Here is a 115343-nt window from a genome sequence, read left to right on the forward strand (position 1 = left end):
AAAAACCAACCGACATTACTAACTGAAGGTTGTATCTAATCCTGGGGGCAGGTCAGTGGGTTTAACTGCTCTGTTAACAATATTTGTTGAGATAATTCTTATAAGGCGTGGTCATTTACATACTATTTAAAGTGAGCGATCTGCGGAATACTATCAAAGAGTTGTCAGTCTCCTTTTTTAAGTAAAAACATTTCTTGTCTATTTTGTCCTGATAGAAAAATGCGCGTAATCTATTTTGCTTTCTACAAAAAAATCATATCAAGTTGCTACATACTCATAAGATGCCTATATCTGGTGGCAATGGTTTGATGGCTTATGGTGAGGTATTAGTGACCGGTAACACAGGAGGGGGTTGTAATGTTAGTGCTCACTAAATGGGGGGACGGGTTGTCGCTTTCTTCGTGCTCAGCTATCTGGTCGCTGTGAGTGGCTCCCTCCGCCCGCTTGTTAACAGCATCAATGTTCCATTTACTGACTTTATAACCAGCCTGGGTTTAGGGGAGATGCGTGATTACTCGGAACGACTGGATAACAATTTAATCCTGTTGTATTTCTTGTTCTCCGCTATCGTCGCTGTTTTACTTATTGCTATTGTTGAATGGTCGATACGGAGGATACGTAAAAGATAATTCCGTTATTCCATTTTCAGCACATAGTAGATGTGGGCGTTCAGTTTTTCACGTGATATGAGTGCTTGGTTGTATAGTTGAACACAGGCTTATCTGTTCCGGGAACCGCGAGTCCTGAGACTTCGGCTCCGACGGCGATCCGTAAAGAAGGCGGGATTTGTCATCCGCCCTGCATTGCTGCTTGCAGATAAGCGCCAAAAAAAAGCCCCGCGAGGTGTGCGGGGCGTATGGCGGATTCAGCTTGCGTTAATCGAGCTTCTGCTCGTAATGGTTCCCGGCGTCAACAACGCGCCATATTTTCCATTTGCCCTCTTCCTTTCGCGTCCATACCTGAAGATGTTTTGCCTTGTTATTTTCAATACCCAGTGAAACGTCCAGTTTCATGCTGTCTCCATCTGGTTTGGCAGGGGAGACATTAAGGCGTGCGATCCATGCCGGGTCATAGTCCTGGCAATAGGTGAAGTAATCTGAGCCCAATAATTCCTGTTCAGGCATGTCATAAATTACGGCCATTCGCGCCAGTAATTTCTTTGATGCCCATTGCTGCATGGTTTTCGTTTTAATCAGTTCATCTGGCGGCGTTTTGCCAAATTCATTCAGGTAATAGGTGTAAAACGCCGTGATCTCTTTCTGCACATCCGTCCCGGTGTTTGCACTTGCAAAAGGAAGGTAAAGCGCCAGCAATAACGAAAGTACGTAACGCATCATTTTTTCCTGTAGATAACATACGGTGGGTGGAATCTGCGATAGCCAGGGCCTGGGTACATGTCCCGTTGTTTAAAATCTGAATACCAGTTTTTGCCGTCGAACATCGTCATATGGCCACTGATATTACCGCCTGGATAAGGCTGAATAACGGCAACATCTCCTTTTTCCGGCGTAGCCGAAGCAGGCAATGCTGTAAATCCTGCTTTTAAGAGCGAGTCACCATAATCTTTGGCATCGCCTGTTCTTATAAGATTAATTCCACCTGCCGATATTGCCTGACGTGTGTAAGTAGCACATTCTGATCGCGATTTAGCTCCGGCATGTTTCACCAGATAAGCCACCGCTGCATCTTTATCCCATGCCATAAACATCCCTCTGGAGAAAAAGAGTAAAACATAAGGTATTACAAAGCGCAGCCATGCTACCGCACGCCAACAGGCTGAAAATGAGAGTAATCTTATTTGGTGGCAAAATATGGCTGCTGTTTTTGGTAGGTTTTTCAGTCACTACGCAAGTTATCGCCGGGAAAGGCCTGCTAGAAAATATAAAAAATAAAGCCCCGCATAATGCGAGGCCTGACGCGTGATGCGGGCAGATCGTTAGCCGTATTTACGGGCAAATTCCTGATCGGAATTGCACAGGTAAATAATAAACTCGATAAAGGCAATGATCGACGGAATAAAGGTCCAGAAGAAGATCAGATAAAGCAGACCCTGGCCAGGTTTTCCTAAGTAAAATTTATGTGCACCGAAACCGCCTAAGAAGAAGGCGAACAATGCGGCCGAAATGCGACTTTTCTTGCCAGCTGCAGCCTGCGGCGCACCGCAGCTCGGGCAGGCCACTGCCTCTTTATGAATTTCCTTTCCGCAACCACGGCAAAATGCCATATCACTCATAAAAAACTCCTGTGTGTAAATCATTTATCATTTTTTGAAACATCGCGTCGTATGTTATAGCGAAGCGGTAACAGGGGGAAATAAAAAATGCATTGGCAACAAAGATAGGTTTGTTTTGCTATAAAGCGCCCATTAATATTGTAGAGGGGTGTTAAAAACGATGAAAGCGCCCAAAAATGATACCGGTGCACGAACTAATGGTTGCCACTCTGGCTGCAAGGGGTAAATGTGAATATCAGCGATGTCGCGAAAAAAACCGGCCTGACCAGTAAAGCGATCCGTTTTTATGAAGAGAAGGGGCTTGTGACGCCGCCGCTACGCAGTGAAAATGGCTATCGCAGTTATACCCAGCAGCACTTGAATGAATTAACCCTGTTACGCCAGGCGCGTCAGGTGGGATTTAACCTTGAGGAGTGCGGTGAGCTGGTGACGTTATTTAACGATCCGGCCCGTCACAGTGCGGATGTGAAGGCGCGAACGTTGCTGAAAGTGGCAGAGATTGAACGACACATTACCGAATTACAACAGATGCGTAGCCAGTTGCTGGCGCTGGCCGATGCCTGCCCCGGCGACGACAGCGCCGAGTGCCCGATTATTGATAATCTTTCCGGCTGTTGCCATCACGCTGTGAAGGGTTGAGCATAAACATTACCGTCCCGCGATACCACGGCGAAGCGGCCAGCCGCCGCGCATCATCGCTGTCCCACTTGCCGTGTTGCACTACCCCGAGTTTAAAGGGTATGCGCAACCCGGCCAGCGCCGGCAAATAGGCCGAATAGTTGTGAACTGTACTGCGTCCCTGATAACTCTGCACCACTAACTCATCCACAGGCAACGTGTTGAGTGTGTTGACACTCCCCGTCCTGGCCCAGTCCAGCAGCCCCGTGATGCTCAGCGCATAGTGTGACGGCAGGCGTTGCCGTAGCCGGCGTAAAAATTGCCCATAGTCGTCGAGTCGGTATGTCGCAGCGTCAAAATCTATCTGCAGACCCACGACCTGGTTTCCGGCCGCGCGCCAGCGTTCCGCCAGCCGGATGATTCGCATCAGCTGTTCATCGGGTACATCCAGCGTGGTAAAGCGAACCGTTAACCAGATCTGCGGAAAAGTCAGGCGATTCACCGGCAAGCCTTTCCGCTCGAACTGAACGTTGCCCTCCAGAAGAATCACATCGCCCTGGTGCAGGTAAACGGTATCGGCATGACGCAATGCCGCGCCAGGACGAACGCCGGACCATAGCCAGTACTGCCCGCCCTCCGCCGTGAAGGCAGAGGAGGGGAGCAGAGAGCAAAGAAACGCGATTACCAGTAATACTTGAGTTCTCTGGCCCATACACTTCCCGGGTAACGGCTCTTGAGCTGCTGGAACCACGCTTTACGCACGGCTTTATCGACGTCTGCACCGCCGCAATCGTTGTAACCCGACGGGGCATAACACATCACGGCACGATACAGCGCATAGCTTTTATCTTCGGGTTCAGCTTTGGGATCGGCTATTACCTGTTGATAGAGGGCAAGACGGTGCGGTACGCCTGGGCGCGCATCAGTGTGGGTTACGACGTCGAGCAGGTCATTGCCGCCACGATCTTTCTCCAGCGTCACCCGGGTTTGCGTGGTGCGGAAAAACTCACCCAGGCAGTTCAGCGCATGGGCATCGTGTGCTTTCTGGCTCAGGGTGGTGACGATTTTGTCCAGCGGAGCGCAGAAATATGCCGTTTCTTTCTCGGTGCCTTGCCAGTTAAACGAGGTTAAATTCACATCATCAAAGGCTTCTTCAGCCAGCGGCGGGGCAATTGCCGTGGTCAGCGACATATCCTGCAGCCAGTCACCGTAGTGCCCTTCGGTCAGATCACGCGTCAGTAATGTGTGCAGCGCAATCGTGCGTTCTTCTTTGTTCGGGCCTTGTTTCGCCTGCTGACGCAGGACCTCCCGCGAGGCTTTGGTTTTCAACACCAGCGAGCGATAACGCAGATTGGTTATCTGGCTGTCGGCGGCAAAAATTTGTACCAGTGCATCACTTTCTACCAGAGTAGCCGCCAGTTTGGCCTGAAGGAGTTGTTGCTGCTCAACCTCTTTACTCAGCGTGAGCAGGTGCAGCCAGTGCTGCTGCGCGGCGGGCCACTGTTTTTGCGCCATCAGCGCATCGCCATAGAGCGTCTGCTCGCTAAACGCGAGAATATTATGCGGTGGCAAGGTTTGCGCCGGGGTAATGCCGCTTTGTACGCTGGCGTACTCTTTTTTACTCCATGCCAGCATCAGGCGCAGATAATTCCACATATCCTCACGTTTGTTTTTCACAAAATCGCTTTTCAGGCTGTCGAGCCATGCCTGATCGACGCAGTGATGCTCGCCATCACATTTGTTATCACGCATCAGGCGCAACGTCTCAATAAACGTCATCAGTGAGGCATCTGGCGCATTCAGGAAGGTATCGCTGCCCCAGGTGATATCCTGGCTAATTAATTTATTGTCGCTTTCACCGATCAGCGCGACCAGCGCATCGGCGTTGCTGCTCTGCGACAGCGCCTGTTCATAGAGTTTCGCCAGCGCATTGTTATCCTGCAAATACCAGTTGATACGCCGCAGCATTCCCTGCGCTGAGTCTGCATAAGCGCCCTGCGGCCAGCTTTTCAGATAACTTTCCGCCGCGTCCCGCGCCTGCTGTGCGAGGGCTTTATCCACTTTGCGCACATCAAAGTCGCCGTATTCGCCGTTAGCATTCTCGGTGCTGGCGTTGAGGGCGTTACGCATCAACATATAGCTTGCTGTCTCGGCAAGCCACGGTTGAGGGTGAGTTTTCAGGGCGGTAAAAATGCGCCCGGATTCGGCATAATCCCCGGCGTAAAAATCATTTGCGCCTTGCAGATACAAACGGAATCCCTGGGCCGTCGAGCCCTCCGGGACGTTCAGTGCCGCGACGGCCTGCTCGCTGTCGGAGGTACCATTCACTGCCATCCGTGCTTTAGCCAGTGCCCGGCGTTGATCCGCTGTTAGCGAGTCGTCTGCCAGCATGGCGGCGAAAAAAGCTGACAGCGAGTCGTCATTGCGCGAGACAAAACGGTTCTCCAGATCTTCCTGTTGCACCGCCGCGTTGCTGGCATCCTGCAGGTCTGCGCCTTGCGCCGTCATGCGCTGCAGCACCGCATCGGTGGCAGCTTCAGGATCCAGGCCGAGTGCGATCATCTGTTGGTGCAGTGTATCTTCCACAAGTGGGGTGGGCGCGGTTTCTGGCGGTGGGCTGGTCGGGTTAGCCATATGCACGCCGAAATAAAAGTCGCGGCTGCGGGTAATATCTGGCGGCACTGGCTGACGCAGCGGCGAGATCCCTTTCTGCTCATCAATAAGCCGGAGCAGGTTATCGCGTGTATCGGTTTCAATGGCCAGAACCGGCGGGCTGACAACAAAGCAGCCCGCGCGGCCCCACGGGCAGTCATCCATATCAAATGAGGCCAGCGCAGGGGCGCTGAAGGCAAAAGCCAGGCATACACCCGGCACAAGAGGGCTTTTTAGCACGATCGCTCCCGTGATCTTAGAGTTGTGTTATTTGCTAATGGCTTTGATATGCAATGTGATGCCTTCCACGGCGATCACTTCGACACGGGTGCCTGCTGGTAAATCTGTTCCGGCGCTCACAGGCCATGAGCTATCGCCGACACGCATATGGCCCCGACCGTTTATTAGTGCGGTATCGAGCTGAAAACGGCGGCCCATCAACTGTTGCCCACGCAGGTTAAGCGACGCGTCTGCAGGTTTTTGTTGCTTAACGCGGTGCGAAAGCCATTGCCACCATAGCCAGGCGGCAAGCATGGTTAATATTGCGAACAGGACGCCTTGCCACTCCCAGCCGAAAGGGATTACCCAGGCGACTAAGCCAGTGAGCACCGCCGCGACGCCGCTCCACAGCAAATAGCCATTGCCACCCAGCATCTCGGCGGCGAGCAACAACCCGCCCAGCGTGAGCCAGGCAAGGTGCGTATGTTCAAGCAGCAACGCGGCTATCATTTTTTACGCTCGCTGGCGCTGTCTTTGACCAGTTCGGCGATCCCGGCAATGGAGCCCATCAGGCTGCTGGCATCCAGCGGCATCATCACCACTTTGCTGTTGTTCGCAGAACCAATTTGTTGGAGCGCTTCAGTATATTTTTGCGCGACAAAGTAGTTCACCGCCTGGATATCACCGGCAGCGATGGCTTCAGACACCATTTGCGTGGCGCGGGCTTCGGCCTCAGCCGAACGTTCGCGGGCTTCAGCCTGCAGGAATGCCGACTGGCGATCGCCTTCCGCTTTGAGGATCTGCGACTGTTTTTCCCCTTCCGCTTTCAGGATCTCCGCCTGGCGCACCCCTTCCGCTTCGAGGATGTAAGCGCGTTTCGTACGTTCCGCTTTCATTTGCGCATTCATGGAAGCAATCAGTTCCGCGGGCGGGCGCACATCGCGAATTTCAATACGGGTGACTTTTACGCCCCACGGATTGGTGGCTTCGTCGACGATATGCAGCAGGCGGGTATTAATGCTGTCGCGCTGGGAAAGCATTTCATCCAGCTCCATGGAACCCAGTACGGTACGGATGTTGGTCATGGTCAGGTTAATGATCGCCAGCTCCAGATTGCTCACCTCATAGGCGGCGCGGGGGGCATCAATAACCTGGATAAAACAGACCGCGTCGATGGTGACGTTGGCGTTGTCTTTTGAGATGATTTCCTGAGAGGGAATATCGAGAACTTGTTCCATCATATTGATCTTACGACCAATACGATCCATAAACGGCACTACAAGGCTAAGGCCCGGTTGCAGCGTGCGGGTGAAGCGACCAAAGCGTTCCACGGTCCACTGGAAGCCCTGAGGGACAATTTTTACGCCAGAGATGACCACCACCAGCGCGACGAAGATAAGAACGAGAATGACGATTGGCATCAAAAAAACCTCCTGTTTAATTTGATGCCATCTTAGCCGGAATTGGCGATCAAAGCAGCATGATCGCCAAATTTTGCCGCGGAATTAATACAACAGGGAGTAAAGCTGGCGGCGGTATTTCGAGGCTAACGCATCGCCCGTGCCCAGCGCAGCCAGGATTTCCTGTAACATCTTGCGCGCTTCGCCGTTCGCGGCGGAAAGATCTTTGCGCAAATGACTGAACAGCAACTCAAGCGCCTCTTCGTTGCGGCCAACCTGATGTAATTGCAGCGCCAGTTGCGTCGCCAGCAGCGCATCGTCCGGATTCTCAGCGACCTGCTTCTGCAACTGTTGGATTTCCGGCGTATCGGCGGCTTTCTTCAACAGTTCTATCTGCGCGATCAGCCCCTGATAGCGGGTGTCCTGATCCTGCAATGGCACGGTTTTCAGTACCGTTTCGGCTTCATCCGCGCGGTGAAGAATAATCAGGGTTTCGGCCAACAGCAGGCCGATTTCACTGCTCTGTTGCGAAAGCTGCCATGCTTCTTTCAGTAACGGCAGCGCCTCGGTGTGCTTGCCTTCCTGCATCAGCAGCATCGCCTGTTGGGCTTTCAGCTCTTCTTCCCGCGGCAACACTTTGTCCAGCAGGGCGCGGATAGCTTCTTCAGGCTGCGGCCCCTGGAACCCGTCTACCGGCTGCCCGTTCTGGAACAGATAAACGGTCGGGATCGCGCGCAGGCCAAACTGCGAGGCCACCATCTGTTCAGCGTCGCAATCCACTTTCGCCAGAATAAATTGCCCGTTGTACTGTGCGGCCAGATTTTCCAGCACCGGCGTCAGTTGCTGGCAATGCTGGCTACGATCGGACCAGAAATAGAACAACACTGGCGTGGCGACGGACTGCTCCAGAACCTGTTGCAGATTGGCTTCGGTAATATTGACGATATTCTGTGCGGACATGTGCAATTCTCTGTTTTTACTGTTTAGTACTACATGGGGACAGGCGCCTGGCCTTCAACTCACCCGTGTAAAATTTTATCCATCGCGCGCCCTGGCAGCAGGCGTTTTAGTACGCACACCGCCCAGGTGACCAGCGTCACCGGATAGCGCATTTTGGGATGATTGCTCTCAAAAGCATGGCGTACTTTCGCGACCACCGCCTCCGGGCCGAGGGTAAATCGCGCGGCAATGCCGGGATTTTCTACCGGCTTATCGCTCTGTGTCTGGTTGACGTTATCCGTAAAGCGGGTGCGGATGGGACCAGGTTCAATCAGGCTCACCTTAATGCCAGTATGGCGCAGCTCCATACGCAGAGCGTCGGACCAGGCTTCCAGCGCATATTTACTGGCAGCATATGCGCCGCGCCCCGGCGTAGAGATTAAGCCCATTACCGATGAGGTCATGACGATTCGCCCTTCGCCGTGCGGTAACATCGCGGGCAATAAACGCAGGGTTAACTGATGCGTGCCGAAAAAGTTGCTGGAAAATTGCTGTTCCATTTGCGCCCGGCTGATGGTCGACAGGGGGCCATAGACGCCGTAACCGGCATTATTAAAAATGCCATAGAGGCGATTTCCGGTCTGGGCGATCACTTCATCCGCCGCCCGCTCAACGCTTTGCGCATCGTCGAGATCCAGCAAAATGCCGGTAAAGCCTTCCCGATCCATACGCGCCACATCATCCGGCTTGCGGCAGGCCGCCAGGATGTGAAAGCCCTGGCGTTTCAACTCGCGTGCGCTTTCCAGGCCGATACCGCTGGAACATCCTGTTATTAAGATCGTTTTTTGCATAACTTTACCTGGAGGCATCCCTGATTGGTCAGGAGTCGTGGTTAACTAAAGGAGCCAGTCGCGTTGCCATCCAGTCGGCAATAAACGGCTGGGCATCGCGGTTTGGGTGAATGCCATCATCCTGCATCCATTGCGATTTCTGATAGACCTCTTCCATAAAAAAGGGCAGCAGAGGGACTTTCAACTCGTTGGCAAGCTTAGGATAAATGGCGCCGAACGCTTCATTATAGCGACGACCGTAGTTGGCGGGCAGCCGAATTTGCATCAGCAGCGGTTCGGCGTTGGCGGCTTTAATTGTTTGAATCACCTGGCGCAGCGTCTGCTCTGTCTGCTGCGGCGCAAAACCACGCAGGCCGTCGTTGCCGCCCAGTTCCACCAGCACCCAGCGCGGTTGATGCTCCTTCAGCAGCGCGGGCAAGCGTGCTAAACCCTGCTGCGCGGTGTCTCCGCTGATGCTGGCATTAACCACCGTCGGTTTTTGCTGCCATTTATCGTTGAGCAGCGCGGGCCATGCGGCGTTGGCTGCCATGCGGTAACCGGCACTCAGACTGTCGCCAAGAATTAATAACGTGTCTGCTGCGGCGGCGCGGAACGTGAACAAAAGCAAAAACAGGAAGGGCAAATGCCAGCGGAAAACATTGTTGAAGTTCATCATCTTAAGAAGTCCGTCGGTCAGGGGGAGCATGAACTCTCCATCCTTACCGGAGTTGAGCTTGTTGTCAAACCAGCCGAAACTCTCGCCCTGATTGGCGAATCCGGTTCCGGGAAGTCGACATTGCTGGCGATCCTCGCCGGGCTGGATGACGGCAGCAGCGGCGAAGTCAATCTGCTGGGTAAACCGCTGCATGCAATGGATGAAGAAGCACGCGCACAACTGCGGGCGCAAAATATCGGCTTTGTTTTTCAATCTTTCATGCTGATTCCGACACTTAATGCGCTGGAAAACGTTGAATTACCGGCGCTGTTACGCGGCGAAAACAGCGGCGCAAGCCGTAACAGCGCCAAAGCCCTGCTGGAAGAGCTGGGACTGGGTAAACGTCTTGATCATCTGCCAGCTCAGCTTTCCGGCGGTGAACAGCAACGTGTGGCGCTGGCGCGGGCTTTCAATGGGCGGCCTGCAGTGCTGTTTGCCGATGAGCCTACGGGTAACCTCGATCGGCAAACCGGGGATAAAATCGCCGACTTACTCTTCTCCATGAACCAACAATTTGGCACAACGCTGCTGCTGGTCACGCACGATCCGCAACTGGCGGCGCGTTGCGATCGGCGTTTACGCCTGGTTAACGGTGTTCTGCAGGAGGAAGCATGATCGCCCGCTGGTTCTGGCGTGAATGGCGATCGCCATCGCTGTTGATCGTCTGGCTGGCGCTGACGCTTGCCGTGGCCTGCGTACTGGCGCTGGGGAATATCAGCGATCGTATGGAAAAAGGGCTGAGCCAGCAGAGCCGTGAATTTATGGCTGGTGATCGGGCATTACGCAGCAGTCGCGAGGTACCCCAGGCCTGGCTTGATGAGGCACGAAAAAACGGCCTTACCGTCAGCGAACAGATCAGTTTCAACACCATGACCTTTGCTGGCGACACGCCGCAACTGGCCAATGTGAAAGCCGTGGATGATATCTACCCGATGTACGGCGCGTTGCAAACCCGCCCGGCGGGCCTGAAGCCACAAGCGGGCACGGTGCTCCTGGCGCCAAGGTTAATGGCACTGCTGGATCTGAAAACTGGCGACACCCTGGAAGTGGGAGACACGACGCTGCGGATTGCCGGGGAAGTGCTGCAGGAGCCAGACTCGGGGTTTAATCCGTTCCAAATGGCGCCACGGTTGTTGATGAACACCGCAGATGTGGCCAGAACAGGTGCGATACAGCCAGGAAGCCGTGTGAGCTGGCGGGTAAAATTTGGCGGTACGCCTGCGCAACTGGCTATGTATGAAAAATGGCTGTTGCCGCAGCTGACGCCGGAACAGCGCTGGTATGGGCTGGAGCAGGATGACGGTGCGCTGGGAAAATCGCTGCAACGTTCACAGCAGTTCTTGCTGTTGTCGGCGCTGTTAACGCTGCTGCTGGCAGTGGCGGCGGTCGCTGTTGCAATGGGGCATTACTGTCGCAGTCGTTACGATCTGGTGGCGGTACTCAAAACGTTGGGAGCCGGGCGTGCGCAACTGCGTAAGCTGATTGTCGGGCAGTGGCTGATGGTGCTGGCGCTGGCGGCGTTAGCCGGCGGGGCAACCGGGTTGCTGTTTGAATACGCCTTAATGTTGTTACTCAAACCCGTGCTACCTGCTGCGCTGCCGCCCGCCAGCCTGTGGCCATGGTTGTGGGCGATAGGCGCGATGGTAGTGATTTCACTGCTGGTGGGGTTACGTCCATACCGTTTACTGCTGGCGACCCAGCCGCTTCGCGTACTGCGCCGGGATGTGGTGGCGAATGTCTGGCCGCTGAAATATTACGTGCCGGTGATCGGTGCGGTAGCTGTTTCGCTGCTTGCCTGGCTGATGGGCGGCAGCATGCTGCTGTGGTCGGTGCTGGCTGGCGCCGTCGTGCTGGCATTGCTGTGCGGCGGACTCGGCTGGCTGCTGCTCGTTGTGCTAAAACGGCTAACGCTAAAAGCATTGCCGCTGCGGCTTGCCGTTAACCGATTGCTGCGCCAGCCGTGGTCGACCTTAAGCCAGCTTTCGGCCTTCTCACTCTCCTTTATGCTACTGGCGATGTTGCTGGTGCTGCGCGGTGATTTACTGGATCGCTGGCAGCAACAGTTACCACCAGAAAGCCCGAACTATTTTCTGATCAATATTGCGCCAGAACAGGTTACGCCAGTGAAGGCATTTCTTGCCCAACATCAGGTGAACCCGGAGGCGTTCTATCCGATAGTGCGCGCCAGGCTGACGCAAATGAACGGTCAGTCGACGGAGGGCAACGCCGATGAAGCGCTGAACCGCGAACTGAACCTGACCTGGCAGTTACAACGCCCGGATCATAACCCGATCACAGCGGGGAGCTGGCCGCCGAAACGTGGTGAGGTCTCAGTGGAAGAGGGGCTGGCGAAACGGCTGGGGCTAAAGCTGGGCGATAGCGTCACGTTCAGGGGCGACACCCAGGATTTTAGCGCCACAATCAGCAGCCTGCGCAAGGTGGACTGGGAAAGCCTGCGGCCCAACTTCTTTTTTATTTTCCCGCAGGGCGCGCTGGATGGGCAGCCGCAAAGCTGGCTGACCAGTTTCCGTTGGCAGAATGGCAACGGCATGTTAACGCAGCTCAACCGTGCCTTTCCGACGGTCAGTCTGCTGGATATTGGTGCGATTTTAAATCAGGTTGGCCAGGTGCTGGAACAGGTCAGCCGGGCGTTAGAGGTGATGGTTGTGCTGGTCACGGCCTGTGGCGTACTGCTGCTACTGGCGCAGGTCCAGGTTGGCATGCGCCAGCGACATCAGGAACTGGTCGTCTGGCGCACGTTAGGGGCGGGCAAGCGGCTGTTGCGCACAACACTTTGGTGTGAATTCGCGTTGTTGGGGTTGGTGTCCGGCCTGGTGGCGGCCATCGGTGCCGAGACGGCGCTGGCCGTGCTGCAGACCCGGGTGTTTGACTTCCCATGGGAGCCTGACTGGCGGCTATGGCTAACGCTGCCATTATGCGGCGCCCTGTTGCTCTCTTTCTGTGGTGTGTGGCTGGGCAGCCGTTTGCTTAAAGGAAAAGCGCTGTTCCGTCAATTTGGTCATTAACCTTTTCATCAATATTTGCTCAACGAAACGCACGCCGATGATTCCATTGGTGTGCGTTTATTTCAAAGTGTAAAAGTTCCCCTGGCAGATGTTTAGCAGCACAAAATAACAAAAAATCCCCACAAAACATCGGCTTATAAAAGTTACTATTTGACCGCTAATTGTATTGGCTGTGTCTGTCCATCAAGGAAAAACCCTAATCATGAAAATAAAAACAAGCGCACTGGCGACAGCCATTGGCGCAGCAGTGGCATTGACGTCTTTCGCAACTCAGGCTGAAATCACCGTCCTGAAACAGGACCCGCAGGCAGGTAATCCGTTAAGCCGCCTGAATTTTACCGTTGGCGGTTCTATCCGTCCGCAGTTTGACAATGTCATGGGTGACAAAGATAACAAATCCTACAAACGCAACGGTTATGACGGTGGCACTCGCTTCCGTTTCGCGGCGGATTATTACCTGTTCGATGATATTAGCTGGGTAAGCTACTACGAACTGGGCGTTAACGTTCCGGCGCTGTTTGACTGGGATAGCCACTATGCCGAAGGCGCAAACAATACGACGCGCCGTATGCTGTACACCGGTCTGAAAAGCAAGACCTGGGGTACACTGACCTTTGGTCAGCAGAACAGCGTTTACTACGATGTGGTCGGTGCGAAAACCGATATCTGGGACTACGACATGAAAGCCCAAGCTCCGGGCAACGGCGTGAAAGGTGACTACGACGGTTCTTATCGTTCTCGCAAGATGCTGAAATATAAAAATACATTCGGTGACGTTGATCTCTATGCTTCTTACCTGTTCGCTGACACGGATCTGCTGCTGAGCAACAGCGTGCGTTACAAACGTAATGGCGGCGGTTCATTGGGCGTGGATTACCACCTGGCGAAAGACCTGACCTGGGGCACCGCGTGGAACTACACCAAGGCCAATGTGCGTAACAGCACCAGCGGCGACACCGATTCTTACAGCCAGAATATTTACGGTACCGCGCTGAGCTGGACGCCGGATAACTGGACCTTCTCCTTCGGCGGCGGCTGGTACGAAAACTTCCTGACCACCGGGCAGAAAAATGTTCACGACTACTTTGCAGGCGATGCGTGGGGTATTGAATATTTTGCCGGATACAAAATTCCTGTCGGTCAGTATGCGCTTAAATACGTTCAGCCTTACGTGATGGGCGACCGCCTGAAATACACGACCGGTCGTTACTATCAGCGTATCGACAACGGCCTGGGTGTGACCTTCCAGCTGGATTACGGTTTCCGTGTTGACTACGAACACGTCTTCACCAACAGCACCGATAAGTCACTGGGCGACATGAACATCGTTCGTCTGCGCTACGACTTCTAACCCGGCGCAACGCACTTGCCGGATCGCTTCGTTTAAATCCGGCAATGTTTAGCGATAAAAAGCATAACCAGAGCCAGACAGCCCATCAAACGTGTGGCTTTTCGTTATGCTTCATTGTGTTACCCCGCCAGGATCTCCCCTCCATTCAGTGACATACTTCACGGTAAGTTGAATTTATTTCAATTACCGCCGCGTTGCGTTTATGCCATCTTAGTCGGCAGCCTTCTTCACAGGCTGAAAAGGGAACGCGTCGCATTGCACGCCGCGTCACACAGCAGACCCACTCGTTAGGGAGAATTTATGAGACAGCGTCTCAGCTTGCGCGCCGCCTTCGGCGCAGTACTTCTGGTATGCGGCTTACCGTTTGCTCAGGCCAGTAGCGATCCCCACACCATTGTCTTCGGTGTGGCGCCAGGCCCTTATGGCGACATGGTTAAACAAGCCATTGCCCCCTCGCTGAAAGAGAAAGGCTATAAGGTTGTCGTGCGCGAATTCAGTGACTATGTGCAGCCCAACATGGCGCTGTCGAACGGCAGCATCGATGCCAACCTGTTTCAACACAGCCTTTATTTCGATAAATTCACCGCCGATAAAGGGCTGAAATTAACCAAACTGCTCTCCGTCCCGACGGCGGGAATGGGTTTTTATTCCCACAAAATCAAAAGCCTGGATGAGCTGAAAAAGGGCGACATTGTGACGTTGTCCAACGATCCCACCAACCTTGCGCGTGGGCTGCGTTTCCTGCAAGCGCTCAATCTGATCACCATCAAAGATAATATCGATCCGACGAAAGCGTCCGAGCGCGATATTGCCAGCAACCCGAAGGGGCTGGTGTTTAAACCGCTGGAAGCGGCGCAATTGCCCCGCACGCTGGACAGCGCAACCGCAGCGCTGGTAAACGGCAATTTCGCGATTGCGGCAAGAATGGATCTTAACGCGGCGCTGAAACAAGAGCATCTGGATGAGAACCTGAAAAATATCATCGCGGTGCGCACAGAAGATGCGGAAAAGCCCTTCGCCAAAGATATCATTGAAGTGGTGAAATCCCCGGCTTACCGCGCGGTGATCGACGATCCTAAAAACATCTTTACCGCTTTTCAGAAACCCGACTGGATGACCAACGCTGATAAGAAATAACACGTCACAGGAATGAACAGGCAGGCTGCGGCCTGCCTTTTGCCGTTTGAGGTTTGCATGATCGAAATAGAGAAGGTTTGCGTCGATTTTCCCGCTGGCCGGGGCGCCGCCAGCACTACGCGTGCGGTAGAGGAGGTGACATTACGCATTCGCGCGGGTGAGATCTTTGGCATTGTCGGTACCAGCGGTGCTGGCAAAAGTACGTTGCTGCGTACGCTCAATGCCTTACAGCGCCCAAGCCAGGGCAGTGTAAAAATTAACGGCGTGGCGATTTCCGCCCTCGAAGGGGCGACCCTGCGTCAGGCACGTCAGCGCATTGGTATGATTTTCCAACACTTCAACCTGATGCATACCCGGACTGTAGCGCAGAACGTGGCCTTCAGCCTGAAAGCCGCAGGCTGGGAGCGCAGTAAAATCGCCCCGCGCGTGGCGGAGATCCTCGCGCTGGTAGGGCTGAGCGATAAAGCCAGTCGCTTTCCGGTACAACTGAGCGGCGGGCAAAAGCAGCGGGTGGGTATTGCCCGCGCCATAGCCAATCATCCGGATGTGCTGTTGTGTGATGAGCCGACCTCGGCCCTGGATCTGGAAACATCTGCCACCATTCTGGCCCTGCTCAAGCAGATTAATGCGCAACTGGGGATCACCATCGTGCTGATCACTCACGAGATGAATGTCATCAAATCGATCTGCGATCGGGTGGCCGTCATGTCTGGCGGCAGGGTCGTGGAAGAGGGAGAGGTTTTCGATATCTTCGCTCACCCGCAACATGCCTTTACGCAGCAGTTAGTTTCGCACACGCTGAATCTGACTCTGCCGGAGCGCCTGCAGCAACATTTGCCGGGCCAGTTGCTGAAGATCCTGTTTATTGGCGATTCTGCTGAACAGCCCGTGCTTTCTGACGCGGCGGTCAGGTTTGGCGTCGCGGTGAACATATTGCACGGTAAAATTGAGTACATTGGCGAACGGGCGCTGGGAATATTAGTGGTGCAACTGACCTGTGCTGACAACCCGCAACTTGTCAGTGACGCGGTAGCGTATATTCGCAACCGTACCGCGCAGGTGGAGGTGATCCGTGGATGATTTAATTGCAGACCTGACGCTGGCGTTTGGCGAAACCTTCCAGATGCTGAGTATCTCGACGGTGCTGGCAATCCTTGGCGGCTTGCCGCTGGGGTTTCTGATTTTTGTGACCGACAGGCACCTGTTCTGGCAAAACCGGCTGGTTTATCTGCTGAGTTCAGTGCTGGTGAATGTGATCCGCTCGGTGCCGTTCGTGATCCTGCTGGTGCTGTTGCTGCCCTTAACGCAGTTCCTGCTGGGTAACACCATCGGCCCGATTGCGGCGTCGGTACCGTTATCGGTCGCAGCGATTGCTTTTTATGCCCGACTGGTAGATAGCGCCCTGCGCGAAGTCGACAAGGGAATTATTGAAGCGGCGGAAGCCTTTGGTGCCAGTCCGTTACGCATTATTTGTACGGTGTTATTACCCGAAGCCAGCGCCGGTTTACTGCGCGGCCTGACAATTACGCTGGTCAGCCTGATTGGTTATTCAGCAATGGCGGGGATCGTTGGCGGTGGCGGTGTGGGCGACCTGGCGATCCGCTACGGTTATTACCGCTATGAAACTCAGGTGATGATTGCCACCGTGGTGGCATTAATTGTTCTGGTGCAGGTTGTACAGGTGCTGGGCGACTGGCTGGCAAAACGCGCCGATAAACGCGATCGCCATTAATGCGCAACAAACAAAGCCGCCCACGGGCGGCTTTGTTTTATCCGTCAGGGTTAGCCGCGAGACAGCAGTGACTGCGCCCAGGCTATACCACTGGCGTATTCCGGCGGCAGCAGAGGCACCAGTGCTTCCAGCGTGGCGCTCAGACGATCGGTATCATCATCATTGAGGTTTAAATGGCCGACTTTACGCCCGTCACGCACCTCTTTGTCGTACCAGTGAAGATGCACCAGGGGCAGTTTCAGCCAGTCGTAATTTAAATCGCTACCGATCAGGTTAATCATCACCGACGGGCTATTGACCACGGGCGGGGGCAGTGGCAGATCAACCACTGCACGAAGATGCAGTTCAAACTGGCTGATTGATGCCCCATTTTGGGTCCAGTGGCCGCTATTATGCACGCGCGGTGCCAGCTCATTGATTAACAACCCACCGGGTGTGACAAAACACTCCATTGCCATCACACCCACGTAGTTGAGCTTATGCATGATGGCTGACAACATGCTTTCGGCTTGTTGCTGCTGTTCTGCATTTGGTTTTGGAAACGCGACGCTGGCGCGCAGGATCCCATCCTGATGCAGGTTGTGGGTCAGAGGGTAGAACACTGTGCTGCCATCGTGGCCGCGCGCGCCCACCAGTGAGACTTCGCCAGAAAAATGAATGCCCTGCTCGACAATGCATTCACCGTAGCAGTCGTCTGGCAGCTGTGCCGTTTCTGTTTCACGCAAACGCCACTGGCCGCGACCGTCGTACCCGCCCACGCGACGTTTAACAATCGCCAGTTCGCCCAGGCGCGAGAACACCGCAGGCCATTCGCTTTTGTCAGCCAGTAATTGCCACGGGGCGGTCGCCAGTCCAAGTTCATCGAACAGCTGTTTTTGGGTCAGACGATCGGCAATGATCGGGAACACATCACGGTTAACAAAGGCAGGGTGACGTTCCAGCTCGCGGGTTAATGCGGTTTCTGGCCAGCGCTCAATTTCCGCGGTAATAACGCTGTGCTGAAACGGCACGGCTTGCGGATCGGCGTCCAACCCGACGGGCCAGACGGCAATGCTCAGCGGCTCGCCAGCCTGGCGCAGCATGCGCCCAAGCTGACCATTGCCCAGTACGCAAATCTGTTTCATGCCGCACCTCGTGGGTCCGGGTTATCCAGCACTTCATCAGTCTGCGCCTGACGCCAGTCCGCCAGTCGCTGATGCAGTGCAGCATCATGCTGAGCAAGAATTTGTGCGGCCAGCAGGGCGGCGTTGGCTGCGCCTGCTTTGCCAATAGCCAGCGTGCCGACGGGGATACCGCGCGGCATCTGCACAATAGAGTACAGACTGTCCACGCCGCTTAAGGCCGCGCTTTGTACCGGCACACCCAATACTGGTACCAGTGTTTTTGCCGCGATCATGCCCGGAAGATGCGCAGCCCCGCCTGCGCCGGCAATAATCACCTGATAGCCGTTTTGCTCTGCCTCTTCGGCGAAGCTAAACAGTTTATCCGGGGTGCGGTGTGCAGAGACGATTTCAACATGGTGCGGAACGTGCAGGGAATCGAGGATTTCGGCGGCGAACTGCAGGGTGGCCCAGTCGCTTTTCGAGCCCATAACAATGGCGATGCGCGCCGGTTGGTTGCTTGAAGACATGCGTCTCAAAACTCCTGTGGGTGTGCTTCAGACTACATAAGAGGGCACAGAGAATAGCACGTAAAACGGCCAAGGAAAACGGTTGCGTGGCGATGTAAGCGGCGATCGTCGCGGCAGCGAAAACGTCATCAGAAGGGGAAAGCGATCAGATCTACGTCAGTTTCGCTGACACGCACCATTGAACCTTCGCTGTGCCATGCGCCTAACACGGCACGGTGGGCAGGCGCGTTATTTGCGGTTAGCGTATGGATAGCTGGACGGTGAGTATGCCCGTGAATTAGCCACTGTACGCGGTGTTGCTCCATGGCTGCCACCACCGCTTGCGCGTTGACGTCCATAATCTCAAGTGACTTGCTGCTGTTAGCGGCTTTGCTGCCGGCGCGCATTTTTGCCGCTACGCGGCGACGGATAAACAGCGGTAAAGCGAGAAACAGTGTCTGTAGCCAGGGTTGATGAACTTTAGCCCGAAACGCCTGGTAGCCTTCATCATCAGTGCACAGGGTATCGCCGTGCATAATCAACACGTTACGACCGTACAGGTTGAGTACCTGCTCTTGCGGCAGCAGTTGCATACCACTGGCACGGGCAAAACGTTTACCCAACAGAAAATCACGGTTGCCGTGAATAAAGTAGCAGGGGACACCCGCCTCGACGACGGCGCGGATCGCGGCCGCGACCTGCTTGTGCAGCGGGTTTGGATCGTCATCGCCAATCCAGGCTTCAAACAGATCGCCCAGAATGTAAAGGGCATCTGCCTGGCGCGCTTCGCCCGCTAAAAAACGCAGAAAACCGGCGGTGATCGCCGGTTCTTCTGTTTGCAGATGCAGATCTGCGATAAAGAGTGTCGCCACGATTACTCGCTGACGGTCACGCTTTCGATGATCACGTCTTCTTTCGGAACGTCCTGGTGCATACCGCTGCGGCCAGTGGAGACGCCTTTGATTTTGTCTACCACGTCCATCCCTTCAACCACTTCTGCAAACACGCAGTAACCCCAACCCTGCAGGCTCTCGCCGCTGAAGTTCAGGAAGTCGTTGTCCGCCACGTTGATGAAGAACTGCGCGGTAGCAGAATGCGGAGCCTGGGTGCGCGCCATTGCCAGCGTGCCACGGGTATTTTTCAGACCGTTGTTGGCTTCGTTTTTGATGGGGTCTTTGGTGGTTTTCTGATTCATGCCCGGTTCGAAACCGCCGCCCTGGATCATAAAACCGTTAATTACACGGTGGAAAATGGTGTTGTTGTAGAAGCCTTCACTGCAGTAGTCCAGGAAGTTTTTAACTGTTTCAGGCGCTTTGTCATCAAAGGTTTTGATTACGATATCGCCGTGATTAGTGTGGAAAGTAACCATTATTGCATCCTGTTCTGATAGGGTGGTGCCAGGACCCGACTGCGGGCCAGAGATAGTCGCTTGTTATAGCATAACCGCGCGGCTGGATCACCTTGCAAAGTGTGCTGCTTCGGGTTTGAATTACGGGTAATATAAGCCACTTTCGCTACGGCTTTCGTTCCACACACGTCTACATGGAATCTTCGATGTTAAAAATCTTTAATACACTGACGCGCCAAAAAGAGGAATTCAAACCTATCCATGCCGGGGAAGTCGGCATGTACGTGTGTGGTATCACTGTTTACGATCTGTGTCATATTGGTCATGGCCGCACATTTATTGCGTTTGACGTGGTCGCCCGTTACCTGCGTTTTCTCGGATATCGCCTCAAGTATGTGCGCAATATCACCGACATTGATGACAAAATCATTAAACGCGCCAACGAAAACGGCGAAAATTTTGTCGCGCTGGTTGACCGGATGATCGTTGAAATGCACAAAGACTTTGACGCGCTCAACATTCTGCGCCCGGATGATGAACCGCGCGCCACGCACCATATTCCCGAAATTATCGAAATTACTGAACGACTGCTGGAACGCGGCCACGCTTACGTTGCCGATAACGGCGATGTGATGTTCTCCGTGCCGACCGATCCGACCTATGGTCAGCTGTCGCGCCAGGATCTCGATCAGCTGCAGGCGGGTGCGCGCGTTGAAGTCGCGGAAGTGAAACGCAATCCGATGGACTTCGTGCTGTGGAAAATGTCCAAGCCGGGTGAGCCGAGCTGGCCGTCGCCGTGGGGCGAAGGGCGTCCGGGATGGCATATTGAGTGCTCGGCAATGAACTGCAAACAGCTGGGATCGCATTTTGATATTCACGGCGGCGGTTCGGACCTGATGTTCCCGCACCATGAAAATGAAATCGCACAGTCCACGTGTGCGCATGATGGCGAATACGTAAATTACTGGATGCACTCCGGCATGGTGATGGTTGATCGCGAGAAGATGTCCAAATCGCTGGGCAACTTCTTTACCGTGCGCGACGTGCTGAAGTACTACGATCCTGAAACCATTCGCTATTTCCTGATGTCCGGCCACTATCGCAGCCAGTTGAACTACAGCGAAGAGAACCTCAAGCAAGCGCGTGCTGCGCTGGAGCGTCTTTACACCGCACTGCGTGGCACGGATAAATCTGTGGCGGCAGACGGCGGTGCGTCTTTCGAAGCCCGCTTTATTGAAGCGATGGACGATGACTTTAATACGCCGGAAGCTTACTCCGTGCTGTTTGACATGGCCCGGGAAGTTAACCGTCTGAAAACAGAAGATACCCACGCGGCCAGCGCGCTGGCTTCACATTTGCGTAAACTGGCAGCGGTGCTGGGTCTGCTGGATCAGGATCCGGATGTCTTCCTGCAAAGCGGCGCGCAAGCCGATGAAGGGGAAGTGGCGGAAATTGAACAATTGATCCAGCAGCGCCTGGATGCGCGTAAAGCCAGGGACTGGGCTGCAGCGGATGCTGCGCGCGATCGTCTGAATGAGATGGGCATTGTGCTGGAAGATGGCCCGCAAGGCACGACGTGGCGTCGTAAATAACCCTTATACCCCGGTAGCGTCACGGCTACCGGGTCTTCTTTTGCGCAGGGCTGCTAAGCGCAGCGTTAACGTCTGCGCCACCACAGTAATCCCATTATCACCACCCCTGGCAACCACACCCACAGCAGTTCCGATATGATCACCTGGTGCCCGTAGGGCGTGGTGTAGCGCGATAATGCAAACGGCGCGACTTTAATCACCTGCCACGGCGCAAAAAAGCGTTCATCCGACCACGGCCACAGCCAGCCGACGCCTTTACCGCCGGTGGTGATCGAATCCAGTAAACTGTGCGACAGCAGCGACACCGTCAGAAAAGCCCAACAGCGTGTCACGCTGGCTTTGAATCGTTTCCTGCAAAGCCAGGTGACCAGCAACGGTACCACTAAGGCAAACAACAACGAATGTGTGAATCCGCGGTGGCCAAAAATATTGCCGTAGGCAACGCCAAATTTGAATGCCAGTACATCGGCATCCGGCAACATGGATAAGCCAATACCGGCCAGCAATAAACGGCGTGGAATAACTTTGCTGCCCAGCCCTAATCCAAGGCAGAGCGGCACGGCGGCATGAGTGACAATGGTTGGCATGAGGTATGTCTCTGAGTAAAAAGAAATTATAACGCCAGCCCGATGAAGATGAACTGCGGTGTTGTCTGAATCCCTATCATCTGCGGCGGGCGCTGACATTGAATGCTGTTTTCAGCAGTCAGCTGCTCACCGGGTCATTTTCTAAAGGGTGCTACACATTACGCCGATTCCCGCACAATCAATTGACCGGACAATGTAATGCGCTGTGTTTGCAGTTCAGGTTCTTTCAGCTTGCGTATCATCAGGCCTGCCGCCTGACGACCTGTTTCTTCGCTGGCGGAAGAGACATAGGTAAACGATGGCGAGGTGAGATTGACATGCAGCATATCTTCGAAGCCAACCAGCGCCACTTGTTGCGACAGAAAGACATCTTTGCCGACGGTATGGCCAGTCTGATGAATTCCGGCAATAGAACCGATGATGGCATCCGGAGAGTGGCAGAGCAGGGCGGTGAGCGTGCTGTTCTTTTCTAATAATTGCCGGACCGCATAGCTCGCGGCCTGCGTACCATCGCTGCAGGCGGGGGTTGACTCTTCCCGTAGCACTAACCCGTGCTGGTTCATCGCGCTGCGAAAACCAAGCAGGCGCTGCTGGCGGATAAGATCGCCTTCAATGCCGCCAACGTAAGCAATATTGCGGTGGCCGCGCTCAATCAAATAGCGTGTCGCGAGACTGGCCGCCTGGCGGTTATCCCGCATCACCAGGTTGCAGGTTTCGTTCAGTAAAGATTGGGAGACCACCACCAGCGGCAGCGGGCAGGTGCGGATCTGATCAGGCAGAACGGTGGAGCGGGTATCCGATGCCAGATAGATCACTCCCGCCACGCCTTGTTGTTTAAACGAGAGCAGGCAGCGTTCCAGATGATCGCCGTCGTTAAGCGGCTGACCCAGGAACACCATGTAACCCTGTTTTTCCAGCTCCAGCACGATACTGGCCATGACTTTAATCGAAAAACTGTCGCCAAAATCCCGCAGGATCAGGCCTATCAGATTGGAGGTGTTGGCGCGAAGGTTAGCCGCGGCGACGTTGTGAACATAGCCGAGTGACTCGATAGCCGCATGGACTTTTGCGATTGTCGCATCAGAAATTTTCCCTTTCTGGCGAAGCACCAGTGAGACGGTAGAAACCGAGACACCCGCCTGTTTTGCGACATCAATGATGCTGACTTTCTTCAAATTCACTCCCTGAAACTTCACGCTATGCAGCCTGATGCGTGCGACACACACCAGGCCGCCAGTCTATTACTTGCCAATCATTGTGGACATGGTCTGGGCGATAAATTGTGCCCTTGCACCAAATATAACCTGGATACCGTTATCACCGACGAACACCACGCCACGTGCGCCCAGTCCATTGAGGCCATCTTTATCCACTACATCACTTTTTGCCACTTCCAGGCGCAGACGAGTGATGCAGGCGCCAACCGAATCGATATTGTGTGCTCCGCCGAGCATAGCAATAATCTCCGTGGCCAGTTCGCTATCGCTTTTATCATCCGCGGTGGCGGTCACTTCCGTCCGCCCCGGTGTTTTCACGTCGAAGCGGCGGATCACAAAGCGGAAAGTGAAGTAGTAGATTAACGCCATGGGAATACCGACGATCACTGCATTGAGGAAATTCGTCTGGTAGCCGTTAAAGGACGGCAGGATGCCGAATGACAGATAATCAATAAAGCCAGCGGAGAACGATTTGGCAATGTGCGCATGCAGCAGATACATCGTCATGTAGGCCAGACCGGCCATAATTGCGTTAAAGACGTAGAGAATGGGGGCAACAAAAATAAAGGTAAATTCAACCGGTTCAGTGATCCCCGTCAGGAAGCAGGTCAACGCGGCAGAGAACAGGATCCCGAAAGCGATTTTTTTGTTGCGGGTATGTGCTTCGTGATACATCGCAAGGCAGGCGGCCGGCAGAGCAAACAGCATCAGCGGGAATTCACCCTGCATAAATTTCCCGGCGTTCTGGTAAGTGTCGCTACTAAAGGATTTTACGCCTTCTTCCAGCATCTTAAACCAGATGGTCTGATCGCCGTGGATCACCTGGCCCGCCTGAGTGGTGTAGTCGCCAAACGAGTACCAGAACGAGGGATACCAGATATGATGCAAACCGAGTGGGATCAGCGCACGCTCGACAAGGCCAAAGATAAAGGTCGACGCCGCCTGGTTATCACCGTTGACGATCAGTGACAGCGCATCAATGCCTGCCTGAATATGTTGCCAGACATAAGGCAGTAGCAGGCCGAGCACGAATGAGAGAAAGGCGGTAGCAATAGCGACGAAGCGTTTACCGGAGAAGAACCCAAGAAACTCGGGCAACTGCATGGTATGGAAACGGTTATAACACCAGGCCGCAAGGATCCCGCAAATAAGCCCGCCGAATACGCCCATTTGCAGCGTTGGAATACCGACCACCATCGCATATTTACCGCCCTGCGATGCCATTTCCGGTGTGATACTCAACATAGTGCCGATCGTAATGTTGGTAATAAACACCGATACGGCTGCAGACAGCGCCGCAATACCGGATTCTGACGCCAGTCCGACAGCAGAGCCGATAGCAAATAGCATTGGCAGGTTGTCAAAAATAACGCCACCTGCATTCATCATCAAAGGCAGGTGGAATTTATCGCCGAAAGCCAGTAACAGGCCTGCGGCTGGCAGTAATGAGATTGGCAGCATGAGTGCGCGACCAATCATCGATAACTTCGACAACGATTTAACAAAACCCGATATCAGACTCATGCTGATCTCCCCCGAAAGTGCGCTCTTTTAGCGCTGTTATTGTAAGTATAACGTTCTAGTAAAACGTTCTACTTATCGTGAGTGAGGCATGCATTTCCCGCAACTGAATTTTTACATTCAGCCAGATGAGATTGTGATTCTTTGAGAACGATCGGTAATTAACCGTGATGAAAGAAGGGAGATAACAATAAAAAAGCCGGGGCAACAACGCCTGTCCCGGCCAGTAAGGGGGTTACGCCGTCACAGTAATGCTTTGCCCTTCGAAGCTGACCGTTTGCCCGGCCACGATCTTGCAGCGTTTGCGCGTTTCAACTGCGCCATCGACTTTCACCAGACCGTCGGCAATGGCGATTTTCGCCTGCGCGCCACTTTCGCTCCAGCCTTCCAGCTTCAGCAGGTCGCACAGTTCAACGTGCGGGTGTTTACCAAGAGAAAATGTTGCCATCTTATGCGCCTTCTACATCATGATATTCTTCACACGCTTGCAGCGTATTCTGGATTAGCGTGGCCACGGTCATCGGCCCAACGCCGCCTGGCACCGGAGTGATATATGCAGCACGCGCTGCGGCTTCTTCATAAATCACATCGCCGACGACTTTACCGCTTTCCAGACGGTTAATGCCGACATCAATCACGATCGCGCCTTCTTTGATCCACTCGCCAGGAATAAATCCTGGCTTGCCGACCGCAACGATCAGCAGGTCAGCATTCTCCACATGGTGACGCAGATTGCGGGTAAAGCGGTGCGTTACCGTGGTGGTGCAGCCGGCCAGCAGCAGTTCCATACTCATTGGACGACCAACAATATTGGAGGCGCCAATTACGACGGCATTCAGGCCATAGGTATCAATGTTGTAACGCTCAAGCAGCGTTACAATGCCCCGTGGCGTACACGGACGCAGACGCGGTGCGCGCTGGCACAGGCGACCGACGTTATACGGATGGAAACCGTCAACATCTTTGTCCGGTGCAATACGTTCCAGTACTTTGACATTGTCGATGCCCGCCGGCAGCGGCAATTGAACCAGGATGCCGTCGATGGTGACGTCGGCATTCAGTTTATCGATCAGTGCCAGCAGGTCGGCTTCGCTGGTGGTTTCCGGCAGATCGTAAGAGCGGGAGATGAAACCCACTTCCTCGCAGGCTTTGCGCTTGCTGCCGACATAAATTTGCGAGGCAGGGTTGCTGCCCACCAGCACGACGGCCAGGCCAGGGGCGCGTTTTCCGGCCGCCAGACGCGCCCGTACTTTTTCCGCAACCTCAGAGCGCACCTGCTGCGCAATCGTTTTACCATCTATAATCTTTGCTGCCATCAGAGAGAGGATTCCATCTGTCATTCAACTAAGGGGGATGGCGCTATTTTGGCAGAAGCGCGGCGTGCTGTCAGTTACCGTTTGCGGATTTCGTGCTCGTCTGGGCGTCATCCTGGCGATGACAACGAATGATCCTCAGGCAAGAGCGGAATTTGGGCGCAAAGAGTCGACAGATAAGTATGCGGAGTGAGCATTTGAGCCAGAAAATCGTGCGAATCCCTTGAAAATGTATGTTTTCGGTCACTTAGCAAGCAAGCGACGGAAAATTCATTGACTCACCAGGCGCTGACCGTATAATTCCAGCCGTTTCCACCGCAAAGGTGGGCCATCCGCGCAATGCGCCCTTAGCTCAGCTGGATAGAGCAACGGCCTTCTAAGCCGTAGGTCACAGGTTCGAACCCTGTAGGGCGTACCATTTTCAAGTAAACGGACGTCAACTGACGTCTTTTTTATGCCTAAAATTCAAGGTGTTGTCTGAATTTAGCGCGTCGTTATTCTACCGAGCTCTACTCGTATCAATGTACATCAAGTAGTATTTGTTGGTATATGTGATGGTATCTCCCCGTTCGATAAAATTTTGTACCAACAGCCAGCATGGGGGCCTCAAATGGCATTAACCGATGTGAAGGTAAGAAGTGCGAAGCTAATGGACAAGCCTTATAAGCTTACTGATGGGGAAGGGATGCATCTGCTGGTCCATCCCAATGGGTCTAAATACTGGCGATTGCAATATCGTTTCGATGGGAAACAAAAGATGTTGGCACTCGGTGTTTACCCGGAAATCTCGTTGTCCGAAGCCCGGCAGCGCAGAGATGAAGCAAAACGGCAAGTGGCCAATTCCATTGATCCCAGTGAGAAGAAAAAGGTAGAAAAGCAGGCGCGTAAAGTCGCTGTAGAAAATACGTTTAAATCTGTTGCACTGGAATGGCATGAATATAAGCGGCCCAATTGGTCAAAGGGGTATGCCGAAGATCTGATGGAGGCGTTTGAGAACGATATATTTCCTGATATCGGCAAACGACCAATAGCAGAGATTGAACCATTAGAGGCTCTCACCACACTACGCAAACTTGAAAAGCGTGGCGTGCTCGATAAATTGAGGAAGGTTCGTCAGGCCTGCAAACAGGTTTGCACTTATGCCATCGTTACGGGTAGAGCGAAAAACAATCCCTTTGCCGAACTTGCCAGCGCCCTGACTACGGCGAAATCAACTCACTATCCTCATCTACTGTCTGACCAGTTGCCAGATTTCTTGAAGGCCTTAGAGGCTTATTCGGGAAGTCCAATAACACGGCTTGCGACGCGCATTTTGATGCTAACGGGGGTTCGTACCATTGAACTTCGTCTGGCTGAATGGAAAGAATTTGATTTTGACAAGCGAGTTTGGGAAGTTCCGGTCGAAAGGATGAAGATGCGGCGTCCTCATTTGGTGCCTTTATCTGATCAGGTTACAGAGGCATTGCGTGAACTTCAGATGATAACTGGCCGGTATAATCTGGTTTTCCCGGGACGTAACGACATTGCTAAACCAATAAGTGAAGCAAGCATAAATCAGGTATTAAAACGAATTGGTTATCATGGAAAAGCGACTGGACATGGTTTCAGGCATACGATGAGCACGATTCTTCATGAGGAAGGATTTAACACTGCGTGGATTGAACTTCAGCTTGCGCATGTGGATAAAAATACCATTCGTGGGACTTATAACCATGCACAGCATTTAGATAACAGGAGAGGGATGCTACAGTGGTATGCTGATTATCTTGAATCATTAGTAAATGACTCTGCATTACCTCTTAGAAAAAAGCCGTAGAAAAGTAACCTGCGCAAATAAGTGTGCAGGTTATTTTTTTGATTCTTTTTTGCAAAAAAATAGACGTTTTCTCTCTGGTGAAGCCTTAAAAATCATGCTATTACATTTATCAATTCTCACGTTGCATTGACATGTATGATCCTGGTATTCCCAAGCTGTGGCCAATAATGATGCTGGCATTCGACTAGTATCAGGTTAGCTTCATATAGCAATCTGATCTGTTTGACCCTGACCCGAAATCCTGCACCATTCAGAAACAGAATGCCGGCATGATCTACACTCCCTGAACGGAGGTGGTGCCGATGAAAAAATCACGATCCACCGAAGAGCAGATTGTTTTTGCCCTGAAGCAGGCTGAACTGGGGACATCCGTGCCGGAGGTCTGTCGTAAGCTGGGTATTTCCGATGCCACGTTCTATACATAGCGCAAGAAATACGGCGGGATTTCGCCCTCAGAACTGAAACACTTGCGTGCTGGAAGAGGAAAACCTACAGCTGAAGAAACTGGTGGCCGATCTGAGCCCCGACAAGGCGATGCTGCAGGACGTGCTGGCAAAAAAGACCTGACGCTGGCACGGCTGCGTATATGGGCCCGGGAGCTACAGGCGCGCTACGGGGCCTGCGAACGGCAGGCCTGTTTTGCGCTGCAGGTCATCCGCACTTCGTTCCGTTACCGCTCTGTGGCGGCCGATGACAGTGCGCTGCGCCTGCGTATCCGCGAGATCACGGAAACCCGCGCGCATTACGGTTACCGGCGGGTTCACATCCTGCTCAGTCGGGAGGACTGGCGAGATAACCATAAACGCATTTACCGCCTCTACAGCGAGCAGGGCCTGTCCCTCCGTCTCAAACGCTTCATCGCAATAAATCGGCACAGCGGCGACAGCCACAGCCTCAGGGACTGTATCCGAACCATATCTGGGGCATGGACTTTGTCTCCGATGCGCTGTTTGACGGAAGGCGGTTACGCCTGCTGACGATAATCGATTTTGTTCACACGTGAATGCCTGGGGATCTGTGTGGGCCAGAATCTACGCTCAACGGAAGTGGCGGAGATGCTGAACAGTATTGCTCTCAGACGCCCCTTATCACAGTTGCTGAAAACCAATAACGGCTCTGAATTTGCAGGAAAAATGCTGGACCAGTGGGTGTATGACCGGGGGATCCGTATAGACTTTTCCCGGCCGGGAACACCAACGGACAATCCCACGGTGAAGTCGTTCAACGGCAGGCTGCGCCAGGAGCGCCTGAACGAGAACTGGTTCATGTCCCTGGAGGATGCGCGGTGCAAAATCGGGGCCTGGCGCATACGCCATAACCAGAGACGTCCCCATTCTGCACTGGGCTGGATGACGCCATCTGAATTTGCTGAGAAGTCTGCCGGTAGCCAGAATATATGCAGCCAACATGAAGCCGGTTATTCCTGATTACGGCTGGATCATATTCGGGGTCAGGGTCATAATGAAGGCATTATTAACATCGCGATATGTTAATCAACGGGGAGCAGGTCAACATTATTTCTTTAAATGTGATAATTTCACTGAACTGATAAAAATCATTCTGATGAAGCCTAAAGTGAAACCGAAGGTTGAGTAGCGGGACGTACTTTAGTTTAATTGGTCGTTTATATCGAGCATGCCTTTTGATACGCCGGGAAAATAGGCTCACAAGCGTTGAGTGAGTCTGACCGAACTCTAGGGTGAATTCTTTATCAGAACGCCATATTGACCTCATAACACTATTTTTCAAGTGGTTATGTTAAATTTCAATTGTAATATCTGCATTGAGAGCAGTCCCAACAATATTTGCAATTGATGATGAAGATCACCTAAATTGATAGATCATTTATTATATACAGTACCAAATTCGATTTTCTCCCTATAAGATAGATTGCATTTCCGCGGGTGTGGTTTACAAGGAAAGACTGTCAACATGCATCGCTCTGTTCCTGAGTTTTATCGCATTCCCCCTTTACTTATTCGGGCGCTAAAAAGCGGAGTCTCCTCCGTGGTGGAGTTTCATATCAGCAGGGGATTGCCGAAACATTCACGAGATTCTCTGGGAAATAGCCCATTGATGATTGCGGCCCAGTATGGGCATTTCGCTATTTGCGAAATGTTATTGCGCGCGGGTGTCGACGTTGAACATCAAAACAACCTCGGGTTTTGCGCCAGTGACCTCGCGCAGGAGCAAACACTGCGTGATCTGTTGGCCCGTTACCGACAATCTCCTCCACCTGCCGGGCAGCAACCAGCATGGGGGCCAGTTGATGATGCAGACGTTGAAGTCGAAACCGATGTTGAAACAGAACCTCCCGAAACCGAAACCGAAACCGAAACCGAAACCGAAACCGAAGCCGCAATGGATTTTATGCAGTGGGATGCTGAGGTCGAATCGGAACCCGCCGAAGATAATCTGACATTACGGCAAGCTTCCGCTGAGGCTCAGCAATTATTATCCCGCTATCGCCCGAAAGATGACGCTGCTGAGTGGAGCGATATCGAACTCACGCTTCCTGACCCACCGACGCCAGTTTCTCACTCTTCGCAAAATTACCCTCATCTCTCAATGTTGCTCGCTGGCGCACTAGATGCCGGTCGTGTCTCAGTGCGTGACATCCGTTTTGCCGGGGAAGAGGATTTCGGTATGCCGTGGTCTGAACTCCAGGTCAGCATAGAGGCATTGATTAAAGACTTACCTCTGATTGTGGTTGGCGATGATGCTTTCCCTGAAAGTGATGCCTATGGGGCATTAGCGGCGAGTGACGATCTCGAGCTCTGGTTTGACGCTTTCGGTGCATTGCGGCAGTCCATCTTTGAACGTTATCTTGTGGACATTCGCCAATGGGATGTCGTGGATAAAACAAAGGAAGAGCGACTCGGGCAGCGCATGGATACGGCGCTTATCAATTTGATGACGATCCTGGCGGGATTACCCGAAGCAGAATGTCTTCAGTTGCTACATCCGAATCATCTTCCGGCACCAGCGCCTGAGATTTCTGAAGAGGAAGACGACGCGGAAGAAGCTGATGAGGAAATGTCTTCCGCATCCGATGACGATGACGCCATCAGCTTTAACGATTTGCTCTTTCTGCTGAGAAGTGGAAAAGCAGAAGAGTACCAGAATAATCATATCCCGCGCCCGGAGTACGCTGACCTGCAACAGATAGTCGAGCGCGCCCGAACGCTCATCCCTGCTGAATGCCATAAAATGAGTCTGTATGTCAGTAGTTACAGAGATGCCTGGGAGGGGTTAATCCACGCTAATTTGCGTCTGGTAGTCGCGATTGCGAAAAAACACTGCGGGCGAGGATTAGATATCGAGGACCTTATCCAGGAAGGCAATCTGGGCTTGATCAAGGCCGTTGAAAAATTCGACTATCGACGCGGATTTAAATTTTCTACCTATGCCTCCTGGTGGATCCGTCAGAAGATCACCCGTGCGATTGCCGATCAGGCGCAGCTCATCCGTTTACCCGTTCACTTCTATGAGCAATTCAGACGCTGGCGGAGTTGTCGGGATCAGTTGCTACATTGCCAGGGAATAACGCCTAGCCACAGATTGCTACAGGAAATGACCACCCTGCCAGAGCGTCAACTTCTTCACATGGCAAAATATGAAGAGCAGACAGTGCTGATTGGCGATTTTCATGACGACGCCCTAGACAGCGAAGTGGTGTTCTCGGGAGACGCGCTGCTAACCAGAAAGGATATCACCAGTGCTCCTGTTCAATCTCTCGAACTCAGGGACAGTATTTCATCGGTTCTGGATACACTTTTGCCACGCGAAAAACAGATCATAAAAATGCGTTTCGGTATCGGCATGACACAAGATTTCACCCTTGAAGAGATCGGTAAGCAATTTGATCTCACGCGAGAAAGGATACGTCAAATAGAAGCTAAAGCGCTCCGTAAACTACGCCATCACAGCCGTGCGTCGAAATTAGGCGGTTTCGTTGAGGCGTGGGAAACCGCGCTAAGTGATATGCAGGAAGAAGAAGAATGACCACCATGCGCCATGCGCCACCGAATGCAGCAATTATGATCGAAGCTCTGCGAGGGCTCGGTTATAACACCGCCACAGCACTGGCCGACATCATCGACAACAGCATTAGTGCCGGAGCCCGAAAGGTCGATCTTATATTTCACTGGCGCGAGTCGGATAGCTATATCGTTGTCCGGGATAATGGTTGCGGCATGTCGGCCATTGAACTGGATTTTGCAATGCGTTTGGGTGTTAAAAACCCACTGACAAAGCGTCCAGAACACGATCTGGGCCGCTTCGGCCTTGGACTCAAAACCGCCTCCTTTTCGCAATGTCGCCGCCTGACGGTCTATTCCAAAAAAGAGGGGATAACGACCATCCTGCGGTGGGATCTGGACATTCTCGCCGCAAGTACGGACGACGGTTGGTATTTGCTTGAAGGTGCTGATCCAGGAAGTCAGGAGGCGTTAGCAAATGCGGAACCTGACTCCCACGGTACGGTGGTGCTGTGGGACGTTTTAGACCGAATTGTCACCCCCGGCTATGGTGAGAAAGATTTCCTCAATCTGATGGATGGCGTTGAACAACATCTGGGGATGGTATTTCACCGATTCCTTGAGGGGAACTCTCCCCGACTCACTCTCACCCTCAATGGCCGTAAAATTAAAGCTTGGGATCCCTTTCTCAGCGGACATCCTTCCAAGCCTTGGCATTCGCCTTCGGCAATGGCGCCAGGCGCTCCAGCAGTGAAAGTGGAGTGCCATGTCCTGCCGCATCAGGATCATCTGACGACTCAGGAGTACCAACTGGCTCAAGGCCCGGCAGGGTGGACTGCTCAGCAAGGATTCTATGTATACCGGAATGAGCGATTGCTGGTGGCGGGCAACTGGCTTGGACTCGGTAGTCCCCGGGCCTGGACGAAAGATGAAACCCACCGTCTTGCACGGATTCGTCTGGATATCCCTAATGACGCCGACATTGACTGGAAGATTGATATTCGTAAGTCGATGGCGCGCCCGCCGGTTTCGCTGCGTCCCTGGTTAACCCAACTGGCGCAATCAACGCGCGATCGTGCAGTACGGACATTTGCAAAACGCGGGAAAATGAATAAGCGCAAGCCCGGCGAGGAACTCGTTCATCTCTGGCAGGCGCAGAAGACGTCATACGGTGTTCGTTACCAGATTTCGTTACAACATCCTGTTATTAGCAATATCCTTTCGCAGGCAGGAGAGTTATCCCGGCAAATTCAGGCCATGTTAAGACTGATTGAGGAAACCGTTCCGGTTCAGCAAATCTGGCTTGATACGGCTGAGACAAAAGAGACGCCGCGGACAGGCTTTGAAACCGCGCCGACTGCAGAGGTTTTGTCCGTATTGCAGGTCATGTACCAGGCTATGGTTGGACGGCAGGCTATGTCACCGGCGCTGGCGAAACAGCATCTGCAAAATATGGAACCCTTCGATAATTATCCCGAACTAATTGCACAACTCCCCGACGATAAACACGAGAAATCGCTATGAGTCTGAATCCCCTGGATGACACGCAACTGAGTGTATTGCAGATTGTGCAAACGTTCCTGCAAGACCAAGATAAAAGCACGTTCACGCCCGGCATTCTGCGCCAACGTATTGATATGGTTTGTCAGATGAAACCTGAGTGGACCCGCCTTGATAACCGGGAAATTCTTGTCGAAGAACTCATCCGCCGCTACAGCATCTGGATGGGAGAAGATACTTCTCTGAGTAATAATGAAGGACATCAACCTTGGCTGACCGCTGACGCAAAACGCGAATGGCGCTACTGGCATCGATATCGGCAGTGGCTTGGCAAAACGATGCCTTGGGGAGTTCTGGATACCCTTGACCGTTCAACGGATCGTGTTCTGGAATTACTCGAGCAGCCGGGCCGGGAAGGGCGCTGGGACCGGCGTGGTCTGGTGGTTGGCCATGTACAGTCGGGGAAAACCAGTCACTATACCGGACTAATCTGTAAAGCCGCAGATGCGGGATATAAGATAATCATTGTGCTTGCTGGTTTGCATAATAACCTCCGTTCGCAAACTCAAATGCGTCTTGATGAAGGATTTCTTGGCTATGAAACGAGTCCACTCAGAGAAAAAGTGACCATCATTGGGGTGGGCGATATTGATAGCGATCCCGTCATTCGCCCCAATTATGTCACCAATCGATCTGAAAAAGGCGACTTTAGTGCTGGAGTGGCTAAGAATCTGGGGATCAGCCCCGAGCAACGCCCTTGGCTGTTCGTTGTAAAGAAGAATAAGTCTATTTTGAAGCGGCTGCAGACCTGGATTGAAAACCATGTGGCTACTAGCGTCGACCCCGTCACCGGAAAGCGTTTTGTTTCGGAATTACCGCTGCTGATGATTGATGATGAAGCAGATAATGCCTCAGTTGATACGGGAGAAATTGTCTACGATGATGATGGAAAACCGGATGCTGAACATCAGCCAACGGCAATCAATAGCCTTATTCGCAAACTGTTGATGCAATTCAGCCGTAAGGCGTATGTCGGATATACCGCCACCCCCTTTGCCAATATCTTTATTCACGAAAGTAATGAAACGCGTGATGAAGGCCCTGATTTATTCCCTTCAGCCTTTATCATTAATCTCGGCACCCCCTCTAACTACATCGGCCCTGCGCGGGTATTTGGTCGATCCACTGCGGAAGGTCGGACCGGCGAACTCCCTTTGATCAGGCGAGTGAGCGATCATTGTAGCGATGACGGAAAACGAGGGTGGATGCCGGTTTCTCATAAGAGTTCGCACTATCCCAGGCTGGATACGCTAACCCATTTTCCGGACTCGTTAAAACAAGCCATCGACAGCTTTTTACTGGCGTGCTGCGTCAGGGAGTTACGCGGTCAGGGAGACAAACACAGTTCAATGCTAGTCCATGTAACTCGCTTCAATAAGGTGCAATCGGTTGTTTATGAACATATTGACGCCTATGTTCAGGACGTGAGGCAGCGACTGACGCGAAGGATTGGACACGAGCCTTTTTTACATCAACTTGAGTCACTCTGGCAGGCCGATTTTTTGCCGACTTGTCAGACGATTCGCGACGTAATGCAGCAGCAGGTTCCGGACGACGTTTTCGCGTGGCGGGAGATTGTCAACAAGCTGTACACCGTGATCGAAAACGTGTCTGTGCGAATGATAAACGGAACGGCGAAGGATGCACTTGATTATTCGGACAGTGCGATAGGGTTAAAAGTCATTGCGATTGGCGGAGATAAACTGGCCCGAGGGTTAACGCTTGAGGGATTGTGCACCAGTTATTTCTTACGCGCTTCCCGCATGTATGACACGTTAATGCAGATGGGACGCTGGTTTGGCTATCGCCAGGGATATCTGGACGTATGTCGGTTGTATACCACCGATGAGCTGATTGAATGGTTTGAGCACATTGCAGATGCGTCGGAAGAGTTGAGAGAAGAATTTGATAATATGGTCGCCAGCGGCGGAACTCCGCGTGATTTTGGGTTAAAAGTGAAATCACACCCTGTATTAATGGTGACATCACCCTTAAAAATGCGTAGCGCGCGTTCACTATGGCTCTCTTTCAGTGGCACGGTGATCGAAACGATTTCGTTGTTTAAAGAACCTGAGTATCACAAGCGTAACTATGCTGCCTTCCAGCGTCTGACCGGGCGTGTTGGTTCTTGCGCGCCTATCCCAGAGAGACGACGTGGAGAGAAGATTGAAAAATGGAGTGGGGTCATTTGGCAAAACGTCTCTTCCGAGCCGATCATTGATTTCTTGACAGAATATGAGACCCATGCTCAGGCCAGAAAAGCTAACAGCAAACTGCTGGCGGATTTCATCACACGGATGAATCGTGTCGACGAACTCACCCTATGGACGGTGGCAGTGATAGGAGGTGGTGTCGATCGTCATCACGATGTTTGTGGTTTCCCCGTCCCGCTTATGATGCGTAAAGCGGTAGAAGGGGTAACTGACCGCTATTCCATTGGACGCTTACTTTCTCCACGCGATGAAGGGATTGATTGCGATGAATCGACTTGGCTTGCCGGGCTGGAAGAAACGCAGCGTATTTTTCATGCCTATCCTGGACGCAATGAAGGGCGAGAGGAGCCCGTCATTCCTAGTGGCTTGGTACTACGAAGGATCAAGGGATTTGGCATAAACGATATCCCGCCGCAGCGTCAAAAAGGATTAATGCTCATTTACTTACTAGACCCACAACAGGCATTGTCGGCAACGGAATATAAAGACGATGCCTTGCCTGTAGTTGCTTTTAGTATCAGTTTTCCGGGAAGCCCCAGTGGGGTAACGGTCGAGTATAAAGTGAATAACGTACTGTGGGAGCAAGAGTATGGTGCGGCTGAGTAAAGACGATCTGCTGGCGGCCTGGAAAGCTTTAGATCGATCTCAAATTGACGAACAGCCAGGCGTTCAGGGCTGGCGTGGGATTCGACTTTTTACGCACCAAGGATGCAGTTTTCATGCCGGGCGTCGCCAGCCTGATAATGAGGAAATATTGATTGTGGCATTTCCTCATCCTCTTTCATCGGGGGCGATGGCACTGCCGTCCTGTAAAGGATTTCGTGTTGAGATTACTGGAACAGAGGAGGGGCGGCAGAACGGTTTGATGATCCGTCGCCAGCAAACGGGAAATACGGATGTCTTTACGACGATGATTCTGGATATTCTCCATTCGCTCCTGAACGTTTCTGAACCGCGCCTGTTTGATACCCTGTTACGTCGAATTCGTTTATGGCAGGCGTTTATGGAGCGGGATACCCGTCCACTTAGTCACGAAGAAGAGGTAGGGTTAATTGGTGAGCTGACGTGTCTGGAACGGTTAATAGAGTGCGGTCTTGTGTCGTCAACCGCAGTCGAAGCATGGGTAGGACCGCAGCATGGCCTACAGGATTTTGAACTTGATGAACGAGCCATTGAGGTAAAAAGCACCACAGCAGAGCAGGGTTTTTGCGTAACCATCCACTCTCTTGAACAACTGGACTGGCAGCGGCGTGGCTCGCTCGTGTTGTGCGGGTTGCGCTTCAGCGAGCATCCCACCGGAGCGACTCTGAATGACATCATTAACCGCCTTCGTCAGCGGTTTGAGGGGGACTCTCAGGCGGCCTATCTTTTTGAGGGATCGCTTTGTCACGTTGGATATTTCAGAGAACATGCTGAATTCTATACACGTCATTTCCTGCTGACAGAGGCGTTCGCGCTCCCCATTGAAGAGGATTTCCCCTCTCTGACGCATACCAATGTTCCGTTGCCGGTTGTGAGTGCGCGCTATCAACTTGAACTTCAGGCACTCATTCCTCAGGCTCAAAATTTTAACCACTGCTTGTCAGACTTTGCAGGATTACCGTATGGAACTTATTGACTTTTTAATTCAAACGCAGAATGAGATTCGCAAGGAATATCAGGAGCAGATGGCTCAGCCTGGGGTTGAGTCACCTTTTCAGGAGCTGATTTTTACTGATATCGTCATGCGTCATATGGCCGATATCGGCATGACATTCGACGATGCCGAGACGTGTCACTTTATGGCGAAAGTCAGTGGGCACAATCTGCGTCTCAGCGGTTATGCCTTCTCAGAAGATGGCGATCAACTTGACCTTTTTGTCAGTATTTATCACGGTAGCGATGAGCTTTGTCACATCCCGGATGCCGAGACAAAATCGATAGCCAGCCACTGCATTCAATTTTTACAGAAGTGTGTTGACGGTAAATTATCATCCACGCTGGACCAGTCCAACGACGTCTGGCAATTGGTGACGACCATCGAACAGTCCTATACCGAACTAGAACAAATCAGAGTTTATGTACTGACCGATGGTCAGGTGAAAACCCGCTGGTATCAGTCCCGTGATGTGGCTGGTAAAACCATTAAGTTAGAGGTCATGGACATTGTCCGCCTGTTTAACCATTGGCAGGAAGGTAAGCCACGCGATGAACTACAGGTTAATTTTGATGAGGTAGCGGGAGGTGCACTTCCCTGCGTCTGGATCCCGGATGAAATGGGTGAGTATGATTATGCGCTGACGGTGGTTCCTGGAGAGACGCTGCGATTTATCTATGAAAAATATGGTAACCGGATTCTGGAGGCGAATGTTCGCTCATTTCTGAGCCAGACGGGGAAAGTCAACAAGGGTATTCGAGACACCTTACGTGAGCAGCCTGAACGCTTTATGGCTTATAATAATGGCATCGTGATTGTTGCCGATCAGGTCAGGCTTGGGGAAGCGCCGGGAGGTGGCCCTGGTATTGCGTGGATGCAGGGAATGCAGATTGTCAACGGTGGGCAAACGACGGCCTCCATGTTTTTCACCAAAAAGAAATTCCCGGCAACTAATCTGCGTAACGTGCGTGTACCCGCAAAAGTCATCGTACTGAAACAGACGAATAATGCACAGGAAGAAATGTTAATTGCGGATATTTCGCGTTTCTCGAACAGCCAGAATAAAGTTAATATTTCCGATCTGTTAGCCAATCGACCTCTCCATGTGCAGCTGGAAAAAATGGCTAACACGGTGTATTGCCCGGACGGGTACAGCCGTTGGTTTTACGAGCGCGCGAATGGCAGTTATAAGGTCATGCTGGAGCGCGAAGGTAAAACACCGACTGGAATCAAACGGTTAAAAGACGCAATTCCTCCCTCTCGCCGGATAACGAAAACGGATTTTGCAAAATATCACTGTGCTTGGCTCAAGCGTCCGGATTTGGTCAGTCTCGGCGGGCAGAAGAACTTTGCTGCATTAATGATGATGATCGATAAAGATAATGAGCGTTATGGGGATGAATTGAACATTGAGACTTTTAAAAATTACATCGCGCAGGCCATTCTTTATAAGAAAGCCTATAAGTTGATTAATTCCCTTTTTCCCGCATTTAAGGGGAATATTGCCGCCTATACTGTGGCCGCTTATTCACACCTTTATGGCAACCAAACGGATCTGGCAGAGATCTGGAATCGGCAGGACATTCAGCAAACGGTGGGTGACCGTCTTGTCAGCTTAGCCCACCAGGTGAATAGTCTTCTTAATGAATCCGCGAACGGCAGGATGGTTTCGGAATGGGCGAAGAAGTCTGAATGCTGGGACTATGTGCGCAGCAAAATTCAATCGCCAGGGGTTTAACAGACACCTCTGAGTCATTTTTGGACTGACCCCACAACCGTAGACATATCCTGTCCTCACGACGAGACCTGTTCAAAGGCCTCAGGACTGACGCCGCCAAGATGGCTGTGGCGTCAGGCCCGGTTGTAGAACACTTCAATGTAATCGAAGATATCGGCCCGGGCCAGATCCCGGGTTTTGTATATTCTTTTCCTGATGCGTTCTTTTTTCAGTGAACTGAAGAACGATTCGGCCACCGCATTATCCTGGCAGTTGCCACGCCTGCTCATGCTCGGCGCCAGGTTATTGGCCCGGCAGAAGCGCTGCCAGTCGTCACTGCCGTACTGGCTGCCCTGATCGCTATGTACGATAACCTCGCCGTCCGGTTTTCGACGCCACACGGCCATCATCAGAGCGTCCAGCGCGAGTTCGCGAGAGAGAGTGGGCTTCATCGACCAGCCAACCACGTTACGGGCGAAGAGATCGATAACCACCGCCAGATACAGCCAGCCCTGCCAGGTGCGGATATAAGTAATATCGGTGACCCAGACCTGATTGGCCCGGACAACGGTAAACTGCCGCTGCACGCGATTAGGGGCAACAACGGAAGGTCTGCCAGCGATACGACGCGGAGCTTTATAGCCGCGCATGGCTTTAATCCGGTTCAGTTGCATAATACGGCCCACCCGGTTTTTATCGCAGATTTCCCCGATTTCGTTCAGGTCGCCATGAACCCGGCGGTAACCGTATACGCCTCCGCTCAGTGAATAGGAGTCACGGATAAGCGCCAGCAGACGCTGGTTATTTTTATTCCGCGCGGAGACCGGGTTATGCAGCCACGCATAAAACCCGGCCCGGGCAACGCACAACACCCGACACATCGTCATGACACCCCATACAGTGCGGTGCTCATTGATAAAGCGGTACTTCAGTCGGGCTCCCTTGCAAAGTACCGCGCGGCCTTTTTCAGTATGTCCCGTTCTTCCTCAGTGCGCTTCAGTTGGGCCCTGAGCTTCAGGATCTCGCTTTTCGCTTCCAGTAAATCACGGGCATGCTGCTCGCTGTTATCGGGTTTAATAGCCCGTAACCACTTATAGAGACTGTGTGCTGAAACGCCCAGCCGGTCAGAAACTTCGGCGACGGAATAACCGCGTTCCGTTATCTGACGGACGGCTTCTTCCTTAAATTCAGGTGTAAATCGTGGTGTGCCCATACGCTCCTCCTATGCTCAAACTATAGGGCAGGATCGTCTACCGGGGCGGGGTCAGTCCAAATTTAAAGTTGATATGTCATTAACGGTAGGGTCTGTCAGCTCCCCAAGCGGTGATTTAAGTATTGGGTATCTGCCAGGGCTTTCAGGTGTGAAGGTGTCCCAGCATAATACCCGCGTATCTTTCTATAACAACCTTAATACAACCTTAATGGCATCTTCACAGCCTTTGCCTAATATTGGTGACGCTCCCGATTTGATTCGCGTTTACCGTGCCGGCGGAGGCTTGTCTGCGCAGGATATGCGTGCGGCGCTTGCCGCCAACTCACAGTTGCAGATAACGGGGGAAATTACACGGCAGCCGTATAACTTTAGCCGTAGCTTAACGTTACTCGGACACTCGTTTTTTGCCAGTACCGTATTCTCTTCTGATCTCCATCAGTTGCTTGGCGCCGATGTCTATAATTTTGCGAGAACAGGAGACTCAAGCGACATTGAAGTTGCATTGTCGCAGGAGGCCATAACAAGGCAGTATGCACCAGTTGGTGGATCAATCCCTGCTTCAGGCTCTGTAAATCTGACTCCTGTCGAGGTGGGTGTATTCTGGAACGGCGCTACCGGGAAATGCACCTTTGGAGGGATCGAGGGCACATTCAGCACAATCCTCACTGATTCCACAACTGGAGCGACGCAGCTTGTGTTTACCAGAGATACGGCTGGATCTGCTGTTACTGTTGCCACCACTGCCACATTCGCCATGCGCCCGTTTACCCGATTTGCAACTCCTACAATCCCTGCAAGCAGGAAGCACGTTTCACATCGCGACGACATTTGCATCATATGGGGCGGAAGGAATTCAAATGACTATAGTCGGTACCTGACAGAATTACAGCAGATGGTTGCCAACATGAATACGAAACGGTTTGTGATATGCCCTGAGTTTCCGTATTCAACGGAGACTACCGGGACATCAGGCGCAACCAACCTGACTAACCTGAACAACAACATCAAGGCGGCCTACCCTGATAACTATTGCCAGATTGGAGGTATCGATCTTCTGCAGAACTTTAAGAACAAATACAACCCGGCCTATGCGGGTGATGTTACCGACATCGCCAATGGCATAACGCCGCGGTCGTTGCGTTCAGATAACCTTCACCCTTCTGAGACACTTCAGGCTAATGCGTTATATGTTGGTGCGTCGGTAAACGCAGCTTTTATTGCGCAGTTTATCAAAAGCAAAGGCTGGGGCATTTAATGGTAAAGGGGTGCATGCACCCCTTATTTTATTTAAATGTACTTACTCATTCTGGTTATATAAAGCGAAGAGGAGAGGAAGCACCACATCTCTATATCGTATGCCGTATAAAGTGTGCAAGACATTATGAATGCACAGGAAATCGTTACAAGGGCTATTCGTTTATTCATGCTTCTCATAAGTATATATAATGAAGCAAAGAATCCTGAGTATAAAAATAGGCCGATAAAACCCAAATCTAAAAATGTGTTTAGATACAGATTGTGAACGTTTGGCTCTCCATTATAATAAACGCTATATTCAGTAAGAAACTGCCTGGCTGAAAGAATGCCATTTCCCATCATGCCTATCACATCGATGTTGCTCAAAACAGCAACCCAGTACAAAATCCTTATAGCCATACCATCGGAACGCTGACCAGAAATAACAGAATCTATCCTTAGATATTCAATTATATATGGAGAAGCGGCAGCAAGAAAAAAACCAAAAATAACCACGGTAATTATTTTTAAAGCAAAGCCTTTTTTTATTGCGAATTTATAAATTATAAACGCCGCAAGAAGGAACGCCACAGGTGTTCTTGACATGCTTAATGCACCAGACAGAAACGACAATGCAAGCATTCTGTTAGTATTTTTCTTTTTAAGAATGGAACTGGAAACGTACTGCAGAAGACCAAACAACGCCACTTTAGCTCCAAACATATTCTTATCATCACCACCAAAATAAGAGTGATTATTTGTAAACAACTTACTTGCATCATATGAATTCGAAGCAAAAATAAAGTTCCAGCCAGACTGTACATGTAATATTACAACCTGAGCAAGAGATAAAATAACAATTACTGTAAGGTACTTATTCAATACAGAAAGCATCTCCCTGGACTTTGATGTATCATAATGGAAAATTGAGCATGATATTATCAATATACTGCTTATTGAAAGCTTGGTTATAGCTGTGACTATGTCTGGATTAATGTCTGTATATATCAGTGAATAATAACAATAAAAAACAAATGCAAAAATAAATACGCAGAATGCGTAAATTTTTTTCTCCATACGAAACAACATGAATAAAGAAGCAAGAAGAAATAAGAAAGGATATATTTTTATAGGCAAAAATACAGAAAGTATTGAAATGCCGAATAGGTGCGATATTAAACTTTCTTTTTTTATATAGAGATGAGCATGTGATGTATTTTCAGCTTGCATTTTGTCCCTTTTCCATGACGGGAGTCACACCTTATGATCTATGCCAAGGTCAACACGTATACTTACATTTATACGAAATCTTATCACTTTATGGAGAAAAGTTGGCGAAATTTATTTTTGTAAAGCCATTAAAAAAAATATTCAGTATCGCATTGATTTATAATGTTTTTATAAAATTCATATACTCTACCTGATAAGATGCGACCAATTGCAATACTGTATGCATAAACAGTGTTATTGATTGAGGTGCACATCATGCCAAGAAGAGCAGACATTCACGCCGCTTTTGTGGCCGCCGTTCAGCGAAATCCAAAGGGTTACAAATACCTCAAGACGGAAGACTTCATTCGTGAGCTTGGCGCTCGCCACTGGCATTTCGGACAGGACGAGGCCAATGCCTGGATCGCCCGCTATCAACCTGACTTTGCCGACAAGACCACAACTGAAAGCGAGAACAGATACTGGATCCTTCGTGGAATGGGGATGGTGCGCTAATGGCTTTCCCATCTCCGGCATCTGATTACACCGAGCGCGTACTGACGCCTGAAGCAATCTGCGGTATCGGCATAGACAGCCGAATCCTTGAAACCGGAACGGGATTCGCGGTGATTGAGCCAGTCTCCGGCAAAGCTGATGGTGATGTGCTGCTAATTCTCTGCGGTGGGTATACGCAGTTCGCAAAGCTCATGGGCGGATCGCTTATCACTGATGAAGGTGAAGCGATAGAGGGTGAGGCTCTGGAAGAGGTTGAAGTGCTGGGCCGGGTGACGTTCTTCATTAACCAGGCAACGGATGATGACAGCCCGGTGATGTGAGACAGATTTGGGACATAGAAAGCTTTGCATCGGTTTGCAGGGCTTTGTATGTTTTTCGAAGATGGGACGTGTGAGCGTCGGAGTGCTGGGGTAAGTTGTTGTTAGCTCAGGTAGTTCCAAGAACTTCTAAGCCGTAGGTCACAGGTTCGAACCCTGTAGGGCGTACCATCCTTCCTTCTACTTACGTCTCCATAAGTCTACACAACCCAGACTTCACGCTGTTTATCAGCAATCTATAGTCTACCGTCGTCTATTAACATATCTTGAAATCTACCGTTATGTGTGGGGACATTTGGGGGGATTCTGTTCAATGAAATGAGATACCCCCAGAATGAAGTTCACCGCACGTCAGATAAGCACAGCTAAACCTCAGGACAAACCCTATTAACTCTCTGACGGGGCGGAATAGCCAAATGGTTCTCGATACTGGCGACTCGAATATCGTTATGCAGGTAAAGAGAAGTTGCTGGCTCTTGGCGTATACCCTGATGTCACCCTAGCTGATGCGCGCAATAAACGTAATGAGGCAAAACGTGTCATCGCGGCTGGCAGCGATCCGTCTGATGTGAAACAGGCCATTAAAAACGCCTGGACCGTTGTTATGCAGAACAATGTTGAGCCGATTGCGAACACTGTGGAGATCATGACCGCGCCTTGACTTAATAACATTGTTGGCCACCAAGCCGTTTCTTTTCAGCTAATTCAGAGCGTATATTTAATTTTTAGCCTGAGAGAGTTGTAAGAGCATGGACATTCTGATTCGTGAAGTAAACGAAGATGACTATAACGACTGGCTTGTGTTGTGGGATGCCTATAACAGCATCGGTGGCAGCAAAGTAAGCAACGAAGTAACAACGCATACCTGGAACCGTATAAATGATCCGAATTCTCCTGTGCTCTGTCGCGTTGCTGAGTTGAATAATCAGATCGTCGGATTCTTACTCTGTGTGCTGCATGAAGGCACATTTGTCATCACGCCGGTATGTTATCTCGAAGATTTTTTTGTTCACGAATCTTTGCGTGGCGGAGGGATCGGGCGAGCAATGTTGCAGTGTCTGCATGATGAAGCTGTCATTAAAGGCTGGTCAAAAGTTTACTGGTTTACCCGTACAAATAACGCCGCGCGCAAACTTTACGACAAAGTGGCAACTACCGATGACTTTGTCCGGTACAGAATGGCTTTATAGAATCATTTTTTACTCCTCATTCACCACAAGATTTTCGAAGACCGCCGACTGGCGGTCTTTTTTATTTCAGGTTCCGGCCAATCAACTCCCGATGGCTTTGTTGTTAAATGCAGCCCGAGTGACCCTGACCCAAAATCCTGCGCCATTCAGAAACAGAATACCGGCATGATCTACACTCCCGGAACGGAGGTGGTGCCGATGAAAAATCATGATTCACCGAAGAGCAGATTGTTTTTGCCCTGTATCTGCCTCATGCGGTATTGGTGGGAAAAAAACGTAATGGGTGCGTTTCTCGTTTCTGTGTAACGCCACACACTGGCCGCTGCCAACAGATTTACCGATATAAGCCCGCGGCATTGCTGCTATGCAAGCCGTTTCCTTTATTCCTGTGTGGATGAGTGCGCCCAAATTCTTTTACATGCCTGATTCCAGGCAAGCAGGGAATGAGTGGAGTATGTCTGATTGGGGTTATTCCTGATCGGCGTGGGCACTTATCCGCACGCATTCGCCAGGTATTGCATTATCAGCACATTTGCCCGGCAGACCGTAGCGCACTATCGTGATACTGGTTTCACCGCCGCGCCTTACCTGACGCTTTTCGTACACCGTTACAATAAGAACGAGTATGCAAGATTAAAGTAATAAATCGGGAAGGTTAATGCAGTTCAACGCACAAAAAACGCACAAACCAATTTTTTTTGGGTATGTTGCAAGCTGATTTTTTATTATTTAAATACAAGTGGTTATTTTGAAATATTGAACCCTGTAGGTTGCAATTATCTATCGTCTCTCACTGTCTTGTCTGGCAATTTGAACAGGCTTATTCACAGGCGGCGTAAAACTCATCTTTGCTGTATCCGTACCATCCCGAGCATTTTTGGGCTGTTTTCGGCACTTTTACTGTGGCCTTTTTATTCGTCCCCTTGTACCGGCAAACAAGAAATATGGAGGTGTTATGCGCTCTTGCATAATCCTGTGAATCCTTGAGGGTCCATGTCATTTCTTCATCCGTATCCGGTAATAATGATGCCCTTTCTTCTGGCGGCCCGACGAAAACGTCAATCAAATTCATGGGGTAGGTTTTATTGCTGTCTTTTACAAAAGCCGGGCAGTTTACTTTTTCGGCAAAAGCAGTGCTGGAAAAAAACAGTGCCACGCTACTTAAAAAGAGCGCCTTACTCCACGACATAGTCATTTCCTCCGATGTTTTCGGGCATGGTTGCTGAGTAAATCGAATGGTTCGCTGGCCGGGGGGATGACTTTCTCGCCTCGGCTATCGATATTTTATCCCATCCAATGGTCTGGAACCTGGCTCCCCTGTGCAACTAGTCCTGGGTAAATAGCTGGGTGGGGCCTGCCATCGGTATAATTCCCCTATCGACCAACGAGATCAAGAAGAGGTGTCTGGTCGGTGCGGTGGGGGCATCAGCAAGTAACAACCGATCGGTGACAGCCCGACCGGTGTTTCCAGAACACTTTATGGGATTAAGCTATAGCAGTTTTGTCCTGGCTGAAGATCTTACTGCAGTGGGGACACATAAGGGCAGCGCCTTTCTGGACGCGGGTGAAACTATGTTCTGACTGCTTAGCGCAGTGAGGGCAAGTGCATTGGGTAAGGTAGTTGCGATTGTTTTTTGAGTCTTTGCGTTGTGGCATAGATTGTTTCCTGATGAATGGGCTGCAACCATACACCATCCTTATGCATATAGCCCGTATCTTTAAAGGCTGGGGGCTGATTTTCCAGCCTTTTAACGCATTAAATCATTCAGCTAAATCTTTATCGGGGGCGCCCCTTAAAGACTGAATATCAATTTCAGCGTCGCTCGTTTCAAGCAACTGCGTCAACTGAATCAGGTTGTTAAACTCATTCATCAGAAGTTCTCCGTCAGATTTCAGTGGGATATCAGTCGCATCAAGCGCTGCGTTAATCGCTTTTTTTACATTATCCAGCATTTCATTCATGCCGCCGTTTTTGCCAAGCGTCAGCAACAACGCGCCGATTAACAAAGACTGCGCCTCTACCCTGGCTGCAAGTAGCTTGGCTTCTGCATCCATTTTAGAGATTTTTGCAATAACACCGAGTATTAAATTTTTCATAAAAGCCCCTGTTTTTGCCATACTACCCCTGAATATATTATGGCTGAGATTTTACTCATGGAAGCTGAAACGCATCTATGAGTACGGGCAACATATCCGCATTAGACTGAACCGGTATTTCACGAAAATCATGCACGCCCGAAAACGTGACAGGAAAGAGGTACAACGTACCGGTTAACGGTAGTGGACTTATTGTTATCGACACACCGCCGTTGCGTCTGACAATGGGTAACGGAGGGGACGCTTTCGTTTGTTTACCTTTGCCCCGATTGTGTACTGCTTTATTCCTCAATAACCAACCGGATTGTGCTCCCCACGGTGAGCGCCTGCAGCCAGGTACACAGTTCTGTGGGATCGTAACCGGCTTTAAAAGTAGCCCCGGTGTGTTGAATGCCTGTGACTTGCGCTGCGCTGTCAGTCAGCGTAACCGTAACGCTTTTATTACTCAGCACGATGCTCGCTATTGCCGCAGTAAGTTCGTATTCAGTGGCGTCGCTTTGAAAACCGATGCATTTATCCACCGGTTCATCCTCTTCATCAAAACGGCTGATAATAAAAAAATGTTCAGGTTCTTCATCGTCATCGCCCACACCCAGGATATAAACATCGTCCTCTTCGGTGTAATGGATACGGGTTGCGGTAAACGCGGCGTTCGCTGACATAGTCATTTCTCCCTGCTGTACCACGGCGGAGTATAGGTCGTACGGGGAGGAAATGTCTCATTCGATTTCCCTCGGCCCCGGTGGCTTGTGTATGCTGGGTGACAGATCAGGCGTAATTAAGGAGCGATCAATGTTAGAAGGGTATTTCGATCTTGATGGGGCAACGGGTGAGGATGCTGTCGAAAATCGTAAGCGCTTGCTGGCCGTACAGGCCGCGCTGGAGATTTCCAAAGCTTGTGTTTCTGCTACCACGGCTAACAGCGGTATCCGAAGCCAGATGGATCTGCGCAATGTCGCGCAGGAAGTCGCCACGCTGGCGGATGCGATTCAGGACGCGCTGGAAGCAAACGCATAGCACGTAAGGGAAGAAGGGGGCGGAGCTTTTCCGCCGCCTGCATCAATGAATTCATTACATCTGCCGGGATAGCTTTTAACACGGCTGACGGTTCCTGACTTTTTATTCGTAAATATGTTGCCTGGATCAAACGGATGAAAGGTACACCTTATGCGTGGAAAGACGTTAGCAACAGGCTGGTTTTTTCTGTTTCTGTCTCTGGCTTCGGTCGCCAGTGTGCCGCAACCCGCGCCAATATCTCATCAATCAGGCTCGTTCTTTCATCACTCCGCAGGGGCGGGCGATACGGCTGAAAACCCGGATGACCATGTTCAGGAGTCGATTGAGCGCTACGCGTTACGGCGCAAGGGTTAAAGCCATCATGGCCAGAATAGCGTTGATGAACATTAAGAAAACCTTAATTTTTATTTAATGTAACTAATATTTTCGTGATATTAATTACATATATAATGTCTACGAAATATATCTGGAAAAGTTTCATTTAGGATGTATATTTGAGAATTACCCTGGGCTGAAAATACAATAAGTTATCCTGATATAATGACACATGAAATTTTTATTGAAAAAGAACTGATCTCATTGGCGTTATCGCTGATGAATGACGGGGCACAGGCATTATTATTAACAGAAAATAATAATCAATCTCAACAAATCCCTTTTACAACAGATTGGTTCGCAAGCCAGACAAACCGTATGCATGCCCGCCATTTTTGCGTGACCTGGCAATTATTAAACGATACCGGGCATACAAGTGAAACAAAGAGCATTCTAGAGGCTTATCGCCAGTATACTGAAGATTGTCTGTGCGAACTCGCTGTTCCCCCCGCCTTAACATTGCTGCAGGCATGGGCGCTGGTACAGGCCTGTGAAGCGTGCTCGCAGCATACAGGCGAATGCGCGCCAGCGAACTGTTTCGGTAGCCACAGTGAGGCGTCTGAACTGGAGTCATGGGTGTACGCGTTCTGTGTGGGCACTGTACACGACATCCCCTCTGAAAATCTTAAATATCAATGTAATAGGCGTTTTACCTGCTAACCCTGCCCCGGCCCGGGCTCCTCCGGGCGGGTTTAAAGCTGCGATCTCCTGCTTTTTTTGTTACCCTGGCATCGTTCAATAAGCATGGAGAGAGCATGATGCCTGCAAATAATCCTGAGCGAAAAATAAAGGGTATTGTGGAGCAGTTAGACAACGCTGTTGCACGACGTATTGAATATCTGGAGTTGCATAAGAAAAGGCTCAATCAGGATATTGCATTGATCGAAAGTTATGACTATTTGCACGAAGATGCGTTAATTTTCGAAGCATTATCGGAGGTGCGCGATAATCTTGACGCTGCAACGGCGGAATATTATCGGATAAAAGCCCGGGCTGGTTTTTTAGGTTTGAAATCACCGCTGAAGTTATATAAAGCTTCGCGGCGTTATGCCGAGGCGGAAAAATATTATCAACAAAAAAATGATGCGCTGCATGAGGCGCAGCCGATAGCCGAACGTCAACTGAAAATAAATGAACATACCCACTGGGTCGACAAAGAAAAAAGTCGGCTGCCTGTGCTTAAAAGAGAGCAGGATGAATGCCTGACGGAACTGGCTCTGGCCAGAACTTTTCAACGTAACGCAACAGATGCCTGTCGGGCTGCAGAAGGGACGGGGTGGCTGGCCCACGATTTTATGGGCTATTTCCTGGCGATAGTAGAGGCGGTGAATGAGGACGATTATCGGAAGGCCTGCCAGCTTTTGCCGATGCTGCGTTTTCAAAAAAAGCCGACGCCGGAGCAGTATCTGGTTTGGGCAAAGGAGGCCAATTTACTCAGGGAGCAGGCGTTTAAACAACAAAGCGGCATGCCTGCAACCAGCGCGTACCGGGAGATCGCAGCGCACTCCATTCAGCTTGCAAAAAATACCCTTCGGCAAAGCCCGCCAGGCTATCTCAATGTTGCCGAGCAGTGGCAATTTCTCTCTTACCTGACGATAGTTCCGCAAAAATTCCATGTCGATGCGCATTGGGCCATTTATTGGGCCATGTTTCAGTGCGGCCAGTCGCTCGCGAATGTCATTACCCATACCGATCAAAATGAAGATACCTACACTGGCGAGCTCCGTGCGCTGGTTAATCACTGGCTGGCCCGTTGGGCTAATGAACGCATTGCCAAATTTGGTTATCCGCAGAGCCGTTCTTTTTTCGGCACGCTGATGACCGCCGGAACGAAAGAAGAGACGCGCACCGGGGCAGATATCGGTCTGATTGTGGATCTGAATATAGGCGGCATGGTATGCCGCAAAGCGGCGTTATTTCAGGCTAAGAAAACCCGCGCCGGCAGAGCGGATATCGGCAGTCATTCCGATCAACTGGCGAAATTAACATTGGCTCCGGCGATGGGGTATTACCTTTTTTATCATCAGTACGATTATCCGTTAAGTGCGCCTGCGCCAACCGTCTGTTCTGCGGCGGAACTGCGCATGGCAATTGAAGCCAGCGGCAGAGACATTCACGCCAGCAGACTGGGGATGGATGTGAAAAGTGTGGGGTGGGACTGGGCCAGCTTTGTTTCGTTTGGTCTTTGCGAGGCAGATTCCGGTATCGGCGTGCCGTTTACCACGGCGCAGGAGGCCCTTACGCTACTTGGTGGCGGAAGCGCAGGGCTATTGCCGAAAAATTTACTGCTGATATCTGTTTCTGGTGATGAAATGGTTGAGGAATTAATACAGGCGTTGAGAAACGACTATCACCTCGCCAAAGATCAGTTGAAGCAAAAAGGGCATGCGCGTAGCGGGCCGCAGTTAAGTTTGTAATCGCTGCCGTTGCTGCTCAGGGTCCATGATTATCATCACAGTTCCCGTCCTGGGGGGTTGTGAGCCGGAGGATGATTCGTTATAAGAACGCCTTAGGGACGTCATCGGACAAAACTGAGCGAAACCTGATTCCACTGTAGCCGGACGCGGCTGCAGTGGAGTCAGGTTTTTTTTTGCCTTTTTTTCGTACCTTGCTGCATCGGGGATAACATCAGCACCACACAGTGAGATAGCTGGCATGAAAGTAGAAAAAATACTCAGCAATAACGCTGTCCTGCTCACGAAAGACAAACAAGAGATCGTGGCCATTGGACGGGGAATTGGTTTTGGCAGAAAGCCGGGCGATAGGGTGGATGAGAGCCAAATTGAGAGCCAGTTTGTCAAAAAATCAGCCGGGCTGGCGGATGTCTTCGCGCAGTTACTTGCGGAAATCCCGCCACCGCAGCTGGCGGTCAGCCAGCAGATTATCGCGTTGGCGCAGCAGCGTCTGGCGATCACCGTGCAGGATACACTGTTCCTGGCGCTGAGCGATCATATTAACTTTGCCCTCCAGCGGCAGGCAAACGGCCTGACCATCAAAAATTTTCTGCTGTGGGATATCAAACGTTTCTATGCAGCGGAATTTGCCGTTGGGCTGGAAGCGCTGGCGCTAATAAAGGAGAAACTGGCCGTCAGCCTGCCGGAGGATGAAGCCGGATTTATTGCGCTACACCTGGCGAACGCGAAAAACAACAGCGATATGCACGATACGATGCAAAGCGCCACCATCATTAAAGATGTGCTGACGATCCTGAAATATGATCTGCACGTCACTTTTGACGAAGACTCTCTGGATTATCAGCGCCTTATTACCCACCTGAAGTTCTTTGCGCTGCGGCTGTTGCAACGCGATACCGTCTCTCACGGCGACGATACGATCTACCAAGGTATCACCGGGATGATGCCTGCCGCCTGGGCGTGTGCAATGAAAATCCATGATTATGTTGATAAAAATTATGGCTGCCAGCTCACCACGGACGAAATCATGTTCTTAACCATCCACATCAATCGCCTGAGCGGCGGCTAAGTGTATTGCGCGTTGCCATTCTGCTGGCTCTGTCAGGGCCAATATTGGCGTTTCAGGCTGATGCTGCGCATTTTTTCTGGTCTGCCGGGGCATCACGGGCAGGCTGCTGATGATAAAGGAGAGACTAACAATGCAAACGACATTTCCTGAGGGTTTTCTGTGGGGCGGTTCGGTTGCCGCAAATCAAGTAGAAGGCGCCTGGAATGAAGGAGGAAAAGGAGTTTCAACCTCCGATCTGCAACCCGCCGGGATCCATGGCGACGTCGTGGAACGTGATGGCGTCAATACCAATATCAAAGATCTGGCGATCGATTTTTACCATCGCTATCCGGAAGATGTGAAGTTGTTTGCCGAGATGGGCTTTAAAGTGCTCCGCACTTCGATTGCCTGGACGCGGATTTACCCTGAAGGAGACGAAACTCAGCCGAATGAAGAAGGGTTGGCCTTTTACGATCGGCTGTTTGATGAGATGGCACGTTACGGTATTCAGCCGTTGATTACCTTGTCGCATTATGAAATGCCTTACGGACTCGTTAAAAAATACGATGGCTGGGGCGGCCGCGAAGTGATTGACCTCTTTGAACGTTATGCGCGAACCGTCTTTACCCGCTATCGCGACAAGGTGAAATACTGGCTGACCTTTAACGAGATCAATATGGCGTTGCATGCGCCGTTTACTGGCGTTGGTCTGGCAGGTAAAAGAGATCAGCAAGACATTTATCAGGCTATACACCATCAACTCGTTGCCAGCGCCCGGGCGGTAAAAGCCTGCCATGAAATCATTGCCGATGCGAAAATTGGCAGTATGTTACTGGGCGGCATCCGCTACCCCATAACGTGTAAACCAGAAGATGTGTTAAAGGCGCAGCGCGTCAATCGCGACTGGTTGTTTTTTGGAGATGTGCAGGCGAGAGGAGCCTATCCGGCCTGGATTAAGCGCTTTTTCCGCGAAAACGGCATCAATCTGCATATTACCGCGCAGGATAAAGTGGATTTAACCGAAACCGTCGATTTTATCTCCTTTAGCTACTACATGAGCGGCTGTGCGGCAGCACAACCGGAGCTGTACCAAAGCTCGCGCACCAACATCATGCGGATGATCCCTAACCCACATCTGGAGAGTTCGGAGTGGGGGTGGCAAATTGATCCACAGGGGCTGCGATTCCTGCTGAATGAGCTCTACGATCGTTACCAGAAGCCGCTGTTTATTGTGGAAAATGGACTCGGTGCGAAAGACGTTCCGGCGGCAGATGGCACGATCAATGATGATTACCGTATTCAGTATTTGCAGGCGCATTTGCTGCAGGTCAGAGAAGCGATTGAAGATGGCGTGGAACTGCTCGGTTATACCAGTTGGGGGCCGATCGACCTGGTCAGCGCCGGGACAGCGCAAATGTCAAAGCGTTATGGTTTTATCTATGTCGATCGTGATGATGCAGGCAACGGTACGCTGGCGCGACGCCGCAAGAAGAGCTTCTTTTGGTACCGGGATGTGATCAGCAGCAATGGGGCGACGCTAAACAATGCGTTCTGATGCCAGGGGCGTTTAGCAAAGAGGGTCATGAGGCTAATCAAACCCTGCGGGGGAATTGCCCCCGCAGGGTTCTGTCATCAGACTACTGGCAGTCCATCGCCAGTATCCTGTTACCTCCACGCGTCAGGGCATCACGATCACAATCGCCCGGCGGTAGGCAAACAAGGACGGTGTACCGTCGTCCTGCGCCTGCAAAATGAGGTGGAACGGTGTGGCGGTTTTCACTGCTGGCGCCGTAAAACTGACTTCGGTTGTTTCACTGTGTTCAAGCTTCAGTTCTGGCGCAAAGTGAATACCCATGGTTGTTGCCGTTGGTTCTTTGTATTGCCACCAGCGGTAGCGCAGGCGGTCATTATCCGGATCGCGGGAGCCTTGCGCCGACAAATTCACCTTCTCACCTGCCTTCACGTGTAGCGTGACAATCTCCGTGCCGGGCTTGCCATTAAGCACCAGTTGCGGATTGTGGTTGGCCTGTTTGGCATCGCTGTTCACGCTCCAGTCCATACGGGCGGCAAAATCGTTCTGGTACGCTTCGCGCCAGCGCCAGATAGTTGCCGGGGCAGTACGGTAATTGTTACCGTCCACACCAGTTACCGTGTCGGATGTGCTGGTCCGCAGTCCACTGCGGCTGTCCGGGTTCACGGCGGCATAACGTCCTCCCCATCCTCCGAATTCCGGATGTTCAGGCGCATTCAGCCCGTTTTGCAGCAAATAGAGAAACGAGGGGGTATCTCCTTCCATTGTGTATTCAATGGCGGGATAAACCGCACCGAGTGGGCCTTTGCTGCGGATATTCTTCGTCAGCCAGTCGTTATTCACCTGGCGCATATCGCTGCCGGCAGCATAGCTTGAAGACATGCCTATCCAGGTGGCAATAAAATAGTCGTTCCACGCATGAATACTGGTGATATAGCGCAGGTCCGGGAACTGAGCGCGGATCCACTCCCCGGTATTGTCCTGATCGGAAATGGCATACACACGGATCTTTTTGACAAAAGCCGCCACGTCTTCAGGCGAGCGGGTGGCGCGTACGTCATACAGCGCTTGCGCCAGATCGACAGCACCGCCCCAGACGTCGATCCACAATGGCCGGGAGTCCTGCTTATCTACCGACTGAATAATCAGCTTTGAGGCTGGCGTAGATTTGCCCGCCCCCACGTACTCCATGCCGTAACCGGCTCTGCCCGCCCGCACAACATTTCGCAGGGCATCTGCGCTCGGGTAACCTTCCGCATGTTTACGTAAATTGGGTAGCGCGCGTTCATAGGCATCAATGCGCTGATACATCATCTGCGGGTTCACTTTATCGCGTAGCCATGTCGACGTGGTGGCAATCAGCCCTTCAACATCAAACTCATTGCTGTAAACAAGGAAACGCACCAGCGATTGTGAGTCGTCTGGTTCGTTGCCGATGTCCGATAAAATCAGGATCCGCGTTTTTTCTGCGACACTCTGCTGCGGGGCAGCCAGCGCGTTTACACTGGTGATTGTTAGCGCACACGCCAGCAACGTGCTGAAGACTTTGTTAAAAGTGGCCATGAGGTATTCCCTGTTTGCCGAATGCCAAAAACAAAAAAACCTGCTTTCCGTTGCCGATAAAAGCAACGAAAAGCAGGTTTCGCCAAAAAAAGTTCTGTTACGCCCTGAGGGCTTGGTTATAGAAAGCGTCGACGCGTCAGGCAATGGATAAAATTGATAAATGTGATGAATGTTCTGTATTTACCGCCTATTTAAAATGCGGAAGGATTTTTTTTAGTGACAATTTTCACAAAACAGGCGGTTGCGGTAGTAATTCTTAAACGGGCTTGTTAGAAAGAGAACGTTCGTCAGGACGTCACCAGAGAAATCTGGGCGAGACCTGGATAAAGCAGTGTGATTTTTCACACTATTTTATCCAGGTTTTTTTTTGCTTTTTTTCCAGCTGGCCAGCGGATACAGGCAACGGGCGCATATGAACTGGCAATTACTGTCGTTTGTGAAACGGGAAGTCTCATTATGAATAGCAAAGTTCTGGCAGAAAATATTCTGCCGCTGGTGGGTGGAGAGGGCAACGTTGCGACGCTGGTGCATTGTGCCACGCGGCTGCGTTTTAAAATCATTGACCACAGCAAAGTCCGTCTGGCGGAGCTCGAAGCGCTGGATGGCGTGATTACTGTGGTGAATGGTTCCGGGCAGTTACAGGTGGTGATTGGCAACCGGGTACCAGAAGTTTTTCGCGCGTTCGGTGCCATCTCCGGGTTGCTAGACGATGACAAAGCAAAAAAAGATCAGCCTGAAGCGGGGAATAGCGCCTCGATTCTCGGACGTTTGATTGATCTTGTCGCGGGTATTTTTACGCCATTACTCGGAGCGATGGCGGCTGCCGGGGTATTAAAAGGCGCGCTGGCGATTGTGCTGGCCGCAGGCTGGATGAGCAACAAAGAGAGTACCTATATTATTTTGCATGCGGCGTCAGACAGCTTGTTCTATTTTCTGCCGCTGCTGTTGGCCATTACCTCGGCGCGAAAATTTGAAACCAATATTTTTGTCGCCGTCTCGGTGGCTGGCGCGTTAATTTATCCCAGCATTCAGGGGCTATTCGACGGCGGTCAGGCTGTAACGTTTTTTGGCCTGCCCGTAATAATGATGAAATATACCGGTACGGTGATCCCGATTATTTTCAGCGTTTGGCTGATGTCGATAATCGAACGTTTCCTCAATCGCCATATCCATGAAAGCGTGCGCAATATTCTGACTCCGTTTTTCCTGCTCACGGTGATGGTGCCGTTGACGCTGATGACCATTGGCCCGGTAGGGATTGCGATCAGTCAGTTTGTCGCCTCGTTATTTGTATCGATTTATGGCTTTAACCCCATTATTGCCAGCGCGTTAATGGCGGCGGCCTGGCAGATATTGGTCATTTTTGGTGTCCACTGGGGCTTCGTTACCGTTTTTATTAACGATATTTCGGTCATGGGGCACAGTTTTTTGAAAGCGGCGTCCAGCCCCTCGGTGTTTGCCCAGTCGGGCGCGTTGCTGGCAGTGATGCTGCGTACCAAAGATAAAAAGATGAAGGCACTGGCGGGAAGCTCATTTATTGCCTCGCTGTTCGGTATCACGGAGCCGGGGGTTTACGGTGTCACGCTGAAATTGAAAAAGCCCTTTATCTGCGCGGTAATTGCTGCCGCGCTCGGCGGCGCGGTGGTGGGATATGCGAAAAGTTCCGCGATCTCAATGGGGATGCCGGGTTTATTGACGCTGCCAATTTTCTACGGCGAAGGGTTTGTCGGCTTTATTATTGGCTGCGCAGTGGCATTTATTGGCAGTCTTGCGCTAACGCTGATTGTAGGTTTTGACGAACCCCATTCCCGGCCTGCTCCGGCAGTACCTGGGGGAGAACCGCCGGCGATGGCGCACAAACGTACAGCGCAGGAACAGATGTCAGCGGCTGGTGAGCAGATTGCCGCGCCGCTTTCCGGTTCATTGATCCCGCTTGCGCAAGTGGATGATAAGGTGTTTTCGGCCGGGATTGTCGGGCCGGGGTTGGCGATCGTACCGGAAGAAGGGCGGGTGTACGCCCCGGTCGACGGTTACATTGCCAGTACCTTTGCCAGCGGCCACGCGATTGGTCTCCATTCCAGCGGTGGGGCAGAAATATTAATCCACGTCGGCATTAATACCGTGCAACTGGAGGGGCAGTATTTCCAGATGCAGGTCAACGAGGGCGATACGGTTAAAAAAGGCCAGTTATTGCTCACATTCGATCTCAATGCCATCAAACAGGCAGGGTATGACACGGTGACGCCGGTGATTGTCACCAATAGCGAAGCCTGGCCCAAATTACAGATAAGCGATCAACCGTACTCCCGTGTTGGAGAGCCGGTGATGGCGCTATCGGTATAACGCTCCCTGATAACGGGAGTGGGTGTGCGACGAGCGTCGTTGTCGGCGCAATAAATTAAAAAGTTAATCAGTTAGAAAGCTACCCCCACAGGACGTTACTGATTTCATTCAGGCGAGACCTGCAACTGGCGGAATAAATATCCGTCAGTTGCGGGTCTTTTTTTTGGGGGGCCATATCGAGGGGAAATGATGAACGTAACAATGAGAGCCACAAAAACGGCGATCGCGCTGGCATTACTGTCCTGCTATAGCGCCAGCAGCAGCGCGGTAGCGCAGAAACTCACCTTAGAGCAGCGCATGGAAGCACTTGAAGCGCAACTGAGAGTGACCCAGCAGAAATTACAGGAATATGAGAATAAAGAGAAAGCCGGGCAGCGTCGTGTCGATGTCGCCCAGCCTGCGGCAATGCAGCCCGCCGTCGGCGCAGGAACGACAATCGCCGCGGCGGAAGCAGAACCGGAACTCTCTCCTGCCACGCTGAAAAAGATCAGCCATTACGTGCAGGACGATACCAGTTTTAAATATTCAGGCTATTTCCGCTCCGGCTGGGCCACCACCACGAATGGCGGGCCAAAATCATGGGCAGTGGGTTCGCTGGGACGTTTTGGTAATGAATATGATGGCTGGTACAACTTGTCGCTGAAAAAGCGGGCATGGCGCGATGGCGGCAAATCCATCTGGGCCAATGTGCAGTTTGAAGGTGATTTAGGCTTAACGCAGAGTAATGAATCCTTCGAGAAAGGGATGTCCGGCGGCGGTATGGGCAAGCTCAGCAAACTTTATGTTGAAGGCAACGGCCTGCTGCCTTTTGCGCCGGAAGCCTCGGTATGGGTGGGGAAACACACGCTGCCGCAATACGAAATTCAACTGCTGGACTGGAAAAGTAACCGCACACTCTCCGGTGCAGGTGTGGGGATAGAAAACTGGAAATTACCGGTCGGCGCGGTAAGTATGGCGCTAACGCGTAACGACATTGATAATTACAGTACTGTTTGTGCTGCGGGTTCTTCCAGCTGTAGCGACACGACGCAAGTCAATGTGAATATTGCTGAAGCGCGTTATAAAAATCTGCCCGTTACGGATGATGTCGCGCTGGAGTTGGGCGCAAAATATGCTTTTGCTAACCAAACGGATGAACAGAAAAAAGCGCAAAACGACAATGCGTATTACCAGGTTAAATCCTCCTGGCTCGCGCAGGCGATTTTACGTAATCCTTTACTTAAGGGCACAAATGAACTGACGCTGCAGCTGGCAGATAATTCACTGGCCAGCCAGTTTATGAATATTTCCAGCGCCAACCCGGATTTTGATTACAACAGCTCATATTACGGCATACACAGCGGAGGAATTGGCTGGCGGCTGGTGAATCAGGGTGAGTTTTATTTATCTGAGAAAGTCATCATGGCGCATGCGCTGGTGTATGGTCGCGGTCACGATCTTTACTCGACATTTACCGGGGCGCATACCGATTTTGAAACGGCGCGCGCCGTGATTCGTCCGTCGTGGATCTGGAGTCAAAACATGCAGACCGCGCTGGAGTTAGGCTATTTCACGCAGAAAAACAGCGTCAACAATATGACATACGACGAGTCGGGTTATAAGGTAACGCTGGCCCAGGTGTACAAAGTGGATACCAGTATTCTGAACTCACGCCCGGAAATCCGCTTTTACAGTACCTGGCTCAAAGCGCTGGAAAACGAGATTGATACACAGTCGTTTAATGATGGGAAAGATTATCAAATAAGTTTTGGCGTGCAGGCGGAAGTGGTTTTTTAAGCAAAAAAAGAGGGCGGCATCGCGCCGCCCCTTATTTTCAGAGCGCGAAATCTTCGAGCTTTTTACCTTCAGCGAGCGCTTTCGCAATCGCTTTTGGCGTGCGGCCCTGGCCTGTCCATGTTTTTACGCTGCCGTCTTCATCAGTGTACTGATATTTAGCAGGACGTGGCGCGCGGACAGATTTTGACTTCGTTGTCTGACCTTTCAGAGAGGAGAGGAGTTCAGTCGGATCAATGCCTTCATCGATTAATTTCTGACGAAATGCAGCCAGCTTGGCTTCTTTCTCTTCGAGTTCTTTGCGTAAAGAGACATCTTCTTCACGACGTTCTTCAACAACCACTGACAACTTTTCGAGCATCTCTTCGAGTGTTTCAAGAGTAACTTCACGGGCCTGAACCCTAAGCGTACGAATGTTATTAAGTGATTTAAGGGCTTCTGACATAACGTCACTCCTTGTGATGGAATTAAAAAATCTTTCCATCTAATTTTTAGTGATATCTACATAAAGATCAATACGAGAACCGCTGTTTTAGCAAATATATACCCTTGTATGCAAGCCTGTAACTTAATACAAAACTTCCTGACAGGAATTCACTCACCCGGAATAGTTGAAAAAAATGCTGACGCTGAATGATTCTACTAATCAACAAAACATCCACGTATCAGGCTGCGCGGGTAGAAATAATGCCGGGTGCAGCCATTATTTCTCAGTCAACAGACGCGTACAGCCGGTAGGGTTATTCGTGATATATCGCGTGTTTGAGTCTGGAAAAATTATTTCTGAATTCACGTGTTTTTTCTTTTCGGTTTGCATCCGCCTGCACTGCCATTTCAGCGCTGCTAAATGTTTGGTTAAATAATTCCACAATATCATGCTGAACATGTCGGCAAAGTAAGTAACTGAGGAATTTGGCGCGCGTCAGGCACTGTTGCGAATATTCCTGGTCAGTTGCCAATACCGCGCGCTCCAGCTCATATCTGAAGTCGAAAAAATCAACTCTGTTAACAATGTTTGGTGACTTTTTCTTCATAATTTTTTCGCAAAGCGATCCGTGATATTGCTCAGTGGATACGCCTGGCCGTTATAACGGTTACCAGGTTTTACCAATATTAAACTGGAATTGTTCGGCCTTATCGCCATCGTATTTTTTAAAGGGCTGCGCCCACGAAAAGACCAGTGGACCTAGTGGTGACATCCATTGCAGGGCAATACCGGCAGAAACGCGAATATGGTAAGGGTCGCTATAATCGGCCAGCCCCGCGGCTTCGGTTTGTGCCGTATTCTGCCAGGAGGTGCTCCAGACTGTACCGGCATCAACAAACAGTGAGGTGCGCAGGCTGTCGGCATATTTGTCGCTCACAAAGGGTGTCGGCACAATAAATTCGCTGTTCAACACCACCATCGCATTACCGCCTGCGGCATCAGACGAGCTTTTTAACGGGCAAGCGCTATAGCTGCTCTCTGTGCCATTGCACTGATAATAAGCCGACTTGGGACCGATAGTATTGGAAGAGAAACCCCGCACTGAGGTTGAGCCGCCCGCGTAGAAGTTGTCATAAAACGGTACTTCGTTACCGTTCAGGCCTCCGGCGTAGCCCGCACGGAGATGCTCCATCCACACCCAGTTTTTCCCTTCATTTAATGGAACATACTGAGTGGTATCAAGCGTCAGCTTGTAGTAGCTGTTATCCGAACCGGGGACGGTGACTTTTCCGGTTAAGCTGCTTTTGTTACCTGCCCGCGGGAAAAAACCGCGATCGAGATCGTTATAGCTCCAGCCCAGACTGGCGAAGACATCGTTGGCACTGTATTCCGCGCCGCTGTCGCCATCTTTGGTGACCACGTCGGGATAAATGCCACGCGAGTTGAGATAACGCCATGTCGTTAATTCCGGCTCCATATTGGTTAAATGGTTATGTACATAATCCAGGCCGACATTGAGGGAATTATTTTCGCTGATCGGGAAGCCCAGGTTGCCGCCAAGTCCATAGCTTTGCTGATTGTAGCTACCGGTATCGGCGTCTGAGGCGTCATAACTGTTGTAGAAAATCTTGCCGCCCAGGCTGATGCCGTCGACGGTATACCAGGGATCGGTTACTCCCAGTTCGATATAGGACTGATAACTGCTGCGGGTGCCGTTAAAACTGACGGTGTTGCCGGTGCCGAGCCAGTTATCCTGTGTGACGCCAAGCTGATAACTGATGCCGCTGTCCGTACCGTAACCGATACCGAAGTTAAAAGAACCGGTATTACGCTCTTTCACTTTATAGATCACATCAACCTGATCCGGCACGCCTGAAACCGGTACGGTCTGGCTATCAACGGTTTCAAAAAAGCCGGTGCGATCGAGACGCTCTTTGCCTTGTTGCACTTTTTCATCATTCAGCCATGCGCCTTCCATCTGGCGCATTTGCCGGCGCAAGACCTGGTCGCGTGTGATGTCATTCCCTTCGTAGCGAATCTGGCGCACGGAGTAGCGACGCCCGGCAGTGACATGAACATGCAGCCTGACGTTTTTCTGTTCATCGTTGATTTCAGGCTGTGTGGTGACCTGCGGCCAGGCGTAACCATATTTACCGAAGAGTTTTTTAATCTCACTCTCTACGTGTGTGATCGCCGCGCCGCTGTAGGTTTTGCCGTCCAGTGAGGCTGCCAGCGCGTCGATTTCCTGATTGTGTTGCGCCAGATCGCCCGTAACGGTGGTTGACACCACCTGGTAACGTTCACCTTCAGAAATGTTCATGGTGATATACAGCGACTTTTTATCCGGGGTCATGCTGACCTGACTGGAAAGAATAGCAAAGCGGGCAAAGCCGCGATCCAGATAATAGCTGCGCAGTGTTTCAATATCGGCTTCTAATTTTTGTTTCTGATATTTTTCATCTCCGATCAGATTCCACCACGGAACGTGATCGCGCAGTTGTAATTGATTAAGCAACGTCTCATCACTAAAGGCGTGGTTACCAATAATATTGATCTGAGCGATCCTGGCAGAAATACCTTCCTCGAAAACAAATTTTAAATCGACGCGGTTACGGGGCAGTGGTGTCACAACAGCATGCACCTGAGCACTGTATTTCCCTACGCTGTAATAAAAATCTTGCAGTGCTTTTTCTATATTTGCCAGGTTATTGCGATCGAGCGATCCCCCTTCATCAATGCCACTGGCGTTGAGGTTCTGTTTCAGTAATTCATCTTTAATCGATTTATTACCTGAAAAACTGATTTTGGCGATAGTGGGACGCTCAGTCACCTTTACCATTAGCGTTTTGCCATCACGCAGGATTTGCACATTCTCAAAGTTACCGCTGGCGTAAAGCGCACGCACGGATTCACTGATATCGTCATTGGTCACCTCTTCACCTGCTCTGACCGGCATGCTAAGTAAGGCTGCGCCTACGGTAACGCGTTGCAACCCGTCGAAGCGGATATCATCTATCCGGTAAGTGGTGGCTGCGTGAAGGGCAAAGGGGGAAAGGAATAAGCCAGCGATAAAATTACGTTTTTTAAACATGAATGTTTCGTCTAAGAGAAATATGACATAAAGAGCCTGCCGAAGTTAACTCTGGGTGATCCCTGAACCACGATCAAATTTACCCAAAACACCCCGAATAAAAACGCAGAATCACATTTAATTATGGTGAAACAATGGAGAAAGGATGGATAATCCAGAAGGTTAAAAAATTTATTCGCTCACGGAACTTAATTTGAATTAAAACATCAAAACGGCGTCTGCGATTAATTTAATGCCTGGTTAGGCGTGGGAATTTAATAAAAAAGCCCCCTTCCTTCAACGGGGGGGAAGGGGGAAAAGTTTGTTAGGTTTACAGTTCTTTGGTAATGATAAAGAACGCAGCAACTTTAACGAATAATGCGGCAGATAAAATGGAGCCAGCATGAATAAATTATGGGGGCTGCCTTTGTTTATTTTTGCAGAAGGCTGTGGTTTTTTTAGTTATTCCGTCGGATTCAAAATAAAACAGCCAGTGAACATTTTTTACCGCTAAGGTCATCCCTGGGCCGGGACCGTGAGGTTTCCCCCCTTCACCGCATTGCTGCAGTTGGGATTTGGAAGGGGGGAAGAGGTACTACAATGAAGGAATGGCATTGCGCCATTATTGATGCCGACCGGATCCATTCCCATCGACATCAACGCGTTAAGGATATACTCAGACCATGAATGGATTATGCAGAAGCAGTGAAGATTTTGTCATCATCTATAACAGACGATACAGGCTTTGCCCCGGGCAATAAAAAAGCCGGAATAGTTGATATTCCGGCCCGATGCAAGGCATCAGAAGTGCGTATTTACGCTGACATAAAACGTACGACCCGCTTCGTTATAGGTTTCTGCACCTGCGCCATACAAATATGCTCCAGTGGTGGAGTTGCCGGTGGTTTGCGCATTGCCTGCCCGGTAATGACGCACATCGAAGATATTTTCTACGCCGCCCGTCAGACTCAGGTTTTTATTTACCGTCCAGGTCGAACTCAGACCGACAATGCTATAAGGGCTGACTTCATTGAGTTCGCTGCCCGATACCGCCGCGCCTTTGTAGTTAAAGCGTTTCGGTTTCTGTCGGCCGTACCAGGTGAAGGTGCTTTGTAATGACCAGTCATCACGTACCTGCCAGGCGAGCGCAGAATTCAGCGTGAATTGAGGGATCACCGACAGACGATCGCCCGTGGTCTTGTTTTTGCTTTGCAGCATCCAGGTCAGATTGTTGGTCCAGTTTACTGTTTCCGTCACGGGAACGTTAAAGGTGCCTTCCAGACCTTCAACCAGCGCTTTTGGAATATTTTCCCATTGGTAGATATTGGTCGTGCCGTTGCTGGCCGTACCGACCGCGGCATAACCGGATTCGATCTTGTTGTGGTAATCGTTACGGAAGTAAGTGACCCCGGTCTGGAAACCGTTGTGCTTATACTCAATACCGATCTCTTTGTTGACGCTGGTTTCAGCTTTCAGATCCTCATTACCCATCAGGTAACAGGCCGCGCTGCTGTTGTAGCAACCCTGACCGTTGCTGTAGAGAATATAGTTCGGATTGAGCTGGTACAGGTTCGGCGCTTTATAGGCGCGGGCGATCCCCAGTTTCAACGTCCAGTCTTCCGCCAGACCTTGCGACAGATTGAGCGACGGGCTCCAGTTATTGCCAACAATACTGTGATGATCAAAACGCAGTGCCGGCGTAAGCATGGTACTGTCGGTCAGCGCGATATTGTCCTCGGTAAACAGCGAGAAGATCTCGGCGCTTGAGTAAGGGCTGCGTCCCGTGCTGTCGGTGCCGGAAATTGAACCGTAAGAGAGCGACTGAGCAGTAGACACGCCATCTTTCATACGCTGCTGGTTCCATTCCGTCCCCACGGTCAGATTTTGATCCACGCCCAGCGTAAACGGAATATTCACCTCGCTGTGCAGCAACACATCCGCCAGGTCGATATCGGAGAACTTATCGCTGGAGAAGATCCCCTCCGTTCCGCCCGCCAGGCCTTCGTTCATCCTGGAGTTACGCGTACGTTCATACTGGGCGTACGTATTGGTTGTCACGCCGTTATCCCAGCCGCCGGTCCAGGTCAGCCCGTAGGTTTGACGGTAAAGACGGTTAGTCTCTTTGCCGTATTTGCTCTTCACTAATGTGCTGGTATTCGTGTTCTGGGTGTCTCCGGCGTACAGGTTCCCCTGGCGGCTGTAGCCGGACTCAAATTCCAGGGCCTGCATTGGCGCAAATTCCCAGCGCACTTTGCCGTGAATATCCTTGTTGATGACACCTTCGCGACCCGCCGGGTAGGATCCAGCGTAAGTACCGGTGCGTGCGGCCTCATGACCGGAGTTAATATCCTGCGCATCGGCCTGCGTTTTGCTCAGGTTGCCCCACAGGTTGAAACTGACTGTGTCAGAGAGCGGGCCGTTAAGGCTAAAGTTGGTGCGTTTTGTTGACCCCTCTTTACGGTGCTGCGGGGCATTCAGATAGGTGTTCCACGAGCCGTGCCATTCGTTCTGGTTCGGTTTGGTGATGATATTGACCACGCCGCCCATGGCACCGTTGCCATAGCGCGCCGCAGCCGGCCCTCGGACCACATCGATATGATCGATCATTTCTGCGGGCACCCAACTGCTGTCGCCGCGGCTGTCACGATCGCCGCGCCAGCCATAGCGCACCGCATTTCGGCTGGTGACGGGCTTGCCATCAACGAGGATCAGGGTATTTTCCGGCCCCATACCACGAATATCGATCTGGCGGTTATTGCCACGCTGGCCGCTGGTGGAGTTGCCTGTCAGGTTCACGCCGGGTTGGGTACGGATCAGTTCGGATACATCGCGCGCGGGCGGGTGTTTGCTGATTTCATCCGCCGTGATGGTCGAGACGCCAGAGGCCTGTAACGTTTGTTTGGCGGCGGTAACCACCAGGGTATCTTCATTGTGTGTGGTATCTGTTTTCTGGCTGGTGTCAGACGTTGTGCTGGTGTCAGCGGCATAGGCCGGAAGCGTCAGTCCCCAGAGCGCCATGTGAACCAACATGGCCAGTGAGTAGTGCGAAGTGTGTTTCATGCCATATTCCCTGTGTTCTTCTTTTACGCTTGATCCTCGCTTTTCCATTGCCGAATCATTTGCAGACGTAGCGATGCCTCCTTGTGCTGTTGCGCAAATAAGACGTAAAGCGGGTAAGTGCTTTCCAGCGCCAGCGAAAAGGAATAAAGCGAGAGAGGTCATTACATGACGTTATTAGCAAGTAAAATCATGCGGCAATGACGTTAGTGGAAATGGCATTGATTATCAACATAATAATCATTCAAATATTTCAAAATATAATTTATATATAAATCAATCATTTAAATTTGTTGCGAATTTGGTAATTACAAGCGGGGTTTAACAATGCACATTAAAAAACACAGATAAACCACACTGTGTTCATATTATTTCCATAATTAATCTGGTCGTGACTCACTATTTACATTAACCATCCGGTGAATCTTATTTTCTTCACTCGCCACTGACCCGTTGCGGAAAAGATGCCAGCAGCCAGTCAATAAATACTCGCAAGCGGTGCGTGACATGCCGGTTTTGTGGATAGACCACGTGGAAAGGATAGGGTGCCGGACGCCATGCGCTGAGGATCTCCACCAGTGCGCCGCTTTTTAGCGACGGGCCAAGGGCATAGCTGAAGGTCTGAATAATCCCTAATCCTGCCAGCCCGGCAGCAAGATGCGCATTACTTTCATTAACGCCAATGCGGTGTTCAACTTTGATGTCGGTGGTTTCGCCATTGCGTTCAAAACGAAACGGGAAAGCCCGCCCGGTTTGCGGCGAAAGGTAACTCACCAGCCGGTGGCCGTTTTTTAACTCTTGCGGATAAGCTGGTGTACCGAAAGCTTTCAGATAATCCGGTGTGGCACACGTCACCAGCGTGGCGCTGCCAATACGACGGGCAATCAGCGACGAGTTGTCCAGCGGCCCACCACGGATCACGCAATCGACGTTATCGCTAATCAGATCCACTGCGCGATCCGAAACGCCCAAATCAAGACGAATGTCCGGGTAGCGTGCCAGAAAATCAGGCAAAGCAGGGATCAACACATCCCGTGCGGTAGAGCCGCCCACATCAACACGCAACAGCCCGCGCGGCGTACTGCGCACAGCGTTAAATGAGGTATCGATATCTTCCAGATCGCGCAGCAGACGCGCGGTCCTCTCGTAATAGTCGCGTCCTTCCGGCGTTACCGTGACCCGGCGGGTAGTGCGTTGCAGCAGGCGCACGCCGAGATGGGCTTCCAGCTCCTGCACCAGCTTACTGAGCGTAGCGTTGGGCATCTCTAACGAGTCTGCCGCCCGGGTAAAGTTGCCTGCTTCCACCACGCGGGCAAAAGCCCGGATTGCCATTAATTGGTCCATAGCGCCTCCTTTGTTGGGTTGATTATACACACACAGAAATAGTCCTTTTTATTTTTCGCTATTTTTCAATAAAAACACCGACGGTACAGTGCAGCCATACCTGAGGCGAGAAGCAATACGCACAGGTGCATCTTATTCACTGCAACGAAAATTGAGGCGCAAAAAATGAGTACAACACTGAGCGGAAAAATTGCCCTGGTTACGGGCGGCACCAGCGGCATTGGCCTGGCTACGGCGAAAGAACTGGTCGCACAAGGTGCGCAGGTCTTTATCACTGGCCGTCGGCAAAAAGAGCTGGATGCGGCGGTAGCAGAAATCGGCCAGGGCATTACCGGCATTCGCGCAGATGCCTCCGTTCTGGCGGATCTCGATGCGGTTTATGCCCATATCGCCAAAAGCGCCGGGCGACTGGATATTCTGTTCGCTAATGCGGGCGGCGGAGATATGTTGCCACTGGGGGCGATTACCGAAGAGCAGTTTGACCGGATTTTTGGCACCAACGTGCGTGGCGTTCTGTTCACGGTGCAAAAAGCGTTGCCGCTGCTGGTTGACGGTGCGGCGATTGTGCTGACCGGCTCAACAGTGACCATTAAAGGCACCGCCAGCTTCAGTGTTTATAGCGCCAGTAAAGCGGCGGTACGCAATTTTGCCCGCTCATGGGCGCTGGATCTTAAAGAACGCGGCATCCGTGTTAACGTGGTCAGCCCAGGGCCGGTACGCACGCCGGGTTTAGGCGAACTGGTACCGGACGAGCATCGGCAGGGGTTGTTTGACGCGCTGGCGGCGCAGGTACCGCTTGGTCGCCTTGGTGAGCCGGAAGAAATTGGCAAAGCGGTGGCCTTCCTCGCCTCTGATGCCGCCAGCTTTATCAACGGTAGCGAACTGTTTGTTGATGGCGGTATGGCGCAAATCTAACCCTCAGAGAAGGCGCATTCTCCGTACCAGAGGATGCGCGCTTCCCCGGCGTAGAGCCCGGCTGCCGCGCCGGATTTGCCATTTTCGGCAATAGCTAAGCGATTTAAATACTTTGTTATTTCCGCCGTTCTCTCACATCGTGGCCGCACAGTAAGCAGTGAGTGTGGGCGTGAATGGTAAAGCAAGGTCCAGTCTATTTACATGAAGAACAGCGTGTCGTTATTCGTCAGCTTTCCCGATCCTGGTTATGGCGCAGCGAGCTGCCGACCTGGCTGGTTATTATTACGGTGTATGGTGGCTGGTTTACCACCCTGGCGTATTGGAAAACGCTGGGGTTACTGCCCGCAACCCTGGTATTGATCGGGTTTACCTGCTGGTACCTGTCGGTGCAGCATGAGCTGATCCACGGGCATCCCACGCGCTGGCCACGGTTTAATCAGTTGCTGGGGCTGATGCCACTGGCGATCTGGTACCCGTTTGGCCTCTACCGTGATGCGCACCTCGCGCACCATCGCACACATTTGCTGACGCTGCCGGACGAGGATCCGGAATCGTATTATTTTACCCCTGCAGACTGGCACCGCCTGCCACGCTGGCAGCAATACATTATTCATCTGCGCAATACGTTTGTGGGGCGTTTACTGATTGCGCCGCTGCTGGATATAGCGCAGCTACTGGCGGGAATGGTTAAGGCGTTTCGTTTTCGGCAACGTTCAGCGATAGCCATGTGGTTGGTGCATATAGCCCTGCTGGCGCTGTTGCTGCTGTGGTTCAGATACTGCGATTTTTCGCCGCTGTGGTTTGTCCTGGCCGTGAGCTATCCGGCGCTGGCAATAACCAAAGTGCGTTCGTTTCTGGAACATCGGGCGGCGGACGATCCGCTGGCGCGTTCGGTGATCAACGAAGCCGCGCTGCCGTGGCGGCTGTTGTTCCTGAATCTCAACTACCACGCAATCCATCATGATTTACCCGGTGTCCCCTGGTATGGTTTGCGCACGCTGTATCTGCGTGACAAAGCCGCCTGGCAGCAGCGCAATAGCGGGTTTCTGGTTCGCGGCTATAGTGAATGGTTACGACGGTTCTTGTTGAAAGCCGTTGAGGTCACTGCCCACCCCGGCGATAACATACGACATGACTAAGCTTGCGTACCCGATGTATGACCTTCACCGTCCGGATACCGTTGCGTTACTGGGCGCGTTACAGGAATTGCTGGCAGCCAGAGGGCTTGCCGCTGAAGCCATCTTTCCGGTGGACGACCTGGACACGCACTGGCAGCAGCCGGATGTGTTGCTGAGCCAGACCTGCGGCTACCCGCTGGCGACTCGCTTAATGGCGGTTCAGCCGCTGGGCTGTTTTCATTATCTGGCGACAGGGTGCGAAGGTCACCTTTACCGCAGCCTGCTGGTGGCGCGCCAGGCCGATAGCGGAAAGGCACTGGCTGATTTTCGCCATCGCCGCGCGGTATGCAATTCCCCCGATTCACAGTCTGGCTACAACGTCCTGCGCTATATGACGGCCATGTTGCCGGGGGAAGGGCGCTTTTTCTCGCATCTGCTGTTCAGTGGCAGCCACCGGCAGTCGCTGGTGGCGCTGGGCCAACAGCAGGCCGATATCGCCGCTATTGATTGTGTCACTTATGCGTTGCTACAGCGCCATCAGCCCGCTTTGTTGGCCGGGCTGACCGTGATTGCGCAAAGCCCGCTGGCACCAGGATTGCCGCTGATCACCGCCCAGGGCACGAATGCGGAAACCCGCGCCCTGGTGCAGGCTGCGCTGCAGCAACTGGTGAGCGACAGACGTTATCGTGAAGTATGCGATGCCGCATTAGTGGGCGATTTTTGTCCTGTCACACGGCGTGATTATGATTGGCTTTTGCACTGGCGGGACGCGGCAACAGCGCGTGGTGTAACGCGGCTATAATTCGTGAATACTTTCAACATGTTGCCATAATTTGTTACCTGCAAAGGGCACATACCGCCAAAGACAAAGCCGGGGGGAAGGCAGAAAGTGAGGGTTTTGTCAGTTGCCGTCCGGGCAGCAATTTGAAGCCGGAAGAAGGAAAACTCATGAGCAAATTATTTTCGGAAGTGAAGATTGGTCAGGTTGAGCTGGATAACCGTATCGTGATTGCTCCCATGTGTCAGTACTCGGCCGTTGAGGGGAAAGCGACCGCCTGGCACCGCATCCATTTAGGTAACCTGGCGTTATCGGGGGCGGGATTATTAATTATTGAAGCCACGGCAGTCGAGCCTGCGGGCAGGATTTCACCGTCAGACCTCGGATTATGGGATGACGGCACAGAACAGGCATTACGAACAGTGATCGACGATATTCGCCATTATTCGCCGGTCAAACTGGGCATTCAGTTAGGTCATGCCGGGCGTAAAGCCTCGGTAAGCGCGCCCTGGCTGGGCGGGAAGCAGCTCGCACTGGAAGAGGGCGGCTGGGAAACGTTGTCGGCTTCGGCCCTGCCGCACGATCCCGCAGAACGCGCGCCGCGAGAAATGAGCAAACAGGATCTGGCGCGAGTGAAGCACGCGTTTGTTGATAGCGCCCTGCGCGCGGTGGCGCTCGGTATTGAGGTGATCGAGATCCATGCCGCGCATGGCTATTTATTGCACCAGTTCCTTTCCCCGCTTTCCAACCAGCGCAGCGATGAGTACGGCGGCAGCCTCGACAATCGCCTGCGTTTCACGCTGGAGGTCTTTAAAGCCGTGCGCGATGCCGTGCCATCGCAGGTGGCTGTCGGCATTCGCATTTCGGCCACGGACTGGGTCGAAGGGGGATGGGATGTGGCGCAGTCCGCCGTATTAACAGAAAAAATCGACGCGCTGGGCGGCGATTATGTTCACGTTTCCAGCGGTGGGTTGTCGCCGTTGCAGAGCATCAAGGTCACGGCCGGGTACCAGGTGCCGTTTGCCAAAGCATTGCGCCAGAAGACCCGTATGCCGGTGATTGCCGTCGGGTTGATCACAGAACCTCAGCATGCAGAAGAGATTTTGCAACAGGGCGATGCCGATCTGATCGCTATCGCGCGCGGTGCGCTTTATGATCCCCGCTGGCCATGGCACGCTGCAGCCGCGCTGCATGGCGCAGTGAAGATAGCACCGCAATACCGCCGCGCAGAACCTCACGGTGTGAAAGGTACGGTTAAATAACGTTATTGGGTTCGCCAGACACTGCCCACTGCGGGTGGGCAGTTTAAAGCCCCTTACGTACCAGCTCTGCCGCTTTCAGGAAAACATCTTCTTCGACGCCGTCGCCCCGGTTCTTGCCCTGTCGCTCGATTTCGTCGATTATGCTGTCCCGGTTTATTGGCGTTCGCTCTGCAATCAGGCCAATGACCGCTGCACCAATGGCTAATCCAATGAGTCCCGTGTGCTCATCATTGAACTTCATGCTGACATCCTCGTTTTCTTCTCTTCACCCAGAAAATTTAGCACAGTGGTTGGTTTTCGCCATTTACAAGAAATTTCTTTTATATCAGAGTGTTGTTGTTTTTTTTTGGCTTGTTGATACATGTAAAAACGCCTGAAGCAGTGGCTTCAGGCGTAAGGATGTTAAATCAGAAGGATTGCCAGTTATCCTGTGAGGAAACCAGCGCCAGTTTTGCCGGTTGGGCGGCGCTTCTGCTGCGCGACTCGCTGGCCGGATGGCGAGATTTCACGCCGGATTCGAACAGCGCGATCGCTTTGCTCAGCCGCTCAGCCTCTTTCTCCAGTGAAACCGCATTGGTCTTCGCTTCCTGTACCAGCACGGCGTTTTGCTGTGTCGCCCCGTCCATTTCCGTCATTGCCTGGCCGATTTGCTCGATGCCACGGCTTTGTTCGTCGGAGGCTACGGAAATTTCGGTCATTAATTTATTCACTTGTTCCACAGAAGAGATGATAACCGACATGGCACCACCCGCTTCCTGTACCTGTTCCGCCCCGGTTTTGACCCGCAAAACAGATTCCTGAATTAAGGTTTCGATCTCTTTTGCCGCTTGTGCACTACGCTGCGCAAGCGCGCGAACTTCACTGGCGACGACGGCAAACCCGCGCCCCTGTTCCCCGGCGCGCGCCGCTTCAACCGCCGCGTTAAGTGCCAGCAGGTTGGTCTGGAACGAGATGCCATTAATCACGCTGGTGATGTCGGCAATTTTTTGCGAGCTTTCAGAAATACCGTGCATGGTGGTCACCACTGTGGCGGTGATCTCGCCACCTTTTTGGGCCGTACGCTGTGCCTCTTCAGTCAGTTTGCGCGCGTCGCGCACGTTGTCGGCATTATTTTTCACCGTGGAGGTCAACTGCTCCATACTGGCGGCGGTCTGCTGCAGCGCTGCTGCCTGCTGATCCGTACGCCCGGAGAGTTCATCATTTCCTTCGCGGATCTGACTGGTGCTGCGGAAGATACTGCCGGAGCTGTCCTGAATAGTTTCAACAGTGGTGCGTAGGCTCGCTTGCAGGCTGCGGATATAGGGGATCATCTGACCGGCACAGTTGCGGCCAAATTCATGCAGTTCATTGTTCAGTCTGCCTGCGGTCATGGTTTCCAGATGTTTTTGGATCATGCCCAGCGGTTTGACCAGAAAGTTCACCAGATAACGGTCGGTAAGGAACAGCGTGAAGACACCTGCGATCAGGGCACCGATCAGCACATATTTATTAAAGCTGACTTCAGCGCGTGTCTGATCGAGCAGGTCATTCGACTGGATCGCCTGGGTATATTTCTCGGCCGTGGCGCCAAATTGTACGCTCAGCGGAGGATAGCTTTTACGAAACAACGCGCGGAATTGATCGGTTTGTTGACTCTTCGCCGCGCTCAGCATCGGGACGATGCCGTTATTCAGCAGGGTTTCCCAGTCATTTACCATCGCGTCGACCAGCGCTTTATCCACACCGGGATGTGGGGCCTGGCGGAATTTCGCCAGCATATCTTGAGTGATGGCCAGTGCTTTTCCGGCAGACTCGAACGTTTTTGCCGCATTTGCCTCATCACCCGACTGCTGAAAATCCATTGCCCGCAGCATGCGCGTCACTGTGCGAAAATATTGATCGTTGCCTTTTACCAGCAGGGCATACGCATTTTTTTGCCCGGCGTTTTGTTCCAGAAGTTGTTCGATAGTGGAAAAGTTATGGAAAGTCAGGAGGGTCGCCATTCCCCAAATAATGCTGAACAAGGCTAAAATAATCAGCAGCATTTTTCGGATAGTGATGTCGCGAAGTATTTTCATTATGCTTACCCCGGTAATAGAAATTACCCTTCAGGTTGGTGTTGGCCCAGCTGTCCGGCTATCTTACCCTCCTGGTTATTTTGACCAGAACGCCTCAGGCGTTGATAAAACGGTCTTTTATATTTTTGAAAAAAACGTTTTATTATATGAAAATTGATTTATATCAATTTAAAGATACTTAAACAGACAAAATCAAATAATTCCCACGATTTGATCACAGAAATCACTTTGTAAAAAATAAAAAAGAGATTTTAACGCAAATAAACTAATCGGCTACTTTTCCGCTGCTTCGATTTCTGTGGAAGCATTGAAATTTGCATTAAGTTTAATTTTATCGAGCGTTGTCGGTCGGCTAATAAAATAGCCCTGGATAATATCGCACTGCCAGGTTTTAAGCTGATCCAGCTGCTCTTGCGTTTCAACGCCTTCTGCGGTGACCTCCAAATCGTAATCTTTACCCAGACCAATGATCTTTTCGACGATTTTATGTGCAGTGACAGAGTCGTTCATCCCAAAAATAAAAGACTTGTCGATTTTAATGCCATCGAAGGGGAAGTTATTCAGATAATAGAGCGATGCGTAACCGGTACCAAAATCATCGATTAATAGTTTGACGCCTAACGATTTTAATTCTTGCATCACTTTTTTCGTGGTGTCCGGACCATTAAGGGTGATGTTTTCAGTGAACTCCAGTTCCAGCCTGGATGCCGGGAAGTGCGCATTGGTTAGTGCCGTTTTAACCCGTGCGATCATGGCGATGTCTTTACACTCCATCGGGGAGATGTTGACGGAAACCGACATATTTTCAAACTGTTGACCAATTTCATGACACGCAGTGAACAACACCCAGTCGGTAAGCGCAACGATAATGCCTGTCTCTTCTGCCAGCGGAATGAACTGATCTGGCATCAGTAAACCGTAGCCGGGATGCTGCCAGCGAACTAATGCCTCAACGGATGTAATGCGTGAAGTGCGCAGATCGTACCTGGGCTGGTATAACAAAAACAGTTGTCCTTCATTGATGGCCGAACGTAATTCTCGTTCCAGTTCCCGGCGTTGCACGATCTGTTTTTCCATATCCGGCTGATAAAACAGGTAGTTATTTTTCCCGGCATTTTTAGCTTTATACAGGGCAATATCAGAGTAGCGCAGTAAATCCTTAGCGGTTAGGGCATCTTTAGGTAATTGCGCAATGCCAATACTGACGCTGATATACACCTCAGCAGCAGAAATATAAAACGGTTTATTAATCTCGCTAATAATTCGCTGGCAAAATATCCTGATATCTTCTTCACTGTTTACATCCGGGGAAATAATAACAAACTCATCGCCGCCATGACGGGCAACCAGATCGGTATTACGTACGCATTTACGCAATCTTTCGGAGACATCGCTCAGGACTTTATCGCCTGCCAGGTGTCCGTAAATATCGTTAATGGCTTTGAAGTCATTAATATCAATGCTCATCATCACCAGCGATCCCGCCTGCGATTCATGAGTGAGGAGTTTCCCATCAAGGAATTCTTTCATGGTTAAGCGATTGGGTAAGCCGGTTAACTCATCATGGTGGGATAAATATTGGATGCGTTCACTGGCTTGTACTTCAAGCGTTACATCCGATGCGGTTGCGCGAAAGCCTAAATGACCGTTCGCCAGCATGACGCGTTTGAGCGTTAAATTACAATACCGCTGGCTGCCCAGTGCCGAGACGTAGCCACATTGCGAAAGCGTCAGGCTGTGATCAGCTGACGGTTGTGCCAGCCAGGCGATCAATGCGTTGTCTTTATTGACGAAAAAGTCGGTAAAGCGCCGTCCGATCCACTCCCCGATATGATGCCCGGTCACGACCGGAAAGCGATTTGAAATCCAGGTTAACCGCAGTTGCGCATCGGCTTCCCAGACCCAGTCGGTGGTGGTTTCCACAATATCGCGAAAGCGACGTTCGCTGGTCAGCAATGCCTGGCGGCTCTGCTCCAACAGAAAGATCTTTTCATCGTTAACCCGTGCGCGGAACAGCGCTTTACGTGCCAACTGCCATGCCAGCAAAACGGAGCCGATCATCAGCGCTGCCAGCAAGGGCAGGACCCAGGTGAACAGCGTCAGCGCGAACAGGGTACTGAAAAAAATAAAGCCCATCAGTAACGCCATCATCAGGATGGTCTGTTTCATGATGCTATGTGTATCGCCTGTCCGCAGAGAGGGCGTTCTGTCGTCAGGTAGACTCATTCGTGCCCCTGGTATATTAACTAAGCAGATTCTTAATGTTATTAACGGCAGGGCGCGCAGTTTATTTACTGTCAATGTGACAATTTATTGATAATTCGCGTAGTTATGTGATTCCGCTGAATATTTTTTCTGGCGCTAAAATCGCATAAAATAAAGATTAATGTAACCTTAAGGTCGTAAGGCAGGAATAAATAAGCCTGCTAACGGCAGGGATTTAATTATAAACATGGGCGCGTAGCGATTTCCCGCAGAACCTCTCGCGGCGAACCGCGAGAGGCGCAGACATGATCACTTCTTACCGTTAGGTTTTAACTGCTCGCCTGGTTTTAAGCGGAACAGCTCGTCATCGCGGGTGGAGTAGCGCACGGTGCCATCATCCAGCCGGTATGCACCTTCGGTGAAACCCGCACCGTTGAGGAAGGGGGCGACAGCATCCGGTTTCCCTTGATAAGCCGCTTCCAGCGCCAGCAAGGCATACGGCGCTATATGGTCGACATTGGCGTAAATATACTGAGGATCATCGACAAAGAAACCGTTCAGGCGTTTATGCGCAATAATATTGTTCGCCACGTTATCTGCCAGCGAGAGGTAGTTTTTATCGCCGGTGGCACGGGATAAATCAATCAACGCAAAAATGGCATAAGGTTCGCTATTGGTGGTCGCCATATTCAGCTGGCTGTTTTTCCCTCCCGGTTCGCCGATATCACCCAGACCCTGACCGCGAGCAATACCGCGTGCCACTTTCCACATATCGGCATCCTGCTCCAGCGTCCAGGCGCGAGCATACGACAACAAGAACTCATTGCCAGCCGGATAAGGCTTCAATTCCGTACCTTTTTTGCCGTAATAGCCGTCGCGCGGTAAGACATAGCCTGAGAGATCGGTACCGTTGGCCAGCATCGGCCGGAAGGTATTGCTCTTCTCGTCATAGGCATATTTGGCGAAGGCTTTCAGACCATCCAGCGTCCATTTTTTGAGATCATCGCCGTCGCGCCCCAGCGATTTCGCCAGTGCCAGCTGCATTAATGCGTTTTCCGAATAGAGCGTACTGGTGCGGCCTTTCAGCATCATATTGCCTTCCAGTGCTGTCGGGCCGAATTCCGGGCCAAACTGGCGCTGTGCACGATCGCCATATTTCGAGTTGGTGTCGGAATCATCGGTTGTTTCGGCGCGTTTCAGCGCCTGGGTGAACTGATAAACCCCCAGTCCGGTTTTTTTATCGCGTGGCAGCACATACTGCTCCGCCAGTCGCCTGGCCCAGATCAGCGCGCCTTTTTCGCCCTCGTATTGCCACAGCAGGGAGGCGGAGTAAATCAGATCGTTGCCGGCATTGAGGAAACTCAGCCCCTTGGTGGCAAAGAAAGGCGGTTGCTGTTCAAAATCGCTGGCCCACAGTTTTCCCATGGCTTTGCCATATTCGCCGTGACGGCTGGTTTCAAGGATCTTCCAGTCGTAAACATGTGCGTTCCAGAAAGCACGTATAAAACGCGCAGTGGCCGGTTTATCAACAGCGAACATCAGATCGTAATAGGGATAAGCGTTTTTCAGTTCATGGACCTGTTCTTTCTCGCTCGGCCCTTCCGGTTGCAATGTGTTGAGATCGATAAAACGGTGGCCCCCCCACAGCAGCAGCCCACTTTTGTCCTGATAGTGCTGGAAGTAATAGCGGACGTTGTCCTGCGCCAGTTGCTTATATTTAGTGTCACCGCTCAGATTGCTCAGCCCCACCAGCACCCGCATCAGGTTTTGCTGAGCCGAGAAATTCGACAGAACGGCAGTTTTGCCATCCGGAAAGATCCACGTCATCTGAGCGCCAGTGCGCGGATCGACGCCATCAGCCAGCAGCGGGACGTCGCTGTGCTGTTTGCTCCGGGCTTTTTCAATCACCGTATCAGCAAATGCCTTTACGCTGCTAAGTCGCTGGCTATCCTGCGCGGTGGCGGTGTGAGAAAACAGACTTATTAACCCTATCGCGAGCGCCAATTTGGAAAGTGTCATATTTCATCTCATCATTAAGAATAAGGATTTCTGGCGAAATCCTTATTGAAGAGGGAATACCGCAAGCGGATCGTTAGAAATTATATTTTATGCCCACACGATAACGCGTCTGGCGCTCATCGGTATATTTGCTGCCCGATACGTTACCAATTGCAGCGTACGGCGACCAGTTTTTGTCCCATTTGTAGGTCAATTTAAAATCATGTGACCAGTCATAGTTTTCATTATCGGCGATCAGCACGCCAGCAGAGGTCGCATGTTTGTAATCCAGTTCGTAATCGAGCTGATAATTATCAAACAGTTTCCACGACAGCGCAGCGGTCAGGTTGTAGCCGTTTTCGCTGGTGTCTTTCGTGGTACCGATATTACTCGAGTTACGCTTGAAGTACGGGCGGTAGCGCAGTGTACCGCTCACATCGCTGCTGAAATTCACCTTACCGCGCAGATAGGGACGATAGTTGTTAGAGGTGGAACTGGAGTCCAGTGAAAAACCCGGTTCGAGCTGGAAAGTCGGGTTAATTTTATAGACATAACTGGCCACCACTTCTGTGCCATTGCTAACGGTTTCATGGTAGGCCTTATCTTTATTTTGCGAGCCTTTCCATTTGCCCTCCAGCGATAAACCAAAGCCGTTAGCAAAGCGGTGCGACATTAATAAACGATCTTTGTGATTATTTCCGCCGCTGTCAGTTATTTCATGGCGATAATCAAATGTCACAGCCTGTGCAGCAATACTCACCAAAGGTACAGTAACTAATAAAAGCGTGCGTAACATAAAATCCCCTATTATTTATAGTCAGTAGGTACAAGATGTCCTCTGCAAAATTGCAGATAGTTTTATTCAAAGAGGAATGGGACATTCTCTCTCATTGCAAAACGATATAATTAGCAGACATAATTATTATGCCAAATATAGTTACGCTGCTGTGGCTGACACCGAAAGCAGCAGTTAATTAACCCCTAAATGTGGCGTGTGGTGCCGGGTGCCTCCCGGTGAATTGCGGGCCGATCTCCACAATTCGTCCATAAAAATGGAACCTCATTGAGGTTTCTTCATATCAGCTTGACCCCGCCGCTTAGGGGGATTCACCACACAGAATATGTTGTTAATGATGCATTGCTGATTAACAAGCGATAAATAGGTTGTTTTCATCTCTCGTTCAGACATTAAGTGGAACGCACTTTTACACAATTTGAAATGATGTTTTGAGACTGAGATCGAACTTTAAAGAGAGAGTAAAAATTATTCAAAGACCGTTTATAAAGATAATCTTACTCTTTAATTTTATTTTAATATCAATGTGTTACATGGTTTACATGCAGCTGTGTATGTGATCAGGATTAAGCTATTTCGCAGGCAAAATAATTTTCCTGATAAACTTATTCCTGGAATAAAAAATGAACGTCGGGACAAAAATGCAATACACTGGGCTTATCACCCGAACGGGCTAACGGGAATGAGCACGACGTTACGTCTTTGCAACTTAAACTAAACATAAACAAGACAGATCGGGCGCTTTGATCTGCCTGATTACCTACCTTACATTCAGGATAAAACAGAAAACGCCTTCCGTATGGGAGAGCAAAAATAAAAACATAACCTCTGGAGTACCCACATGAAAATCTACGGAAAGGATCGCCTTTTCATCTATGGAATTGAGAAAATACTCAAGGAGCTGAATCAGGAAAAGGGGCGATGGTTTCGCCACGGTGAACCGTCAATATATGTGGCTACGGGAATGGATATTGTGGAAATGTATTCATTATTGTTCTCCTGCCCACCCGCGCACTATTCTATTTTTATCTCATCGGAACGCCATTTTGACTCGCTCAGGCTGCTGTTCCCTGGGATGGTGAAATTGTGCCTGGCGGAAACTGTCCGTGCAGATGCATTACGCCATGCGCTGGAGGTAATGAGTTTACTGTCGGAGCAGAACCAGCAGCCGGGTTATCGCCACAGCATGCTGAAATTCACCAGTGCCGAGCAGCAAATTCTGCGGCTATTGCTGCGCGGGCATTCGGTGGATGATATCGCCCGTATACGTGGCGTGAGTCCAACCACCGTCAGCGTACAGCGCAATGGCATGATGAAACGGACCGGTACCCGCAGTCTGCAGGAACTCTGTTCGCTGTATGCAGCGATGCGTACCCGGGCTGAGTGCCCCCCCGCTAAGCGCCACGTGGTGAGTTTTTCCTGAACGGTAACAGGCATAGCCACGGCGCTTCAAACAGTGTGGGCGAAGGGCACTGATCATGCCCATATGCGTGACTGGTTAAAACACCATGGCATGTAACACGGTGCGGATCAGAATGCCAACAATGGCGCCAGGCAGGGCAAAGCGAAACAAGCGGACAAAACGGCTGGCGATACCTAAAAAGATGCCGATACCGGGCAGATCGAGGGTTTGCACCAGCAGCCCCGCCGAGGCATTGAGTTGCGCGGCGGTGAGTTGACCGTGCTGCACCATTTCCGATGCCACGCCAAAATAGGCGGTGCCGCCCGCCATGCATTTGGTTAATGTCAGCAATACATACACGCTTGAAATATTGAAGAAAGCGAGCACGGGGGTTAACAGTGCGGTTAAGGCTTCCACCGCGCCGGCTGCTTTTAACAGCCCGACCACGGTTAGCGACAGCAGTAGCATCGGCAGCGACCCGAGTGACAAGCGTATGGCATCTGCCCCTGCGCCATTGATCACTGAAATTAACCCGGCGCGGGGTTTATCGCGGTGAAGTTCCGCCTCCTCGCTACGCAGACTCACCCCGGAGAGTTTTCGGCCTGTCACGTACCAGGTCAGTGTCGATGCCGCCAGGCCGCCGATCAGCGAAATAATAATCGCCACTCCCCAGTGCAGGCCAAACGGCGTCAGCGGGTAAAAGACATTTGCCTGGCCCATGGCGAATAACATTGCCAGTGTTGCCGCCAGGTGGCGGTCAGAAGTACCGCGTTTTTCCATTAGCGCCAGCGAGGCAAGCGGGGCGGCGAAGCTGACAAAATTCAACTGGATGAGGGCGAATATGCCCATGCCGTTTATGCCAAACGGTTTCAGTAACGGGGCAGTGATTCGGACAATCACCTCCAGCACGCCTTTCTCTTCCAGGTACTTCATAATGATGAGCATCACAACCATGATCGGCAACAAGGTGTACAACGCAACATCTACCGAGACCTTGCCCGCCGACATGATGACTTCAATGATATTCATTACTGACTCCGGTGAATGTTTTCACCGATATAGTACACCCGGCAACAATGTGACAGGCCTGGTCAGGCCATTGTATTTTCTTATTTTCTGTAAGCGGACGTGGCAGAAGGCGGAGCGTGCGAACGCTGCGCCAAAACGTGAAAACCGTTCTGGCGCAGGGGATCAGAGGAAATGAATATGCTTTTTGCCGTGATCCGGCGAAATCTCAATTCGGGCGTTAACCTGAAAAACGTTGGCCAGCATCTCTTGCGTTAACACCTCGTCCGGCGTACCGCTGGCAACGATTTGCCCTTTTTGCATCACAATCAACGTATCGCAGAACATCGCCGCATGATTAAGGTCGTGCAGGGCAATAATACTGGTGACCGGCAGTTCGCTGATCAAACGCATCAACTGCATCTGGTGATGAATATCGAGATGGTTGGTCGGTTCATCCAGCAGGATCTCACCGGGCGACTGTGCCAGCGCGCGGGCAATGTGTACCCGCTGACGTTCGCCGCCTGAGAGGCTTTGCCACCCCTGATCGCTGTGCTCAAGCATATCGACGCGGGCCAGTGCCGCATTGACAATCTCGTCGTCGTGATGTGACCAGGCACTGAAGGGGGAATGATGCGGAATTCGCCCCAGCTTCACGACATCACGCACGCGGATATTGGCTTCGGTGGCAGCGTGCTGTTCCACAAATGCCACGCGTTTTGCCAGCGCTTTCTTTTTCAGCGTGGCGATGTCGCTACCGTCGAGCATCACTGTGCCGCTATCAGGCCGACGCAGGCCCGCCAGTATGCGCAACAGAGAGGATTTTCCTGAACCATTGGGACCAAGCAGCCCCAGTGTTTGCCCTTTTGGCACCGCCAGAGAAACGTCATTGACGATGATTTTTTTACCCACCCGCCAACTGAGCCGGCTTGCGCTAATGCTCATGCAAACCTCCTTGAGCGATAGAGAATAATGGCAAAGAACGGGACGCCAACCAGCGCGGTGACCACGCCAACAGGCAGGGTTTGCGGGGCGATCAGCGTGCGTGAAGCGATATCTGCCAGCACCATCAGAATGGCACCCGCCAGCGCGCTGGCCACCAATAAACGGCGGTGCAGCGGACCAATGAAATAGCGCATCACATGGGGAACCACCAGCCCGACAAAGCCAATCGATCCGGCCATGCTGACAATAGTGGCGGTGATCAGCGCCGTCACCGAAAACAGGATCAGCCGGACCACGCCCACCGGGATGCCCAGCGAGGCGGCGGCATCATCGCCAAAGGTAAACGCATCCAGCGCTTTGGCGTGATACAGACAGGCCAGCAAACCGAGAATAACGACGACCAGCACCAGCTGGAATTCCGGCCAGCGCACACCGCTAAAACTGCCCAGCAACCAGAACATCACATCGCGGGCTTGCTGAGCGCTGGCGGAGGTGCTGACACTCCATGCGGTAATGGCATTAAACAGTTGCGAGGCGGCAACACCCGCAAGAATGGTGCGTTCATTGCCGCCGCGCGCGCCGTTGGTCAACACGGCAACAAAGAGGAAAGCGGCAAACGCGCCAAGAAAGGCGCCAGCAGACAGCGAGAGCGCACCCGCGCCGATCCCCAGCACCACCACCGAGACTGCGCCCGTTGATGCCCCGGCGGAAACACCTAAAACGTAGGGTTCCGCCAGCGCATTTTTCAACAGGCTTTGTAATACGGTCCCGCAAATGGCCAGGCCTGCGCCGCAGCATGCGGCCACCAGCGCACGGCTGAGGCGGAAATCCCACAGCACCGTTTCGTGGATCCGTTTCAACGGTTCGTGGGTCAGCCCCAGCTTGTTACTCACGGCATAAAAAGTGGTTCTTAATGGGATCGACAATTCACCCACGCCAACGCTGACCGCTATCACCAGCGCTAATAACAGCAATGACAGCACAAACAATATCCCAAGCTGCGCCTTTTTCAGCGCAGCAACAGACGGTGTGGTCATTTATCCAGTCCCAGGGTCTTCAACTGGGCGGCAACCTGCTCAGCACCATATAGCGTACGGATTGTCGGGTTCATTGCCTGGCCATCCATCACTACGATATGGCCTTTTTTCACCGCCTCAAGCTGGCTGACAGCCGGATCGCTCTTGAGGAACTTGATTTTCTCTTCGGCGTTATCCAGTGCCCAGCGGTTACGATCGAGACTGGATACCACGATCACATCCGGGTTCGCCGCGATGATGCTCTCCCAGCCGAGGGTCGGCCATTCGCTTTCCGACGTAATGGCGTTATGCCCGCCGAGTAGATGGGCAATATAGCCGGAGGCACTGTTTTTACCGCCTACATAAGCATCTGCCGTGGGAGACGCACTGGAGAACCAGAAAACAAACGAGAGATTTTTCTTGCCGTGGCCAAACTGGCTGCGCAGCGCCGCTTCACGTTGCTTAAATTCGGCAATCAGCGCATCACCGCGTGCCTGCACATCAAAGATTTTCGCCAGATCATCAATCTCTTTATACAACAGGGACGGATCCCACAGGCTGTGACGGCTCCCGTAGATATCGCCGTTGTCCTTTTTCGTGGCACACACGCCCGGCGAGAGGTAACTGTTGGCACCAATGGCGGCAAAATCTTCTCGTTTTGCCACTTTACTGTCCGGTCCGAGCAGGATCGGTAACTGCGCAACCACAAAGTCCGGCTCCTGAGCAATGATTGACTCCAGCGTTGGGATCTCAACGGTCAGGACTTTAACTTTTGCATTCCGTTCAGCCAGTTGCGGCAAGACTTTTGTCGGCCAGAAAGCGCTGGCAACCATTTTGTCTTGCAGATCCAGCAGCAGCATGATTTCCGCCGTGTTTTGGCCCAGCGCGACCACGCGCTGCGGGGCTTTTTCGAACGTGATCGGAACGCCGCAGTTATCCAGCGTCAGGGGATAATGCGTAGCGTCTGCCAGCGCGGAACCGGCAAACAGTATCCCCAGTGCAAATAACGATTTTTTAACGAAATGCATCATCATGACCTTTTGTGATTATTGATTTTGTAAATGAAAATCATTCTAATGCCGGCTCTTATACCGAGCGGCATAAACCTTGTCAATAATGAGGAAGGGCAAAGTCAAAACCTCAGACTCTGTAAGTCAATAACAAAAGTTGCCAGCGCTCTGTTAACCCGGTAAAAAGTGGCTTTTGTGCACGCCTCACCCGCTAAACGGTTTTTGCATGTTTGCTTATTTTTCTGCCCCGACAAAAGGGACATCGCCTTATCTGCTCGCGGGCAGTCAGCTTATCTTTAATATCGGCTTTTATGCCGTGGTGCCGTTTCTCGCCATCTACCTGCGCGATGACATGCAGCTTTCCGGCGCGCTGATCGGTTTGATTATTGGTCTGCGGACGTTCTCGCAGCAGGGGATGTTCCTGCTGGGCGGGGCGTTATCCGATCGCTTCGGTGCGCGGATCATTATTCTTTGCGGCTGTCTGGTGAGGATCAGTGGTTACCTGCTGCTGGCAATGGGCGATACGCTGCTGCCGGTGGTACTCGGCGCATGTTTAACGGGCGTGGGCGGCGCGCTGTTTTCTCCTGCTATTGAAGCGCTGCTGGCAAAAGCCGGCACGCAAAGCGAAAAAGAGGGCAAACGCAGCCGTTCGGAATGGTTTGCGCTGTTTGCGATCTGTGGAGAACTGGGCACCGTACTGGGGCCGCTGCTGGGATCGTTGCTGGCAGGGTTTGGTTTTCAGCAGGTTGCTCTGGCTGGGGCAGGGGTGTTCGTTATTGCGTTGCTGGTGCTGTTTTTTGCCCTGCCGCGCACGCCGGGCAAAGCTGAAACGCTGCATATACTGCCGTGGTGGAAAACGTTTCATAACCGCCGGTTTGTGGCTTTTATGCTGGCGTGGAGCGCTTATCTGTTTAGTTACAATCAACTCTACCTGGCGCTGCCTGTTGAGCTCACCCGCTCCGGCAGCAGCGAAAAAACGCTTGGCCCGTTGTTTATGCTGGCCTCGGTACTGATCATCACGTTACAAATGCCGCTGGCGCGCCTCGCCCGTCGCGTTGGTGCAGCGCGGATGTTACCTGTTGGGTTCGCGCTGCTTGCGGCTTCGTTTATCAGTGTTGCGCTGTTTGCGGCAACGCCTGCGCCAGAAAGCTGGCAGCGCTATGTTCCCGCGGTCTTCATGATCACGCTGTTAACACTCGGGCAGATGCTGATTGTGCCGGTGGGCAAAGACCTGGTGCCCTATTTCGCCAATAATCAGAACCTTGGTGCGCATTATGGCGCGTTGTCCTCAATGGGCGGTGTCACGGTGCTGGCGGGGAATTTTCTGTTGGGTGGGCAGCTCGATAATGCGCTCACGCCTTCCCCGCAGGCCAGCATTGCGTGGCTATGGCTGGCTCTGTTGCCGCTACTCAGCGCACTGGCGATGGTCGTGATTTGCCGCCCGCTCAGGCATCGTCACGGCTGAACAGGCGTTAAACGCCTGGTGAGGCATAGCCGCCAAGGATAAACCACGTCAGGAATGCGACCGCGACGATAAACACCAGAATGGGGAACGCAATACCAATTTTCATAGATCCTCTTTGTGCTGTGACCCGCGTTAAGCCGTAAGAAACCCCGTCGTCTGCGGGGAGACAACGTTAGCACAAATCTGCGCGAAGTGACCGTTCTGAAACGCTAGAAACGGCTGTAATTCGCCTGCTCGATAATAATTTTCAGGTAACTGTTGGCGATATTGTCCCGAAAGAATTTTTCCTGATCGTGGCTCATCAGAAAGCCTTGCCAGGTTTTTGGCGCCACGCCCAGATACTGTTCAACGCGCCCGTTGCTGTGTTCGAGTTCAAGCACGCTGGAGTTGGGATCGTAGCCTGCTGCTTTTAATGCACGGCAGCTCAGTGGGTGTCTTTTCATGGTGGATCATCCTGTCCTTAAACATCACTGTTAAAAATGCTTTTCTCCTATCGGCAGGTTTTCATGAATATTTACAGTGGCAGCAAGGATTTACCCCAACGAGATTTGGTAGGATGTTTTTCTGAAACCCTGCCATGCAAGTTGCATAAAACGATCGGATGGACCTATGGATAGAGTGATGGCGGTAGTGGTGTTTAACCGTATCTGCGAACTGGGCAGCCTGAGTGCGGCGGCCAGGGCGTTGGGTATTTCCCGACCAATGGTCAGCCGCTATCTCGATGAAATGGAAAAATGGGCGGGTGCCCGGCTTATTCACCGTTCTTCCCGTCGTCTTACACTTACCTCTGCCGGGGAAAAGACGCTGCAACACACGCGACAACTGGCTCCGCTGTTTCATGATATTGAACAACAGTCGACGCGCGAAGCGCCATCCGGCACGTTGCGTATTGCCTGCGCGCATTTTACTGCCAGCCACATTGTCGGCCCGGTGTTACCTGCATTTCTGGCACGTTACCCGGCGCTGAAAATCGAAGTCGATATCAGCCATCAGGCGGTCAATCTGATTGGCGAGCGCATCGATCTGGCGATCCGTATTACCAATAATCCTGAGCCAGGCGCCATCGCGATGCGTCTGGGCGAGTGCCACTCTGTACTTTGCGCCTCGCCAGACTACCTGCGCCGATGCGGGGAACCGCAAAGCCTGGCAGATCTGCAGCAGCATAACTGCCTCTATTACAGCGGTTTTGCAGGGCAGACCTGGCACTTTACCGACCGGGAAAATAATCGGCTTAACGTGCAGGCAAACGGCAATCTAAGCGCCGGTATCTCGTCCGTCTTATGCGATGCCGCTATCGCCGGGTGCGGCATCGCGCTGGTTCCTGAGAAGGAGGCCCACACCGCGCTGGACAGCGGCGAACTGGTCAGCGTGCTGGCCGATTACGTCCCGCAGCCGCTGGGGATTTATGGGCTTTATCAATCCCGCTCGCACCAGCATGTTGCATTAACGTTGTTTCTTCAGGCAATTGCCCAGTCGTTACGCCAGCAGACCTGACGGTAACCCCGCCGGTTACCATTTCATTTCGCCGGTGTTCACTTTTGCGCTCAATTCCAGGGAACTCTCTTCGGCGAGGGCAGGCCAGTGCTGTTTCATGGCGTTAACCACCCCTGCTGCATCTTTTTCCGTCTTCAGCGCCTGTTCAAACTGTTGCAGGTAATTCGCCGTGAAGGTGATGGCGCCATCACCCGCCGGGCGGTTGCCCAGATAGTGGCCGGGAATAACCTGTTGCGGTTTTAACGCCTGCATTTCCCTGAGGATCTCGCGCCATTGCGTGCGCGCAGCGGTTGTTTGCGTATCTGCTGTCCAGACGTGAATACCGCTTGAGATGGCGGTGCCGCCGAGAATTGCTTTATTAGCCGGGATCCAGACGTAAGCCGCATAGCTTTGCGGGTGGCGCAGCTCCACTGTTTCGCCATCAATCGTCAGCTGCAGTGAATTCAGCGGTTGCGGCACGATCACGCGTTGCGGTGCACCTTCTTTCATCTGCGGCCCCCAGAAAGCCAGCTTCGCCGCTTTTGTGGCTTCGATATGCTTAATCACCGTCTCCGAAGCGACCACTTTCACCTGCGGAAAAGCCTCGACTAACGGCTCGAGGCCAAAGTAGAAGTCCGGATCGCCAGAGGTAATCACAATCTCTTTCAGGGTTTTGCCGCTGGCTTTCACCATCTTTGCCAGTTTTTCGCCATCTTTGGTGCTGAACTGAGCATCAAACAAAATCGCTTCGGTTGGGCCAGACACCAGCGTAGACGAGACGGCGAAGAGGCCTTTTTCCTGCGGGTTATAGACTTGCAGACTCAACGGCGCGGCAAAGGCCGGAGCGCTTGCCAGTAACATCAGCATGCTCAGGGTGGTACGTTTCATGAATTTTGTCCTTCTCTCGGGGGGCAGGCGTTCCATTGTAGGCAGATTGGCGAGCATGAGAATTCCTGAAACGGGAGATGCTCAGTTTCATAAAACGATCAGGTGTGCGGCCCTAATGCGCTTGTTGAAATGTAAAGCACTGTATTTTAGGGAATTAAACGTAAATCTATATACCCGCAGCGCCTCGCCTGGTTTATCATAGGCGGGTGGACAGCATTTGCTGTCTCGCGGGTTACTTTAATCCTCACAGCAAACAGAGTTGGCAATAAAATTATGATCGGTTTTGTAGGCATTCTATTGTTATTACTGGTGATTGTTTTTTCTTTTTATAAGCATATTCAACAATTACGCGCCCGAAAAATCGGCGGTACGCGGCGACTAGTCCGCCGGCGCTAATTTAGCGCGCTCCCGTTGAAAGGTCGGGCCTGGCAGGGCTTTTTATTTCCGCGCAGTCAGGGCATGTTGCTGTTAACAAAGCTGACAGGATTATCATTTTCGCGTCATTTTTGAGTCAGCATCCTTGCGCTAAGGTGGCGTTACCCTGGCGAGGAGGCGGCACTGATGGAAATGCAAAAAGCGGTAATACATGAAATCCAGCAATGGATCGATGACAACCTTGACCTGCCACTGCGTATCGGCGATGTCGCGATGCGCTCGGGCTACTCGAAATGGCATTTACAGCGTCTGTTTCATGCAGAAATGCGGGTGCCGCTCGGCATTTACATTCGCGATAAAAAGCTGGAGAGCGCCGCGCAGGAGTTGCTCAACACGCAACAATCCATCATGACAATCTCTACTAAGTACGGTTATGACTCCCAGCAGACCTTCACCCGTACCTTTGCCCGTAAATACCATATGCCGCCAGGCGTATGGCGGCGGCGACACCAGGCCTGACGTTTTCGCGGTGTTGCATGAAGGCGGCAAAATGTCAGCATAATGTCAGCGCACAAGCGCTAGAATCATCAGCAGAGTGGTGCGCGCGGCAGGTGCCGAAACGTAGAAGGGGGCACACCCATGAAGCTGCTATTAATCGAAGATGAGGAAAAGACATCCTCCTATATTAACCGTGCGCTTAGCGAACAGGGCTTTACGCTGGATGTCGTCAGCGACGGCGTCGAAGGGCTGCATATGGCGCAGGAGTATGACTACGATGCGATCGTGCTGGATGTGATGCTGCCCGGCATGGACGGCTACCAGATCCTCGAGCGGCTGCGCGCCAGTAAAAAGACGCCGGTGTTAATGCTTTCGGCGCGCGGTTCTGTTGAAGAGCGCGTAAAAGGGTTGCGCCATGGGGCTGATGATTACCTGCCAAAACCCTTCTCGTTGATTGAACTGGTGGCACGCATTCAGGCTTTGCTGCGCCGCAGGCCGGGCGACGGCGCGGATATTACGCAGTTGCATATTCACGATCTGCATCTCGATTTACTGGCGCGGCGTGTCACCCGGGGCGGCGATCGGCTGGAACTGACCGCGAAAGAGTATGCGCTGCTCAGCCTGCTGGCGCGTCATCAGGGCGAGATTTTGTCGAAAATGATGATTGCCGAGCAGGTATGGGATATGAATTTTGACAGCGATGCCAATGTCGTCGAGGTCGCCATCAAACGTCTGCGTGCCAAAGTGGATAACCCGTACCCCATTAAGTTACTGCATACCGTACGCGGCATGGGCTACGTGCTGGAAACCCGCCAGGAGAGCAAAGCAAGTTGATTCCGTTCTCGGTCGTGAAGCGCTCCATTGCCGGACGTATGGCGCTGCTGTTCTCCGTCGCCTATGTCTTTGTGGTCATTACCTTTGGTGTGGTGCTCAGAAGCTCGCTGTACACCTCTCTGGAAAGCCAGATGCACAACGAACTGCTGTTTCGCGAGTCGTTAATGACGCCGTGGATTGAGAACCACCATAACCTGGAGAGTTGGTCGACGCTGGAAGCGAAGTTCAATACCCTCTCCACCTCGGAAGGCGGGCGCGTTAAATACTGGCTGCTCAGCGCCGATCCGCGTTTCGCCATGGGTGGGCCGCCGCCGAGCGGGGTCGACTGGTCGTCGCTGAAAGATGGCTTCAGCACCGCGCCAGGTAAGACGGAATTATCCTGCCTGCTGTTTCTTTACTCGCGCGAGATCCCGGCGAAAGAGGCGCGTCCGGCGCTGCGCTATGTTGTGGCGATTGACTCGACACCGTATATGGGCACGCTGTATGAATTCACCTGTACGCTGGTGGTGATCAGTATTGTCGGCGTGATGTTTATTGCTTTGCTGGGCTACCTGATTGCCCGCAACGGCATGCGACCCGTGAATATGCTCAGCGAGCAGGCGCGTCATCTTGCGCCGGGTAATCATGGTCAGCGTTTGCAAACCCGGACCCTGCCAGATGAACTGCAAACGTTGGCGGTGTCGTTTAATGGCGCGCTGGAGCGCCAGGAGATTGCCTGGCGGCAACTGGAAAGTTTTAACGCCGATGTGGCACATGAGTTACGTACGCCGTTGACCAATCTGATAGGGCAGACGCAACTGGGGCTGTCGCGCCCGCGTTCCGTTGCCGAACTGCAGGATCTGCTGGAGTCCAACCTCGAAGAGCTGGAGCGGATGACCTCTATCGTCAACGATATGTTGTTCTTATCCCATGCGCAGGCGGGCGAACACGCCACGCAGTTAACCCGCGTCTCGTTGCGTGAAGAAACTTTTAAAACGTTTGAGTACGTGGAGCCTTCGTTTGCAGAGAAGAATCTGCGCGTTGAGGTGGAAGGGGATGTCACCGCCTCAATCGACCGCCGTTTATTCCACCGTTCGCTGGCGAATTTACTGGAAAACAGTGCCCGACATGCACCGCCGGAAAGCACGGTAGTTGTGCGGCTCCAGTGCGTCGAAAATCATGCCCGGGTGGCGGTATCGAACGTTGGCGAGGCGATCGCGGTTGATCATCTGGAGCGCTTGTTTGAACGTTTCTATCGCGTAGACGCCTCGCGTACCCACAGTGATATGCATCACGGGCTGGGACTGTCGATTGTCAGAGCCGTTGCCAATATGCACCGGGGCGATGTGTTCGTCAGCAGCCAGAACGGAATGAATACCTTCGGTTTTACCCTGTCGCTGGGATGAGGATGGCACCCTCAGGCGCAAAGAAAAGGCCGTAACGCAACCCGTTACGGCCTTCTTTCACAGCCAGACGGTTATTTATACAACGTGGCCACGCCAAAATATTTATCGTCGCCACCGGCGGAAATGATTTTATAGCTGCTCGCACCTTGCTGGTCGGCTTTTTGCGCCAGGCGGTGTTGTAGCCCGCCGAGTGTGCCTGCGCCTGAAACCGATACACTCCCAACCGGCGTCAACCCGGCATCGGACGTCACTTCGGTGGCAGCCCATGATGCTGTCGAGAAAACAACCAACGCGGTTGCTAACATCTGCACGTGTAATTTTTTCATCGTAACCACCTCTTCATTCGGAATAATGTCAGAGTATCTTCTGACAGTAGCAATATTACGCCCAGTAACTGTCATTTCTCTGACCAGAAAATAACGACGCTGTCAGATAACAAAACTCCACAATTCTTTTAATAAACTCACCGTTAGCGCAAAAAAATCGGGAAAGATGAGTGCGTCTTTTAATCAGCAGGCAGGGTACGCACGTTGTGGAAATAAGGCTTGCTGGGTGTGGAAATAGTCCAGGCCATGCGTAAGTGAAATAACGTTTTACCATGGCAGATGTTGAAAATAATCTTATACCGCGTAGCGGCCTGGCTAAACCTGGGCTTCTTGGTATGCAAAGAGACGGTTAACGGCGTATTTCCTGCAGGCAAATAATCTATACGGGAGCGGCGTCAGGCGCTGGTCGGGATCTCGTCGGCCCATTTCGTGGCGAGTTTAATCATTTCGGCCACCACGCTGCGATTGAACCCCAGCCGGTGCCCAAGCGCGCTGACCTCTTCCCAGTTGTGATTTTCATATAATTCAATCAGCTGCAGGTATGGGTAGAGCGGTCCTTTTTTCTCTCTTAGCGCCATCATGACATTAGTCGATACGTCTATCTGGCTAATCAGATCCGCCATGGGCATTTCAAAAATATTGTCCAGTTGCGAAAACAGCCCGACGATAAACGCATCATCGGCAGAGTGGCGGCTTATCGAGCGGGCCGAGGCGAGTTCGCAAAACCGGGCGCGGAACAGGCTTTGATGGTAGATATCATCGGTTTTCTGTTTGTTCACCGAGGTTAAACACGACACCAGCACAAAGCGGCGCAGTTCATTGGTACCGAGGTAAAAAATAATGTCTTTTAGCGACTGGCTGCGAATATTTTTAATGCCACGAGCATTGAACACAATATTCTGCGCATAGCGCATGATCTTAAATGACAGCGCGAGATCCTGCTTTAGCAGGGCTTCAATTTTGCCAAAATCCGGTGAGTCGGCATTCACCTCTTTCATTAATTTCAGCGTTATAAGTTGATTCTGAACCAGCTTGTTTGCCGAGTGGATCACCGGTTTGCTGAAAAAATGTCCCTGAAACAGGGTGCAGCCCATATCGCGGAAGCATTCGTACTCTTCCTGCGTTTCGACTTTCTCGGCCAGAAATACCGTCTCTTTCAGCAAATCGCCTTTACTGGTGATATAACCGCGGATCTCATCCGGGGTATTCAGGCGCACATCAAATTTAATGATACTGACGTACGGTAAAAACGCATTCCAGGTTTCACCTAACTCAAAATCATCCAGCGCAATACGAAACCCGTGGGCATAGAGCTTTTTTACCGTGTTAAGCAGCAAAGGCGTGGGTTCTGCCGTTTCAAGAATTTCAACAATCACCCGGTCTTTCGGCAGGGTTTCCGCCATTCCCTGCACTAACAGTTCATAGGGAAAGTTAACGAAGATAGCGCTGTACTCTTTCAGGCGGCCTAATGGCGCACCAAGGAATTGCTCGACAATAATTTGGGCAGTGGCGTACTCCGGGGTGACGTCGGGAAACCGGTTCGTCATACTGTCTCTGAACAACAGTTCGTAACCGACTGTGTTCATATTTTCATCAAAAATCGCCTGGCGGGCGACAAACGAGAACATTCGTTACTCCACTCCACAGATGCCTGCAAATCTAAAAAAACCGGGGAATGCGCTAACCTGAACCGGTCAACCTTCGTTATTTTTTCGCAGGATAAAATGGAAGCCTGGACGAAAATGACGAAGACGCAAGTCGGACTTAAGGAAGGCCGTATCTTTTGTAAACTTCTGAGGAATTTAAGTCAAATTCCACGCTGCGGAATAATAACCAATTACGCTATTTATTGGTAACTTTTGGCAATGCCGGCAAAAAAATAACCCGATTTTGCCGCGGCGGGATCGCTGCCGGAGAACATGTATCGTTATCATAATCGGCGATCCGCTTAAGCGAAACGGCATTGTTACTGTGTCATGTTGATTAGCATAAAACGGTGAGAAAGGTGGCATAAATCGCCGCAACATGCGGCGTGCGTGACCATGCGCACACCGCGTCAGGGCTGAAAACGGCAAAGCATGATCACTATCATAATTCTGAAAGTGATCTGCATTTATCTGTTGTCAGGAATATTCCGATAGACTATTGTGAATTTACCCCAGTACAGAGCTAACGCCACAACAAGTGAGTGCCGGAGATAAGCGCCGGGCGGGGTAAGATAGATTGAGCACTTTTGGGAAAGAAATAAAACAACAGGCCCTGGCATATGCCGGGGCGTTTTATTTTTGGCGCTCGCCATGACGACAAAGCGTGTACTCAGTCGCGATCGATCGCAAACGGCTGCCAGGCCTGACGCACCGGCATCACTTCCACACGGTTAATATTCATGTGGTCCGGCAACGTGGCGATGTAAAACATCTGGTGTGCAATATCCAGTGCGCTTAAGGGTGTGGTGCCGCGATAAAGCGTGTCTGAAGCGGCCTGATCGCCTTTAGTACGCACCAGCGTAAATTCCGTCTCCGCAATGCCTGGGGCCAGGTCTGTAACCCGCACCCCGGTACCCAGCAGGTCGCAACGCAGGTTATAGCTAAACTGTTTCACAAACGCTTTGGTTGCACCATAGACATGACTGCCGGGATAGGGCCACTGTCCGGCAATCGAACCAATATTGATAATCGTTGCGCCAGCACCGTGCTTAATCAGCGTTGGCAACAGCGCATGGGTCATATTGACCAGCCCGCTGACGTTGGTATCAATCATTGTCTGCCAGTCTTCCAGTTCCACGCGCTGGGCGGGCTGTGGGGCAAGCGCCAGCCCGGCATTATTGATAAGCGTTGTCACATCGGCAAACGCAGCAGGCAGGCCCGCAACGGTGTTTTTAACCGCCTCTTTATCACGCACATCCAGCGCGACAATATGCACCGGCACTTTGCTCTGCAGCCGGGTCTGTAACCCCTCCAGGCGCGCCAGACGCCGCCCGCTTAACACCAGTGACCAGCCCGCGTCGGCAAAAACCTGCGCTGCCGCTTCGCCAAACCCGGACGTTGCGCCGGTAATAAACACCACTTTTTTCGCTGCTGTCATTGTCTTCTCCTGTGCGGGTTGAGGCGTCACTATAAAAACCTCCCGCCGCGCCAGACAGAGCCAGTTATTCCACAAGGGTGTGACACGGGTGTCACAAGCCGCAAACAAGACTGGCTCTACCTGTAGGAGCACGTGCCACAGCATGATGCAGGCAACAACCACGACAGGAGAGGAGCAGGGGATGAAACGGGCACTTCAGCGCGAAACGGCAATCACCAATGACGATGTGCGTCAACTGGATCGGTCGTATGTGTTTCATTCATGGTCGATGCAGGGCAACCTCAACCCGCTGGTGATTGCCGGGGCGAAAGGCTGTGAATTATGGGATTACGACGGCAATACGTACCTGGACTTTAGCAGCCAACTGGTCAATGTGAATATCGGTTACCAGCACCCACGCGTGCTGGCAGCAATGAAAGCCCAGTTGGATGAGCTGGTGACCATTGCGCCGGCTACCGCCAACCTCGCGCGTGGCGAAGCGGCAAAACGCATTGTTGAACTGGCGCCGGCCGGCTTCAGTAAAGTCTTCTTCACGAATGCGGGTGCCGACGCCAATGAAAACGCTATTCGTATGGCGCGCATGTACACCGGGCGCGACAAGATCTTTTCCGCTTACCGTTCCTATCATGGCAATACCGGCAGTGCGATCGCCGCGACTGGTGACTGGCGTCGCGTGCCGAATGAATATTCTCGCGGGCACGTACACTTCTTTAACCCTTATCTCTATCGCAGCGAGTTTAACGCTGAAACAGAAGCGCAAGAGTGCGAACGTGCGTTGGCGCATTTACGCCGGATGATTGAGTGTGAAGGCCCCTCCTCGATTGCGGCGATCCTGCTGGAATCCATTCCGGGTACAGCAGGCATTCTGGTGCCGCCGACCGGCTATATGCAGGGTGTACGCGCCCTGGCCGATGAGTTTGGCATTGTACTGATCCTGGATGAAGTGATGGCCGGTTTTGGCCGCACCGGCAGTGGGTTCGCGTTTGAGCAGGACGGCATAGTGCCCGACCTGATCACTTTTGCTAAAGGCGTAAATGCCGGTTATGCCCCGGCGGGTGGGGTACTGATCTCCGCACCGATTGCGCACTACTTTGACGATCACTTCTTTGCGGGGGGGCTGACGTACTCCGGCCACCCACTGGCGATGGCAGCGATTGTTGCCACGCTGGATGCGATGCAGGAAGAGCAGGTGGTAGAGAACGCCGCACGTGTCGGCAATGGCGTGTTGCGCCCGGGGCTGGAAGCGCTGGCGGGCAGACATCCGCTGATTGGTGAGGTTCGTGGTCGCGGCATGTTCCAGGCAATGGAGTTGGTCAGCAACAGGCAGACCAAAACGCCGCTGGCGGCGGCAGAGATGAGCGCGATTAAAACGGCGCTCACCCAGGCCGGTGTGCTGAGTTTTGTGGTCGAGAACCGCATCCATGTGGTGCCGCCCTGCACCATGAGTGCGGAAGAAGTGCAGCGCGGTTTGGCCATTTTTGACCGTGTTTTGTCTCAATTTGACCCACTTTGCTCTTGATTTTGCTGGCGTCAGGCATTCCTGGCGCCTTGTCTGGTCAGTCCTCTGATTTCAAAGGCATTTTTTGATAAACTCCCCCCGATTATTAGCACTGTATTCCGCAGCGTTCTCCTGATAAAACATCTCTTTTGGATTTATCTTTAATACCTGGGGAGAGAAACATGCCGGAAATGAATCAGTATGGTCAAAACGTCGGCGACACAGTGCCACACTGGAACGGCGTCCAGCCGCTGCCACGACGCGTATTGCAAGGCCACTATTGTCGTCTGGAGCCGCTCGACGCTCGGGTACACACGCCACACCTGTTGCACGCCTATTCTCAGGCGGAAAACGACAGCGACTGGACCTGGCTCGCAGGGCAGCGCCCTGATGACATCGACAGCATGGCGCGCTGGGTGATTAGCAAAATGATCGACAAAACGGTCATCCCGTTTGCGGTCGTCGACGAAGTAACAGGGAATGCGGTCGGTGTCATCGCCTGGCTGGCGAACGACACGCAAAACGGCACGGTTGAAGTGGGGCATGTCACCTGGTCGCCACAGATGAAAAACAGCACGCTGGGTACGGAAGCCGTGTGGCTGATGCTGCGCCATGCTTTTGCCTGTGATTACCGCCGTGTAGAGTGGAAATGCGATGCGCTGAATGTGGCCTCGCGCCGTGCCGCAGAACGGCTGGGTTTTCGCTGGGAAGGGCGTTTTCGCCAGCACATGGTGCGCAAAGGGCGTAACCGCGACAGTGACTACCTCTCCCTGCTCGATAGCGAATGGTCGCAGTGCGATGCCGCCATCACCGCCTGGCTCGACGCCAGCAATTTCGACCATGAAGGCCAACAAAAACAGCCTCTCGGCGCTTTTTTTGCGCGCTTATCGCCGTGATGAAACCGGCATCGGTTTACCCGATGCCGTCTCTTTATCCTGAGCGCTATTCACCACGTACCCCGGGATCAGGGCTTTTGCGCACGCGCCAGTTGAACCGCGTTTTGCCAGTCAACCCAGCGTTTTTGCAGGCGAGCATGGCGGGCCATATCCGGCAGGAAAGTGACATGTTCGGGTAACCAGGCGCGCAGCTGTTCGCTATCGACCTGCAAAAGCGCCTTGCGTGCCAGCAGCGCGGCGCCCATCGCAGAAAGTTCGGCCACATCACTGCGCATCACCGGGCAGCCGAGCAAATCCGCCTGATATTGCATCAGCCAGTCATTTTTTGTCGGGCCGCCGTCTACCATTAGCGCCTGCAGGGAAAACGCGCCGTGCTGACGCATCGCCACCACTACATCGGCTATTTGATAGGCGATCGATTCCAGCGCCGCACGGATAAGGTGCGCACGTTTCACTCCCCGGGTCAGGCCATGGATCAGACCGCGCGCCTGTTCGTCCCACCATGGCGCGCCCAGCCCGGTGAGTGCCGGAACAAAATAGACGCCAAGTGTTGAGTCAACGGAGGCGGGCAGGGTACACAGTGCCTGCGCCAGTTCATTTTCCGGCAGCTCGCTCAGCCCGGTGCTCTCTGCCATCCACGCCACGGCATCGCCGGTATGGGGAATATTGCCCTCCAGCCCGTAGACCAGCCGCTCGCCATCATGCCAGGCGACCGTGGTCGCCAGCGATTTCACATCGCACTGCGCACTGGCCACCGGCGCCATTACCGACGAACCGGTGCCGTAAGTCGCTTTTACGCAACCGGTCGCGCCAAGACCGTGGGCGAACAATGCCGCATGGGAGTCGCCAATCATCGCCAGGATGGGGATCCCGTCCGGAATGCCGCTCAACCCTCTGGTATGGCCGAATAATCCACTGGAGGGGCGGATAGCAGGCAACGCGGCGCGAGGAAGACCAAACAGGGTCAGCATGTCGTCATCCCAGTCGCCGCTGTGCAGGTTCAGTAACTGCGTGCGCGAGGCATTGGCGTAATCGCAGCAGAACGACTCGCCAGCGGTTAACTGCCACAGCAGCCAACTGTCGATAGTGCCAAGGCAGATGTCACCCTGTGCGGCCAGCGCGTGCCCTTGGGGGATCGCCTCCAGCAGCCAGCGCATTTTAGTGGCGGAAAACAGCGGGGCGATCGGCAGCCCGGTAACCGCTTTGATAACCGCTTCCAGGCCTTGCTCACGCAGGGCATGGCAAAAAACCGCCGTGCGCGAACATTGCCAGCTGATGGCCGGGCCGCATGGTGTGCCACTGGCGCGATACCAGCCAATCGTCGTCTCGCGTTGATTGCTAATAGCCAGGGCCGCCACGCGCGCCGCGCCCACCTCAGCCACTACCTGGCGGATCACCGCCAGCGAGGCTGCGAGAAGCTGTTCCCCGGACTGCTCAACCCAACCTTCGTGCGGCGTCTGGATCGTCAACGGGCGTGAACATTTCGCTACCACCTGGCCTCTGGCATCCAGCGCCACGGCTTTGGCGTTAGTGGTGCCCTCATCGAGAGCAATCACAATCTCTTTATCCAGCGACATGCCGTTTCTCCCTCTGGCAATCAGCGGTGCAGGTAAGTGTCGACGCCGAGATAGCGGGTAAAGGCTTCATGCAGCACGTCTGCGCTGGCGGCGTGGTTCATCGCCACGTGATGTTCAAAGCCATTGCGGCAGATCCACGACAGCAGGTTTTCCAGACGCGGCACTTGAATAACAGCCCGGCAACCGACGGTTTCCAGCGGATCATCGACCGACTGGCCTTCGCCAACGTATGCTTTGATCTCACCGGTCAGATCGTCGGTACTTAAGCGAAAGTAGGTCAGCGCCCCGGCTTTCAGGCGACCATGTACTGCCCCGCAGGTGTTTTCTTTACCGACGGCCGTGCCGATAATGTCGGCCGTGCCCATGTGCGGTGTCTCAAGGCTGGCAGAGGCGAAGTTACCACAGTGGAAAAGCACGCATTTGTCGCGATCGTCGCCAAAATTATTGTTCCAGTCGGCAATCGAAGCAGGGCTCATAGTGGCGCTGGCAAGCGCATACATGGACAGCGCGCCCATAACGTCCACTTCGCAGGCCGACGGCATAAGCTGGCCGGACATCACACTCATGATCGAGCAGACATTAATGCCAAGGTTTTCCTGTAACGACGTCCAGCACTGGATGGCCGTGGTGTCGATATCGTTGGCGGTCACCCATTCGCTGATCACCACAAACAGTTTTGCCATGGTGATCAGTTTGTCAGCGGGGATAGCGCTGGCGTCGGCATTATCCACCAGCAGACGGCGTTTCTCATCAACACGAATATCGTCATCACGCAGGGTTTTAATGCGGGTAAAGACCTCTGAGAGATCGAGCGTTTCAACCGCGATCCCCAGCCTTTCGAGCAGTTTCTCGCTGTAACGCACGGTATTAAACCCGGCCGGCCGCGCGCCAATGGCACCAACACGCACGCCACGCATACTGCTGACGACCCGGCAGATCTGCTCAAACCGTTGCAGATCGCGTGCAAACACCTCGCCACTGAGCGCACAAACATGCTGGGTCGTCAGGGTGAACGGAATGCCATACTGGCGCAGGTTATTGCACAGCGAGATCTTGCCGCAGAAGCTGTCGCGACGGGTTGCCAGACCCATCTTATCCAGATTGTCCTCTTCAGCTTGCACCAACACCGGGACGTTCAGCCCGGAGAGGCGCAGGGTTTCCGCCACGGCTTTCTCATCGCCAAAATTGGGCAGCAGCACTACCACGCCGTGGATCGCATCGCGATGCGCGCGGAACAGCGCGGCACAGGTTTTGGCATCCTGACGGGTTTCCACTCCGCCCAGTTCGGTTTGCGTCTCATCGAGCATAATGGTGTGGATACCCAGCCGGTTAAACAGCGCGACAGCCTGTTCGCGTGCCTGAGCCACCAGGTAGCTTGGGAAGAAACCACGGTTGCCGATAATGACCGCCATGGTCAGTTTTTGCGGAATTCGGGACATTGTTCTCTCTCCAGTAAGATGTTCTTTTTATTGTTATTACCGCGCGGCCAGCAGGGCGCGGGTCTGTTTTACAACCCCTGCCGCGTCGATGTGATGACGGGCACGGGTGGCGGCACGATCGGCGGCAATGGCGTATTGCCCGTCCGGAATGCCAAGCCGACGCAGCGGGATCGCGCAGCCCGCTTCCGCCAGCACTTCTGCCACCAGGCTGCCGACGCCACCATTGATATTGTGTTCTTCGACGCTGATGACGGCGCGGCTGGCTTGCAGCAGCGACAGCAGCTGGGATGTATTGCAGGGGCGAATAGACGGTACACTGATAACAGCGGCATCAATACCTTCTGCTGCAAGTTGTGTGGCGGCTTCGACAATTTCATGCACCGTCGATCCCATTGCCACCAGCGCGATATCGTTGCCGTGGCGCAGCACATCAATGTTGCCTGGCGTGAAGCGGTAACTTTCGTCATGCAGTTCCGGCAGTGCTTTGCCATCAAGGCGGATATAGACCGGGCCAACGTGGGCGAGGGCGTAATCAATGATCTGCCGACACTCCCGTGGGGATGACGGAGCATAAATCTCAATATTGCCAAAACCACGCAGTACCGAAATATCGTCAATGCTATGATGTGTACTGGCCAGCGGCCCGTAGCTGGCTCCGGCGTTAAGACCGAACAGTTTGACATTGGTGTTGTTGTAGCAAATATCGACCTTAATCTGCTCATTCGCGCGGGAAATCAAAAATGGCGCGGCGTTACAGGTGACAGCGATTTTTCCGCCCAGCGCCAGCCCGGCGGCGGCCCCGACCAGCGTTTGTTCAGCAATGCCGACATTGACCACGCGGCCAGGGAATCGTTGCATAAACGGTGAAATCTTGGCCGTGGAGGTGGAATCTGCGACTACCGGAACCAGGTCGATCCCGTTATCTACCGCATCGATAAAGGCGTTAACCATCACCGTTGCCAGGTGTTCGCTATTACTCATCTTTCAGTTCCTCCAGCGCCAGTGCGATCTCTTCCCCTTTTGGCACGCGGTGGTGCCACTCCGGACGCCCCTGAATAAAGGAGACGCCTGCGCCTTTGGTGGTGTGCGCTATCACCACATGCGGTTTGCCTGCGGGGGTCAGCCCTTCGAGCGTGGCGACGACATCGGCCATATCGTTGCCACGGCATTCGGTCACGGCCATGCCAAAGGCGCGCCATTTTTCGTCGAGTGGATCGGTATTGAGGATCTCTCTGGTTGGCCCCGCCAGTTGCAGGCTGTTTTTGTCGTTAATAATGATCAGGTTGTCGAGTTGGTAATGAGCGGCAACCAGCGCGGCTTCCCAGTTACTGCCTTCCGCCAGCTCGCCATCACCCGTAACCACGAAAACGCGGCGTGTGCTGTTGTTGCGTTTCGCCGCCAGTGCAATGCCCACCGCAACCGGTAAACCGTGACCCAGTGCGCCCGTGTTCAGTTCAATGCCCGCTGTTTTGTGTTTAACCGGGTGGCCCGGCAGGTGGGAGTCCGCGTGCTGGTAGGTTGCCAGCCAGTCCACGGGGATGAACCCGGCTTCGGCAAGCACGCAATAGTAGCCGCCTACTGCGTGGCCTTTGGACTGAATGTAAATATCGCGCTCAGCGCTCTCTTTGGTTTGCGGCGAGCAGTTCAGAATGCGGAAGTAGAGCGCGGTAAGCAGTTCCACCTGGGATAAATCTGCCCCCGTATGCCCGCCAGCCGGGCTTTTGGCGTTCAGCACGATGATGCGACGGCGTACCGCACGTGCTTTCTTTTCTAGCTCATCGACAGAGAGCGAAAACGGATTCATAGAACACCTCTTGAATGTTTAATCTTTTATGAATAAATATTCAATCAGGGTGAAAAAGCACATCCAAAGCGGATGTTGCATTGTGTTATTGCAAGCAGAGGCAAGGGTTTGACACGTGCTTGGAATATATATTCACGACTGACTTATTATTCATGGTTAAAGATATGCCTTGTGGTAAGGTTTGTCTACGCTGTGGATCGGCAAATTTGAAAGAAAGGAGAAAAGGATCACATTTGGATCGGCACCGGGCAGAAACCGCGGCTTGTTATCTATTCAATGATGAATAAAAATATCGATAACAGATAAAGGGGATGTGTATGTCAAAGCAGGATGAACAGCGGTTGTTGGTGAAGATCGCCACACTTTATTACAACGAAAATAAAAAACAGTCAGAAATCGCCACCTTGCTGCACTTGTCGCAATCCTTTGTCTCGCGTGCGCTGACCCGCTGCCAGAAAGAGGGGCTGGTGAAAATCACCGTTGTGCAGCCCACCAACATCTTTGTTGCGCTGGAAAAGGCCATTGAGCAGCAGTATGGCATTCGCCAGGCGATTGTGGTGGATGTGGGGGAAAACGCCGGTAATGCGCAGATCAAACATGCCATTGGCAGTGCGGCAGCGCACTATGTGGAGACGCGTCTGCGTCCGGAAGACCTGGTCGGCATCTCCTCATGGAGCAGCACAATCCGCTGTATGGTCGATGAAATGCACCCGCAGAGTATTCGTGCCGCCGGGGTGATCCAGTTACTCGGCGGCGTGGGGCCAAACGGCAACGTACAGGCGACCATTTTAACCCAGCAACTGGCGGCGCATCTGGGGTGCCCGTCATGGCTGTTACCGTCGCAAAGTATTGAGCATTCGGTCGAAGAGCGCGCCCGTCTGGTGAACAGCCCGGATGTGGCGGCAGTGGTAGAAAAGTTTGCTGAAGTGGATGTGGCAATTGTCGGTATTGGCGAACTGGAGCCTTCGCAGTTGTTGAAAAATTCCGGTAACTATTACAACGAAGCCATGCTGCGTTTGCTGGCGGAACGCGGCGCGGTGGGTGATATTTGTCTGCATTATTATGACGCAGCAGGTCATCCGGTGCTCAGCGAGGATGAAGATCCGGTCATTGGGATGGAACTGACGCAAATCCGCCAATGCCCGCATGTTATTGCCCTGGCCGGCGGTGAAGAGAAACGCAACGCCATTCGCGGCGCGTTGCAGGGCAATTACATTGATGTGTTGATCACCGACTACCCCACCGCGCGCAGCCTGGTGAAAGGCGGTTAACGGCGGCGTGAAAACCGTTACGGCGGTGTTTAGGCCGGATGGCACACCCGCTATTCCGGCCTTGTCCGGTTAATACATTTCCAAAACGTATTAAATTTTTTTTGTTATCACTGTTTTAAATAAAGGTTATTGCCTTACTTCTTTTTAATCTTAATTAAGCTCCGCACTGCGCCGATGGGATTGTAGACAGCCATGTTTTCGCTGTCCTTTCACTTTCTTATTTCACAGCAATGACCGGGGCTACTATGCAATTTATTCGCAATCTGAAGATCAAGTTCGTGATGCTCGCGATTCTGATCATTTTTACTGTTCTCTGGGGCGGCGTGTCGTTTTTCTCACTGCATGCATTAAGCGGTTTAACCGAAGAAGTCCAGCTCACTAACGTGCAACAGGTCAACGGCGATATCATCAACAATGCCAGCGATCGCTACTATCAGGTTAAGCTGCTGATGGACCGCGCTTTCGTTTATAAATCCAACAATGATGGTCAGAATTATCAGCAAACGCTGGATCGCATCAGTAAAGATGTCGATTTTCTGCAAGGCGGCTTAAATCAGTTTAAGGTCACCGATCACGCCAATATCAGCAACACCTCCACGGACAATATCTATAACAGTTCGCTGACGTTATTTAACCAGGCGATCAAACCCATGTTCGAGGCGGTGAAAGCCAACAACATCGACGCGTATACCCAGTTGTCGAAAGATCAGTTTAGCCCGCTGCGCAGCGGATTCTCGCAGGCCATTGTCGCCTACAACCAGGAGATCCACGATCTCAAAGCCGCTGCCAATGATCGTATCGGCAGTTGGGTTTCGCAGACGCGCACCACCATCATTGTGGCGATGATAATTGGCCTCGCAATGTTGGTGATGTCGGAGCGTTATCTGGCGCTGTTGCTGGCGCGCTCGCTGGAGTGGGTGAAACAGCATCTGCAGGTGCTGTCGGTCGGGGAGCTGGATAAGCCGACCCAGCCGTTAGGTAACAACGAAGTGGGGCAATTAATTCCCTATCTGGAGACAATGCAGAACAACTGGGTGAAGACGGTTACGCAGATCCGTAACAGTGCCGGGGGGATTTACCAGGGCGCCAGTGAAATTGCCTCCGGCAATACCGATCTCTCCTCCCGTACGGAAGAGCAGGCGGCCGCGCTGACCCAGACCGCCGCCAGCATGGAACAGTTGAGCGCGGTGGTAAAACAGAACGCCGATAACGCCAGCGAAGCCAGCGTACTGGCAAAAACCGCCTCAGCGGCAGTGAATAAAGGTGAGGAACGTGTGCAGGCCGTCATTGCCAGCATGAAGAACATTACCGAAAGTTCGCAGAAAATTACCGACATTATCAATGTGATCGACAGTATTGCCTTCCAGACCAACATCCTGGCGCTGAACGCGGCCGTGGAAGCAGCGCGCGCGGGCGAACAGGGGCGTGGTTTTGCGGTGGTGGCCAGCGAAGTGCGTAACCTGGCGCAGCGTAGCGCCGGAGCGGCAAAAGAGATCAAAACCCTGATTGATGAATCCGTGGCTAACGTTAACAACGGTTTTGACCAGGTGACGCTGACCAGCGAATCAATGGATAACATTCTGCGTTCTGTCACCAGTGTGACAGACATTATGGGCGAGATCGCCTCTGCATCTACCGAGCAAAGCAAAGGCATTGGTCAGGTAGGAACAGCCATTTCGCAAATGGATAGCGTTACCCAGCAGAACGCCGCGCTGGTGGAGGAGTCGTCTGCCACTTCCAGCTCGCTGGAGCAACAGGCCTTCCAGTTAACCGAGATTGTGTCAGTGTTTAAATTGCCAGGCGATGCCGGGCGTCAAAATGCGGCAACCAAAGCCGCGCCGAAAGCAGGCAAACCGGCACCGCGGCCTGCTGTGGCCGCAAAAGGGCGCAGTCAGGAAAACGAGTGGGAAGCATTCTAATCCGATAAAAAAATGCCCGGTGCACACACCGGGCCTACACAAAAAACCCGGGAAATGCCCCGGGCAAGCTGGTTCTATTTGCCTTCTATCACCGCTTTTTGCGCCACCACTGCCGCTTTTTGCTGCATGCGGTTTTGCATCTGGTCAATGATTACCGCCACAATAATCACGATGCCCTTGATCACCATTTGCCAGAACTCACTGACGCCCATCATCACCAGGCCGTCGGCGAGAAAGCCAATCACAAAGGCGCCTATCAGCGTGCCCAGCACGGTACCGCGCCCGCCTGCCAGCGAAGTTCCGCCCAGCACCACGGCGGCGATGGCATTCATTTCGAAGGCGGTGCCGTTGGCCGGGTGGCTGGCCAGCAACTGGGCAGACACCACAATCCCCGCCAGCGCAGCGCAAAGCCCTGAAAGGGTGTAGACCCAGATTTTCACCTGTTTCACCCGCACACCGGAGAGCTCCGCAGCCCGTTCGTTATCGCCGATGGCATATACATGACGACCAAACGGCAGGCGACGAGCGACATAGGCGATCACCACCGCCAGCACGATCATCAGCCAGATGGCCCACGGAATGCCGAGCAGGGTGCCCGCGCCAATCTCATCGAAGCCGGTATTTCCAAGTTGCGGGTTGCCGGCAAGACCCGGGAAGGTTTGCCCATCTGAGGTGAGCATGGCTGCCCCACGCAGGACATACATGGTGCCGAGGGTGCAAATAAACGGCGCGACATTGTAGCGAGTGATGATCCAGCCATTCACCGCGCCTATCAGCCCGCCAGTCAGCAACACACAGGGGACGATCACCCAGACACTGGGGAAAATCGCAATGCCGAACATCGGTAGCACAATGCCTTTCGTGATCATCCAACCCGCGATCATCCCGCACAGACCAAGTGTGGCGCCGATCGACAAATCAATACCGGCGGTAATGATGACAAAGGTGATACCGAGCGCAAGAAAAGCATTAATGGCAATGTGTTTGATCATAATCACCAGGCTGCCGGTGGAGAGGAAACCCGGCACAGTGGCGGTAAAAAAGCCGACGATCAGGAACAGCGCAATAAAGGTGCGCAACTTAAGCAGTAACAGGATCACGCTTTCACGAGACAGTGATGCACCCGCGCGTGGCGACAGCGCGACAGTTTGTGTTGTTTTCATATCAGAACCCCTGAGCACTTGCTGTTACCAGCGCCGATTCCTCGGCCCGATCGCGCACGATATCGGCAGTCAGTTTGCCGCCCGACATCACCAGAATGCGGTCAGACACCGCCATAATCTCTTTCAGATCGGAGGTGGAAAAGACCACCGCGATCCCCTGTTGGGACAACTGGACCATCATGCGGAACACGTCGGCTTTTGCCCCAACGTCAATTCCGCGTGTCGGTTCATCCAGAAACAGCACTTTCGGACTGGTCAACAGCGAGCGGCCAATCACCACTTTTTGCTGATTGCCGCCGCTCAGCGCCTGAATCTCCACTTCCGGTGAAGAGACTTTGATCGACAGGTTGCCAATGGTGCTGGCCACCACGGCTTGCTCATCTTTTTGCGCGATGGCGAAGCCGCGCTGCAAACGCCGCCACAAACTGGCGATAGTGAGATTTGTCGCCACTGATGAAATAGGGAAGATGCCGGTGCGTTTGCGATCTTCCGGCACCAGGCTCATCCCCATGCGGATACGTTCCGCCGGGGTCAGCCGCTGCGGTACCGGTTTGCTGTCGAGCCACAATTTTCCCAGGTAGTTACGTTCCGTGCCCAGCATGCACTCAAACAGCTCGGTGCGTCCGGCGCCCATCAGGCCGTAAATACCTACAATTTCACCGGCATGAACGTTGAAACTGACATCATCGACTGTGGTCACGCCGCTGGCGTTTACGCAGGTAATATGCTCGGCTTCGAGAACCGGCGCGCCAAAAGTACGTCCCGGTGTGAGAAAGTTTGTCACCGGATCGCTGCCGAGCATCTCGCGGACGATCCACGGTACGTCGATATCACAAACGTTTGCTTCGGCCTGGAATTTGCCGTCACGCAGAATGGTTATCACATCGCCAATCGCCATGAGCTCTTCCAGACGGTGGGAAATATAGATAATCGTCACTCCCTGGCGGGTCAGTTCGCGGATCACCCGAAACAGGATCTCCACTTCGGTTTTACTTAGCGCCGATGTCGGTTCGTCGAGGATCAAAATGTCGGCATCTTCCGCCAGCGCTTTGGCGATCTCCACCAGTTGCTGCTGGCCGACTTTGAGGTTGCCCACCAGTTCACGCGCAGAGATAGGCTGGTCAAGGCGTTTGAGCAGTTCGGTGGTGCGTCTTTCCTGCTCTGCTTCATTAATCGGCGTGATTCCTTTTTGCAATTCCCGGCCGAGGAAAATGTTCTCCGCGACGTTAAGGTTTTCAAATAGATTCAGTTCCTGATGCACCATGCCGATGCCATGGGCAGCGGCAGCGCGGGTGTTGGCGAGATGCACGTTTTTGCCATTCAGCTCAATCTGGCCCAGGCTGGGTTGCTGCACTCCGGCGAGGATCTTCATTAGCGTGGATTTCCCTGCGCCGTTCTCGCCGATAATCACATTCACCTTGCCGCGCCAGACGTTGTAATCCACGTTATCCAGCGCAACGGTGCCGGGGAACAGCATCGATACCCCTTTGGTGCGCAGGATTATGTCGTCCACAGGGATTTCGCTCATTACTGTGCCTCCTGTCTCAGCGTCAGCGCGACGGCGTCTTGCGCCTTGCCGTCGCTGATGGTCACCGCCATCAGTACGATGGCGGGTTTCCCGGCCCAATGGGCGTCGACGGCGGGTAAATGCTTCACGGCTTCACGGTTATAAGCGCGCGAAAGCTGCGCAAACTGGACCTGGTTAGTGAAATCTTCGAATTTAAAGCCGCTCGCATCGCGGATAGCATTGCCGCGCACGACCGGGCCAAGCTGCACGTTCAGCGGCTCACCGCCAAGGCGGATCACCAGTTGCCGTTCACGGTCATTGCTGACGTCAACACGTTCAATCAGGCTGGTGAGTCTGACAAATACGCTTTGCGGCGTGGTCGCCCTGTTCTTCATCTGCGCGGTTAACGCACCGCCGTCCAGTGCCTGTTTTTGGGCGGCATCGATAACGCGTTCCTGCCAGGTTTGTTGCGCGATCTGCTGTGGGGTCAGCTTGTCGAAGCTGGCTTTCGCATTCGGATCGGCAGGCATAATCGGCTTGCCGTTTTCATCCAGATCCACCACGGTGCAGGCCGTGAGCAACAGGGCGGCGCACCCTGTTAGCGCGGCGCCCCATTGTTTTAACGACATATCGCCTCCGCGTTATTTGCTGAGGTTGAACATTTTCAGTTTGCTGGCGTTGCTGTCATCAATCAGCACGCAGTCCATCAACTGTTTTTCCTCTTTCTGGGCTTTACCGGTTTTCAGGAAAGCGTCCGCCTGCACCACCGCCATTTGTGCCTGTTGCCAGCCCGGTTGCAGCACTGTCGCTTTGATGTTGCCCTTGTTGATAATGGAGTCGCGCACATAGTCGCTACCGTCAAACCCGACCACAATCACGTTGTTTTTCCCGGCCGCTTTCAGCGCGGCTTCTGCGCCGAGCGCCATGGTGTCGTTACCTGAAATCACCCCGACAATGTCCGGATGGGTCTGCAAAATGGCTTCCATACGGGTAAAGGCCTCGGTCTGGCTCCAGTTGGCGGTTTGCTGCGCCACCATTTTCATGTCCGGGTAGTCGTCAAGTACATCGTGGTAACCCTGCGAGCGTACGCTGGCATTGGTGTCGGACTGGCGGCCCAGCAGCTCAACGTATTTGCCTTTACCGTCCAGTAGCCTGGCGAATTTCTCTGCGCCCAGTTGCGCGCCCTGGTAGTTGTTGGAGACGATTTGCGCCACAGCGATACCGGTTTTATTGATTTCCCGGTCAATCAGAAAAGCAGGCACGCCTGCGGCTTTGGCTTTTTCCAGCGGCCCGACGGTTGCATCTGCGCCCGCGTTGTCGAGAATAATTGCCTTCGCTTTGCGGGCAATGGCGGTTTCAATCAACTGGTTCTGTTTGTTGACATCATCGTCATGGGAAGCCACCAGCGTGGCATAGCCCAGCTCTTTCGCTTTGGCGGCCGCGCCGTCGGCTTCTGCTTTAAAAAACGGGTTGTCGTGTGAGGGAGTAATAATCGCGATCAGGCCGCTATCGGCGGCGAAAAGTGAGCCGGATGCAGCGATCATTGATGCCAGTACAACAGATTGCAGTAGGGTCTTCTTCATCTTTTTCTCCACATTGAATATATATTCAATAATGATTTATTATTCAGAATAACGATAATTCGATGGCGACAAACTGTCTACGGTTTGCGCAGCTAATTTCTTAAAAGGAGAAAAGGATCACGATCCGGGGGTTAACCAACCGCCAGCGTCATGACGTCAGACTGATCGGCCTGCCAGTGTACAATCACTTGCCGATCAGCAAGTTGAGGAGAAAATTCAGCAAGAATGCGTAACGTAAGCTGTGACCTTTCGACAGCCACGATCGCGGCGCTGGTAAAACCTGGCAACGGCAGGCACTGGTGCGAAAAAGCTTTATACAGACTCTCTTTGGCACTAAACGCCAGCGTCAGTGCCAGCGGAAACGGCAGACCGCTGCGTGCGAGTACTTGCTGTTCGTCAGCGTTGACAATGTGCTCTGCCAGTTCGGCGCATAACCCGCGGCTGAACAGCATTTCAATGTCCACTCCAACAGGGTGTTGCGCCACCACAGCAATCGCCCGGTTATCCCGGTGGCTGATGCTGCCGTACAACCCTTGCGGCCAACAGGGCTGGCGCTGCGCACCAGGCGCAGGCACCGCGATAATGCCCACGTCACGCAATGCATGCGCGGCGGCAACACGCCCGGCAAGATGTTCCGCCTGGCGTTTGCGCCCGCAGTGCATCAGCCCGGCGTGATGCGGTAGCCAGAGCAGATCGGCTGCGGTAAACGTCGTGGGATCAAAATCAATGCGGTGCAATGTGTAACCAGCGAGAGAAAAGGGGCTGTGGAGGGTGTGCATGATCGCCTCGCTCGCCTGTCCCTCCCCCCGCAGGAAGGGGGGGCTTCCTGCTGAGGGGAGGGGAGGTACGGCTTAGAAGTGCGTGTTAACGCTCATATACCAGGTGCGGCCGGATTCGTTATACGTTTCCGCGCCTGCGCCATACATGTACCCGGTGGAGCCGCCCGTGGCCTGTGCATTACCTGCACGCCAGTGACGTTTATCCAACAGGTTGTCAACACCGCCCGTCAGGCTGACGTTTTTGGTCACATCCCAGGTCGCACTCAGGCCAATGATACTGTAAGGGCTGACTTCGTTGGTGGCGGAACCCGTCACACGTTTGCCCTGATAGTCATACTTTTTCGGCGCCTGTTTGCCGTACCAGGTGAACGTTGACTGAACCGAAACGTCCGGCACGACCTGCCAGCTGAGCGTCGAGTTCAGCGTGTATTCCGGGATGATCGACAAACGTTCGCCGGTCTCTTTGTTTTTGCTTTGCAACATGTAGGTGAAGTTGTTGCTCCAGGCCACCGTATCGGTCACCGGGACATTGAACGTCCCTTCCAGGCCTTCCACCACGGCTTTCGGCACGTTCTCCCACTGGTAGAGGTCGGTTTTGGTTTTACCGACAGCAGTCTGGCTCAGCGGTGAATAACCCGCTTCGATCTTGTTACGGTAATCATTACGGAACCAGGTCACCCCGGCCAGCCAGCCTTCATGCTTATACTCCAGACCAATCTCTTTGTTGATGCTGGTTTCTGCTTTCAGGTCGTCGTTGCCCATCATATAGCAACCTACACCGCTGCCGCTGGCGTAACACCCCTGGCCTTTACTGTAGAGAATGTAGTTCGGGTTGGTCTGATAAAGGCTTGGCGCTTTGTACGCGCGGCCGATACCCATTTTCAGGGTCACGTCATCGCCAAGACCCTGCGAAAGGTTTAGCGACGGGCTCCAGTTATTGCCAACAATGGTGTGATGGTCAAAACGCAGGGCCGGGGTCAGCATGGTGCTGTCAGTCAGCTCCATGTTGTCTTCTGCAAACACGGAATAGATATCCGCATTGGAGTAGGGGCTACGATCAACACTGCTCAGGCCGTTAATCGGCCCGCCCTGTAACGTCTGGGTGTTCGAGGCCATGTCTTTCATGCGCTGCTGGTTCCACTCGGTGCCCAGCGTAAGGGTCTGGTTAACCAGCAGATCCAGCGGCAGGTTCAGCTCGTTGTGCAGCGTAATGTCGGAAAGATCGATATCGGTGAACTGATTGCTATTAAACAGGCCTTCCGTTCCGCCCGCCAGGCCTTCGCCCAGGCGTGAGTTACGGGTACGTTCATACTGCACCCAGTTGGTCGTAGTCACACCGTTATCCCAGCCGCCGTTCCAGGTGACCGAGTAATTCTGGCGGTAAAGACGGTTAGTCTCTTTGCCGTAGTTCTCTTTCACATAGTTGTTTGTGCTGCTGTCATTGTTGGTGTTTTGCGTGTCGCCAGCGTAAAGATTACCCTGGCGGCTGTAGCCTGCCTGGAACTCCAGCGACTGCAGCGGTGCAAAGTCCCAGCGCACCACGCCGTTGATATCTTTGTTGATCGAGCCTTCACGCCCTGCCGCCATGGTATTGGCATAAATGCCGGTACGTTCAGACTGGTGATTCTGGTTAATGTCCCAAGCGTCAGCCTGGGTTTTTGCCAGGTTGCCATACAGGCGGAAACTGACGTCGCCGCCCAGCGGGCCGCTCAGGCTAAAGTCGGTACGTTTGGTCGCGCCTTCGTCTTTATGTTCCGGAGCATTAAAGTAGCTGTTCCATGAACCATGCCACTCCTGTGCGCTGTTTTTCTTGGTGATAATGTTCACCACGCCACCGGCTGCGCCATTACCGTAACGTACTGCTGCCGGGCCACGGATCACTTCGATGCGCTCGATCATCTCTGGCGGCACCCAGTTGGTATCGCCGCGGCTGTCGCGCTCGCCGCGCCAGCCAAGACGCACCGAGTTACGGCTGGTGACCGGCTTACCGTCAATCAGGATGAGCGTGTTTTCCGGCCCCATTCCGCGAATATCAATCTGGCGGTTGTTACCGCGCTGGCCGCTGGTGGCGTTACCGGTTAAGTTGACGCCTGGCATGGTGCGAATGATTTCGGACACATCGCGGGCGGGAGGATTTTTACGGATCTCGTCGGCGGTAATCGTGGACACGCCCGGAGCCTGGAGGTTTTGCTGTGCCGCAGTGACGACGATAGTGTCATCGTTATCGGTGGTGGTGCTGGTCTTGTCCGCCGCCATTGCGGGCAACGCAGCACCGTAGATCCCCAGATTGACCAGTAAGGCCAGGGACTTCATCTTGTTGTTCATTGTATTACCTGCTTTTCGTCGCCGCTCTCCTGGTGCGTCCTTTCCCCAGGGGGAGGAGGCGGCATGATGAAACCGACACGCGGCGAGGGCCTCAGTCCTGAGAAAGTTCGCCCACGGCGGCCATTAAACGTATGAAAGACGCGCTTCCCACAGCGCGCCAATACGCTATTGCAAATGAAAATAGTTATCAATAATATTATCGATATTTTTTGATCTGCAAGCAAAAATTTCCACAGCAAATTCGAGGTTAAAGCCGTGACGTCAGCAACGGGAAGTGATGCCTGGTGGGACTCCAGACAGGGACCGGAATGGGTTAAAGAAGCACAAGGGCAGTACCGTGTGACGTTCTGGTGGCGGGACCCCGCCGGCAGCGAAGCAACCTCAAAGGTGCGCCGGGTATGGATCTACATTACCGGGGTTACTGACCACCATCAGACTTCGCTGCCGCAGTCGCTCACGCGCATTGCCGGAACGGATGTCTGGCACTGGAGCACGCTGCTTGACGCCCGCTGGCGCGGCAGTTATTGCCTGATCCCTTCAGTGCATGAGGACGATTTCCCGGCAGAACTCTTTACCACCACGCCGCTGGATCGCCACGCGCTGCGTGAAGGCTGGCGCAAACTGTTGCCGCAGGCAATTGCCGATCCCCTGAATCCACAAAGCTGGCGCGGCGGCCGTGGTCACCCGGTATCTGCGCTGGAAATGCCCGACGCGCCGCAACAACCCGGCTGGCACGCTTCCGACACCCCTTTCAATGAGCCGCATCGCCTGCAATGGCACAGCACGCGGCTGAATAACACCCGGCAGGTTTGGGTCTACACCACTGGCAATGCTGAGGCGGCCGAACGTCCGCTGGCGATCCTGCTCGACGGGCAGTTCTGGGCGAAGAGCATGCCGGTGTGGCCCGCGCTGGCGGCGCTCACCCGCGAAGGCCAACTGCCAGCGGCGGTATATGTGTTAATCGACGTGATCGATAACGCGCATCGCAGCCAGGAATTGCCCTGTAATGCCAACTTCTGGCAAGCGGTTCAGGACGAGTTGCTGCCGCAGGTGAAGGCGATCGTGCCGTTTAGCGATCGCCCGGAACGCACCGTGGTCGCCGGGCAAAGTTTTGGCGGCCTTTCGGCGCTGTATGCGGGCCTGCACTGGCCACAGCGTTTTGGCTGCGTGCTCAGCCAGTCCGGATCGTACTGGTGGCCCCACCGGGGCGGCGAGCGGAACGGCATTCTTATTGAACAATTAGAAAAAGGCGAGTTAACGCCACACGGCCTGCGCATTGTGCTGGAGGCCGGAGTTCGCGAGCCTGTCATTTACCGGGCCAATCAGGCTCTTTTTTCCCTGTTACAACGCACACAGCAGTCGGTTTTCTGGCGTCAGGTTGACGGCGGGCATGATGCGCTTTGCTGGCGGGGTGGGCTGACTGCCGGGCTTATTACGCTCTGGCAGCCACTGATCCGCCTTCGCTGAAGCGCCTTTCCACGACAGGAGTTTGCTATGGAATTCACTAACCCCTTCGATAATCCGCAAGGGCGGTTTTACATTCTGCAAAACAGGCAGCAGCAGTTCAGCCTGTGGCCTGCGCAGTGCACGTTACCGAAAGGCTGGCATGTCGTCTGCGAGCCGCAACCCCAGGCGGAATGCAACGCCTGGCTGGATGCACACTGGCAAACCTTAACGCCAGCGCACTACGTACAAGCAGGGAGTGGCCAATGAAAACACGTTTACCGTTGGTTGCCGCTCAGCCAGGGATCTGGATGGCGGAGCAACTCTCTTCCCTGCCGAATGCCTGGAGCGTGGCGCACTACGTTGAGTTACAGGGTGATATCGACGCCGGGCTGCTGGCGCAAGCGATTGTTAGCGGTATGGAACAAGCCGACACCCTGCGAACCCGTTTTGTTGAGGACAATGGTGAAGTATGGCAATGGGTCGATGCATCGCAACAGTTCGCCATGCCGTCAATTGTCGATCTTCGTCAGGCCAGCGATCCGCACACCGCAGCACTGCGCGCCATGCAGGCCGATCTCGGGCAAAATTTGCGTATAGAGAGCGGTAAGCCGCTAGTATGCCACCAGTTACTGCGCACCGGCGATCGCAGCTGGTACTGGTATCAGCGTTATCATCATTTAGTGGTGGATGGTTTCAGTTTCCCCGCTATTACCCGACAAATCGCCGCCATTTACACCGCCTGGCGACGCGGTGAACCGACGCCGCCGTCACCCTTTACGCCGTTCGCTGAAGTGGTGGAGGAGTATCAACGCTACCGCCAGAGCGACGGCTGGCAGCGCGATGGGGCTTTCTGGGCGAAACAACGCCGCGAGCTTCCGCCGCCGGTTTCTCTTTCTCCGGCACCGTTGCCGGGGCGCGCCGCCACCACCGATATTCTGCGCCTGAAAATGCGCCTCGATGATCAGGCGTTTCGCCGTTTAACGCAGGCTGCGCCACAACAGCAACCCGCCGACCTGGCGCTGGCGCTGGTGGCGTTATGGCTGGGGCGTCTGTGTGGGCGCACCGATTATGCCGCCGGGTTTATTTTTATGCGTCGGATGGGGTCGGCTGCGCTTACCGCCACCGGCCCGGTACTCAACGTCCTGCCGCTAAGTGTTCATCTTGATGGCGCGCACACCTTACCCGAACTGGCAACGCAACTTGCCGCATCACTCAAAGCCATGCGCCGCCATCAGCGTTATGACGCGGAACAGATTGTGCGCGACGCCGGGCGTGCCGCAGGTGACGAGCCGTTGTTTGGCCCGGTCTTCAACGTGAAAATGTTCGACTACCTGCTGGATGTCGACGGCATTCAGGGCGTGACGCATACCCTGGCGACCGGGCCCGTGAACGACCTCGAGATAGCGTTAATCCCGGAAGAAGAAGGCGGCCTGACGCTGGAAGTGCTGGCTAATCGCCAGCGCTACGACGAGACCACGCTGCATACCCATATCGCCCGTTTACCCGCATTGCTTAACCAGTTCGCCGATAATCCGGCGTTGCGCTGCGGCGATGCGGAGCTACTGGCCGCGCATGAGTCACAGCAACTGGCGCGGATTAATGACACCGGTATCGCATTGCCTGCCACTACCCTGAGCGAACTGGTCGCCGCCCAGGCGGCGAAAACGCCAGACGCCCCTGCGCTGGCGGATGCCCGCTGGCAATTTAATTACCGTGAGCTGCGTGAGCAAGTGGTCGCGCTGGCACACCGTTTACGTCAACTTGGCGTCCAGCCTGGCGATAGCGTGGCGGTTGCCCTGCCGCGATCGGTGTTCCTGACGCTGGCGCTGCACGGCATTGTTGAAGCCGGGGCAGCCTGGTTGCCGCTGGATACCGGTTACCCGGATGAGCGCCTGCGCATGATGCTGGAAGATGCGAAACCGCGCCTGCTCATTACTTCCGAAGACCAGGCCACGCGCTTTAGCGACATTCCGGGGCTGGCGCACTTCTGCTATGAAGCGCCCCTGGAAGCCAAAGGTAGCGAACCGCTCCGGCTGGCGCGTCCCGAACAGACCGCCTATATCATTTTCACCTCTGGCTCTACCGGGCGACCAAAAGGGGTGATGGTGGGGCAGACTGCCATCGTCAACCGTTTGTTATGGATGCAAAACCACTACCCCCTGACGGACACCGATGTGGTGGCGCAAAAAACGCCATGTAGTTTTGACGTCTCGGTGTGGGAGTTCTGGTGGCCGTTTATTGCCGGTAGTCAGCTGGTGATGGCAGAGCCGGACGCGCACCGCGATCCGTTGGCGTTACAAGCCTTTTTTGCGCACTTTGGCGTGACCACCACCCATTTTGTTCCGTCAATGCTGGCGGCGTTTGTCGCTTCACTGACGGCAGAAAGCGCGTCGCAATGTTGCCGGACGTTAAAGCAGGTGTTCTGCAGCGGCGAGGCGCTGCCTGCCGATCTGTGCCGTGAGTGGCAACACCTGACCGGCGTGCCCCTACACAACTTATATGGCCCGACGGAAGCCGCTGTCGACGTGAGCTGGTATCCGGCGCATGGCGAAGTCCTGGCGGGCGTGCAGGGCAATAGCGTGCCGATTGGCTTTCCGGTG

At 52.7% G+C, this 115343-nt stretch carries 98 protein-coding genes, 1 tRNA gene and 3 pseudogenes (1 of these 102 running past the window's edge); 46 read left to right on the top strand and 56 right to left on the bottom strand.

All coding sequences use genetic code 11. From position 1 onward, the window contains the following. Positions 1 to 875: 875 nt before the first annotated feature. The 3 genes from RTX30_RS14810 to RTX30_RS14820 form a co-directional block, all read right to left on the bottom strand. Entirely contained in the window at positions 876 to 1337 is a 462-nt protein-coding gene (locus RTX30_RS14810; protein ID WP_312690924.1) for a YbjP/YqhG family protein, read from the bottom strand. Further along, on the bottom strand, positions 1334 to 1702 hold the full coding sequence (locus RTX30_RS14815) for a hypothetical protein (RefSeq protein WP_312690925.1): 369 nt from the start codon (positions 1700 to 1702) through the stop codon (positions 1334 to 1336). Before RTX30_RS14815 ends, RTX30_RS14810 begins: the two co-directional genes overlap by 4 nt. Positions 1703 to 1936: 234 nt before the next feature. Further along, complete coding sequence (locus RTX30_RS14820) at positions 1937 to 2233, bottom strand: NINE protein (protein WP_312690926.1); 297 nt, start codon at positions 2231 to 2233, stop codon at positions 1937 to 1939. 228 nt (positions 2234 to 2461) lie between these two features. Between RTX30_RS14820 and cueR the strand changes: the two genes are divergently transcribed. Next, positions 2462 to 2872: a Cu(I)-responsive transcriptional regulator gene (cueR, locus tag RTX30_RS14825; protein ID WP_312690927.1), complete on the top strand. Its 411-nt coding sequence runs from the start codon at positions 2462 to 2464 to the stop codon at positions 2870 to 2872. Here the strand turns inward: cueR and RTX30_RS14830 are convergent. The 7 genes from RTX30_RS14830 to tesA form a co-directional block, all read right to left on the bottom strand. After that, entirely contained in the window at positions 2826 to 3563 is a 738-nt protein-coding gene (locus RTX30_RS14830; RefSeq protein ID WP_312690928.1) for a DUF3142 domain-containing protein, read from the bottom strand. The two genes, cueR and RTX30_RS14830, sit on opposite strands and share 47 nt — an antisense overlap. Beyond that, entirely contained in the window at positions 3533 to 5746 is a 2214-nt protein-coding gene (locus tag RTX30_RS14835; RefSeq protein WP_409429821.1) for a hypothetical protein, read from the bottom strand. The genes RTX30_RS14830 and RTX30_RS14835 overlap by 31 nt, the downstream gene beginning before the upstream one ends. A gap of 24 nt (positions 5747 to 5770) precedes the next feature. After that, entirely contained in the window at positions 5771 to 6232 is a 462-nt protein-coding gene (locus RTX30_RS14840) for an NfeD family protein (RefSeq protein ID WP_409429820.1), read from the bottom strand. Continuing rightward, positions 6229 to 7143, bottom strand: coding sequence for an SPFH domain-containing protein (locus RTX30_RS14845; RefSeq protein ID WP_312690929.1), 915 nt, complete (start codon positions 7141 to 7143; stop codon positions 6229 to 6231). Before RTX30_RS14845 ends, RTX30_RS14840 begins: the two co-directional genes overlap by 4 nt. A gap of 84 nt (positions 7144 to 7227) precedes the next feature. Further along, positions 7228 to 8082, bottom strand: a complete 855-nt coding sequence (locus RTX30_RS14850) for a co-chaperone YbbN (RefSeq protein WP_312690930.1) — start codon at positions 8080 to 8082, stop codon at positions 7228 to 7230. Between the two features lie 59 nt (positions 8083 to 8141). After that, positions 8142 to 8930, bottom strand: a complete 789-nt coding sequence (locus RTX30_RS14855; protein WP_312690931.1) for an SDR family oxidoreductase — start codon at positions 8928 to 8930, stop codon at positions 8142 to 8144. A gap of 10 nt (positions 8931 to 8940) precedes the next feature. After that, positions 8941 to 9567: a multifunctional acyl-CoA thioesterase I/protease I/lysophospholipase L1 gene (gene tesA / locus RTX30_RS14860; RefSeq protein WP_312690932.1), complete on the bottom strand. Its 627-nt coding sequence runs from the start codon at positions 9565 to 9567 to the stop codon at positions 8941 to 8943. Between tesA and ybbA the strand changes: the two genes are divergently transcribed. The 6 genes from ybbA to RTX30_RS14890 all read left to right on the top strand — a co-directional run bounded on the left by ybbA (position 9535) and on the right by RTX30_RS14890 (position 16852). After that, a complete protein-coding gene (gene ybbA / locus RTX30_RS14865) occupies positions 9535 to 10221 on the top strand; it encodes a putative ABC transporter ATP-binding protein YbbA (RefSeq protein WP_312690933.1) in 687 nt (228 codons plus the stop codon). The two genes, tesA and ybbA, sit on opposite strands and share 33 nt — an antisense overlap. Further along, positions 10218 to 12632, top strand: a complete 2415-nt coding sequence (gene ybbP, locus RTX30_RS14870; protein ID WP_312690934.1) for a putative ABC transporter permease subunit YbbP — start codon at positions 10218 to 10220, stop codon at positions 12630 to 12632. The genes ybbA and ybbP overlap by 4 nt, the downstream gene beginning before the upstream one ends. A 202-nt stretch (positions 12633 to 12834) precedes the next feature. Then, positions 12835 to 13983, top strand: coding sequence for an autotransporter domain-containing protein (locus tag RTX30_RS14875; protein WP_312690935.1), 1149 nt, complete (start codon positions 12835 to 12837; stop codon positions 13981 to 13983). A gap of 300 nt (positions 13984 to 14283) precedes the next feature. Beyond that, positions 14284 to 15120, top strand: coding sequence for a MetQ/NlpA family ABC transporter substrate-binding protein (locus RTX30_RS14880; RefSeq protein ID WP_312690936.1), 837 nt, complete (start codon positions 14284 to 14286; stop codon positions 15118 to 15120). Between the two features lie 57 nt (positions 15121 to 15177). Further along, on the top strand, positions 15178 to 16200 hold the full coding sequence (gene sfbB / locus RTX30_RS14885) for a virulence-associated ABC transporter ATP-binding protein SfbB (RefSeq protein ID WP_312690937.1): 1023 nt from the start codon (positions 15178 to 15180) through the stop codon (positions 16198 to 16200). Beyond that, positions 16193 to 16852, top strand: a complete 660-nt coding sequence (locus RTX30_RS14890; RefSeq protein WP_312690938.1) for a methionine ABC transporter permease — start codon at positions 16193 to 16195, stop codon at positions 16850 to 16852. Before sfbB ends, RTX30_RS14890 begins: the two co-directional genes overlap by 8 nt. A gap of 50 nt (positions 16853 to 16902) precedes the next feature. On the opposite strand, the gene purK is transcribed toward RTX30_RS14890, so the two are convergent. The 4 genes from purK to ppiB all read right to left on the bottom strand — a co-directional run bounded on the left by purK (position 16903) and on the right by ppiB (position 19830). Continuing rightward, positions 16903 to 17976 carry a 5-(carboxyamino)imidazole ribonucleotide synthase gene (purK, locus tag RTX30_RS14895; RefSeq protein ID WP_312690939.1) on the bottom strand — a complete coding sequence of 358 codons (1074 nt, stop codon included), beginning with the start codon at positions 17974 to 17976 and terminating at the stop codon, positions 16903 to 16905. Then, a complete protein-coding gene (gene purE, locus RTX30_RS14900; protein ID WP_312690940.1) occupies positions 17973 to 18482 on the bottom strand; it encodes a 5-(carboxyamino)imidazole ribonucleotide mutase in 510 nt (169 codons plus the stop codon). The genes purK and purE overlap by 4 nt, the downstream gene beginning before the upstream one ends. A 128-nt stretch (positions 18483 to 18610) precedes the next feature. Then, the gene (gene lpxH, locus RTX30_RS14905; protein ID WP_312690941.1) at positions 18611 to 19333 is read right to left on the bottom strand and encodes a UDP-2,3-diacylglucosamine diphosphatase; all 723 of its coding nucleotides are present in this window, start codon (positions 19331 to 19333) and stop codon (positions 18611 to 18613) included. 2 nt (positions 19334 to 19335) lie between these two features. Continuing rightward, positions 19336 to 19830: a peptidylprolyl isomerase B gene (gene ppiB, locus RTX30_RS14910; RefSeq protein ID WP_312690942.1), complete on the bottom strand. Its 495-nt coding sequence runs from the start codon at positions 19828 to 19830 to the stop codon at positions 19336 to 19338. 185 nt (positions 19831 to 20015) lie between these two features. Here ppiB and cysS point away from each other — a divergent pair, with 185 nt between their 5' ends. Next, positions 20016 to 21401 (top strand): cysteine--tRNA ligase, encoded by a 1386-nt coding sequence (gene cysS, locus RTX30_RS14915; protein WP_312690943.1) that lies wholly within the window; start codon positions 20016 to 20018, stop codon positions 21399 to 21401. Positions 21402 to 21466: 65 nt separating this feature from the next. Here cysS and RTX30_RS14920 read toward each other — a convergent pair whose 3' ends face one another. The 5 genes from RTX30_RS14920 to folD form a co-directional block, all read right to left on the bottom strand. After that, positions 21467 to 21988 (bottom strand): metal-dependent hydrolase, encoded by a 522-nt coding sequence (locus tag RTX30_RS14920; protein ID WP_312690944.1) that lies wholly within the window; start codon positions 21986 to 21988, stop codon positions 21467 to 21469. Positions 21989 to 22146: 158 nt separating this feature from the next. Continuing rightward, the gene (gene malI, locus RTX30_RS14925) at positions 22147 to 23163 is read right to left on the bottom strand and encodes a Mal regulon transcriptional regulator MalI (RefSeq protein WP_312690945.1); all 1017 of its coding nucleotides are present in this window, start codon (positions 23161 to 23163) and stop codon (positions 22147 to 22149) included. A gap of 66 nt (positions 23164 to 23229) precedes the next feature. Next, positions 23230 to 24729: a PTS transporter subunit EIIC gene (locus RTX30_RS14930; protein ID WP_312690946.1), complete on the bottom strand. Its 1500-nt coding sequence runs from the start codon at positions 24727 to 24729 to the stop codon at positions 23230 to 23232. Positions 24730 to 24961: 232 nt separating this feature from the next. Next, positions 24962 to 25174, bottom strand: coding sequence for a ribosome-associated protein YbcJ (ybcJ, locus tag RTX30_RS14935; protein ID WP_061497011.1), 213 nt, complete (start codon positions 25172 to 25174; stop codon positions 24962 to 24964). 1 nt (position 25175) lies between these two features. Next, on the bottom strand, positions 25176 to 26042 hold the full coding sequence (gene folD / locus RTX30_RS14940) for a bifunctional methylenetetrahydrofolate dehydrogenase/methenyltetrahydrofolate cyclohydrolase FolD (RefSeq protein WP_312690947.1): 867 nt from the start codon (positions 26040 to 26042) through the stop codon (positions 25176 to 25178). A gap of 338 nt (positions 26043 to 26380) precedes the next feature. On the opposite strand from folD, the gene RTX30_RS14945 reads away from it, so the two are divergent. The 8 genes and pseudogenes from RTX30_RS14945 (at position 26381) to mzaE (ending at position 38982) form a co-directional block, all read left to right on the top strand. Then, a tRNA-Arg gene (locus tag RTX30_RS14945) sits at positions 26381 to 26457 on the top strand. A gap of 192 nt (positions 26458 to 26649) precedes the next feature. Next, complete coding sequence (locus tag RTX30_RS14950) at positions 26650 to 27855, top strand: phage integrase central domain-containing protein (protein WP_312690948.1); 1206 nt, start codon at positions 26650 to 26652, stop codon at positions 27853 to 27855. Positions 27856 to 28157: 302 nt separating this feature from the next. Then, positions 28158 to 29282, top strand: a pseudogene (locus RTX30_RS14955) (IS3 family transposase). A 505-nt stretch (positions 29283 to 29787) separates the two neighbouring features. After that, positions 29788 to 31860, top strand: coding sequence for an MZA anti-phage system associated sigma-70 family RNA polymerase sigma factor MzaA (gene mzaA / locus RTX30_RS14960; protein WP_312690949.1), 2073 nt, complete (start codon positions 29788 to 29790; stop codon positions 31858 to 31860). Next, entirely contained in the window at positions 31857 to 33359 is a 1503-nt protein-coding gene (mzaB, locus tag RTX30_RS14965; RefSeq protein ID WP_312690950.1) for an MZA anti-phage system associated ATPase MzaB, read from the top strand. The genes mzaA and mzaB overlap by 4 nt, the downstream gene beginning before the upstream one ends. After that, positions 33356 to 36214, top strand: a complete 2859-nt coding sequence (mzaC, locus tag RTX30_RS14970; RefSeq protein WP_312690951.1) for an MZA anti-phage system associated Z1 domain-containing protein MzaC — start codon at positions 33356 to 33358, stop codon at positions 36212 to 36214. The genes mzaB and mzaC overlap by 4 nt, the downstream gene beginning before the upstream one ends. Next, positions 36198 to 37226, top strand: coding sequence for an MZA anti-phage system associated PD-(D/E)XK motif protein MzaD (mzaD, locus tag RTX30_RS14975; protein ID WP_312690952.1), 1029 nt, complete (start codon positions 36198 to 36200; stop codon positions 37224 to 37226). Before mzaC ends, mzaD begins: the two co-directional genes overlap by 17 nt. Further along, positions 37213 to 38982 carry an MZA anti-phage system associated AIPR family protein MzaE gene (gene mzaE, locus RTX30_RS14980; RefSeq protein ID WP_312690953.1) on the top strand — a complete coding sequence of 590 codons (1770 nt, stop codon included), beginning with the start codon at positions 37213 to 37215 and terminating at the stop codon, positions 38980 to 38982. The genes mzaD and mzaE overlap by 14 nt, the downstream gene beginning before the upstream one ends. A 113-nt stretch (positions 38983 to 39095) precedes the next feature. Here mzaE and RTX30_RS14985 read toward each other — a convergent pair. Beyond that, a protein-coding gene (locus RTX30_RS14985; protein ID WP_312690954.1) for an IS3 family transposase occupies positions 39096 to 40174 on the bottom strand; the annotation gives its coding sequence in 2 pieces (ribosomal slippage) (positions 39096 to 39928 and positions 39928 to 40174; 1080 coding nt in all). Positions 40175 to 40247: 73 nt separating this feature from the next. Between RTX30_RS14985 and RTX30_RS14990 the strand changes: the two genes are divergently transcribed. Beyond that, the gene (locus RTX30_RS14990; protein WP_312690955.1) at positions 40248 to 41429 is read left to right on the top strand and encodes a hypothetical protein; all 1182 of its coding nucleotides are present in this window, start codon (positions 40248 to 40250) and stop codon (positions 41427 to 41429) included. A gap of 32 nt (positions 41430 to 41461) precedes the next feature. Here the strand turns inward: RTX30_RS14990 and RTX30_RS14995 are convergent, their stop codons facing one another. Then, positions 41462 to 42640, bottom strand: coding sequence for an O-antigen ligase family protein (locus tag RTX30_RS14995; RefSeq protein ID WP_312690956.1), 1179 nt, complete (start codon positions 42638 to 42640; stop codon positions 41462 to 41464). Positions 42641 to 42895: 255 nt separating this feature from the next. Here RTX30_RS14995 and RTX30_RS15000 point away from each other — a divergent pair, with 255 nt between their 5' ends. From RTX30_RS15000 to RTX30_RS15015, 4 genes and pseudogenes are all read left to right on the top strand, one after another. Further along, positions 42896 to 43135 carry a hypothetical protein gene (locus RTX30_RS15000; RefSeq protein WP_312690957.1) on the top strand — a complete coding sequence of 80 codons (240 nt, stop codon included), beginning with the start codon at positions 42896 to 42898 and terminating at the stop codon, positions 43133 to 43135. Further along, complete coding sequence (locus RTX30_RS15005) at positions 43135 to 43455, top strand: hypothetical protein (protein ID WP_312690958.1); 321 nt, start codon at positions 43135 to 43137, stop codon at positions 43453 to 43455. The genes RTX30_RS15000 and RTX30_RS15005 overlap by 1 nt, the downstream gene beginning before the upstream one ends. Before the next feature lie 421 nt (positions 43456 to 43876). Then, positions 43877 to 44113 (top strand): annotated as a pseudogene (locus RTX30_RS22390) (Arm DNA-binding domain-containing protein); the annotation flags it as partial. Positions 44114 to 44201: 88 nt separating this feature from the next. Then, a complete protein-coding gene (locus RTX30_RS15015) occupies positions 44202 to 44642 on the top strand; it encodes a GNAT family N-acetyltransferase (RefSeq protein ID WP_312690959.1) in 441 nt (146 codons plus the stop codon). Positions 44643 to 45462: 820 nt separating this feature from the next. On the opposite strand, the gene RTX30_RS15020 is transcribed toward RTX30_RS15015, so the two are convergent. The 4 genes from RTX30_RS15020 to RTX30_RS15035 all read right to left on the bottom strand — a co-directional run bounded on the left by RTX30_RS15020 (position 45463) and on the right by RTX30_RS15035 (position 47401). Then, on the bottom strand, positions 45463 to 45831 hold the full coding sequence (locus RTX30_RS15020; RefSeq protein ID WP_312690960.1) for an STY0301 family protein: 369 nt from the start codon (positions 45829 to 45831) through the stop codon (positions 45463 to 45465). Between the two features lie 296 nt (positions 45832 to 46127). Continuing rightward, positions 46128 to 46337, bottom strand: a complete 210-nt coding sequence (locus RTX30_RS15025; protein ID WP_312690961.1) for a YnfU family zinc-binding protein — start codon at positions 46335 to 46337, stop codon at positions 46128 to 46130. Between the two features lie 66 nt (positions 46338 to 46403). Further along, positions 46404 to 46739: an anti-adapter protein IraP gene (iraP, locus tag RTX30_RS15030; RefSeq protein WP_312691034.1), complete on the bottom strand. Its 336-nt coding sequence runs from the start codon at positions 46737 to 46739 to the stop codon at positions 46404 to 46406. Positions 46740 to 47020: 281 nt separating this feature from the next. Next, complete coding sequence (locus RTX30_RS15035; RefSeq protein ID WP_312690962.1) at positions 47021 to 47401, bottom strand: Imm10 family immunity protein; 381 nt, start codon at positions 47399 to 47401, stop codon at positions 47021 to 47023. 130 nt (positions 47402 to 47531) lie between these two features. On the opposite strand from RTX30_RS15035, the gene RTX30_RS15040 reads away from it, so the two are divergent. The 6 genes from RTX30_RS15040 (at position 47532) to RTX30_RS15065 (ending at position 53148) form a co-directional block, all read left to right on the top strand. Beyond that, the gene (locus RTX30_RS15040) at positions 47532 to 47756 is read left to right on the top strand and encodes a hypothetical protein (protein ID WP_312690963.1); all 225 of its coding nucleotides are present in this window, start codon (positions 47532 to 47534) and stop codon (positions 47754 to 47756) included. Positions 47757 to 47906: 150 nt separating this feature from the next. Beyond that, the gene (locus RTX30_RS15045; RefSeq protein ID WP_312690964.1) at positions 47907 to 48110 is read left to right on the top strand and encodes a hypothetical protein; all 204 of its coding nucleotides are present in this window, start codon (positions 47907 to 47909) and stop codon (positions 48108 to 48110) included. 186 nt (positions 48111 to 48296) lie between these two features. Beyond that, positions 48297 to 48791: a FlhC family transcriptional regulator gene (locus RTX30_RS15050; RefSeq protein ID WP_312690965.1), complete on the top strand. Its 495-nt coding sequence runs from the start codon at positions 48297 to 48299 to the stop codon at positions 48789 to 48791. A gap of 95 nt (positions 48792 to 48886) precedes the next feature. Then, positions 48887 to 50548 carry a hypothetical protein gene (locus RTX30_RS15055; protein WP_312690966.1) on the top strand — a complete coding sequence of 554 codons (1662 nt, stop codon included), beginning with the start codon at positions 48887 to 48889 and terminating at the stop codon, positions 50546 to 50548. A gap of 238 nt (positions 50549 to 50786) precedes the next feature. Further along, complete coding sequence (gene licT / locus RTX30_RS15060; RefSeq protein WP_312690967.1) at positions 50787 to 51614, top strand: BglG family transcription antiterminator LicT; 828 nt, start codon at positions 50787 to 50789, stop codon at positions 51612 to 51614. A 130-nt stretch (positions 51615 to 51744) separates the two neighbouring features. Beyond that, positions 51745 to 53148, top strand: a complete 1404-nt coding sequence (locus tag RTX30_RS15065; protein WP_312690968.1) for a 6-phospho-beta-glucosidase — start codon at positions 51745 to 51747, stop codon at positions 53146 to 53148. Between the two features lie 123 nt (positions 53149 to 53271). Here RTX30_RS15065 and RTX30_RS15070 read toward each other — a convergent pair whose 3' ends face one another. After that, the gene (locus tag RTX30_RS15070) at positions 53272 to 54687 is read right to left on the bottom strand and encodes a nucleoside hydrolase-like domain-containing protein (protein ID WP_312690969.1); all 1416 of its coding nucleotides are present in this window, start codon (positions 54685 to 54687) and stop codon (positions 53272 to 53274) included. A 456-nt stretch (positions 54688 to 55143) separates the two neighbouring features. Here RTX30_RS15070 and RTX30_RS15075 point away from each other — a divergent pair, with 456 nt between their 5' ends. Beyond that, positions 55144 to 57030 carry a beta-glucoside-specific PTS transporter subunit IIABC gene (locus RTX30_RS15075; protein WP_312690970.1) on the top strand — a complete coding sequence of 629 codons (1887 nt, stop codon included), beginning with the start codon at positions 55144 to 55146 and terminating at the stop codon, positions 57028 to 57030. Positions 57031 to 57231: 201 nt separating this feature from the next. After that, positions 57232 to 58806, top strand: coding sequence for a carbohydrate porin (locus RTX30_RS15080; RefSeq protein WP_312690971.1), 1575 nt, complete (start codon positions 57232 to 57234; stop codon positions 58804 to 58806). A gap of 37 nt (positions 58807 to 58843) precedes the next feature. Here RTX30_RS15080 and RTX30_RS15085 read toward each other — a convergent pair whose 3' ends face one another. The 5 genes from RTX30_RS15085 to RTX30_RS15105 all read right to left on the bottom strand — a co-directional run bounded on the left by RTX30_RS15085 (position 58844) and on the right by RTX30_RS15105 (position 66701). Next, entirely contained in the window at positions 58844 to 59248 is a 405-nt protein-coding gene (locus RTX30_RS15085; protein ID WP_312690972.1) for an H-NS family nucleoid-associated regulatory protein, read from the bottom strand. A 295-nt stretch (positions 59249 to 59543) separates the two neighbouring features. Beyond that, positions 59544 to 59837 (bottom strand): hypothetical protein, encoded by a 294-nt coding sequence (locus RTX30_RS15090; RefSeq protein WP_312690973.1) that lies wholly within the window; start codon positions 59835 to 59837, stop codon positions 59544 to 59546. Between the two features lie 60 nt (positions 59838 to 59897). Then, positions 59898 to 62321 (bottom strand): outer membrane protein assembly factor BamA, encoded by a 2424-nt coding sequence (gene bamA, locus RTX30_RS15095; RefSeq protein WP_312690974.1) that lies wholly within the window; start codon positions 62319 to 62321, stop codon positions 59898 to 59900. A gap of 780 nt (positions 62322 to 63101) precedes the next feature. Continuing rightward, on the bottom strand, positions 63102 to 65360 hold the full coding sequence (locus RTX30_RS15100) for a TonB-dependent siderophore receptor (protein WP_312690975.1): 2259 nt from the start codon (positions 65358 to 65360) through the stop codon (positions 63102 to 63104). A gap of 432 nt (positions 65361 to 65792) precedes the next feature. Further along, positions 65793 to 66701 (bottom strand): LysR family transcriptional regulator, encoded by a 909-nt coding sequence (locus RTX30_RS15105; protein ID WP_312690976.1) that lies wholly within the window; start codon positions 66699 to 66701, stop codon positions 65793 to 65795. Positions 66702 to 66866: 165 nt separating this feature from the next. Between RTX30_RS15105 and RTX30_RS15110 the strand changes: the two genes are divergently transcribed. The 4 genes from RTX30_RS15110 to RTX30_RS15125 all read left to right on the top strand — a co-directional run bounded on the left by RTX30_RS15110 (position 66867) and on the right by RTX30_RS15125 (position 70774). Continuing rightward, complete coding sequence (locus RTX30_RS15110; protein ID WP_312690977.1) at positions 66867 to 67616, top strand: SDR family oxidoreductase; 750 nt, start codon at positions 66867 to 66869, stop codon at positions 67614 to 67616. A gap of 173 nt (positions 67617 to 67789) precedes the next feature. Then, the gene (locus tag RTX30_RS15115; protein WP_312690978.1) at positions 67790 to 68755 is read left to right on the top strand and encodes a fatty acid desaturase; all 966 of its coding nucleotides are present in this window, start codon (positions 67790 to 67792) and stop codon (positions 68753 to 68755) included. After that, a complete protein-coding gene (locus RTX30_RS15120) occupies positions 68748 to 69536 on the top strand; it encodes a PhnD/SsuA/transferrin family substrate-binding protein (RefSeq protein ID WP_312690979.1) in 789 nt (262 codons plus the stop codon). Before RTX30_RS15115 ends, RTX30_RS15120 begins: the two co-directional genes overlap by 8 nt. Positions 69537 to 69682: 146 nt before the next feature. Further along, positions 69683 to 70774: an NADH:flavin oxidoreductase/NADH oxidase gene (locus RTX30_RS15125; protein WP_312690980.1), complete on the top strand. Its 1092-nt coding sequence runs from the start codon at positions 69683 to 69685 to the stop codon at positions 70772 to 70774. A gap of 43 nt (positions 70775 to 70817) precedes the next feature. On the opposite strand, the gene RTX30_RS15130 is transcribed toward RTX30_RS15125, so the two are convergent. From RTX30_RS15130 to RTX30_RS15150, 5 genes are all read right to left on the bottom strand, one after another. Next, a complete protein-coding gene (locus RTX30_RS15130; RefSeq protein ID WP_312690981.1) occupies positions 70818 to 71015 on the bottom strand; it encodes a hypothetical protein in 198 nt (65 codons plus the stop codon). Positions 71016 to 71181: 166 nt separating this feature from the next. Then, positions 71182 to 72831, bottom strand: a complete 1650-nt coding sequence (locus RTX30_RS15135; protein ID WP_312690982.1) for a methyl-accepting chemotaxis protein — start codon at positions 72829 to 72831, stop codon at positions 71182 to 71184. A 273-nt stretch (positions 72832 to 73104) separates the two neighbouring features. Then, entirely contained in the window at positions 73105 to 75057 is a 1953-nt protein-coding gene (locus RTX30_RS15140; protein WP_312690983.1) for an EAL domain-containing protein, read from the bottom strand. A 288-nt stretch (positions 75058 to 75345) separates the two neighbouring features. Continuing rightward, positions 75346 to 77055 carry a pectate lyase gene (locus RTX30_RS15145; protein WP_312690984.1) on the bottom strand — a complete coding sequence of 570 codons (1710 nt, stop codon included), beginning with the start codon at positions 77053 to 77055 and terminating at the stop codon, positions 75346 to 75348. A gap of 73 nt (positions 77056 to 77128) precedes the next feature. Then, positions 77129 to 77830, bottom strand: coding sequence for an oligogalacturonate-specific porin KdgM family protein (locus RTX30_RS15150; protein ID WP_312690985.1), 702 nt, complete (start codon positions 77828 to 77830; stop codon positions 77129 to 77131). 841 nt (positions 77831 to 78671) lie between these two features. On the opposite strand from RTX30_RS15150, the gene RTX30_RS15155 reads away from it, so the two are divergent. After that, complete coding sequence (locus RTX30_RS15155; RefSeq protein ID WP_312690986.1) at positions 78672 to 79253, top strand: LuxR C-terminal-related transcriptional regulator; 582 nt, start codon at positions 78672 to 78674, stop codon at positions 79251 to 79253. A gap of 75 nt (positions 79254 to 79328) precedes the next feature. Here the strand turns inward: RTX30_RS15155 and RTX30_RS15160 are convergent, their stop codons facing one another. From RTX30_RS15160 to RTX30_RS15175, 4 genes are all read right to left on the bottom strand, one after another. Beyond that, the gene (locus tag RTX30_RS15160; protein ID WP_312690987.1) at positions 79329 to 80261 is read right to left on the bottom strand and encodes a nucleoside recognition domain-containing protein; all 933 of its coding nucleotides are present in this window, start codon (positions 80259 to 80261) and stop codon (positions 79329 to 79331) included. Between the two features lie 162 nt (positions 80262 to 80423). Beyond that, entirely contained in the window at positions 80424 to 81182 is a 759-nt protein-coding gene (locus RTX30_RS15165; RefSeq protein WP_312690988.1) for an ABC transporter ATP-binding protein, read from the bottom strand. After that, positions 81179 to 82219 carry an iron chelate uptake ABC transporter family permease subunit gene (locus RTX30_RS15170; protein WP_312690989.1) on the bottom strand — a complete coding sequence of 347 codons (1041 nt, stop codon included), beginning with the start codon at positions 82217 to 82219 and terminating at the stop codon, positions 81179 to 81181. The genes RTX30_RS15165 and RTX30_RS15170 overlap by 4 nt, the downstream gene beginning before the upstream one ends. Beyond that, the gene (locus RTX30_RS15175) at positions 82216 to 83226 is read right to left on the bottom strand and encodes an ABC transporter substrate-binding protein (RefSeq protein WP_312691035.1); all 1011 of its coding nucleotides are present in this window, start codon (positions 83224 to 83226) and stop codon (positions 82216 to 82218) included. Before RTX30_RS15175 ends, RTX30_RS15170 begins: the two co-directional genes overlap by 4 nt. A gap of 208 nt (positions 83227 to 83434) precedes the next feature. Here RTX30_RS15175 and RTX30_RS15180 point away from each other — a divergent pair, with 208 nt between their 5' ends. Next, positions 83435 to 84673, top strand: coding sequence for an MFS transporter (locus RTX30_RS15180; RefSeq protein ID WP_312690990.1), 1239 nt, complete (start codon positions 83435 to 83437; stop codon positions 84671 to 84673). A 7-nt stretch (positions 84674 to 84680) separates the two neighbouring features. Here RTX30_RS15180 and RTX30_RS15185 read toward each other — a convergent pair whose 3' ends face one another. Then, a complete protein-coding gene (locus RTX30_RS15185) occupies positions 84681 to 84779 on the bottom strand; it encodes a YoaK family small membrane protein (RefSeq protein WP_312690991.1) in 99 nt (32 codons plus the stop codon). 103 nt (positions 84780 to 84882) lie between these two features. Beyond that, a complete protein-coding gene (locus RTX30_RS15190) occupies positions 84883 to 85116 on the bottom strand; it encodes a KTSC domain-containing protein (protein WP_312690992.1) in 234 nt (77 codons plus the stop codon). A 166-nt stretch (positions 85117 to 85282) separates the two neighbouring features. Here RTX30_RS15190 and RTX30_RS15195 point away from each other — a divergent pair, with 166 nt between their 5' ends. Continuing rightward, positions 85283 to 86167, top strand: coding sequence for a LysR family transcriptional regulator (locus RTX30_RS15195; protein WP_312690993.1), 885 nt, complete (start codon positions 85283 to 85285; stop codon positions 86165 to 86167). Positions 86168 to 86182: 15 nt separating this feature from the next. On the opposite strand, the gene RTX30_RS15200 is transcribed toward RTX30_RS15195, so the two are convergent. After that, entirely contained in the window at positions 86183 to 87034 is an 852-nt protein-coding gene (locus RTX30_RS15200) for a Vmh family MBL fold metallo-hydrolase (RefSeq protein ID WP_312690994.1), read from the bottom strand. Between the two features lie 561 nt (positions 87035 to 87595). Here RTX30_RS15200 and RTX30_RS15205 point away from each other — a divergent pair. The 3 genes from RTX30_RS15205 to RTX30_RS15215 all read left to right on the top strand — a co-directional run bounded on the left by RTX30_RS15205 (position 87596) and on the right by RTX30_RS15215 (position 90126). Then, positions 87596 to 87928: a helix-turn-helix domain-containing protein gene (locus RTX30_RS15205; protein WP_312690995.1), complete on the top strand. Its 333-nt coding sequence runs from the start codon at positions 87596 to 87598 to the stop codon at positions 87926 to 87928. Between the two features lie 120 nt (positions 87929 to 88048). Then, the gene (locus RTX30_RS15210; protein ID WP_312690996.1) at positions 88049 to 88741 is read left to right on the top strand and encodes a heavy metal response regulator transcription factor; all 693 of its coding nucleotides are present in this window, start codon (positions 88049 to 88051) and stop codon (positions 88739 to 88741) included. Continuing rightward, complete coding sequence (locus RTX30_RS15215) at positions 88741 to 90126, top strand: heavy metal sensor histidine kinase (protein ID WP_409429822.1); 1386 nt, start codon at positions 88741 to 88743, stop codon at positions 90124 to 90126. Before RTX30_RS15210 ends, RTX30_RS15215 begins: the two co-directional genes overlap by 1 nt. A 71-nt stretch (positions 90127 to 90197) precedes the next feature. On the opposite strand, the gene RTX30_RS15220 is transcribed toward RTX30_RS15215, so the two are convergent. The 3 genes from RTX30_RS15220 to RTX30_RS15230 form a co-directional block, all read right to left on the bottom strand. Further along, positions 90198 to 90452: a DUF1471 domain-containing protein gene (locus tag RTX30_RS15220; protein ID WP_312690998.1), complete on the bottom strand. Its 255-nt coding sequence runs from the start codon at positions 90450 to 90452 to the stop codon at positions 90198 to 90200. 395 nt (positions 90453 to 90847) lie between these two features. Further along, positions 90848 to 92080, bottom strand: coding sequence for an EAL domain-containing protein (locus RTX30_RS15225; RefSeq protein ID WP_312690999.1), 1233 nt, complete (start codon positions 92078 to 92080; stop codon positions 90848 to 90850). Between the two features lie 688 nt (positions 92081 to 92768). After that, positions 92769 to 93536, bottom strand: coding sequence for an SDR family NAD(P)-dependent oxidoreductase (locus RTX30_RS15230; protein ID WP_312691001.1), 768 nt, complete (start codon positions 93534 to 93536; stop codon positions 92769 to 92771). Between the two features lie 181 nt (positions 93537 to 93717). Here RTX30_RS15230 and RTX30_RS15235 point away from each other — a divergent pair, with 181 nt between their 5' ends. Next, positions 93718 to 95055, top strand: a complete 1338-nt coding sequence (locus RTX30_RS15235; RefSeq protein WP_312691002.1) for an aspartate aminotransferase family protein — start codon at positions 93718 to 93720, stop codon at positions 95053 to 95055. 161 nt (positions 95056 to 95216) lie between these two features. Further along, positions 95217 to 95930, top strand: a complete 714-nt coding sequence (locus tag RTX30_RS15240) for a GNAT family protein (protein ID WP_312691003.1) — start codon at positions 95217 to 95219, stop codon at positions 95928 to 95930. A gap of 68 nt (positions 95931 to 95998) precedes the next feature. On the opposite strand, the gene RTX30_RS15245 is transcribed toward RTX30_RS15240, so the two are convergent. Genes RTX30_RS15245 through RTX30_RS15260 form a run of 4 tightly spaced genes read right to left on the bottom strand, consistent with a single transcriptional unit; the run spans position 95999 to position 100750 of the window. Further along, positions 95999 to 97507, bottom strand: a complete 1509-nt coding sequence (locus RTX30_RS15245) for an FGGY-family carbohydrate kinase (RefSeq protein ID WP_312691004.1) — start codon at positions 97505 to 97507, stop codon at positions 95999 to 96001. A 20-nt stretch (positions 97508 to 97527) separates the two neighbouring features. Continuing rightward, entirely contained in the window at positions 97528 to 98946 is a 1419-nt protein-coding gene (locus tag RTX30_RS15250) for an L-fucose/L-arabinose isomerase family protein (RefSeq protein ID WP_312691005.1), read from the bottom strand. A gap of 36 nt (positions 98947 to 98982) precedes the next feature. Further along, a complete protein-coding gene (locus tag RTX30_RS15255; RefSeq protein WP_312691006.1) occupies positions 98983 to 99927 on the bottom strand; it encodes a transketolase C-terminal domain-containing protein in 945 nt (314 codons plus the stop codon). After that, complete coding sequence (locus RTX30_RS15260) at positions 99920 to 100750, bottom strand: transketolase (protein WP_312691007.1); 831 nt, start codon at positions 100748 to 100750, stop codon at positions 99920 to 99922. The genes RTX30_RS15255 and RTX30_RS15260 overlap by 8 nt, the downstream gene beginning before the upstream one ends. 317 nt (positions 100751 to 101067) lie before the next feature. Here RTX30_RS15260 and RTX30_RS15265 point away from each other — a divergent pair, with 317 nt between their 5' ends. Both RTX30_RS15265 and RTX30_RS15270 read left to right on the top strand, forming a co-directional pair. After that, positions 101068 to 102021 (top strand): sugar-binding transcriptional regulator, encoded by a 954-nt coding sequence (locus RTX30_RS15265; protein ID WP_312691008.1) that lies wholly within the window; start codon positions 101068 to 101070, stop codon positions 102019 to 102021. Between the two features lie 245 nt (positions 102022 to 102266). Continuing rightward, a complete protein-coding gene (locus RTX30_RS15270; RefSeq protein WP_312691009.1) occupies positions 102267 to 103940 on the top strand; it encodes a methyl-accepting chemotaxis protein in 1674 nt (557 codons plus the stop codon). 74 nt (positions 103941 to 104014) lie between these two features. On the opposite strand, the gene RTX30_RS15275 is transcribed toward RTX30_RS15270, so the two are convergent. The 6 genes from RTX30_RS15275 to RTX30_RS15300 all read right to left on the bottom strand — a co-directional run bounded on the left by RTX30_RS15275 (position 104015) and on the right by RTX30_RS15300 (position 111297). Next, entirely contained in the window at positions 104015 to 105103 is a 1089-nt protein-coding gene (locus RTX30_RS15275) for an ABC transporter permease (protein ID WP_312691010.1), read from the bottom strand. Between the two features lies 1 nt (position 105104). Continuing rightward, positions 105105 to 106631, bottom strand: coding sequence for a sugar ABC transporter ATP-binding protein (locus RTX30_RS15280; protein WP_312691011.1), 1527 nt, complete (start codon positions 106629 to 106631; stop codon positions 105105 to 105107). Then, complete coding sequence (locus tag RTX30_RS15285; RefSeq protein ID WP_312691012.1) at positions 106631 to 107239, bottom strand: DUF2291 family protein; 609 nt, start codon at positions 107237 to 107239, stop codon at positions 106631 to 106633. Before RTX30_RS15285 ends, RTX30_RS15280 begins: the two co-directional genes overlap by 1 nt. A gap of 12 nt (positions 107240 to 107251) precedes the next feature. Continuing rightward, a complete protein-coding gene (locus RTX30_RS15290; protein ID WP_312691013.1) occupies positions 107252 to 108193 on the bottom strand; it encodes a D-ribose ABC transporter substrate-binding protein in 942 nt (313 codons plus the stop codon). Positions 108194 to 108324: 131 nt separating this feature from the next. Next, positions 108325 to 108972: an enterobactin synthase subunit EntD gene (gene entD, locus RTX30_RS15295; RefSeq protein ID WP_312691014.1), complete on the bottom strand. Its 648-nt coding sequence runs from the start codon at positions 108970 to 108972 to the stop codon at positions 108325 to 108327. Between the two features lie 72 nt (positions 108973 to 109044). After that, positions 109045 to 111297, bottom strand: a complete 2253-nt coding sequence (locus tag RTX30_RS15300; protein WP_312691015.1) for a TonB-dependent siderophore receptor — start codon at positions 111295 to 111297, stop codon at positions 109045 to 109047. Positions 111298 to 111543: 246 nt separating this feature from the next. Between RTX30_RS15300 and fes the strand changes: the two are divergent. The 3 genes and pseudogenes from fes to entF form a co-directional block, all read left to right on the top strand. After that, positions 111544 to 112764, top strand: a pseudogene (gene fes, locus RTX30_RS15305) (enterochelin esterase); the annotation flags it as partial. A gap of 27 nt (positions 112765 to 112791) precedes the next feature. Continuing rightward, a complete protein-coding gene (locus RTX30_RS15310; protein ID WP_312691016.1) occupies positions 112792 to 113010 on the top strand; it encodes an MbtH family NRPS accessory protein in 219 nt (72 codons plus the stop codon). Further along, positions 113007 to 115343, top strand: the 5' portion of a protein-coding gene (gene entF / locus RTX30_RS15315) for an enterobactin non-ribosomal peptide synthetase EntF (RefSeq protein WP_312691017.1). The gene runs 1551 nt beyond the window's last position; 2337 of the gene's 3888 nt are visible here — the first part of the coding sequence; it begins with the start codon at positions 113007 to 113009; its stop codon lies off the right edge, out of view. The genes RTX30_RS15310 and entF overlap by 4 nt, the downstream gene beginning before the upstream one ends.

Origin of the sequence: Kosakonia sp. (assembly GCF_032052965.1) — a bacterium.
In the GTDB taxonomy this organism is placed as follows: domain Bacteria; phylum Pseudomonadota; class Gammaproteobacteria; order Enterobacterales; family Enterobacteriaceae; genus Kosakonia.

What these genes read in the sequence shown, in the direction of transcription:
- RTX30_RS14810 (WP_312690924.1), bottom strand. Translation starts at nt 1,337, where the DNA reads ATGATGCGTTACGTACTTTCGTTATTGCTGGCGCTTTACCTTCCTTTT.
- RTX30_RS14815 (WP_312690925.1), bottom strand. Translation starts at nt 1,702, where the DNA reads ATGGCATGGGATAAAGATGCAGCGGTGGCTTATCTGGTGAAACATGCC.
- RTX30_RS14820 (WP_312690926.1), bottom strand. Translation starts at nt 2,233, where the DNA reads ATGAGTGATATGGCATTTTGCCGTGGTTGCGGAAAGGAAATTCATAAA.
- RTX30_RS14830 (WP_312690928.1), bottom strand. Translation starts at nt 3,563, where the DNA reads ATGGGCCAGAGAACTCAAGTATTACTGGTAATCGCGTTTCTTTGCTCT.
- RTX30_RS14840 (WP_409429820.1), bottom strand. Translation starts at nt 6,232, where the DNA reads ATGATAGCCGCGTTGCTGCTTGAACATACGCACCTTGCCTGGCTCACG.
- RTX30_RS14845 (WP_312690929.1), bottom strand. Translation starts at nt 7,143, where the DNA reads ATGCCAATCGTCATTCTCGTTCTTATCTTCGTCGCGCTGGTGGTGGTC.
- RTX30_RS14850 (WP_312690930.1), bottom strand. Translation starts at nt 8,082, where the DNA reads ATGTCCGCACAGAATATCGTCAATATTACCGAAGCCAATCTGCAACAG.
- RTX30_RS14855 (WP_312690931.1), bottom strand. Translation starts at nt 8,930, where the DNA reads ATGCCTCCAGGTAAAGTTATGCAAAAAACGATCTTAATAACAGGATGT.
- ybbA (WP_312690933.1), top strand. Translation starts at nt 9,535, where the DNA reads ATGCCAGCGGAAAACATTGTTGAAGTTCATCATCTTAAGAAGTCCGTC.
- tesA (WP_312690932.1), bottom strand. Translation starts at nt 9,567, where the DNA reads ATGATGAACTTCAACAATGTTTTCCGCTGGCATTTGCCCTTCCTGTTT.
- ybbP (WP_312690934.1), top strand. Translation starts at nt 10,218, where the DNA reads ATGATCGCCCGCTGGTTCTGGCGTGAATGGCGATCGCCATCGCTGTTG.
- RTX30_RS14875 (WP_312690935.1), top strand. Translation starts at nt 12,835, where the DNA reads ATGAAAATAAAAACAAGCGCACTGGCGACAGCCATTGGCGCAGCAGTG.
- RTX30_RS14880 (WP_312690936.1), top strand. Translation starts at nt 14,284, where the DNA reads ATGAGACAGCGTCTCAGCTTGCGCGCCGCCTTCGGCGCAGTACTTCTG.
- sfbB (WP_312690937.1), top strand. Translation starts at nt 15,178, where the DNA reads ATGATCGAAATAGAGAAGGTTTGCGTCGATTTTCCCGCTGGCCGGGGC.
- purK (WP_312690939.1), bottom strand. Translation starts at nt 17,976, where the DNA reads ATGAAACAGATTTGCGTACTGGGCAATGGTCAGCTTGGGCGCATGCTG.
- purE (WP_312690940.1), bottom strand. Translation starts at nt 18,482, where the DNA reads ATGTCTTCAAGCAACCAACCGGCGCGCATCGCCATTGTTATGGGCTCG.
- ppiB (WP_312690942.1), bottom strand. Translation starts at nt 19,830, where the DNA reads ATGGTTACTTTCCACACTAATCACGGCGATATCGTAATCAAAACCTTT.
- cysS (WP_312690943.1), top strand. Translation starts at nt 20,016, where the DNA reads ATGTTAAAAATCTTTAATACACTGACGCGCCAAAAAGAGGAATTCAAA.
- RTX30_RS14920 (WP_312690944.1), bottom strand. Translation starts at nt 21,988, where the DNA reads ATGCCAACCATTGTCACTCATGCCGCCGTGCCGCTCTGCCTTGGATTA.
- RTX30_RS14930 (WP_312690946.1), bottom strand. Translation starts at nt 24,729, where the DNA reads ATGAGTCTGATATCGGGTTTTGTTAAATCGTTGTCGAAGTTATCGATG.
- ybcJ (WP_061497011.1), bottom strand. Translation starts at nt 25,174, where the DNA reads ATGGCAACATTTTCTCTTGGTAAACACCCGCACGTTGAACTGTGCGAC.
- folD (WP_312690947.1), bottom strand. Translation starts at nt 26,042, where the DNA reads ATGGCAGCAAAGATTATAGATGGTAAAACGATTGCGCAGCAGGTGCGC.
- RTX30_RS14950 (WP_312690948.1), top strand. Translation starts at nt 26,650, where the DNA reads ATGGCATTAACCGATGTGAAGGTAAGAAGTGCGAAGCTAATGGACAAG.
- mzaA (WP_312690949.1), top strand. Translation starts at nt 29,788, where the DNA reads ATGCATCGCTCTGTTCCTGAGTTTTATCGCATTCCCCCTTTACTTATT.
- mzaB (WP_312690950.1), top strand. Translation starts at nt 31,857, where the DNA reads ATGACCACCATGCGCCATGCGCCACCGAATGCAGCAATTATGATCGAA.
- mzaC (WP_312690951.1), top strand. Translation starts at nt 33,356, where the DNA reads ATGAGTCTGAATCCCCTGGATGACACGCAACTGAGTGTATTGCAGATT.
- mzaD (WP_312690952.1), top strand. Translation starts at nt 36,198, where the DNA reads ATGGTGCGGCTGAGTAAAGACGATCTGCTGGCGGCCTGGAAAGCTTTA.
- mzaE (WP_312690953.1), top strand. Translation starts at nt 37,213, where the DNA reads ATGGAACTTATTGACTTTTTAATTCAAACGCAGAATGAGATTCGCAAG.
- RTX30_RS14990 (WP_312690955.1), top strand. Translation starts at nt 40,248, where the DNA reads ATGTCATTAACGGTAGGGTCTGTCAGCTCCCCAAGCGGTGATTTAAGT.
- RTX30_RS14995 (WP_312690956.1), bottom strand. Translation starts at nt 42,640, where the DNA reads ATGCAAGCTGAAAATACATCACATGCTCATCTCTATATAAAAAAAGAA.
- RTX30_RS15000 (WP_312690957.1), top strand. Translation starts at nt 42,896, where the DNA reads ATGCCAAGAAGAGCAGACATTCACGCCGCTTTTGTGGCCGCCGTTCAG.
- RTX30_RS15005 (WP_312690958.1), top strand. Translation starts at nt 43,135, where the DNA reads ATGGCTTTCCCATCTCCGGCATCTGATTACACCGAGCGCGTACTGACG.
- RTX30_RS15015 (WP_312690959.1), top strand. Translation starts at nt 44,202, where the DNA reads ATGGACATTCTGATTCGTGAAGTAAACGAAGATGACTATAACGACTGG.
- RTX30_RS15020 (WP_312690960.1), bottom strand. Translation starts at nt 45,831, where the DNA reads ATGTCGTGGAGTAAGGCGCTCTTTTTAAGTAGCGTGGCACTGTTTTTT.
- RTX30_RS15025 (WP_312690961.1), bottom strand. Translation starts at nt 46,337, where the DNA reads ATGGTGTATGGTTGCAGCCCATTCATCAGGAAACAATCTATGCCACAA.
- iraP (WP_312691034.1), bottom strand. Translation starts at nt 46,739, where the DNA reads ATGAAAAATTTAATACTCGGTGTTATTGCAAAAATCTCTAAAATGGAT.
- RTX30_RS15035 (WP_312690962.1), bottom strand. Translation starts at nt 47,401, where the DNA reads ATGTCAGCGAACGCCGCGTTTACCGCAACCCGTATCCATTACACCGAA.
- RTX30_RS15040 (WP_312690963.1), top strand. Translation starts at nt 47,532, where the DNA reads ATGTTAGAAGGGTATTTCGATCTTGATGGGGCAACGGGTGAGGATGCT.
- RTX30_RS15045 (WP_312690964.1), top strand. Translation starts at nt 47,907, where the DNA reads ATGCGTGGAAAGACGTTAGCAACAGGCTGGTTTTTTCTGTTTCTGTCT.
- RTX30_RS15050 (WP_312690965.1), top strand. Translation starts at nt 48,297, where the DNA reads ATGACACATGAAATTTTTATTGAAAAAGAACTGATCTCATTGGCGTTA.
- RTX30_RS15055 (WP_312690966.1), top strand. Translation starts at nt 48,887, where the DNA reads ATGATGCCTGCAAATAATCCTGAGCGAAAAATAAAGGGTATTGTGGAG.
- licT (WP_312690967.1), top strand. Translation starts at nt 50,787, where the DNA reads ATGAAAGTAGAAAAAATACTCAGCAATAACGCTGTCCTGCTCACGAAA.
- RTX30_RS15065 (WP_312690968.1), top strand. Translation starts at nt 51,745, where the DNA reads ATGCAAACGACATTTCCTGAGGGTTTTCTGTGGGGCGGTTCGGTTGCC.
- RTX30_RS15070 (WP_312690969.1), bottom strand. Translation starts at nt 54,687, where the DNA reads ATGGCCACTTTTAACAAAGTCTTCAGCACGTTGCTGGCGTGTGCGCTA.
- RTX30_RS15075 (WP_312690970.1), top strand. Translation starts at nt 55,144, where the DNA reads ATGAATAGCAAAGTTCTGGCAGAAAATATTCTGCCGCTGGTGGGTGGA.
- RTX30_RS15080 (WP_312690971.1), top strand. Translation starts at nt 57,232, where the DNA reads ATGAGAGCCACAAAAACGGCGATCGCGCTGGCATTACTGTCCTGCTAT.
- RTX30_RS15085 (WP_312690972.1), bottom strand. Translation starts at nt 59,248, where the DNA reads ATGTCAGAAGCCCTTAAATCACTTAATAACATTCGTACGCTTAGGGTT.
- RTX30_RS15090 (WP_312690973.1), bottom strand. Translation starts at nt 59,837, where the DNA reads ATGAAGAAAAAGTCACCAAACATTGTTAACAGAGTTGATTTTTTCGAC.
- bamA (WP_312690974.1), bottom strand. Translation starts at nt 62,321, where the DNA reads ATGTTTAAAAAACGTAATTTTATCGCTGGCTTATTCCTTTCCCCCTTT.
- RTX30_RS15100 (WP_312690975.1), bottom strand. Translation starts at nt 65,360, where the DNA reads ATGAAACACACTTCGCACTACTCACTGGCCATGTTGGTTCACATGGCG.
- RTX30_RS15105 (WP_312690976.1), bottom strand. Translation starts at nt 66,701, where the DNA reads ATGGACCAATTAATGGCAATCCGGGCTTTTGCCCGCGTGGTGGAAGCA.
- RTX30_RS15110 (WP_312690977.1), top strand. Translation starts at nt 66,867, where the DNA reads ATGAGTACAACACTGAGCGGAAAAATTGCCCTGGTTACGGGCGGCACC.
- RTX30_RS15115 (WP_312690978.1), top strand. Translation starts at nt 67,790, where the DNA reads ATGGTAAAGCAAGGTCCAGTCTATTTACATGAAGAACAGCGTGTCGTT.
- RTX30_RS15120 (WP_312690979.1), top strand. Translation starts at nt 68,748, where the DNA reads ATGACTAAGCTTGCGTACCCGATGTATGACCTTCACCGTCCGGATACC.
- RTX30_RS15125 (WP_312690980.1), top strand. Translation starts at nt 69,683, where the DNA reads ATGAGCAAATTATTTTCGGAAGTGAAGATTGGTCAGGTTGAGCTGGAT.
- RTX30_RS15130 (WP_312690981.1), bottom strand. Translation starts at nt 71,015, where the DNA reads ATGAAGTTCAATGATGAGCACACGGGACTCATTGGATTAGCCATTGGT.
- RTX30_RS15135 (WP_312690982.1), bottom strand. Translation starts at nt 72,831, where the DNA reads ATGAAAATACTTCGCGACATCACTATCCGAAAAATGCTGCTGATTATT.
- RTX30_RS15140 (WP_312690983.1), bottom strand. Translation starts at nt 75,057, where the DNA reads ATGAGTCTACCTGACGACAGAACGCCCTCTCTGCGGACAGGCGATACA.
- RTX30_RS15145 (WP_312690984.1), bottom strand. Translation starts at nt 77,055, where the DNA reads ATGACACTTTCCAAATTGGCGCTCGCGATAGGGTTAATAAGTCTGTTT.
- RTX30_RS15150 (WP_312690985.1), bottom strand. Translation starts at nt 77,830, where the DNA reads ATGTTACGCACGCTTTTATTAGTTACTGTACCTTTGGTGAGTATTGCT.
- RTX30_RS15155 (WP_312690986.1), top strand. Translation starts at nt 78,672, where the DNA reads ATGAAAATCTACGGAAAGGATCGCCTTTTCATCTATGGAATTGAGAAA.
- RTX30_RS15160 (WP_312690987.1), bottom strand. Translation starts at nt 80,261, where the DNA reads ATGAATATCATTGAAGTCATCATGTCGGCGGGCAAGGTCTCGGTAGAT.
- RTX30_RS15165 (WP_312690988.1), bottom strand. Translation starts at nt 81,182, where the DNA reads ATGAGCATTAGCGCAAGCCGGCTCAGTTGGCGGGTGGGTAAAAAAATC.
- RTX30_RS15170 (WP_312690989.1), bottom strand. Translation starts at nt 82,219, where the DNA reads ATGACCACACCGTCTGTTGCTGCGCTGAAAAAGGCGCAGCTTGGGATA.
- RTX30_RS15175 (WP_312691035.1), bottom strand. Translation starts at nt 83,226, where the DNA reads ATGCATTTCGTTAAAAAATCGTTATTTGCACTGGGGATACTGTTTGCC.
- RTX30_RS15180 (WP_312690990.1), top strand. Translation starts at nt 83,435, where the DNA reads ATGTTTGCTTATTTTTCTGCCCCGACAAAAGGGACATCGCCTTATCTG.
- RTX30_RS15185 (WP_312690991.1), bottom strand. Translation starts at nt 84,779, where the DNA reads ATGAAAATTGGTATTGCGTTCCCCATTCTGGTGTTTATCGTCGCGGTC.
- RTX30_RS15190 (WP_312690992.1), bottom strand. Translation starts at nt 85,116, where the DNA reads ATGAAAAGACACCCACTGAGCTGCCGTGCATTAAAAGCAGCAGGCTAC.
- RTX30_RS15195 (WP_312690993.1), top strand. Translation starts at nt 85,283, where the DNA reads ATGGATAGAGTGATGGCGGTAGTGGTGTTTAACCGTATCTGCGAACTG.
- RTX30_RS15200 (WP_312690994.1), bottom strand. Translation starts at nt 87,034, where the DNA reads ATGAAACGTACCACCCTGAGCATGCTGATGTTACTGGCAAGCGCTCCG.
- RTX30_RS15205 (WP_312690995.1), top strand. Translation starts at nt 87,596, where the DNA reads ATGGAAATGCAAAAAGCGGTAATACATGAAATCCAGCAATGGATCGAT.
- RTX30_RS15210 (WP_312690996.1), top strand. Translation starts at nt 88,049, where the DNA reads ATGAAGCTGCTATTAATCGAAGATGAGGAAAAGACATCCTCCTATATT.
- RTX30_RS15220 (WP_312690998.1), bottom strand. Translation starts at nt 90,452, where the DNA reads ATGAAAAAATTACACGTGCAGATGTTAGCAACCGCGTTGGTTGTTTTC.
- RTX30_RS15225 (WP_312690999.1), bottom strand. Translation starts at nt 92,080, where the DNA reads ATGTTCTCGTTTGTCGCCCGCCAGGCGATTTTTGATGAAAATATGAAC.
- RTX30_RS15230 (WP_312691001.1), bottom strand. Translation starts at nt 93,536, where the DNA reads ATGACAGCAGCGAAAAAAGTGGTGTTTATTACCGGCGCAACGTCCGGG.
- RTX30_RS15235 (WP_312691002.1), top strand. Translation starts at nt 93,718, where the DNA reads ATGAAACGGGCACTTCAGCGCGAAACGGCAATCACCAATGACGATGTG.
- RTX30_RS15240 (WP_312691003.1), top strand. Translation starts at nt 95,217, where the DNA reads ATGCCGGAAATGAATCAGTATGGTCAAAACGTCGGCGACACAGTGCCA.
- RTX30_RS15245 (WP_312691004.1), bottom strand. Translation starts at nt 97,507, where the DNA reads ATGTCGCTGGATAAAGAGATTGTGATTGCTCTCGATGAGGGCACCACT.
- RTX30_RS15250 (WP_312691005.1), bottom strand. Translation starts at nt 98,946, where the DNA reads ATGTCCCGAATTCCGCAAAAACTGACCATGGCGGTCATTATCGGCAAC.
- RTX30_RS15255 (WP_312691006.1), bottom strand. Translation starts at nt 99,927, where the DNA reads ATGAGTAATAGCGAACACCTGGCAACGGTGATGGTTAACGCCTTTATC.
- RTX30_RS15260 (WP_312691007.1), bottom strand. Translation starts at nt 100,750, where the DNA reads ATGAATCCGTTTTCGCTCTCTGTCGATGAGCTAGAAAAGAAAGCACGT.
- RTX30_RS15265 (WP_312691008.1), top strand. Translation starts at nt 101,068, where the DNA reads ATGTCAAAGCAGGATGAACAGCGGTTGTTGGTGAAGATCGCCACACTT.
- RTX30_RS15270 (WP_312691009.1), top strand. Translation starts at nt 102,267, where the DNA reads ATGCAATTTATTCGCAATCTGAAGATCAAGTTCGTGATGCTCGCGATT.
- RTX30_RS15275 (WP_312691010.1), bottom strand. Translation starts at nt 105,103, where the DNA reads ATGAAAACAACACAAACTGTCGCGCTGTCGCCACGCGCGGGTGCATCA.
- RTX30_RS15280 (WP_312691011.1), bottom strand. Translation starts at nt 106,631, where the DNA reads ATGAGCGAAATCCCTGTGGACGACATAATCCTGCGCACCAAAGGGGTA.
- RTX30_RS15285 (WP_312691012.1), bottom strand. Translation starts at nt 107,239, where the DNA reads ATGTCGTTAAAACAATGGGGCGCCGCGCTAACAGGGTGCGCCGCCCTG.
- RTX30_RS15290 (WP_312691013.1), bottom strand. Translation starts at nt 108,193, where the DNA reads ATGAAGAAGACCCTACTGCAATCTGTTGTACTGGCATCAATGATCGCT.
- entD (WP_312691014.1), bottom strand. Translation starts at nt 108,972, where the DNA reads ATGCACACCCTCCACAGCCCCTTTTCTCTCGCTGGTTACACATTGCAC.
- RTX30_RS15300 (WP_312691015.1), bottom strand. Translation starts at nt 111,297, where the DNA reads ATGAACAACAAGATGAAGTCCCTGGCCTTACTGGTCAATCTGGGGATC.
- RTX30_RS15310 (WP_312691016.1), top strand. Translation starts at nt 112,792, where the DNA reads ATGGAATTCACTAACCCCTTCGATAATCCGCAAGGGCGGTTTTACATT.